Annotated in this window: 124 protein-coding genes and 1 riboswitch (1 of these 125 only partly in view); of the genes, 55 read left to right on the forward strand and 69 right to left on the reverse strand. The window is 52.4% G+C overall.

What is annotated here, in order from left to right:
* Window positions 1–123 precede the first annotated feature (123 nt).
* Window positions 124–543, forward strand: a complete 420-nt coding sequence (locus B3007_RS06510) for a type IV pilin protein (RefSeq protein ID WP_297530490.1) — start codon at window positions 124–126, stop codon at window positions 541–543.
* Window positions 544–611: 68 nt separating this feature from the next.
* Here the strand turns inward: B3007_RS06510 and ispH are convergent, their stop codons facing one another.
* The 12 genes from ispH to rplU form a co-directional block, all read right to left on the reverse strand.
* Window positions 612–1,556 carry a 4-hydroxy-3-methylbut-2-enyl diphosphate reductase gene (gene ispH / locus B3007_RS06515; RefSeq protein ID WP_301378229.1) on the reverse strand — a complete coding sequence of 315 codons (945 nt, stop codon included), beginning with the start codon at window positions 1,554–1,556 and terminating at the stop codon, window positions 612–614.
* Window positions 1,546–1,989 carry an FKBP-type peptidyl-prolyl cis-trans isomerase gene (gene fkpB / locus B3007_RS06520; protein ID WP_273088183.1) on the reverse strand — a complete coding sequence of 148 codons (444 nt, stop codon included), beginning with the start codon at window positions 1,987–1,989 and terminating at the stop codon, window positions 1,546–1,548. The genes ispH and fkpB overlap by 11 nt, the downstream gene beginning before the upstream one ends.
* Window positions 1,990–2,045: 56 nt before the next feature.
* Window positions 2,046–2,561: a signal peptidase II gene (gene lspA / locus B3007_RS06525; RefSeq protein ID WP_068444473.1), complete on the reverse strand. Its 516-nt coding sequence runs from the start codon at window positions 2,559–2,561 to the stop codon at window positions 2,046–2,048.
* Complete coding sequence (gene ileS / locus B3007_RS06530) at window positions 2,561–5,458, reverse strand: isoleucine--tRNA ligase (protein ID WP_301378228.1); 2,898 nt, start codon at window positions 5,456–5,458, stop codon at window positions 2,561–2,563. Before ileS ends, lspA begins: the two co-directional genes overlap by 1 nt.
* A 47-nt stretch (window positions 5,459–5,505) precedes the next feature.
* Entirely contained in the window at window positions 5,506–6,477 is a 972-nt protein-coding gene (gene ribF, locus B3007_RS06535; RefSeq protein ID WP_068444468.1) for a bifunctional riboflavin kinase/FAD synthetase, read from the reverse strand.
* Window positions 6,478–6,529: 52 nt separating this feature from the next.
* Complete coding sequence (gene murJ / locus B3007_RS06540; protein WP_297533116.1) at window positions 6,530–8,098, reverse strand: murein biosynthesis integral membrane protein MurJ; 1,569 nt, start codon at window positions 8,096–8,098, stop codon at window positions 6,530–6,532.
* 81 nt (window positions 8,099–8,179) lie between these two features.
* Window positions 8,180–8,446, reverse strand: a complete 267-nt coding sequence (gene rpsT, locus B3007_RS06545) for a 30S ribosomal protein S20 (RefSeq protein ID WP_068442674.1) — start codon at window positions 8,444–8,446, stop codon at window positions 8,180–8,182.
* Window positions 8,447–8,601: 155 nt separating this feature from the next.
* Window positions 8,602–9,441 (reverse strand): 3-deoxy-8-phosphooctulonate synthase, encoded by an 840-nt coding sequence (kdsA, locus tag B3007_RS06550; protein WP_068444465.1) that lies wholly within the window; start codon window positions 9,439–9,441, stop codon window positions 8,602–8,604.
* 50 nt (window positions 9,442–9,491) lie between these two features.
* The gene (proB, locus tag B3007_RS06555) at window positions 9,492–10,631 is read right to left on the reverse strand and encodes a glutamate 5-kinase (RefSeq protein WP_068444462.1); all 1,140 of its coding nucleotides are present in this window, start codon (window positions 10,629–10,631) and stop codon (window positions 9,492–9,494) included.
* Window positions 10,632–10,683: 52 nt separating this feature from the next.
* The gene (gene cgtA, locus B3007_RS06560) at window positions 10,684–11,883 is read right to left on the reverse strand and encodes an Obg family GTPase CgtA (protein WP_301378227.1); all 1,200 of its coding nucleotides are present in this window, start codon (window positions 11,881–11,883) and stop codon (window positions 10,684–10,686) included.
* A gap of 85 nt (window positions 11,884–11,968) precedes the next feature.
* Window positions 11,969–12,229, reverse strand: coding sequence for a 50S ribosomal protein L27 (rpmA, locus tag B3007_RS06565; RefSeq protein ID WP_068444456.1), 261 nt, complete (start codon window positions 12,227–12,229; stop codon window positions 11,969–11,971).
* A 79-nt stretch (window positions 12,230–12,308) separates the two neighbouring features.
* Window positions 12,309–12,620, reverse strand: coding sequence for a 50S ribosomal protein L21 (rplU, locus tag B3007_RS06570; RefSeq protein WP_301378226.1), 312 nt, complete (start codon window positions 12,618–12,620; stop codon window positions 12,309–12,311).
* 288 nt (window positions 12,621–12,908) lie between these two features.
* On the opposite strand from rplU, the gene B3007_RS06575 reads away from it, so the two are divergent.
* From B3007_RS06575 to trxC, 3 genes are read left to right on the forward strand one after another with little or no spacing between them, the layout of a single operon-like run.
* Window positions 12,909–13,877: a polyprenyl synthetase family protein gene (locus B3007_RS06575; protein WP_301378225.1), complete on the forward strand. Its 969-nt coding sequence runs from the start codon at window positions 12,909–12,911 to the stop codon at window positions 13,875–13,877.
* A gap of 16 nt (window positions 13,878–13,893) precedes the next feature.
* A complete protein-coding gene (dsbD, locus tag B3007_RS06580) occupies window positions 13,894–15,651 on the forward strand; it encodes a protein-disulfide reductase DsbD (protein WP_301378224.1) in 1,758 nt (585 codons plus the stop codon).
* 46 nt (window positions 15,652–15,697) lie between these two features.
* Complete coding sequence (gene trxC, locus B3007_RS06585) at window positions 15,698–16,132, forward strand: thioredoxin TrxC (RefSeq protein WP_297533120.1); 435 nt, start codon at window positions 15,698–15,700, stop codon at window positions 16,130–16,132.
* Window positions 16,133–16,155: 23 nt separating this feature from the next.
* On the opposite strand, the gene B3007_RS06590 is transcribed toward trxC, so the two are convergent.
* Window positions 16,156–16,869: a hypothetical protein gene (locus B3007_RS06590; protein ID WP_301378223.1), complete on the reverse strand. Its 714-nt coding sequence runs from the start codon at window positions 16,867–16,869 to the stop codon at window positions 16,156–16,158.
* A 211-nt stretch (window positions 16,870–17,080) separates the two neighbouring features.
* Here B3007_RS06590 and B3007_RS06595 point away from each other — a divergent pair, with 211 nt between their 5' ends.
* Window positions 17,081–17,320: a YdcH family protein gene (locus B3007_RS06595; RefSeq protein WP_297533122.1), complete on the forward strand. Its 240-nt coding sequence runs from the start codon at window positions 17,081–17,083 to the stop codon at window positions 17,318–17,320.
* A gap of 49 nt (window positions 17,321–17,369) precedes the next feature.
* Here B3007_RS06595 and lipA read toward each other — a convergent pair whose 3' ends face one another.
* From lipA to B3007_RS06620, 5 genes are all read right to left on the reverse strand, one after another.
* Complete coding sequence (lipA, locus tag B3007_RS06600) at window positions 17,370–18,341, reverse strand: lipoyl synthase (RefSeq protein ID WP_068444438.1); 972 nt, start codon at window positions 18,339–18,341, stop codon at window positions 17,370–17,372.
* 3 nt (window positions 18,342–18,344) lie between these two features.
* A complete protein-coding gene (gene lipB, locus B3007_RS06605) occupies window positions 18,345–18,983 on the reverse strand; it encodes a lipoyl(octanoyl) transferase LipB (RefSeq protein WP_068436311.1) in 639 nt (212 codons plus the stop codon).
* On the reverse strand, window positions 18,983–19,255 hold the full coding sequence (locus B3007_RS06610) for an HP0495 family protein (RefSeq protein WP_068444435.1): 273 nt from the start codon (window positions 19,253–19,255) through the stop codon (window positions 18,983–18,985). Before B3007_RS06610 ends, lipB begins: the two co-directional genes overlap by 1 nt.
* Before the next feature lie 125 nt (window positions 19,256–19,380).
* A complete protein-coding gene (locus B3007_RS06615) occupies window positions 19,381–20,535 on the reverse strand; it encodes a D-alanyl-D-alanine carboxypeptidase family protein (protein WP_068444432.1) in 1,155 nt (384 codons plus the stop codon).
* Between the two features lie 147 nt (window positions 20,536–20,682).
* Window positions 20,683–21,798, reverse strand: coding sequence for a hypothetical protein (locus B3007_RS06620; protein WP_301378222.1), 1,116 nt, complete (start codon window positions 21,796–21,798; stop codon window positions 20,683–20,685).
* 103 nt (window positions 21,799–21,901) lie between these two features.
* Between B3007_RS06620 and B3007_RS06625 the strand changes: the two genes are divergently transcribed.
* Window positions 21,902–22,177, forward strand: coding sequence for a hypothetical protein (locus B3007_RS06625; RefSeq protein ID WP_068444427.1), 276 nt, complete (start codon window positions 21,902–21,904; stop codon window positions 22,175–22,177).
* Between the two features lie 49 nt (window positions 22,178–22,226).
* Here the strand turns inward: B3007_RS06625 and B3007_RS06630 are convergent, their stop codons facing one another.
* On the reverse strand, window positions 22,227–22,691 hold the full coding sequence (locus B3007_RS06630; RefSeq protein ID WP_076513178.1) for a YchJ family protein: 465 nt from the start codon (window positions 22,689–22,691) through the stop codon (window positions 22,227–22,229).
* Window positions 22,688–23,710, reverse strand: a complete 1,023-nt coding sequence (locus B3007_RS06635; protein ID WP_084188445.1) for a DUF3549 family protein — start codon at window positions 23,708–23,710, stop codon at window positions 22,688–22,690. The genes B3007_RS06630 and B3007_RS06635 overlap by 4 nt, the downstream gene beginning before the upstream one ends.
* Window positions 23,711–23,797: 87 nt before the next feature.
* Here B3007_RS06635 and B3007_RS06640 point away from each other — a divergent pair, with 87 nt between their 5' ends.
* A complete protein-coding gene (locus B3007_RS06640; protein WP_068443880.1) occupies window positions 23,798–24,058 on the forward strand; it encodes a DUF1761 domain-containing protein in 261 nt (86 codons plus the stop codon).
* Here B3007_RS06640 and B3007_RS06645 read toward each other — a convergent pair whose 3' ends face one another.
* Window positions 24,059–24,649, reverse strand: a complete 591-nt coding sequence (locus B3007_RS06645; RefSeq protein ID WP_301378221.1) for a DedA family protein — start codon at window positions 24,647–24,649, stop codon at window positions 24,059–24,061. It abuts the gene before it with no gap.
* 190 nt (window positions 24,650–24,839) lie between these two features.
* Between B3007_RS06645 and B3007_RS06650 the strand changes: the two genes are divergently transcribed.
* Window positions 24,840–25,697, forward strand: a complete 858-nt coding sequence (locus B3007_RS06650) for a class I SAM-dependent methyltransferase (RefSeq protein WP_301378220.1) — start codon at window positions 24,840–24,842, stop codon at window positions 25,695–25,697.
* Here the strand turns inward: B3007_RS06650 and B3007_RS06655 are convergent.
* Together B3007_RS06655 and B3007_RS06660 are read right to left on the reverse strand one after the other, a co-directional pair.
* The gene (locus B3007_RS06655) at window positions 25,687–26,679 is read right to left on the reverse strand and encodes a diguanylate cyclase domain-containing protein (RefSeq protein ID WP_068439149.1); all 993 of its coding nucleotides are present in this window, start codon (window positions 26,677–26,679) and stop codon (window positions 25,687–25,689) included. The two genes, B3007_RS06650 and B3007_RS06655, sit on opposite strands and share 11 nt — an antisense overlap.
* On the reverse strand, window positions 26,666–27,604 hold the full coding sequence (locus tag B3007_RS06660; protein WP_068444416.1) for a GGDEF domain-containing protein: 939 nt from the start codon (window positions 27,602–27,604) through the stop codon (window positions 26,666–26,668). Before B3007_RS06660 ends, B3007_RS06655 begins: the two co-directional genes overlap by 14 nt.
* Window positions 27,605–27,718: 114 nt before the next feature.
* Between B3007_RS06660 and B3007_RS06665 the strand changes: the two genes are divergently transcribed.
* From B3007_RS06665 to B3007_RS06700, 8 genes are read left to right on the forward strand one after another with little or no spacing between them, the layout of a single operon-like run.
* Complete coding sequence (locus tag B3007_RS06665) at window positions 27,719–28,975, forward strand: glutamate-5-semialdehyde dehydrogenase (RefSeq protein WP_076513169.1); 1,257 nt, start codon at window positions 27,719–27,721, stop codon at window positions 28,973–28,975.
* Window positions 28,959–29,603: a nicotinate (nicotinamide) nucleotide adenylyltransferase gene (gene nadD / locus B3007_RS06670; protein ID WP_297533126.1), complete on the forward strand. Its 645-nt coding sequence runs from the start codon at window positions 28,959–28,961 to the stop codon at window positions 29,601–29,603. Before B3007_RS06665 ends, nadD begins: the two co-directional genes overlap by 17 nt.
* An 18-nt stretch (window positions 29,604–29,621) precedes the next feature.
* Complete coding sequence (gene rsfS / locus B3007_RS06675) at window positions 29,622–29,978, forward strand: ribosome silencing factor (protein WP_068444159.1); 357 nt, start codon at window positions 29,622–29,624, stop codon at window positions 29,976–29,978.
* Window positions 29,975–30,442, forward strand: a complete 468-nt coding sequence (rlmH, locus tag B3007_RS06680) for a 23S rRNA (pseudouridine(1915)-N(3))-methyltransferase RlmH (RefSeq protein WP_301378219.1) — start codon at window positions 29,975–29,977, stop codon at window positions 30,440–30,442. The genes rsfS and rlmH overlap by 4 nt, the downstream gene beginning before the upstream one ends.
* Before the next feature lie 9 nt (window positions 30,443–30,451).
* Complete coding sequence (gene mrdA / locus B3007_RS06685; RefSeq protein ID WP_301378218.1) at window positions 30,452–32,305, forward strand: penicillin-binding protein 2; 1,854 nt, start codon at window positions 30,452–30,454, stop codon at window positions 32,303–32,305.
* Window positions 32,305–33,456: a rod shape-determining protein RodA gene (gene rodA / locus B3007_RS06690; RefSeq protein ID WP_068444406.1), complete on the forward strand. Its 1,152-nt coding sequence runs from the start codon at window positions 32,305–32,307 to the stop codon at window positions 33,454–33,456. The genes mrdA and rodA overlap by 1 nt, the downstream gene beginning before the upstream one ends.
* 13 nt (window positions 33,457–33,469) lie before the next feature.
* Entirely contained in the window at window positions 33,470–34,441 is a 972-nt protein-coding gene (gene mltB / locus B3007_RS06695) for a lytic murein transglycosylase B (protein WP_297533129.1), read from the forward strand.
* Complete coding sequence (locus B3007_RS06700) at window positions 34,438–35,223, forward strand: septal ring lytic transglycosylase RlpA family protein (protein ID WP_301378217.1); 786 nt, start codon at window positions 34,438–34,440, stop codon at window positions 35,221–35,223. Before mltB ends, B3007_RS06700 begins: the two co-directional genes overlap by 4 nt.
* An 11-nt stretch (window positions 35,224–35,234) precedes the next feature.
* On the opposite strand, the gene ccoM is transcribed toward B3007_RS06700, so the two are convergent.
* The 8 genes from ccoM to B3007_RS06740 form a co-directional block, all read right to left on the reverse strand.
* Window positions 35,235–35,354: a cytochrome c oxidase subunit CcoM gene (gene ccoM / locus B3007_RS06705; protein WP_281251162.1), complete on the reverse strand. Its 120-nt coding sequence runs from the start codon at window positions 35,352–35,354 to the stop codon at window positions 35,235–35,237.
* Window positions 35,355–35,603: 249 nt separating this feature from the next.
* Window positions 35,604–35,918 carry a hypothetical protein gene (locus B3007_RS06710; protein ID WP_301378216.1) on the reverse strand — a complete coding sequence of 105 codons (315 nt, stop codon included), beginning with the start codon at window positions 35,916–35,918 and terminating at the stop codon, window positions 35,604–35,606.
* A 29-nt stretch (window positions 35,919–35,947) separates the two neighbouring features.
* On the reverse strand, window positions 35,948–37,114 hold the full coding sequence (locus B3007_RS06715) for a glycosyltransferase family 4 protein (RefSeq protein WP_301378215.1): 1,167 nt from the start codon (window positions 37,112–37,114) through the stop codon (window positions 35,948–35,950).
* A 61-nt stretch (window positions 37,115–37,175) separates the two neighbouring features.
* Entirely contained in the window at window positions 37,176–37,880 is a 705-nt protein-coding gene (locus B3007_RS06720; protein WP_068436726.1) for a helix-turn-helix domain-containing protein, read from the reverse strand.
* 317 nt (window positions 37,881–38,197) lie between these two features.
* Entirely contained in the window at window positions 38,198–38,632 is a 435-nt protein-coding gene (locus B3007_RS06725; protein WP_068439412.1) for a CBS domain-containing protein, read from the reverse strand.
* A gap of 12 nt (window positions 38,633–38,644) precedes the next feature.
* On the reverse strand, window positions 38,645–38,902 hold the full coding sequence (locus tag B3007_RS06730) for a DUF4404 family protein (RefSeq protein ID WP_297533132.1): 258 nt from the start codon (window positions 38,900–38,902) through the stop codon (window positions 38,645–38,647).
* 130 nt (window positions 38,903–39,032) lie between these two features.
* The gene (locus B3007_RS06735) at window positions 39,033–39,533 is read right to left on the reverse strand and encodes a hypothetical protein (RefSeq protein WP_301378214.1); all 501 of its coding nucleotides are present in this window, start codon (window positions 39,531–39,533) and stop codon (window positions 39,033–39,035) included.
* 124 nt (window positions 39,534–39,657) lie between these two features.
* The gene (locus B3007_RS06740) at window positions 39,658–39,858 is read right to left on the reverse strand and encodes a DUF2788 domain-containing protein (protein WP_068436625.1); all 201 of its coding nucleotides are present in this window, start codon (window positions 39,856–39,858) and stop codon (window positions 39,658–39,660) included.
* A 214-nt stretch (window positions 39,859–40,072) separates the two neighbouring features.
* Here B3007_RS06740 and B3007_RS06745 point away from each other — a divergent pair, with 214 nt between their 5' ends.
* From B3007_RS06745 to B3007_RS06755, 3 genes are all read left to right on the forward strand, one after another.
* Window positions 40,073–41,074 (forward strand): putative solute-binding protein, encoded by a 1,002-nt coding sequence (locus B3007_RS06745; protein ID WP_301378213.1) that lies wholly within the window; start codon window positions 40,073–40,075, stop codon window positions 41,072–41,074.
* Between the two features lie 3 nt (window positions 41,075–41,077).
* A complete protein-coding gene (locus B3007_RS06750) occupies window positions 41,078–42,193 on the forward strand; it encodes an NAD(P)/FAD-dependent oxidoreductase (RefSeq protein ID WP_301378212.1) in 1,116 nt (371 codons plus the stop codon).
* A gap of 88 nt (window positions 42,194–42,281) precedes the next feature.
* The gene (locus B3007_RS06755) at window positions 42,282–42,620 is read left to right on the forward strand and encodes a hypothetical protein (RefSeq protein WP_139325699.1); all 339 of its coding nucleotides are present in this window, start codon (window positions 42,282–42,284) and stop codon (window positions 42,618–42,620) included.
* A gap of 20 nt (window positions 42,621–42,640) precedes the next feature.
* Here the strand turns inward: B3007_RS06755 and B3007_RS06760 are convergent, their stop codons facing one another.
* The gene (locus tag B3007_RS06760; protein ID WP_301378211.1) at window positions 42,641–43,351 is read right to left on the reverse strand and encodes a TetR/AcrR family transcriptional regulator; all 711 of its coding nucleotides are present in this window, start codon (window positions 43,349–43,351) and stop codon (window positions 42,641–42,643) included.
* Between the two features lie 214 nt (window positions 43,352–43,565).
* On the opposite strand from B3007_RS06760, the gene B3007_RS06765 reads away from it, so the two are divergent.
* Complete coding sequence (locus B3007_RS06765; protein WP_301378210.1) at window positions 43,566–44,033, forward strand: hypothetical protein; 468 nt, start codon at window positions 43,566–43,568, stop codon at window positions 44,031–44,033.
* Between the two features lie 53 nt (window positions 44,034–44,086).
* On the forward strand, window positions 44,087–44,830 hold the full coding sequence (locus B3007_RS06770; RefSeq protein ID WP_301378209.1) for a DUF481 domain-containing protein: 744 nt from the start codon (window positions 44,087–44,089) through the stop codon (window positions 44,828–44,830).
* A gap of 48 nt (window positions 44,831–44,878) precedes the next feature.
* Here the strand turns inward: B3007_RS06770 and B3007_RS06775 are convergent, their stop codons facing one another.
* Window positions 44,879–45,331 carry a flavodoxin domain-containing protein gene (locus B3007_RS06775; RefSeq protein WP_301378208.1) on the reverse strand — a complete coding sequence of 151 codons (453 nt, stop codon included), beginning with the start codon at window positions 45,329–45,331 and terminating at the stop codon, window positions 44,879–44,881.
* A gap of 94 nt (window positions 45,332–45,425) precedes the next feature.
* On the opposite strand from B3007_RS06775, the gene B3007_RS06780 reads away from it, so the two are divergent.
* From B3007_RS06780 to B3007_RS06795, 4 genes are all read left to right on the forward strand, one after another.
* Window positions 45,426–46,283, forward strand: a complete 858-nt coding sequence (locus B3007_RS06780; protein ID WP_068439401.1) for a hypothetical protein — start codon at window positions 45,426–45,428, stop codon at window positions 46,281–46,283.
* 155 nt (window positions 46,284–46,438) lie between these two features.
* The gene (locus B3007_RS06785) at window positions 46,439–47,467 is read left to right on the forward strand and encodes an AraC family transcriptional regulator (protein ID WP_301378207.1); all 1,029 of its coding nucleotides are present in this window, start codon (window positions 46,439–46,441) and stop codon (window positions 47,465–47,467) included.
* Between the two features lie 127 nt (window positions 47,468–47,594).
* Window positions 47,595–48,824, forward strand: coding sequence for a glycosyltransferase family 4 protein (locus tag B3007_RS06790; RefSeq protein WP_301378206.1), 1,230 nt, complete (start codon window positions 47,595–47,597; stop codon window positions 48,822–48,824).
* On the forward strand, window positions 48,760–49,344 hold the full coding sequence (locus B3007_RS06795; RefSeq protein ID WP_301378205.1) for a phosphatase PAP2 family protein: 585 nt from the start codon (window positions 48,760–48,762) through the stop codon (window positions 49,342–49,344). The genes B3007_RS06790 and B3007_RS06795 overlap by 65 nt, the downstream gene beginning before the upstream one ends.
* Before the next feature lie 20 nt (window positions 49,345–49,364).
* On the opposite strand, the gene B3007_RS06800 is transcribed toward B3007_RS06795, so the two are convergent.
* The 4 genes from B3007_RS06800 to dinB all read right to left on the reverse strand — a co-directional run bounded on the left by B3007_RS06800 (window position 49,365) and on the right by dinB (window position 54,062).
* On the reverse strand, window positions 49,365–50,630 hold the full coding sequence (locus B3007_RS06800; RefSeq protein WP_301378204.1) for a hypothetical protein: 1,266 nt from the start codon (window positions 50,628–50,630) through the stop codon (window positions 49,365–49,367).
* A 39-nt stretch (window positions 50,631–50,669) separates the two neighbouring features.
* On the reverse strand, window positions 50,670–51,824 hold the full coding sequence (locus tag B3007_RS06805; RefSeq protein ID WP_297533141.1) for a methanobactin export MATE transporter MbnM: 1,155 nt from the start codon (window positions 51,822–51,824) through the stop codon (window positions 50,670–50,672).
* Between the two features lie 32 nt (window positions 51,825–51,856).
* The gene (locus tag B3007_RS06810) at window positions 51,857–52,900 is read right to left on the reverse strand and encodes an MbnP family copper-binding protein (RefSeq protein WP_297533142.1); all 1,044 of its coding nucleotides are present in this window, start codon (window positions 52,898–52,900) and stop codon (window positions 51,857–51,859) included.
* Between the two features lie 118 nt (window positions 52,901–53,018).
* Entirely contained in the window at window positions 53,019–54,062 is a 1,044-nt protein-coding gene (gene dinB / locus B3007_RS06815; protein WP_297533143.1) for a DNA polymerase IV, read from the reverse strand.
* Window positions 54,063–54,482: 420 nt separating this feature from the next.
* On the opposite strand from dinB, the gene B3007_RS06820 reads away from it, so the two are divergent.
* From B3007_RS06820 to B3007_RS06875, 12 genes are all read left to right on the forward strand, one after another.
* The gene (locus B3007_RS06820; RefSeq protein ID WP_301378203.1) at window positions 54,483–55,514 is read left to right on the forward strand and encodes an IS110 family transposase; all 1,032 of its coding nucleotides are present in this window, start codon (window positions 54,483–54,485) and stop codon (window positions 55,512–55,514) included.
* A 245-nt stretch (window positions 55,515–55,759) separates the two neighbouring features.
* On the forward strand, window positions 55,760–56,038 hold the full coding sequence (locus B3007_RS06825; RefSeq protein WP_297533790.1) for a type II toxin-antitoxin system RelE/ParE family toxin: 279 nt from the start codon (window positions 55,760–55,762) through the stop codon (window positions 56,036–56,038).
* Window positions 56,038–56,331 carry a HigA family addiction module antitoxin gene (locus tag B3007_RS06830; RefSeq protein ID WP_068436756.1) on the forward strand — a complete coding sequence of 98 codons (294 nt, stop codon included), beginning with the start codon at window positions 56,038–56,040 and terminating at the stop codon, window positions 56,329–56,331. Before B3007_RS06825 ends, B3007_RS06830 begins: the two co-directional genes overlap by 1 nt.
* Before the next feature lie 80 nt (window positions 56,332–56,411).
* The gene (locus B3007_RS06835; protein ID WP_297533791.1) at window positions 56,412–56,993 is read left to right on the forward strand and encodes a hypothetical protein; all 582 of its coding nucleotides are present in this window, start codon (window positions 56,412–56,414) and stop codon (window positions 56,991–56,993) included.
* 274 nt (window positions 56,994–57,267) lie between these two features.
* Complete coding sequence (locus tag B3007_RS06840; protein WP_297533792.1) at window positions 57,268–57,423, forward strand: hypothetical protein; 156 nt, start codon at window positions 57,268–57,270, stop codon at window positions 57,421–57,423.
* A 93-nt stretch (window positions 57,424–57,516) separates the two neighbouring features.
* Window positions 57,517–58,131 carry a MarC family protein gene (locus B3007_RS06845; protein WP_297533794.1) on the forward strand — a complete coding sequence of 205 codons (615 nt, stop codon included), beginning with the start codon at window positions 57,517–57,519 and terminating at the stop codon, window positions 58,129–58,131.
* A 144-nt stretch (window positions 58,132–58,275) separates the two neighbouring features.
* Complete coding sequence (locus B3007_RS06850) at window positions 58,276–59,634, forward strand: esterase (RefSeq protein ID WP_301378202.1); 1,359 nt, start codon at window positions 58,276–58,278, stop codon at window positions 59,632–59,634.
* Between the two features lie 43 nt (window positions 59,635–59,677).
* On the forward strand, window positions 59,678–60,232 hold the full coding sequence (locus B3007_RS06855) for a YbhB/YbcL family Raf kinase inhibitor-like protein (RefSeq protein WP_301378201.1): 555 nt from the start codon (window positions 59,678–59,680) through the stop codon (window positions 60,230–60,232).
* Window positions 60,233–60,265: 33 nt separating this feature from the next.
* Complete coding sequence (locus B3007_RS06860) at window positions 60,266–60,739, forward strand: NlpC/P60 family protein (protein ID WP_068439385.1); 474 nt, start codon at window positions 60,266–60,268, stop codon at window positions 60,737–60,739.
* A gap of 102 nt (window positions 60,740–60,841) precedes the next feature.
* A complete protein-coding gene (locus B3007_RS06865; RefSeq protein WP_068439383.1) occupies window positions 60,842–61,195 on the forward strand; it encodes a HopJ type III effector protein in 354 nt (117 codons plus the stop codon).
* Entirely contained in the window at window positions 61,192–61,704 is a 513-nt protein-coding gene (locus tag B3007_RS06870; RefSeq protein ID WP_068439380.1) for a paraquat-inducible protein A, read from the forward strand. The genes B3007_RS06865 and B3007_RS06870 overlap by 4 nt, the downstream gene beginning before the upstream one ends.
* Window positions 61,705–61,807: 103 nt before the next feature.
* Window positions 61,808–62,209 carry a peptidylprolyl isomerase gene (locus B3007_RS06875; RefSeq protein WP_068439379.1) on the forward strand — a complete coding sequence of 134 codons (402 nt, stop codon included), beginning with the start codon at window positions 61,808–61,810 and terminating at the stop codon, window positions 62,207–62,209.
* On the opposite strand, the gene B3007_RS06880 is transcribed toward B3007_RS06875, so the two are convergent.
* The gene (locus B3007_RS06880; protein WP_068439377.1) at window positions 62,206–62,553 is read right to left on the reverse strand and encodes a hypothetical protein; all 348 of its coding nucleotides are present in this window, start codon (window positions 62,551–62,553) and stop codon (window positions 62,206–62,208) included. The genes B3007_RS06875 and B3007_RS06880 overlap by 4 nt on opposite strands.
* Window positions 62,554–62,585: 32 nt before the next feature.
* Complete coding sequence (locus tag B3007_RS06885) at window positions 62,586–63,647, reverse strand: peptidase M42 (protein ID WP_301378200.1); 1,062 nt, start codon at window positions 63,645–63,647, stop codon at window positions 62,586–62,588.
* 117 nt (window positions 63,648–63,764) lie between these two features.
* A riboswitch (yybP-ykoY riboswitch) is annotated at window positions 63,765–63,880 on the forward strand.
* A gap of 81 nt (window positions 63,881–63,961) precedes the next feature.
* On the opposite strand from B3007_RS06885, the gene B3007_RS06890 reads away from it, so the two are divergent.
* The 3 genes from B3007_RS06890 to B3007_RS06900 all read left to right on the forward strand — a co-directional run bounded on the left by B3007_RS06890 (window position 63,962) and on the right by B3007_RS06900 (window position 67,030).
* Window positions 63,962–64,555, forward strand: a complete 594-nt coding sequence (locus B3007_RS06890) for a TMEM165/GDT1 family protein (RefSeq protein ID WP_301378199.1) — start codon at window positions 63,962–63,964, stop codon at window positions 64,553–64,555.
* A gap of 88 nt (window positions 64,556–64,643) precedes the next feature.
* A complete protein-coding gene (locus B3007_RS06895; RefSeq protein ID WP_301378198.1) occupies window positions 64,644–65,303 on the forward strand; it encodes a 2OG-Fe(II) oxygenase in 660 nt (219 codons plus the stop codon).
* Window positions 65,304–65,401: 98 nt separating this feature from the next.
* Window positions 65,402–67,030, forward strand: coding sequence for a methyl-accepting chemotaxis protein (locus B3007_RS06900; RefSeq protein ID WP_301378197.1), 1,629 nt, complete (start codon window positions 65,402–65,404; stop codon window positions 67,028–67,030).
* Window positions 67,031–67,094: 64 nt separating this feature from the next.
* On the opposite strand, the gene B3007_RS06905 is transcribed toward B3007_RS06900, so the two are convergent.
* Entirely contained in the window at window positions 67,095–67,466 is a 372-nt protein-coding gene (locus B3007_RS06905) for a SirB2 family protein (RefSeq protein WP_301390910.1), read from the reverse strand.
* Between the two features lie 139 nt (window positions 67,467–67,605).
* On the reverse strand, window positions 67,606–68,040 hold the full coding sequence (dtd, locus tag B3007_RS06910) for a D-aminoacyl-tRNA deacylase (RefSeq protein ID WP_068439365.1): 435 nt from the start codon (window positions 68,038–68,040) through the stop codon (window positions 67,606–67,608).
* Window positions 68,041–68,140: 100 nt separating this feature from the next.
* Between dtd and B3007_RS06915 the strand changes: the two genes are divergently transcribed.
* The 3 genes from B3007_RS06915 (at window position 68,141) to glnG (ending at window position 71,464) form a co-directional block, all read left to right on the forward strand.
* On the forward strand, window positions 68,141–68,692 hold the full coding sequence (locus B3007_RS06915) for a DUF4124 domain-containing protein (protein WP_301378195.1): 552 nt from the start codon (window positions 68,141–68,143) through the stop codon (window positions 68,690–68,692).
* Window positions 68,693–68,954: 262 nt separating this feature from the next.
* The gene (gene glnL / locus B3007_RS06920) at window positions 68,955–70,037 is read left to right on the forward strand and encodes a nitrogen regulation protein NR(II) (RefSeq protein ID WP_301378194.1); all 1,083 of its coding nucleotides are present in this window, start codon (window positions 68,955–68,957) and stop codon (window positions 70,035–70,037) included.
* Entirely contained in the window at window positions 70,034–71,464 is a 1,431-nt protein-coding gene (gene glnG / locus B3007_RS06925; protein WP_068439358.1) for a nitrogen regulation protein NR(I), read from the forward strand. Before glnL ends, glnG begins: the two co-directional genes overlap by 4 nt.
* A 38-nt stretch (window positions 71,465–71,502) precedes the next feature.
* On the opposite strand, the gene B3007_RS06930 is transcribed toward glnG, so the two are convergent.
* The 17 genes from B3007_RS06930 to B3007_RS07010 all read right to left on the reverse strand — a co-directional run bounded on the left by B3007_RS06930 (window position 71,503) and on the right by B3007_RS07010 (window position 89,857).
* Window positions 71,503–74,121, reverse strand: a complete 2,619-nt coding sequence (locus B3007_RS06930) for a DUF6701 domain-containing protein (RefSeq protein ID WP_301378193.1) — start codon at window positions 74,119–74,121, stop codon at window positions 71,503–71,505.
* Window positions 74,122–77,280: a DUF6701 domain-containing protein gene (locus tag B3007_RS06935; protein WP_301378192.1), complete on the reverse strand. Its 3,159-nt coding sequence runs from the start codon at window positions 77,278–77,280 to the stop codon at window positions 74,122–74,124. It lies immediately after the preceding gene.
* Window positions 77,281–77,465: 185 nt separating this feature from the next.
* Window positions 77,466–77,891, reverse strand: a complete 426-nt coding sequence (locus B3007_RS06940) for a hypothetical protein (RefSeq protein WP_297533810.1) — start codon at window positions 77,889–77,891, stop codon at window positions 77,466–77,468.
* The gene (locus tag B3007_RS06945; RefSeq protein WP_297533811.1) at window positions 77,881–78,708 is read right to left on the reverse strand and encodes a type II secretion system protein; all 828 of its coding nucleotides are present in this window, start codon (window positions 78,706–78,708) and stop codon (window positions 77,881–77,883) included. The genes B3007_RS06940 and B3007_RS06945 overlap by 11 nt, the downstream gene beginning before the upstream one ends.
* Window positions 78,708–79,193 (reverse strand): type IV pilus modification PilV family protein, encoded by a 486-nt coding sequence (locus B3007_RS06950; protein WP_301181834.1) that lies wholly within the window; start codon window positions 79,191–79,193, stop codon window positions 78,708–78,710. The genes B3007_RS06945 and B3007_RS06950 overlap by 1 nt, the downstream gene beginning before the upstream one ends.
* 15 nt (window positions 79,194–79,208) lie before the next feature.
* Window positions 79,209–79,673 (reverse strand): pilus assembly FimT family protein, encoded by a 465-nt coding sequence (locus tag B3007_RS06955; protein ID WP_301181833.1) that lies wholly within the window; start codon window positions 79,671–79,673, stop codon window positions 79,209–79,211.
* A gap of 7 nt (window positions 79,674–79,680) precedes the next feature.
* The gene (locus B3007_RS06960) at window positions 79,681–80,148 is read right to left on the reverse strand and encodes a prepilin-type N-terminal cleavage/methylation domain-containing protein (RefSeq protein ID WP_301181832.1); all 468 of its coding nucleotides are present in this window, start codon (window positions 80,146–80,148) and stop codon (window positions 79,681–79,683) included.
* Window positions 80,149–80,165: 17 nt separating this feature from the next.
* Window positions 80,166–80,669 carry a type II secretion system protein gene (locus B3007_RS06965; protein WP_068439345.1) on the reverse strand — a complete coding sequence of 168 codons (504 nt, stop codon included), beginning with the start codon at window positions 80,667–80,669 and terminating at the stop codon, window positions 80,166–80,168.
* 101 nt (window positions 80,670–80,770) lie between these two features.
* Window positions 80,771–81,988, reverse strand: coding sequence for a type II secretion system F family protein (locus B3007_RS06970; RefSeq protein WP_297533816.1), 1,218 nt, complete (start codon window positions 81,986–81,988; stop codon window positions 80,771–80,773).
* Complete coding sequence (locus tag B3007_RS06975; RefSeq protein WP_301378191.1) at window positions 81,988–83,703, reverse strand: GspE/PulE family protein; 1,716 nt, start codon at window positions 83,701–83,703, stop codon at window positions 81,988–81,990. The genes B3007_RS06970 and B3007_RS06975 overlap by 1 nt, the downstream gene beginning before the upstream one ends.
* Before the next feature lie 3 nt (window positions 83,704–83,706).
* A complete protein-coding gene (locus B3007_RS06980; RefSeq protein WP_301378190.1) occupies window positions 83,707–84,756 on the reverse strand; it encodes a tetratricopeptide repeat protein in 1,050 nt (349 codons plus the stop codon).
* Window positions 84,757–84,766: 10 nt separating this feature from the next.
* Entirely contained in the window at window positions 84,767–85,648 is an 882-nt protein-coding gene (locus B3007_RS06985) for an ExeA family protein (RefSeq protein WP_297533819.1), read from the reverse strand.
* 1 nt (window position 85,649) lies between these two features.
* Window positions 85,650–87,254, reverse strand: coding sequence for a pilus (MSHA type) biogenesis protein MshL (mshL, locus tag B3007_RS06990; RefSeq protein WP_297533820.1), 1,605 nt, complete (start codon window positions 87,252–87,254; stop codon window positions 85,650–85,652).
* A gap of 10 nt (window positions 87,255–87,264) precedes the next feature.
* Window positions 87,265–87,588, reverse strand: a complete 324-nt coding sequence (locus B3007_RS06995) for a hypothetical protein (protein WP_301181829.1) — start codon at window positions 87,586–87,588, stop codon at window positions 87,265–87,267.
* The gene (gene gspM / locus B3007_RS07000) at window positions 87,581–88,246 is read right to left on the reverse strand and encodes a type II secretion system protein GspM (RefSeq protein ID WP_301378189.1); all 666 of its coding nucleotides are present in this window, start codon (window positions 88,244–88,246) and stop codon (window positions 87,581–87,583) included. The genes B3007_RS06995 and gspM overlap by 8 nt, the downstream gene beginning before the upstream one ends.
* Window positions 88,243–88,929, reverse strand: a complete 687-nt coding sequence (locus B3007_RS07005; protein ID WP_301378188.1) for a hypothetical protein — start codon at window positions 88,927–88,929, stop codon at window positions 88,243–88,245. Before B3007_RS07005 ends, gspM begins: the two co-directional genes overlap by 4 nt.
* A complete protein-coding gene (locus B3007_RS07010; RefSeq protein ID WP_068439329.1) occupies window positions 88,913–89,857 on the reverse strand; it encodes a hypothetical protein in 945 nt (314 codons plus the stop codon). Before B3007_RS07010 ends, B3007_RS07005 begins: the two co-directional genes overlap by 17 nt.
* 180 nt (window positions 89,858–90,037) lie before the next feature.
* Between B3007_RS07010 and trmL the strand changes: the two genes are divergently transcribed.
* Window positions 90,038–90,502 carry a tRNA (uridine(34)/cytosine(34)/5-carboxymethylaminomethyluridine(34)-2'-O)-methyltransferase TrmL gene (gene trmL, locus B3007_RS07015; protein ID WP_301378187.1) on the forward strand — a complete coding sequence of 155 codons (465 nt, stop codon included), beginning with the start codon at window positions 90,038–90,040 and terminating at the stop codon, window positions 90,500–90,502.
* 70 nt (window positions 90,503–90,572) lie between these two features.
* Here trmL and secB read toward each other — a convergent pair whose 3' ends face one another.
* The gene (secB, locus tag B3007_RS07020) at window positions 90,573–91,037 is read right to left on the reverse strand and encodes a protein-export chaperone SecB (protein ID WP_068439325.1); all 465 of its coding nucleotides are present in this window, start codon (window positions 91,035–91,037) and stop codon (window positions 90,573–90,575) included.
* Between the two features lie 20 nt (window positions 91,038–91,057).
* Entirely contained in the window at window positions 91,058–91,471 is a 414-nt protein-coding gene (locus tag B3007_RS07025) for a rhodanese-like domain-containing protein (protein WP_068439323.1), read from the reverse strand.
* Between the two features lie 174 nt (window positions 91,472–91,645).
* Between B3007_RS07025 and gpmI the strand changes: the two genes are divergently transcribed.
* The 4 genes from gpmI to B3007_RS07045 all read left to right on the forward strand — a co-directional run bounded on the left by gpmI (window position 91,646) and on the right by B3007_RS07045 (window position 96,660).
* Window positions 91,646–93,181, forward strand: a complete 1,536-nt coding sequence (gpmI, locus tag B3007_RS07030) for a 2,3-bisphosphoglycerate-independent phosphoglycerate mutase (protein ID WP_301378186.1) — start codon at window positions 91,646–91,648, stop codon at window positions 93,179–93,181.
* Window positions 93,182–93,198: 17 nt separating this feature from the next.
* The gene (locus B3007_RS07035) at window positions 93,199–94,320 is read left to right on the forward strand and encodes a murein hydrolase activator EnvC family protein (protein WP_068439318.1); all 1,122 of its coding nucleotides are present in this window, start codon (window positions 93,199–93,201) and stop codon (window positions 94,318–94,320) included.
* 100 nt (window positions 94,321–94,420) lie between these two features.
* Entirely contained in the window at window positions 94,421–95,779 is a 1,359-nt protein-coding gene (locus tag B3007_RS07040) for a S41 family peptidase (RefSeq protein WP_301378185.1), read from the forward strand.
* Between the two features lie 14 nt (window positions 95,780–95,793).
* Window positions 95,794–96,660, forward strand: coding sequence for a divergent polysaccharide deacetylase family protein (locus B3007_RS07045; RefSeq protein ID WP_301378184.1), 867 nt, complete (start codon window positions 95,794–95,796; stop codon window positions 96,658–96,660).
* Here the strand turns inward: B3007_RS07045 and B3007_RS07050 are convergent.
* The 5 genes from B3007_RS07050 to B3007_RS07070 are packed head-to-tail and all read right to left on the reverse strand — an operon-like array spanning window position 96,651 to window position 103,277.
* Window positions 96,651–97,880 (reverse strand): hypothetical protein, encoded by a 1,230-nt coding sequence (locus tag B3007_RS07050; protein WP_301378183.1) that lies wholly within the window; start codon window positions 97,878–97,880, stop codon window positions 96,651–96,653. The two genes, B3007_RS07045 and B3007_RS07050, sit on opposite strands and share 10 nt — an antisense overlap.
* A 41-nt stretch (window positions 97,881–97,921) precedes the next feature.
* Window positions 97,922–99,049, reverse strand: a complete 1,128-nt coding sequence (locus B3007_RS07055) for an imelysin family protein (protein WP_301378182.1) — start codon at window positions 99,047–99,049, stop codon at window positions 97,922–97,924.
* Window positions 99,050–99,055: 6 nt separating this feature from the next.
* Window positions 99,056–100,225: a DUF1513 domain-containing protein gene (locus B3007_RS07060; RefSeq protein ID WP_068439312.1), complete on the reverse strand. Its 1,170-nt coding sequence runs from the start codon at window positions 100,223–100,225 to the stop codon at window positions 99,056–99,058.
* A complete protein-coding gene (locus tag B3007_RS07065; protein ID WP_297533835.1) occupies window positions 100,226–101,698 on the reverse strand; it encodes a di-heme oxidoredictase family protein in 1,473 nt (490 codons plus the stop codon).
* Window positions 101,688–103,277 carry an imelysin family protein gene (locus tag B3007_RS07070; RefSeq protein WP_068439310.1) on the reverse strand — a complete coding sequence of 530 codons (1,590 nt, stop codon included), beginning with the start codon at window positions 103,275–103,277 and terminating at the stop codon, window positions 101,688–101,690. The genes B3007_RS07065 and B3007_RS07070 overlap by 11 nt, the downstream gene beginning before the upstream one ends.
* 193 nt (window positions 103,278–103,470) lie before the next feature.
* Here B3007_RS07070 and B3007_RS07075 point away from each other — a divergent pair, with 193 nt between their 5' ends.
* Entirely contained in the window at window positions 103,471–104,715 is a 1,245-nt protein-coding gene (locus B3007_RS07075; protein WP_068439414.1) for a cytochrome-c peroxidase, read from the forward strand.
* A gap of 26 nt (window positions 104,716–104,741) precedes the next feature.
* Here B3007_RS07075 and B3007_RS07080 read toward each other — a convergent pair whose 3' ends face one another.
* Both B3007_RS07080 and B3007_RS07085 read right to left on the reverse strand, forming a co-directional pair.
* Window positions 104,742–105,710: a magnesium transporter CorA family protein gene (locus B3007_RS07080; protein ID WP_301378181.1), complete on the reverse strand. Its 969-nt coding sequence runs from the start codon at window positions 105,708–105,710 to the stop codon at window positions 104,742–104,744.
* A gap of 26 nt (window positions 105,711–105,736) precedes the next feature.
* Complete coding sequence (locus B3007_RS07085; protein ID WP_301378180.1) at window positions 105,737–108,109, reverse strand: DNA polymerase II; 2,373 nt, start codon at window positions 108,107–108,109, stop codon at window positions 105,737–105,739.
* Between the two features lie 55 nt (window positions 108,110–108,164).
* Between B3007_RS07085 and B3007_RS07090 the strand changes: the two genes are divergently transcribed.
* From B3007_RS07090 to B3007_RS07100, 3 genes are all read left to right on the forward strand, one after another.
* Entirely contained in the window at window positions 108,165–108,512 is a 348-nt protein-coding gene (locus B3007_RS07090; RefSeq protein WP_068439304.1) for a pentapeptide repeat-containing protein, read from the forward strand.
* A 97-nt stretch (window positions 108,513–108,609) separates the two neighbouring features.
* Complete coding sequence (locus B3007_RS07095; RefSeq protein ID WP_301378179.1) at window positions 108,610–109,395, forward strand: Crp/Fnr family transcriptional regulator; 786 nt, start codon at window positions 108,610–108,612, stop codon at window positions 109,393–109,395.
* A gap of 318 nt (window positions 109,396–109,713) precedes the next feature.
* A complete protein-coding gene (locus tag B3007_RS07100) occupies window positions 109,714–110,031 on the forward strand; it encodes a Rieske (2Fe-2S) protein (protein WP_068439300.1) in 318 nt (105 codons plus the stop codon).
* 51 nt (window positions 110,032–110,082) lie between these two features.
* Here B3007_RS07100 and sfsA read toward each other — a convergent pair whose 3' ends face one another.
* Entirely contained in the window at window positions 110,083–110,793 is a 711-nt protein-coding gene (sfsA, locus tag B3007_RS07105) for a DNA/RNA nuclease SfsA (protein ID WP_301378178.1), read from the reverse strand.
* Window positions 110,793–111,989 (reverse strand): pyridoxal phosphate-dependent aminotransferase, encoded by a 1,197-nt coding sequence (locus B3007_RS07110; RefSeq protein ID WP_301378177.1) that lies wholly within the window; start codon window positions 111,987–111,989, stop codon window positions 110,793–110,795. Before B3007_RS07110 ends, sfsA begins: the two co-directional genes overlap by 1 nt.
* Window positions 111,990–112,199: 210 nt before the next feature.
* Here B3007_RS07110 and dksA point away from each other — a divergent pair, with 210 nt between their 5' ends.
* The 3 genes from dksA to B3007_RS07125 form a co-directional block, all read left to right on the forward strand.
* Entirely contained in the window at window positions 112,200–112,634 is a 435-nt protein-coding gene (gene dksA / locus B3007_RS07115) for an RNA polymerase-binding protein DksA (protein WP_068439292.1), read from the forward strand.
* Window positions 112,635–112,697: 63 nt separating this feature from the next.
* The gene (gene gluQRS / locus B3007_RS07120) at window positions 112,698–113,576 is read left to right on the forward strand and encodes a tRNA glutamyl-Q(34) synthetase GluQRS (RefSeq protein WP_301378176.1); all 879 of its coding nucleotides are present in this window, start codon (window positions 112,698–112,700) and stop codon (window positions 113,574–113,576) included.
* Between the two features lie 50 nt (window positions 113,577–113,626).
* Window positions 113,627–113,784, forward strand: partial view of a hypothetical protein gene (locus tag B3007_RS07125; RefSeq protein ID WP_068439288.1) — the 5' portion only. Its footprint extends 22 nt past the window's final position; only the first 158 of its 180 coding nucleotides appear in the window; the start codon lies at window positions 113,627–113,629; the stop codon falls past the right edge of the window.

The following is a 113,784-nucleotide window of genomic DNA, read 5'->3' on the forward strand; positions in this document are numbered from 1 at the left end:
CGGCGGCGGCGGCGGCGGCGGCCCATGTGGCCCTCCACTATCGTTACTTTTTGGCGTAACTACTGAGAGCGACGTCCTTGAACGATGTAAACTCTTTAATACCAACTATTGGGAGGAACAACAATGACATACCACCGTGGTTTCACGTTGCTTGAGCTTCTTGTTGTACTAGCAATTGTTGGTATTCTCGCGGCTGTCGCATACCCCTCCTACCAAGATAGCGTAAGGCAAGCGAACCGCTCCGATGCTATTGCGGAGCTGCAAGGCATACTTGCAGCCCAGGAGCGATATTTCCTCGCAAACCGCGAATACGCAACAGCATTGTCCAGCCTTGGCTTTGCGACAGATACTCATGCTATTGATGTCTACAACATCACAGCAGGGGATTGTGATGCGCCCAATAATGACGCAACTCTATGCGTTGAAATAACTGCTGCTGCATCAACAGACAGTCAAAAGAAGGATGGCGATATTGTGATGAACAGTATTGGCCGTTCTGAACTCGTTGAAGCAGGAACGGACACCGTTAAAAAGCAGCTGTGACCTTTCAGCTGAACAAATAAAAAACCCCAGCATTAGCCGGGGTTTTTTATTACCAGAGAAATATCGACTTACACTTCGGTCATCCGTAACTCTTTTGGTAACGAGAAAACCACGTTTTCTTCTCTGCCCTGCAATTCCTCAGGCTCCTCACCACCGAGTGATACCAGTTTAGCAACGACTTCTTTAACCAGAACATCCGGAGCAGAAGCACCTGCAGTAATACCAACGGCTTTAACGCCCTGGAGCCATTCAGCCTGAATTTCGGAAGCATCGTCGATCAGAAAAGCTTTTGCCCCCATACGCTCACCAAGCTCACGGAGACGGTTAGAGTTACTGCTGTTTGGCGAACCAACTACCAGCATCAGGTCACAATCAGACGCGAGGATTTTAACGGCGTCCTGGCGGTTCTGTGTGGCGTAACAAATGTCGTCTTTTCGAGGCCCGGTAATCTCAGGAAACTTCGCACGCAGTGCATCAATAACCCGGGCAGTATCATCCATCGATAATGTTGTCTGAGTTACGTATGACAGAGCAGAAGGATCTTTGACCTCAAGAGCATCAACGTCCTCTTCATCTTCAACAAGATAGATATTTCCGCCCTTGCTGAAGTCGTACTGACCCATGGTACCTTCGACTTCAGGGTGCCCTTTATGGCCGATAAGGATGCACTCTCGGCCGAGAGCGCTGTAGCGGGTCACCTCAAGGTGAACCTTAGTCACCAACGGGCAGGTCGCATCAAATACTTTAAGACCGCGGTCGGCTGCATTTTTACGCACAGCCTGAGAGACGCCATGAGCTGAAAAAATAACGATATTATCGTCTGGCACTTCATCTAGCTCGTCGACGAAGATAGCACCTCGATCACGCAGGTCATTCACTACAAACTTATTGTGGACGACTTCGTGACGAACATAGATAGGCGGTTCAAACAGTTCCAGTGCGCGATTAACGATATCGATCGCCCGATCAACACCAGCGCAGAAACCGCGTGGATTAGCGAGCTTAATCTGCATCCTTCACCTCGAGAATCTGAACTTCAAAATGGAGCTCTTTTCCTGCCAGCGGATGATTGAAATCAACGGCAACGTAGTCACCTTCAATAGAGCTGATTACGCCAGGAAGCTCAGCCCCCTGAGCATCTGCGAATGACACCATCAAACCTGGCGCCACCGGCATATCCACCGGAAAATCGGAGCGTTTCATATCCTGAAGATTCTGCGGGTTTGGTTGCCCGAATGCTTTTTCGGGCGGCACGGTAAAAGTCTTGTGATCACCCGTGGTTAAACCGATCAGACATTCTTCAAAGCCTTCGGGTAAGTTTCCATCGCCGACCGAGAATTCAGCCGCGTCATTTTCGAAGGTGGAGTCCACTTCCTGCCCATCTGCCAGACGCAAGGCAAAATGCAGTTTTACCCGACTTCCGTCAGCAATAATTCCGAGAGACATATTCACACCTTTTAATGGGCCACACACTATGAAGGTGCAGCGTTAGTACGCAGATGTCAGGCTTTCGCCCGCTCTTCTTTAATTTCCCGAACCACATCAAGCGCCATCATAATCGCGCCTAATGTAATCGCGGAGTCAGCAATATTGAACGCTGGGAAATAACTGTTGTTCCAGTGCACCGAAATGAAATCGACGACGTGCCCATACAATACCCGGTCAATCAGATTGCCCACGGCACCGCCGAGTATCAGCGTCAGCGCAATAGGCAACCAGATACTTCCTCGCGGAAGTCTGGCCAGCCACACGAGCAACATAACTGAGACGCCCGCAGAGATAATCGTAAAGAACCAGCGCTGCCACCCCGCCTGATCCGCCAGGAAGCTAAAAGCCGCACCAGGGTTGTAGAGCAAGGTAAAGTCCAGAACAGGCAGGATGTACACCGGCTGGGCGTAGGTCAGCATGTTCTCCGCAGCCACTTTGGTCACCTGATCCAGCACCACGGCCAGCACGGCTAACCACAACCAGATCAGCGGCGAGCGTCCGCTGTCCGCTACAGCACTTGAATCATTCATCAGGCGTAATGACGGACTTCACCGTCACCCTCAACGTTCTCGACACAACGGCCGCACAAGGTTGGGTGACGCTCGTCGCTACCCACCGTCTCACTGTGATGCCAGCAACGTTCACACTTCTCGGCATCGGATGCCATAACAGCAACGCGAAGACCATCAAGGTCAGTCGCTTCACCACCCTCTTCGCTCAGAGGTTTTACAACGGCACCCGAGGTAATCAGTACAAAGCGTAATTCATCACCTAAGCGATCCAGTTTGGCTTTCAACTCGTCAGCAGCGAACAATACGACTTCAGCACTCAAAGAAGCACCAATGCGTTTTTCACCCCGTGCTTTTTCCAGCGCGCCATTGACCGCTTCTTTGGCTTCCATGACGGAGCGCCAGTAAGCATCATTAAACTCGGACGCGGCAATCTGCGGAAAGTCTGTATACCACTCTGAAAGCTGAGCAGACTCTTCGCGCTCACCGCTCACTGGCGCAGGTAATGCGCTCCAGATTTCTTCAGCGGTGAAAGACAGCACAGGCGCGATCCAGCGAGCCATCGCCTCAGCGACATGATAAAGCGCAGTCTGCGCGCTACGACGTGGCAGGCTATCGGCTTTACAGGTGTATTGGCGGTCTTTAATCACATCAAGATAGAAAGCACCCAGCTCAGATACACAGAAATTCATCAGTGTCTTCGTCAGCGCCTTCAGGTCATAGTTGTGGTACAGCGCGATGACTTTTTCCTGCAGGCGCTCTGTGTAGCTGACCATCCAGGCATCGAGTGGCAGCAGTTGCTCCGCTGGCACCATATCGGTCGCTGGCATAAAGCCATTGATGTTCGCCAACAGGAAGCGGCAGGTATTACGTACGCGGCGGTATGAGTCAGCGTTACGTTTCAGAATTTCATCAGAAACCGTCATCTCACCTGAATAGTCAGTATCGGCTACCCACCAGCGAAGGATGTCGCCGCCCAGTTGATTAATAACCTTCTGAGGTTCTACCGTGTTGCCGATCGACTTGGACATCTTGCGGCCCTGACCATCAACGGTGAAGCCGTGAGTCAGTGCTGTTTTGTAGGGTGCTTTGCCATAGGCTGCGACGCTGGTCAGCAGTGATGACTGGAACCAACCACGGTGCTGGTCAGAACCTTCCAGATACAGGTCGGCGGGCATTTCCAGCTCGTCACGCGCCATGCAGACGGCCGTGTGAGTCACCCCAGAATCGAACCAGACATCCAGTGTATCGACGACTTTATCGTACTGAGTCGCTTCATCACCCAGTAACTCTGCCGGATCAAGATCAAACCAGGCATCAATGCCTGCACCTTCAACGCGCTCTGCAACCTGAGCAATTAATTCAGACGTACGCGGATGCAGTTCGGCGGTTTCTTTGTGAACGAAAAGTGCGATCGGCACCCCCCAGGTGCGCTGACGAGAAATACACCAGTCAGGGCGATCGTTCATCATGCCTTCGATGCGCGCCTTACCCCAGGACGGACGCCACTCGACGGTGTTCTCAACTTCATTCATCGCCTGATCCAGCAGGCCTGCCTGATTCATGCTGATAAACCACTGCGGCGTCGCACGGAAAATAATCGGCGTTTTATGGCGCCAGCAATGCGGATAGCTGTGCGTGATGTTGGCTTTTTTCACCAGAGCACCGCGCTCATTCAGAATGCCCAGTACACGGAAGTTACCTTTATCCGCTGTACTTAATCCCGTCAGCTCAAGCGCTTCCAGGGCAGGGTTGGCAATAAAGTTACCCTGAGAATCAACCAGCATTTCGTCGGATTTAACGCCGTAAACGTTCGAGACAACGTAGTCATCCACACCGTGCATGGGCGCGGTATGAACAGCCCCGGTACCCGAATCGGCCGTGACGTGTTCGCCGGTGATCACAGGCACGAATTTATCGCCGCCTTCTTTACCCGGCATAAACGGATGCTTGACCTTAAACGGCGCTTCATTCTGGTCTGGCGTCTGACCAAAAGCTTTACCTTTTGCAGTGCCCAGAACTTCATAACCATCTGCATCCAGCCCATAACGCTGAGCCGCGTCATCTACGAGGTCTGTAGCCAGCAGAAGAACTTCGTCCGCTTCTTTCAGCAGTACCAGTGAGTATTCCAGTTCAGGGTGAACAGATACCGCTTCGTTAGCAGGCAACGTCCATGGCGTCGTGGTCCAGATCACGATACTGACTGGCTTATCGACGTCGACGTTAAATACACCAGCAATTGCCTGGGTATCCGGGAAGGTGAACTTCACGTCAATCGCGACGGATTTCTTGTCCTGATATTCAACCTCTGCTTCCGCAAGCGCAGAGCCACAGTCAGAACACCAGTTAACCGGCTTGAAGCCTTTGTGCAGGTGTCCGGCATCAATGATCTTGCCAAGGGTGCGGATGATGTCGGCTTCAAATTTGAAGTCCATGGTCAGGTACGGGTTTTCCCAGTCACCCAGAACCATCAGGCGTTTGAAATCGTTGCGCTGACCATCCACCTGCTCAGCCGCGTATTCACGACAATGCTGGCGGAACTCGCTGGCGCTGACCTTCTCACCGACTTTGCCAACCTTAGCTTCAACCTTCAGTTCGATCGGCAGACCATGGCAGTCCCAGCCCGGAATATACGGCGCATCTTTACCGCTCAGCGTCTGGGACTTGATGATGACGTCTTTCAGAATCTTGTTAACTGCGTGACCGATGTGAATATTGCCGTTCGCGTACGGAGGGCCATCATGCAGAATAAATTTATCCCGTCCTGCGCGTGCTTCACGGATTTTGCGGTACAGACCAATTTCTTCCCAGCGCGCCAGCATTTCAGGCTCACGCTTTGCCAGATTTCCACGCATTGGAAATTCTGTATCCGGCAGGTTCAATGTCGGTTTGTATTGGCTTTCCACTTTATCGTTCATAAATTCACTGATTGCGTCAGGGGCCTGCTGCGTTAATGCGCGGCCTGTTATCGGTCAAATCGGAAAGAATCCGGTCGCGAAGCAAAATATGCCCGCGCCGCTTTCTTATCAGAGTCTATTGCAGACTTGAGCGCATCAAGTCCGTCGAATTTCATTTCATCACGAATCTTTTGCATAAAAGAGACGGTCAGGTGTTTACCGTACAGGTTTCCACTGAAACCAAACACGTGGACTTCCAATGATGGCTCAGGTTCACCACTGATCGTCGGCTTAACACCCAGATTAGCCACGCCGATGTATTCCTCGCGGCTTTCCTGCTCAATCAGGTGCACTGCGTACACACCGGTCATCGGCAGTCGGCTACGTTTAATCAGCACATTAGCTGTCGGTGTATCCAGCGTCCGCCCCAGTTGGCGACCATAGGCTACACGGCCTGACATCTGATATGGACGCCCCAACAGCTCCGCAGCCATCGGTAAATTGTCACGGGCCAACTCTTTGCGAACGCGGGTGCTGCTTACCCGATCACCCGCAATTTCATGCGTTGGGGTATCGTCAACACTGAACCCTGACACCTTACCAGCGGTCTCCAGTGCGGCATAATCACCACTGCGATCGCAACCGAACCGGAAGTCATCGCCGACAATCAGGTGCTTCACCTGAATGCCGTCGATCAGAATACTCTGGATAAACTGAGCAGCAGACATACTTCGCAGTGATTCGTTGAATGGCAGGCACAGAAGATAGTCAATGCCAGCGTCGCGTAGATCCTGAAACTTATCGCGAAACCCTGCCAGACGCGGTGGCGCCAGATCAGGCGCAAAGAACTCTTTAGGCTGAGGCTCAAACATCATCACCAGAGTAGGCTTACCGTCCTCTGCTGATACCTTTTGCAGTGATTCCAGGATGCGGCGATGGCCAAGATGAAGGCCATCAAAATTCCCGATGGTCGCGACGCAACCATCGAAATCGACGGGCAAACTGGCATTCAGATTGTGCAGGCCACGAATCAGGCGCATCACAGGTACCGCTGCAAAATTAAAAGCACGGATTATAGCGGTTTAACACTGATCAGAACAGCTCGCCGCGGAGATGACGCAGACGCAACCCTGCCGCTGTCATTACGGCGAAATACACCACCACACCGGCCCCAACCAGCACAGACAGCCAACTTATTCGTTGCATCGTTTCCCAGGTTAACCAGTCTCCCGGAGCCCCCATCAACCATACAGACACGGCGGCCAGAGCCGAGTTAGCCAGCAAAAGGATCAGCATGAACTTCAACCAACCAGACTGAGGCTGATATACCCCACTTTTACGCAGTCCGCGGTAAAGCATGAAGACGTTGTAATAAGCTGCCAGAGAGGTCGCTAAAGCGAGACCGGCGTGCTGCAGTGGGTACACAAGTGCCAGATTCAACACCATATTCACGACCATAGCCTGAATACCAATTTTCACTGGTGTTTTCGTATCCTGACGGGCGTAATAGCCCGGCGCCAGAACCTTAATCATCATAAAGGCGAGCAGCCCAACGGCGTAGGCCTGCAAACTCAGAGTCATCTTACCGACGTCGTAAGCCGTGACTTCACCGTAGTAGAAGATCGTCGCCATCAGAGGCGTTGCGAGAAGCACCAGAGCCAGAGCAGCAGGCGTCGCTATCATAAACACCATACGAACTGCCCAGTCGATGGTGCGAGAGAACGCCTCTTTGTCTGCAGCCGCGTGCTTACCCGACAGCGCAGGTAAAATCACCACACCAATAGCAATCGCGAATACCCCCAAGGGCAGGTTATTCAAGCGATCTGAGTAGTACAGCCAACTGACGCTGCCGTCCTCAAGAAACGAGGCCAGCAGAGTATCCAACAGGAGATTGATCTGACTGACGGACACACCAAACAGCGCCGGTACCATCAGCTTACCAATGCGCCGCACACCTTCATCTTTCGGCTTTACGGAAGGTAAAACCAACAGGCGCATACGCGCAATAAAAGGCAGCTGGAACATAAACTGGAACAAGCCAGCAAAGAATACCCCCCATGCCAGTGCGTACTGAGGCTCTTCAAAGTAATCCGTAAAGCCTAATGTCGCGGCAATCAGCGTGATATTAAGAATAACCGGTGTAATCGCAGGCACGGCGAAGCGGCCATACGTATTCAGCACACTGCTGGCAAACGCCGTCAGTGAAATAAACAGCAAGTACGGAAAGGTAATGCGCAACAAGTCACCCGTCAGCGCAAACTTCTCTGGGTCACTGCGAAAACCCGGCGAAAATACCCAGGGCAGGTAATCAGCACCCAGCATCGCCAGACAAGTCACGGCCAACAGGGCCAGCCCCAACATCCCGGATACACGGGCCACCAACAGGCGGACTTCGTCAAATGCCCTCTGAGTACGATACTCGCTAAGCACAGGCACAAACGCCACGGAAAACGCGCCTTCGGCAAATAATCTTCGGAAGAAATTGGGAATCTTAAATGCCACAAAAAACGCATCGACCCGCGCACCAAAATAATTCGCCACAATAATATCGCGCGCCAGCCCCAGAACCCGACTCAGCAGGGTCATAACACTGACAATGGATGATGAGCGGAGCAGACTGCTGCTTTTAGCCTCGGGGCCGGATTCAGGCGTAGCGGACATAAGCGTTTCCGTGCGGATATGCGGTATTTATACACAAAAAAACCCGCCGTTGGCGGGTTTTTCTTCGATCTGAAAAAGCGATTAGCCTTTCAGAGCGACAACCTTAGAGTTCAGACGGCTCTTGATGCGGGCAGCAGCGTTCTTGTGCATGATGCCTTTAGTCACAGACTTGTCGATGTAAGGTTTGCTTTGAGTAAACGCAGCCTGAGCCTGCTCGTAGTCAGCAGTTTCGATGGCGGCATTAACTTTCTTAACATAAGTGCGCACCATAGAACGCAGTGCCATAGTACGGGCACGACGTTTGATAGCCTGACGGGCGCGTTTACGAGAACCAGCGGAATTTGCCACAGTCGGCTCCTCAAATTCGGTTATTAACTTTAGTCGGGAATCTACGCGCTTGTGTGTAGGTACCCAGAGAGGGCCGGAATTATCCGGATATAAGCGGGGGCTGTCAACAGCTACAGCCCCTTTACCTTAAGCTCAATGCGAGCCAGAGATCAGAATCAGTCGATAACCACAGGTTCGAAAGATTTCACCAGATCATCAACCGCCTTCATCTGTGCCAGATACGGCTCCAGCTTATCCAGCGGCAGCGCGCACGGGCCGTCACACTTGGCTTCTGCAGGATTCGGGTGCGCTTCGATAAAGAGACCAGCAATGCCCAGCGCCATACCAGAACGCGCCAGCTCAAACGCCTGCTGGCGACGGCCATCGGCGGAATCAGCACGACCACCCGGGCGCTGCAGTGCATGTGTCGCATCAAAGATCACTGGCGCCTGCTTTTTCATTTCGTCCATGCCCAGCATATCAACCACCAGGTTGTTGTAACCAAAGCTTGAACCCCGTTCACACAGCATGACCTTGTCGTTACCGGCTTCGGCAAACTTCTTGATGATGTGACGCATCTCGTGTGGTGCCAGGAACTGAGGTTTCTTCACATTGATCGCCGCACCGGTTTCAGCCATCGCAACCACCAGATCGGTCTGACGTGCCAGAAACGCTGGCAATTGGATAACATCAACCACTTCAGCAACAGGCGCCGCCTGATACGGTTCGTGAACGTCAGTAATCACAGGAACATTGAAGGTCTTTTTGATTTCTTCAAAAATCTTCAGGCCTTCTTCCATGCCCGGACCACGGTAAGAATTGATCGAAGAACGGTTCGCTTTATCGAACGATGCCTTGAATACGTACGGGATGCCCAGCTTTCCGGTCACCTCGACGTAGGTTTCACAGATTTTCATCGCCAGATCGCGACTTTCCAGCACGTTCATACCACCGAAAAGCGTAAACGGCTTGTCGTTGTTCACGTCCAGACCGGCTACGTTAACCGTCTCAATCATGTCTTTTATCTCCTGAAGTAAAATCCTGTTGAGTGCTCACACATTCTGGTTCAGAGAATAACCAGATTATCCCGGTGAATCATCTCGGGCTCTGTTACCGTTCCCAGCGCTTGTTCAAGTCCGGACGTCGGTGTTTTTAAAATCTTCTGCGCTTCGCTGATGCTGTAATTCACCAGCCCCTTGGCGACCAACTGCCCACGCTCATCACGGCATTCAACCACCTCACCGCGCTCAAAGCGACCTGTGGCTTTGCTGACACCAATTGGCAACAGACTGCGCCCGCCAGTGCGGAGCGCCTTCACTGCACCATCATCCAGCGTGAGTATACCGTGGGTCTTAAGATGGCCTGCGATCCATTGCTTTCGCGCAGCCACTGGCGCCTGCCCGGCTTTCAGCAGAGTGCCCACCAGTTCGCCCTGATGCAGGCGGGAAATAACATTATCTATGCGACCACCAACGATCAGGGTATCCGCTCCAGAGCGCGAAGCCAGCGTTGCTGCACGCACTTTGGTGACCATACCGCCACGCCCAAGCGCACCGCCGCCACCGGCCATCGCGGCGTATTGTGGATCAGAAGCCATGCCTTCGAAGATCAGCGTTGCGTCGGGGTTTGAGCGCGGGTCCGCCGTGTACAGACCATCCTGATCCGTGAGAATAACCAGCAGGTCTGCTTCCACCAGATTGGCCGCTAACGCACCCAACGTGTCGTTATCACCAAAGCAGATTTCATCAGTTACCACAGTGTCATTTTCATTGATGATGGGAACAACCCCCATATCAAGGAGAGTACGCAGCGTGGTGCGAGCATTGAGGTAGCGCTTACGGTCGCTCAGATCATCATGCGTCAGTAACACCTGCGCAGTATGCCGACCGTGTTTTGAGAAAGAGGTTTCGTAGGCCTGTACCAGACCCATCTGACCGACGGCGGCCGCTGCCTGCAGTTTATGCACTTCATCCGGGCGGGTCTTCCAGCCAAGGCGGGTCATACCTTCAGCAACTGAGCCTGAAGAGACCAGCACCACTTCATGACCGGCATTGAGCAGACCAGCAATCTGATCTACCCAGCTTTGCATACCCTCACGATTCAGGCCTTTGCCGTCATTCGTCAACAACGCACTGCCGATTTTAATCACCCAGCGTTTTGCGTCTTTCAGATTGTTACGCGAAGCCTGCCACTGCTCTGTTGTCATGCGTTACTGTCCGGCACGGATTAGTCTTTTTTCGGGTTATTCGTTTGTCGAATTATTCGTTCGTGTAGACGACTTCCACATCGTAGTCGTCATCATCATCGTCCTGCTTAGCAGCTTTACGCTCTGCCCGCTCCTGACGACGACGCTCATGCAGCGCTTCGAGATGCTCGCGCGCCTCTTCTTCGACCTGCTCGCGCTCGGCCAGAATAGCCTCAGCAAACTCTTCGTCTTCGGCTGCTCGTTCGCGACGCTCTTCCATATACTCCATGATGTCGCACACCAGCTTATGAGTACCGTCACGGTTGATCGCAGAAATACGATACACCGGACCATCCCATTCAAGCTTCTCAATAATTTCCTGGCAACGAGCCTCGCGCTCTTCTTCAGGCAGCAGATCAAGTTTGTTCAGCACCAGCCAGCGATCACGCAGCGCCAGTCCGGGCGAGAAGTTCTCAAGCTCACGACTGATGGCCTCTACGCGCTCTGCAGGGTCTGAATCATCAAATGGCGCCATATCAACAATATGCAGCAGCAGCTGAGTACGCACCAGATGCTTGAGAAAGCGTGTGCCAAGGCCAGCACCGTCCGCCGCACCTTCTATCAACCCTGGAATATCGGCAATCACAAAACTGCGGTATTCTTCGATGGAAACAACACCGAGATTCGGAACCAGAGTCGTGAACGGATAATCCGCCACTTTCGGCGTCGCTGCAGATACCGAGCGGATAAAGGTCGATTTACCCGCATTCGGCAAGCCCAACAGACCGACATCTGCCAGCACCTTCAGCTCAAGCTTGAGGTTACGTGATTCGCCCGGCTGCCCCGGTTTTGACTGGCGCGGCGCCTGATTCGTCGATGACTTGTAGCGCGTGTTACCCAATCCGTGGAAACCACCCTGAGCCACCAGCAGCTGGTCACCATGCGCGGTAAGATCACCCAGTACTTCGTTGGTGTCATCATCAATCGCTGTCGTACCTACGGGTACTTTCAAGACGATGTGATCACCCTTGGCACCAGTACAGTTACGACCCGCACCCGGACGACCATTTTCGGCCTTAAAGCGACGGGTGTAGCGATAATCCACCAGAGTATTGGTGTTCTCGTCGGCTTCAAGGTATACAGAACCGCCATCACCGCCGTCGCCGCCGTCCGGGCCGCCCTTAGGGATGAATTTCTCACGACGGAAACTGACGCAGCCATTGCCGCCTTTGCCAGCTTCTACAGCGATACGGACTTCATCAACGAACTTCATGGTAATAACGCTCTGGTTTGGGATGTACAAATAAAAACGCCCCAACTGCTATGCAGTCAGGGCGCATCAGCATATTCCGGTGCAATTAAGCCGCTGGAACGATGCTTACGGTCTTACGGTTGTTCTTACCTTTGACCTCAAACTTCACTGCGCCTTCAGCGGTAGCGAAGAGAGTGTGGTCACGACCGATCTTAACGTTTTCACCAGCGTGGAAACGGGTGCCTCGCTGACGAACGATGATCGCGCCAGCTTTAGCAGTCTGACCGCCAAACAGTTTTACGCCAAGGCGTTTACTTTCGGAATCGCGACCGTTCTTGGTAGAACCACCAGCTTTTTTGTGAGCCATTGCTTTACTCCTAGCTGCGAGGTCACTGCAACACTGCGGATGCGGCGGTGTTAACCGCGCGGACCTCTGAAATTAGTGTTTAGCCAGCGATGCTGGTGATTTTCAGTTCAGTGAACCACTGACGGTGGCCCATCTGCTTCATGTGGTGCTTACGACGCTTGAACTTCATGATCTTCACTTTCTTGTGACGACCGTGATTAACAATTTCAGCTGTTACTTTAGCGCCTTCAACCACTGGAGCACCGATTTTAACATCGTCGCCGTTACCAATCAGCAGAACTTTTTCCAGTTCAACGTTTTCGCCAGTTGCAACTTCCAGTTTCTCAACTTTCAGAGTCTGACCTTCTTCAACACGGTATTGCTTACCGCCAGTGACTACTACAGCGTACATAACTGTAATTCTCCGCTAGCACTTAGTGTGCATGACTTTTCAGTGCGTGGCCTTTGTCGCCGTTACTGACGCCATAGCGCCAGCCTTTCGCACTGCCTTTCCCTCTCGCTACTTAAGCCTGCTTCTATTGGCAGCACTCTGGCGTCCATATGGCAGGGAGCGTAATTTCGGGGCGCGAGACTATACCGCACTCCCGTTTTGGCCGCAAGTATGGAACAGGCCTTTTTCTTGACAGGGCGGGTCGGCCTCCCTAGCATTCGTTGCATTATAAAGCAGGCACCCGAATCCATGCATATCAAAGACGTACTTGCCACGGTTAACGACGAGTTTCAGGCCGTCGACAAGCTGATCCACGAGCAGCTCGAGAGCCGAGTTCCTCTGGTTGAAAAAATCGCCGAATACATCGTCAGCAGTGGCGGTAAACGTATCCGCCCTCTTCTTGTCCTACTGACAGCGAAAGCATTCGATCGTGCCGATGCTGACGCAGTGAAACTCGCCACTGTGATTGAGTTCCTGCATACCGCGACATTGCTTCATGATGACGTCGTTGACACGTCTGATATGCGCCGTGGAAACCCAACTGCCAATGCCCGCTGGGGCAACGCTCCCAGCGTTCTGGTCGGTGACTTTCTATACAGCCGCGCTTTCGAAATGATGGTCGAGCTACGCTCTATGCCCGTCATGGAGATACTTTCTAACGCCACCTGCGTCATTGCAGAAGGCGAAGTTATGCAGCTCACCAACGTCAAAAACCCCGACACTACCGAAGCTCAGTACATGGAAGTCATCCACGGCAAAACCGCCATGTTGTTCGAAGCTTCTACCCATTCAGCGGCGGCACTGCTCGAATTAAGTGACGCGGATCGCACTGCCCTTAAAGAGTACGGTAAAGAACTAGGTATGGCTTTTCAGCTGGTTGATGATGTGCTCGACTACGAAGGTGATGCTGAAGAGATGGGTAAGAACGTCGGTGACGATCTCGCCGAGGGGAAAGCCACTCTGCCTCTGATTCATGCCATGGCACATGCGAATGAAGACGACCGACAGCTTATCCGCAACGCTATCCGTAAGGGCGGACTGGATGACATGAACGAAGTCCTGCGTGTTGTGAAAAGCTGTGGATCTCTCGACTATACGCGCCAGCAGGCTAATGCATGTCGCGACCGTGCTCAGAAGCACCTGGAAAACTTACCAGCATCAGTCGCACGCGATGCTCTCGCAGCACTGGCAGCCATCGCAGTAGAACGAACCACCTGACGGAGTAACAGATCACATGATGCGCGCAGGACTTTGGCTCTTGTTGTTTATTACCAGCATCCCGGCGCATTCCGGTCTGCTGGACGGCCTTGGCGGTTCGGATGATTTCCTGCCTGTCGAACAGGCTTTTCCGCTAGAAACATATACAGAGCCCGGCCAGATTACTGCACACTGGCAGAATGCCGACGGCTACTACCTTTATGAACACCGTATTTATCTGACTCAGGGGGCTGTCAGACTTGATCCTGCCACCTGGTCTAAAGACGGCAAAGAAAAATACGATGAAGCCTTTGGTGACATCGTCGCCTATTACGGTCAACTGGAAGTCTCTTTTGACACCGCCAGCCTGACACCCGGAACCGCGACTCTCCATTATCAGGGCTGCGCCGATGCGGGCTTGTGTTACCCACCTCAGACCAGTGAAGTCGTCATTACTGAACCCGTCGCCAACCCAATCACTGATGCAGCCAGCACCGGCGATAGTGCGATTTCCAGCAGCCAGTCATCCGCCAGCAGCGACGACTCTTTCTTTTCTGGCCGCTCGCTACCCACGGTCATTGGTATCTTCTTTCTGCTCGGTCTGGGCCTGACATTCACCCCCTGTGTATTGCCTATGGTTCCCATCCTTACCAGTGTTGTACTGGGTGGAGCCAAGACCAGCGCAGGCCGGGGCTTCTGGCTTTCATTTCTGTACGTCACCGGCATGGCCATTACGTACGCAGCAGCGGGCCTGACCGTTGGTCTGCTGGGTGCCGGAGCCAACGTACAGGCCATGATGCAGAGCCCTCCCGTGTTAATCGGTTTCGCGATTTTCTTTATCGTGCTCTCGCTTTCTATGTTTGGCGTATATGAGCTGCAACTACCCTCGGGCATACGTAATCGCCTGAATGCTGCCAGCCAGAAACAGAGCGGTGGTCAGGCTGGCAGCGTCTTTGTTATTGGCGTTCTGTCGGCGCTGGTAGTCTCGCCCTGCGTGTCTGCGCCATTAGCCGGTGCACTCGCCTATCTGAGTACCACAGGTGACGCCACAAGCGGAGCGCTTGCCCTGTTGGCGCTCGGCTTCGGCATGGGAACGCCATTGATTGTCCTGGGCACTACCGGAGCCAGCGTTTTACCAAAAGCCGGAATGTGGATGGAGCGTATTAAGTATCTGTTCGGCATCATGCTGATTGGTGTGGCGATCTGGTTGGTCAGCCGATTATTACCCGGATATATCGTACTGGGCTTATGGGGTGCGCTCGCCGTCGGCGCAGGTGTTTCCGCTGGCGCACTGAATACTGCCAATGAAGGACCACAGCGCCTGATAAAGCCGGTGGCAGTGGGTGTTTTTGCTTACGGCATCATCGCGCTTGCAGGGGCTGTCAGCGGCCGTTCAGATCCTCTGAATCCACTCGGTCACGCTGAAGACGTTCATGTCAGCCCGTTTTACCAGACAGAGTCAGTTGCAGAAGTAAAAGGTCTGATCGCCGGTGCAAATACACCCGTCATGGTCGAACTGTACGCAGACTGGTGCATTTCATGCAAAATTATGGACAAAGAAATCTTCGCGACTGACGAAGCGCAACAACGTCTGAGCCATGTACAGTGGATACAGCTGGATGTCACCGACAACACTGACGAGCATCAGAGCTTTATGAAAGCTCAGGCAGTCTTTGGCCCGCCTACTGTGCTGTTTTTCGAGCCCGGTGCTGACAACGCCAGCGGACGTATTATCGGTGAACGCGAGAAAGATGACTTCCTGCAGGAAGCACTCAATATTTCACCGGCCCCTTGAAATACATAACTGTCGCCTCATATAGAAAAAACAACAGGAGACAGTTATGCATATTACTTGCCCGGACTGCGGAGCCATCAACCGCATCCCAGACGAAAAACAGAATCAGCCCGGACAGTGCGGCAAATGTAAAAGTCCGCTATTCACGGGCTCAGTCACAGACCTGAGTGACGCGAACTTCCAACGCTTTATTACAAAGAATGATTTGCCCGTTGTCGTCGACTTCTGGGCAAGTTGGTGCGGCCCTTGCCAGATGATGGCACCGATATTCAAAGATGTTGCCGCGGCTATGCCTTATCAGGCCCGCTTCGCCAAGGTGAATACGGAACACGCCCAACAGACCGCTGGCCAGTTTTCGATACGCAGCATTCCCACACTGATGGTGTTCAAAAACGGTAAGGTGATCGACCAGATGGCAGGCGCCCTACCTGCTCAGCAGTTGAAGCAATGGATACATCAGGCTCTGGTTAAAGCCAGCTGATTCTGTGGCTGACGCGGTGAGTATCAGGCTGATTGCTCACCGCCACTGACAACAAACTCAATCGCCTGCATGACCGGCTCGAGATCTTCCTGCCAATCCATAGCCTCGTTGTACAGACCCTCGAGGCTCTTCAGAAAATCCATCACCAGACTCAACATGCGCTCTTCCTGCTCTTCATGCAGACCGAGAGTCAGGAGCTCCTCGCGCAGCTCAAGCTTAACGTCGTCCCGCTCATTCGCTGCACGAATCTTCATTTCATCCTGACGCTTCTGAACATCCAGCAGCGTGTGTTTAACATCAGACACAACATCAAGAAGACGATCTTTCTGACGCAGACGCTCTTCCATATTCAGGCTGCTCACGCGAGCGTCGGTAGCGCTAAGCACCACGGCCAGATGGTCTTTAATGCGCCCAAACCGCGCTTCGTCTTCATAGGGTACGTTTTTTATAAGAAGTGCCGTGCGCGGATAATTCACCAACATCCGGCGGCCGAACTCCATGATACGACCACCACCGTGACCGGACTGCATCAGATCTTGTTCAAGTGGAGAAGCCGCTCCAGAATGCGAGTAATAATGAGGCCACTCATCGCCTTCGAGCCAGCACGAAAAAACGGCATTCAGACCAAAACGCGAGAGAAGATTCAGCAGTGCCTGTGCCAATTCATCCAGCTTCTGACACATCGAGATCTGCTCCATGTAGCGCACAATTTCGCCCTGTTCCGCAGCGTGCGTCATGGCTTCAAAAGCGGCCTGCTTGGCATTTTCTTCCTCGTGGCTGAATAAACTACTTACTAATTGAGTTACCTATAAATAATGACCACAACCTGAAATTAGTCCAGACACAATGTATGGAATAGTACATCTGAGGAACTCATCTACCTGACACAGGTCAATGCCGTTACGTGCAACAGGGGTAATCTGAGATTATCCCAACAGGAGGAAACTTATGAACGTCGAACATCATGATTTACACCACGACTTCCCAGACATGGCTGACCAGATCCACGAGCTGAAAATGAAGGACCGGCATTTCGCCCGCCTCTTCGATGAGTACCACGAGCTGGACAAAGAAGTACGTAAGATTGAAGAAGACACCACACCCGCTTCGGATGACACCCTCGACGCTTTACGACTGAAGCGTGTACACCTGAAAGATGACTTGTACTCGATGCTGAAACAGGCCTGAATATAAGCGGAGCCTGTCGTGCCCCGCTTATAACGTGCCGGTCAGTTATTCAGCTGACGGGCACGCCGCTGACATCGATGCCTTCGGCCTGCTGATCAGCGTGATAGGAAGAGCGCACAAGCGGCCCGCTGGTCACACGAATAAAGCCCATCTCTTTTGCGATATCACCTAATTCTTTGAACTCTTCCGGTGTAACGAAGCGCTTCACTGGTGAGTGATCGCGACTTGGCTGAAGGTATTGGCCAAGGGTGATGTGATCGATGTTGTGCGCGCGCATGTCACGCATCACATCAACCACTTCTTCATTCGTCTCACCCAATCCAAGCATCAGACCTGACTTGGTGATGATCTCAGGATTACGGGCTTTGTATTCCTTCAGCAACGTCAGAGACCACTCATAGTTGGAACCCGGACGACACTCCTTGTACAAACGCGGTACCGTCTCAAGATTGTGGTTAAACACGTCAGGTTGAGTTTCCGTCAGGATATCGAGTGCGACCTCCATGCGACCACGGAAATCAGGCACCAGAACCTCCAACTGAATACCCGGACTATGCTCACGGGTCAGGCGAATGCAGTCGGCAAAATGCTGGGCGCCACCATCACGCAGATCATCACGGTCGACCGAGGTGATCACCACATACTTCAGGCCCATATCAGCAATCGCGGTCGCCAGGTTGACTGGCTCTTCGGTATCCAGAGGATTAGGACGGCCGTGGCCAACGTCACAGAACGGGCAGCGACGTGTACAGATGTCGCCCATGATCATAAAGGTTGCGGTACCGCCGCCGAAACACTCTCCCAGATTAGGACAACTGGCTTCCTCGCAAACGGTATGCAGCTTATGCTTACGCAGTTTCTGCTTAATCTCATTGATCTTCGGAGTCGCTGGAATGCGCACGCGGATCCAGTCTGGTTTACGCGGTATTTCTTCGGTCGGAATGACTTTAATCGGGATGCGGGCGACTTTATCTGCACCTCGCAGTTTTTCGCCCTGCACTACTTTGCGTCGTTCTGACATCAATTACTCCGGAGTCGTTTCATCAGTACCTGAACCGTCATTGGCTAGCAGGCGCTGTAAATGATAGTCGAGACGGTCGGTCACTGCGTCGAAACTCACCGCGCTGTCAGTTTCGGCAGTCATCTGCGTCATCTCCATCCCCGCATACCCACAGGGGTTAATCCGGCGGAAGGGTTCAAGATCCATGTCTATATTCAACGCCAGCCCATGAAATGAGCGCCCATGGCGTATTCTTAAGCCCAGCGAGGCAATTTTCCGTTCGCCCGTGTAAACACCTGGCGCGTCGCTGCGCGGCGAGGCTTCGATATTCCACTCGGCCAGAGTATCAACGATGGCCTGTTCAATAGCACTGACTAACTGTCGAGGCCCCCAACCGCGGCGGGCGATGTCGATCATCAGATACACCACCAGCTGACCAGGACCATGGTAAGTTACCTGACCACCACGATCGGTCTGCACGACCGGGATATCACCGGGAAACAGAACGTGCTCAGCTTTACCGGCCTGCCCCTGAGTAAACACAGGAGGATGCTGAAGGTACCAGAGCTCATCTGGAGTTTCGTCATTGCGTCCTTCGGTGAAGGCCGTCATGTCATCATAGACCGTCTGATAATCTGCCAACCCCAGCATGCGGGTCTGCATCAGATCACCATGCGTACGTTAGCGTGGGCCATCAGGTCTTTGTGGATATTAACCAACTGATCTTTACCCGTCGCGGTGATATAGAGGGTCACGGAACGGAAACGTCCATTCGAACTCTCCTGAATGCGGATTCGCTCCATGTCACAGTCTTCCGCATGAACACGGACAATTTCGACGATCACCTCTTCGTAGTTTTCCATCGCCTCGCCGACCACTTTGATCGGATAGTTCTCACAGGGAAACTCAATTTTAGGGGCTTCAGGTTGGCTCACGGCGGTATCTCAGAAGATAAACAGAACAATGGTTACATTTATGGATGCTGCCGCCTGAATTTTCAAGCGGCAGACATGAAAAGTGTGCTGCCAGTACGGTCAGCGGCAGCTTAGTGGCACCAGCTTCAGGCGAAGAGGCGCACGAAGAAAAGTTTGATGGATCCGATCAGACGTCCAAAGAAGCCCGACTCTTCAATATCCGTCGCTGCAACAAGATCATGCTTGCCCAGTTCTTCCTCACCCATCTTCAGCGTCAGCGTGCCAACACCCTGCCCGGCCGACAGCGGAGCTTCTGGATAATCAGGGCTAACGACTTCTGCGACTAACTCATCCCGCGAGCCACGCGGCAGGGTCATGTAAATGTCTTCAGCAACCACCAGGTCGATGGTGTCCTGCTTCGCCAGCCAGACTTTCTCAGTCGCCAGCACATCGCCCTTGCTATAGAGCTTGTGCGTTTCAAAATAGCGGAAACCGTAGCCCAGAAGTTTCTGAGTCTCACGTGCACGCGCTTCTTCGCTGCGTGTCCCCATCACAACGGCAATAAGGCGAGTGTCATCACGCTTAGCTGATGCCGCGAGACAGTATCCAGCTTCTTCCGTATGGCCGGTTTTCAGGCCATCCACGCTCGGATCACGCCACAGCAGTTTATTGCGGTTTGGCTGGCGGATGTCGTTGTATTCGAAATACTTTTCAGCGTAAAGACTGTAATAAGTCGGGTGGTCTTTAATAATGTGCTTCGCCAACAAAGCAAGATCACGTGCCGTTGTCAGGTGGCCTTCAGCGGGCCAGCCTGTCGCATTCTCGAAGTTGGTGTCGAACATACCAAACTCCTGCGCGTACTGGTTCATCCACCCTGCAAACGCACTCTCAGACCCGGCGAAATACTCAGCGACTGCGATGGACGCGTCGTTACCTGACTGCACAATAATACCGCGCAGCAAGTCGATCATTTTCACTTCAGTGCCTTCACGGACCCACATCTTAGAGCCGCCTTTTTTCCAGGCGGTCACACTGATCGGCACCATGGTGTCTTCGGTCACATTGCCTTCAACAATTTCGTGAACAGCAATGTAGCTGGTCATCATCTTGGTCATACTCGCAGGCGGCAAACGCTCACCCGAGTTGTGCTCAACCAGAACTTCGCCGCTATCTGCATCCATCAGGATATAGGCTGTAGCGTCCAGGACAGGAGGTTTAGGGATAATGACAGCAGCAAGAGTCAGAGAAGAAAAGGAAAAGGAAAAGAGTAACGCAGAAATAAACAGACGGAATAAGTACATGGTTCGCTATCAGTATTGGCTGAATTAAAACAATAATGGCCCGGATTGTATCACGGCTGACGCGCTTGTCAGCGCTATCCGCTCATACGACCCGAGCCACAGGTATTGGTTCCACCCGAGGGAACCACGACCGGCATTTCCGACGGCTTACTGACCGACCTGCTTAAGCAGAGAAGAATCGCGCGGTGGGTGCAGCGCCACGATCGCAGACTCTCCAACGGCAACTGGCTGATAGCTGTGGCGCAGGCGGTATCCACGGTCAATGCGACGTGCGCAGAGAGTCAGGCGTACAGCCAACCAACGATAATCCGACTTACTGGCCGAATGAACAACCACCGAAGCGTCTTCGTCCACCATCTTCTGGCAGATATCGCCCATTTTTTCGGCAATAGCACGGTCTTTAGACTGGAGTGCCTGAGGTGGCACCGTATATTCAGCAATAGCGTCGCTCTCTTCTTTCGCCTGGGCCCAGAGTCGCGTGGACTGAGCCGTCGGTGTCTTCGCAGCGGCCTTCGGCGCCGCCAGACGTGGCTTAGGCGCAGGTGCCGGAGCAACAGGGTCCAAAGCAATATCATCGAGATCGATCGGTGAATTCAATACTGGCGACGAACTTGAGGCCTTCTGCTTGGCCGCGGCTACAGCGGCAATCTGGCGCTGACGCTCCTGTTCTGCGCGACGCTGACGTTCCTGCTCTGCTCTACGCGCCTTTTCGGCGGCTTCGCGACGTCGTTTTTCTGCGGCTTCGGCAGCGGCTATCTTGCGTTGCTTCTCAGCTTCAATACGTAAACGTTCTTTTTCTTTCTCAGCTGCCGCAGCCAGCTCACGCTGACGGGCCTGTTCTTCGGCGTCGGCTTTTTCTTTCGCGGCGACGGCGCGGGTATCGACGCCAGAGCTTGCCTTAGCCTGATCCAGAGCACGCTGCTCATCTTCAAGGCCCGGCGTCAAAGCGGCTACTTTCCAGACGTTATCCAGATACCCCTGAGCTTTGCTCAACTGGCCCTTCTCACGCGCCTGCGCAGACAAGGCCACGTACGCCTCACCCCAGTCATAAGCGAGCGGCACCACGCGATAATCGAAAGGCGCTTCACTGCGGAACTGAGTTATTTTTTCCAGCGCATTGTTGCCTTCCGGTGACGAAAGACGTTTCGCTGATATGTCGTTTTTGATCTGCTGCAGCAGCTGATCCAATTGCTCAGGCGTTGCAGACCAGGCATTCGACACCGCGAGAAATGCGGACAAAACAAGCAAAGAAATCTTTTTCATGAAACACTTATTATCGTTGTGGTGAACCAGCAGTGAGGGGTAAGATGCAGACTTCTTATAACTTCTGTCAAGTTTCCTTTCTGCGTTTAGAGAGATTGCGCACATGCTGACGCGTTACGGCTCCCTGTTATTCGCCCTTCCTGCGATTACCCTGATTGTTGCCTTCGGCTTTGAATTAATGTCAGCCGGTCAATGTACCGATGCCGGGCTGCACTATGACTATACCAGTGGTGCCTGTTCAGAAGAAGCAGTTCCCCAGCTAAGCTACTACCAGCGCAACACCGTCTTTATTAACGTGATGTTATTGCTTTCTATGGCCGGTGCATTAGCCATGACCTGGGGCATGCTACTCAAAGGCATGCAGCCCTCAGATAAATAAGCAGCCCTCAAATCTTCAGAAAAGGCTGCTGTCAAAAATCAGAAGCGACTCAGCCGCAGCACTTTTTCCACTTTTTCCCCGAGCCGCACAGGCAGGGGTCATTCCGGCCGACATCGGGCGAGCGAAAATCGGTTTCTCCGGCAAGGTAATACCATCGCCCACCCAGCCGTTCAAAACGCGACTTTTCTTCAAGCAGAAGCCACTCACCATCTTCGTTAAAGGTGGCAATAAAATGAACCGTGCCTGTGTCTCCGTCGCTGCCTTCCTCCAGAATATCGAGCCCTGTCCACCGGGTATCGGCGGCGAACTCCAGGGTTTGCGGGCGATAGTCCTTATGCCAGGTAGCTAACAGATAATCGGCATTTTCCAGAGCGAAGGCCGAGTAGCGAGAGCGCATCAGTGCCGTAGGCGTCGGTGCGACTTCACCCTCATGGTACAAACCACAACAAACTCTGTAGTCTTTACCACTGTTGCAGGGGCACAAGGTTCCCGGTTGGGCCTCATTCAGACTCATTGCACACCACTGCGGGCTGCGCTCATCAGCACACCAATAGCAGCTCCCAGCTCATCGCTGCGCTGCGGATTACGGAAGGCTTCTAAAATCTGTTTACGCTTGCCCGGTAAAGTCATCAGATCGGCCACCAGAGCAAGGAATACATCCTGTCCTGCCTGAGCAAGTTTCTCGAGATACAGGCTAAGCGTGTCTCCTTCGAGGTCATTCCAGCAGCGACTTCCGACAGCACTGAGAATCTCGACTTCACTCGCCAATGGATGCTGCAACACCAGCTGCAAAACCTCCCGACGGTGGTTAACGCTGACACTCTGCGACATCGCGCGGCAATAGAGCGCGAGTGCGGTGGCGTCGGGCTGGCCTTTCATAGCCTCAGCCAGCGAGTCTGTCAGGGCAATGGTCAGATTCACATCAGGTTCGGCATTCTCAAGAAAGCCCAACAGAACATTGCGCGGAACACTCGCACCAGCGTTATCCATTTCGGGCAACGCCTTCTGCAACAGCTCGCTGTTATTACTTTCATCCAGCCTGGCGACAACTTCAGCAATCCCTTGCAGCCCCAACTGCTGCCAGTTCTGCCAGCCAGTATCGCCGCTGAAATAAGCGCGTGCCGTCGCGTAGTACTGCGTCTCTGGCTGCTTCAGGGTTTTCAGAGCAATAGAGTGGAAGTACGACATACGGTTGCCATCGGGCTTAAACGCACAAGGCGCCTCACCGTGATCTTTATCCGGATGCTGTACGACACGGAGCCAGTGCTGCAGAAACTGATCACGCGGTCCCGGCTGCAGGATATTCTGCTCATCCAACGGCAATTTCAGAAACCAGATATTGTGTTGCCCCGGTTCATCCGGATTCCAGCTGAGAATACCGACCCAGGCATGACGTAGATAAGGTGTTGGATAAGGTCGCGCCAGATCCTCAATCGCTTCAAATTCGCTCAGACCGATTTTTGCTATTCGACGCCCAAGATCAAACACTCGCATACGAGCGCCTGTGCTGGCAACAAACTGAGTGATAGACACAACCTTCTCCTACTGTAATTCAGGTGCGCATGGTATCAGGTTTTCGTTATCATTGAGTCTCAATCAAGACCCCCTGAGGACCATAAGATGATGTTAATTGCAGCCATTATTGCCAGCTTCGTATTAGGGGCCGCGCTGACTGCATCCGTTCTGGGTAAGCGCTGGAAAAGCGCCGTCAATGAAGCAAAACAGGAACTGGAAGGTATGGCTGAGCGTTACAAAGCCCATGAGCAGGAGAACCGCGAACTACGCCAGAAGAACGCCGACCTCGAATACCAGATGGGTTCCCTTAAGAAAGACCTCGCGTATGAGCGCAGCCGCCATTCCGACGACTCTGCCAGTCATTGATCAGCGATGACGTTGATTAACCAGCACACTGACCACCAGTGCAATCAGGGTGGCCAAAGCGAGCAATGCCGCAATAACGGGTAGGTCAAACGTATCGCGGAATGCCTCACCCAGCCAGTACATGGTTGCCAGATACGCCATGCCCCAGGCGGGTGACGAGACAGCATTGGCAAACCAGAACTGACGCGATGACATACGCATCGCACCCGCCACCAGCGGTACCACTGGACGAATGGGCCCGATAAAGCGGCCTGTCATAATACTCCAGATTCCCCAGCGCTGAAAGAAAGCTTCACCGCGTGTCAGCCAGTGCGGGTGACGCTGAAAGAACCGCCAGCGGTGAACTGCAGGACCGGCGCGCTGACCCAGAAGAAAGCTAATGCCATCGCCAAGAAAAGCCCCAACAGTGCCACAGGCGACCCACAACCAGAGCGGAATATCACCCGCAGCCGCCGCCAGAGTAAGTGCCAGCAGAAGACCGACTCCTGGCACCAGCAGTCCTATCACGGCCAGTGATTCCGCAAGAGAAATACTGAAGACGGCGAACAGCAGCAGGCCAGTACCCCAGTCAGAAAAATTTATTTCGTCCAAAGGCCCTCCAGCCCGTAGTTTCCGGCCTGCGTACGGCTATAGCGCAGGCATTCGTCGATTTTGCAGGATTATTGACTGGTAAATCCATTGCGCCCCACGTAGGTATGCAGTTAACCTTCGTTTCACCAATACAAACAATAAGGAATGGCGTGCGATGGGCTCCGGCTCACGACACTCCCCGGATATTACAATGAAGTCAGCGTCTACAGACACCTCGCGAATCAGCGTAAGTGCCCATTACACCGGTTACATCTGGTACAAACATGGCCTCTCGGCAAAAGGGTTTGTCACCCGCGCCGGACAGTTTGCTAACGCGACCCTGGCTCCCGTCAACGCTTTGCTACGAACACTCGCCGGCGCCGACATTGATATCTTCCTGCTACAGCGCCATTCAGTTATTGACCATCAGGTTAAAGAACTGATTGAAAATGAGGGTGTGACTCAGGTGGTCGAACTGGCCTGTGGCCTTTCTCCCCGTGGCTATCGCCTGAAACAAGCCTACCCGCAATTGCGCTACATTGAGGGCGACCTTCCCGGTATGGCAGCTCGTAAAAAAGCGCTTCTCGAAGAAGTAGGACTGGTCGAAGGGCATGAAGTTCGCGAGTGCAACATACTCAACGCAGACGGCCCGGCGTCGATTGGTGCGCTCTTGAGTGAGCTCGACCCCACCCAGCCAACGCTGATCATCACCGAAGGACTGGTGAACTACTTTGAACTGGACAAAATTCGTGAGGTCTGGTCGCGCATGGCGAGCGGATTAAAAGCTTTCCCTAAGGGGTGGTACGTAACAGATTTGTACCCTGACTTTGCAGAGCATCCGTCATACCGCTACGTAAAATTTGCGCAGAAGCTCGTCGGTCTTTTTACTCGTGGGCAATGGCCGTTGCACTACCCTTCCGATACCGCCATTAAAGAAGGCTTTCAGGAAGACGGCTTTGATCAGGTAGAGGTTCATGACCCGGCAAGCTTTTACGGCAAGCTGAGTCACTTGCCGGAAGTAAAAATTCAGACGCTGGTGCGCATCATTAAAGCGGGAATCAGTCGCTGAAAGCCGCCAACTGAAGACTGGTTTTCTGCTGTTTATTGAGCCGCTTAAGTAAGCGTTTTTCAATGGATTCGCTGTCTTCATCAGCATTGCGCGTTACCGCGGCGATGCTGATGGATACCTCAGCAAACGGCTTCCACGATTGCTCCTGCACCTTCCTCTTAATCCGCTCCATCAGAACAATCGCGCCCTCTTCACCGCAATTCGGCAGTACCAACATAATCAGATCATCTTCGAGCCTGAATATATCGTCTTCGCCACGAATCAACTGACGGATTTTTTTGACGAACTGCGGCATAAACTGAACCACAGAACGATTACCGTGCAAGTCTATTAACTGGCGATAATCATCAAGCACAATGCCGATCATGCTGACGCTCTGCCGCGTCGCTTCGCCCCGCGCCAACTCCCGCTCAAGAAGATGATAAAAGTGCTCCCGGTTATAGGCGCCTGACACCTGATCGGTCAGCGCCAGCCGCTGCAGAGACGCACCCTTCAACAGCGTCAGATAGGAAAAACACCAGGTCGAGAGCACCAGCAGAGAAAAATTAGTGGTGTAACGCACGGCGGTCTGGACATCCACCTTACCCCAGAGAATCACCCCCATCGCGCTGGCAACGAGAACATTCACCACAGTGGCATGCTGCATGGGTAAGCAGAAGTACGTAAACATCGGCATCGCGAACAGGTAGTGGATCATAAGATCGGGATACCTTGGTAATTGCAGCAGAGCTAACCCAGCAAGCGCCGCCACTAAGGGATAGTTCACCCACAGAAAAGAATCGCGATCACGATTGATATAGATGTACGCCGCACTGAATAAAAACGCCGGAATCGAAATCGCATTCGCCAGTACCAATGAATACAACCCTTGGCGGTACTGATCGTAGATCAGCAACAGCAATGCAAAAGCCACCAGCGAATAAACGATAACCTGCAATCGGGGCAGCAGTTGTTCCTGCGGCGGCGTATTAAAGCTGATCATTGAGCTTTCTCTCTATCCGTTCTATCAGTACATCAACATCATCTTCCGGGCTGTACACATCGCGGTGCAGCCGGATATCGGCGAGCCCTTCGAAACGACCACTGCCTTCAAGATCATCCATCAGGTTCTCACACAACGCGTCTACAACGTTTTCGGTACTGTGTGGCAGCAACACAACAAAGACATCAGAATCCAGGCGGTAACAGGTATCAAAACGACGCAGGCAGCGCTTGAGGCGTTTGCTCAGATAGCCCAAGCGGCTTTCGTACTCCTCGGTTTTCAATACCTGCCAGCTGGCCGGTACCGCAATGCCAACCAGACTGAGCAGGTCAATCTGGCGGTCAGCACGGGTCATTTCCTTGGAAAGGTCGAGCCCCAATTGGTACTGGTTGTACACCTGCGTCACCGGATCGGTATTCACAATGGCGCTCAGACCATGATTGTGGCGATCATTGATCAGCGCATACATAACTGCGAAGGCGTAGCAGGCGCCGTAGGTGAACAGAATCTGCAGACGCAGATAACTGTCGAACTCGCTGATTACCATAAGCACCATGGCGGTGCTGTAAATCAGGGCAAAGTAGCTGGCAACATGAAAGGGAAATAAGAAGTAAATATAGCCGGGGACGAAGTAGACCCAGTGCACCACATCTTCGCTGCGCTGCATGCCGAACAAAGTAAACAGACACAACCCAAAAATCATCAACCATTCGGTCACGGGCGATGATCGCTGCTGACCTCGCAACAGAAGAATCAGTGCATACAACAACAGAGCAAGAGCAAATCCAGCAGCAACCGCCGCGAAGACAGTACGTGCTTCGACCAGATCCAGCACAGCGATGATGCTCAACGCCAGTGCTGCAAACAGACAATAAATAACCTTAACCTGCAGCACTACCAGACTGTGAAAGCGTGCTTTTTCCATGAATAACGGGTTCCTGACAAACTCTGACCTCTCGGCCTCCGCTAAACAGTGTAGTAGTTCGTGTATACTATCGCACACTCTGACTTACAGACTTTCCGTTTTAAGGTATTCCAGATGAACGTTGCTGACTATATGCAGACCCTTGGCCAGCAGGCCCGGACTGCATCCCGCGCTATGGCCCGGGCGTCCACCAATGACAAAAACCGCGCATTGCTCGCCATTGCTGACGAAATCAGCAATAGCCGCGACGCTCTGCGTGCCGCAAATGCAGAAGACATGGCACGCGGCGCAGAAAACGGCCTGGATGCAGCCTTGCTGGACCGCCTTGAGCTGACTGACGCGCGCATCGACACCATGATCGAAGGCCTGCATCAAGTCGCTGCTCTGCCTGATCCCGTGGGTGAAATCACCGACATGAAGTACCGTCCGAGCGGTATTCAGATTGGTAAAATGCGCGTTCCACTGGGCGTTATCGGTATCATTTACGAAAGCCGTCCGAACGTGACTATTGAAGCAGCCAGCCTGTGCCTGAAGTCGGGTAACGCCGCTATTCTGCGTGGCGGCTCTGAGGCCATTGCCTCTAACAAGGCGCTGGCTGAATGTATTACTTCTGCACTGAACGCTGTCGGTCTGCCAGAAGCCTGCGTTCAGGTCGTTGAAACCACCGACCGAGAAGCCGTCGGTCAACTGATCACTATGCCGGAATACGTGGATGTCATTGTACCGCGCGGTGGTAAAGGCCTGATCGAACGCATCAGCCGTGACGCACGCGTTGCTGTGATTAAGCACCTTGATGGTATCTGCCACGTTTATATCGATCGCGAAGCGGATCGCAGTAAAGCAATCAACATCGCGATCAATGCCAAAACGCACCGTTACGGCACCTGCAACACCATGGAAACCCTGCTGGTTCACGCAGACATTGCCGGGACCATTCTGCCTGAGCTGGCCGAAGCCTATGAGCAACTGGGTGTAGAACTGCGAGGCTGTGAACAGGCGCGTGCAATTGTCTCCGATATGGTTCCTGCGACAGAAGACGACTGGCACGAAGAATACCTGGCCCCCATCCTGGCTGTGAAAATTGTCAAAGATATGGACGAAGCCATCGACCATATCAACACCTATGGCTCTCACCATACCGACAGCATCATCAGCGAGAACTACACACTGGCTCGTCAGTTCCTGACTGAAGTAGATAGCTCATCTGTGATGGTGAATGCATCTACGCGCTTTGCCGACGGTTTCGAGTATGGCCTGGGTGCAGAAATTGGTATCTCCACCGATAAAATCCACGCTCGTGGTCCTGTCGGCCTCGATGGTCTTACCTCTCAGAAATACATAGTGCTGGGCAACGGTGAAGTCCGTAAGTAACAACGCCTCTATTGCCATACTGGGCGGGACCTTTGATCCCGTCCATATTGGTCACCTGCGGATCGCAATACGTCTGCGTGATGCAGGTTTCGATCAGGTGTTACTGATTCCTAATTGTGTCCCCCCTCATCGTGATCAGCCTCTGGCAACAGGAGAACAACGCCTGCGTATGCTGGAGCTCGCGGTCGCAGAACTGAACGGTATTGCACCCAGTGATATCGAGTTGAGTCAGGGTGACACCAGCTATTCAGCTCGCACGGTCGCCCTGCTCAAGGAACAATACCCTCAAGCCAACCTCACCTGGGTTATGGGCACCGATGCCTGGAATGGCTTTGATCGCTGGAAAACACCCGAAGACATTCTGGCCCGGGCCAATGTACTGGTGATTTCGCGCCCCGGAGACCAGGCTCGCACTGATGGCTGGCTTGGGCAGATTCTCGACAAAAACCGCTGCCAGCTCAGTGAGTTACACGAGACTCAGCACGGAGGCGTCTGCCATCAGGCCTGGCCAGAGCTGGATATATCTGCATCCGACTTGCGTCAGGCACTCAAGCAAGGCGACAATATCGCCTTTCTGACACCCCAGCCGGTGTTGGACTACATAAAAGAACACCAACTGTACCGATAACTTTACCGACAGGTCTGCATGCAAACTGAGCAAATCAAAGAGCTCGTCATCGACGCTCTGGAAGACATGAAAGCACATAACATCACTGTGCTGGACGTACGTGGGCGCACGTCCGTCACCGATTGGATGATCATCGCCAACGGTACCTCTAACCGCCACGTCACTGCCGTTGCAGGCAATGTCGAAGAAAAAGCAAAACACGCAGGCCTGAAACCGAACGGCACAGAAGGCCGTGCTGCTGCTGACTGGGTACTCATCGACCTGATCGATGTGGTTGTGCATGTTATGACTGAACAAGCCCGCCACTTCTATGATCTCGAACGTCTCTGGGGAGAAACACCCGACGCTGGGCAGGCAGGACAGAAGGACGCATGAAGATACGGCTGCTGGCCGTTGGCAATAAAATGCCTGCGTGGGTAGAACAGGGTTATCAGGAATACGCGAAGCGCCTGCCACGTGATTGCAGCCTTGAGCTGGTCGAAATTTCTCCCGGCCACCGCGGAAAAAACGCCAGCTCCGACAAAGCCATGCAACAGGAAGCTGATGCACTCAAAAAAGCGATCCGACCGGGCGAGCATGTCGTCGCATTAGCTGTCGAAGGCAAACCCTGGTCGACCGAGCGTTTAGCAAAAGAGCTGGAAGGCTGGCGCAACCAGGGTGGCGATGTTGCCCTGTTAGTCGGCGGTCCTGACGGTATGACGGACGACGTACTGAGGCTGGCCAAGCAACGCTGGTCTTTATCCCCCCTGACACTGCCCCACCCGCTGGTCAGGGTGTTATTGTCAGAACAGATTTATCGCGCCTGGACGATTCTCCAGGGTCACCCGTACCACAAGTAAGGCTGGAGTATGTGGGAACAGTCGATCAGGGATAAGGCCTACGAGCGCAGACTCTTCCGCGCACGAGCCATCGTCGCTGCTGTTCTTGTCGTATCGGCGCTACTGACCCTCGCCTGGCGCATGACCTACCTGCAGGTCACACTGCACGAAAAATATCAGGACCTCTCTGAAAACAACCGGGTAAAAATACGCCCTATCGCACCTAATCGCGGACTGATCTACGACCGCAACGGTGTACTTCTGGCTGAAAACATTCCTGCCTACAGCCTAACTCTGGTGCCCGAGAAAGTAGATAACCTCCAGGAGACTCTCGCCTTTCTTGATGAGCTGGTTGGCGTGTCTGAGCGGGATCTCGAGCAGTTTGAGAAACGCTCGAGTTACCGGCGCCGTCCATACGAACCTGTGGTACTGCGTCAGCGGCTGAGCGAAGAAGAAATTGCCGCCATCATGGTTAACCGTTTCTATCTGCCCGGCGTTGATGTTGAGGCGCAGCTTATTCGACACTATCCGCACGGCGATGCCTTTGCACACGTGCTGGGTTACGTCGGCCGGATTAACCAGCGGGATCAGGAACGCATTGAGGACGATGAAGAAAGCCAGCGCCGCTACAGCGCGACCTCCCATATAGGTAAAACCGGTATCGAAAGACGCTACGAAGATATTCTCCATGGTGACGTAGGTTATGAGCGTATTGAGACTAACGCCCGCGGACGCCTGCTCAGAACCATGCAGCGGGAAAACCCGAAACCGGGCACCGATCTGACGTTGCATCTCGACAGCCGGCTCCAGTTGCTTGCCGCAGAATTACTTGAAGGGCGCCGCGGTGCCGTTGTTGCTATCGAAGTGGAAACCGGCGGCATTCTCACGCTATACAGTAACCCCGGTTACGACCCGAACGCCTTTGTTACAGGGATTTCCTTCGATGATTACGAAGCGCTGACCAGCAGTCTCGACAAGCCACTCTTCGATCGGGCGACGCGTGGTACTTACCCACCCGCCTCGACCCTGAAACCTTTTGTCGGTCTTGCCGCTCTGGAAGCTGGCAGTACCACCTGGAACTATAAAGTGCGCGATCCGGGCTGGTTCCAGCTTGAAAATGATGACCGCTTTTATCGGGACTGGAAGCGCGAAGGACACGGCGTCGTCGATCTTGAAATGGCCGTGGTGGAATCCTGCGATACCTACTTCTACGACGTTGCCGTCAAAACAGGCATCGATGATCTCACGCCATTCCTCGGCCAGTTTGGCTTCGGCCGGGATATGTCGATTGATGTCATCTCGGCAGTATCCGGGATTCTGCCAGACCGTGAATGGAAGCGAGCCACCGGTCGTGGCCCATGGTATCCGGGGGATACAGTCAATCTCGGCATTGGTCAGGGCTTTATGGCCGTGACGCCATTACAGCTCGCAACAGCGACCGCTGTTCTGGCCAATAAAGGCAAATGGGAAGTCCCAAGACTGCTCGCGGCAGAAGACAACGTCCCGACGGAGTTTCCACACGGCGATATCCCCGACATTACACTCAATGATCCTTCCGACTGGGATCGCATGTTCACGGCAATGGATCATGTGATTACCGGTCGTCATGGTACTGCCCGCGCCTTGCGCGCCAACCTCGACTTCCCGATTGCTGGCAAAACCGGAACCGCACAGGTCGTGGGTATTGAACAGGATGCCGAATACGATTCGGAAGCCCTTCAGGAGCGTCTACGCGACCATGCCTGGTTTATGGCGTTCTCTCCGATAGAGAAACCACAGATCGCCATTGCCGTCATCGTTGAAAATGGCGAATCATCCGGGCGCACCGCCGCACCGATCGCACAGTCCATCATCAATGAATACCTGGGAGGCGCAGAGGGCTGATGGCCAGTACAGATTTCAGTCGCACGGTCTCCACGCCGTCACAGCATCATACCTTCGACCGCAGCGGTGCCTTTTTCGCGCGATTGCACATCGACCTGATACTTCTACTGCTACTTATTGCACTCGCCACCACCGGGCTGGCTATCCTTTACAGTGGCAGCGGTCAGGAAATCGGCATGGTGAAACGTCAGGCTGTGCACTTTGGTATCGGCACCTTACTGCTATTCATTACTGCCCAGATTCCACCGCGCCTCTACCAACTTATCGCGCCCTGGGCGTTAGCCGTAGGTACTTTACTATTGGTCGGCGTATTGGTTGCGGGGGTCGGCGCAAAAGGCGCTCAGCGCTGGCTGGACTTACCCGGGCCATTACCCCGCTTTCAGCCGTCTGAGCTGGTGAAGCTGGCGCTACCATTAGCGGTCGCCTGGTTTATGGCCAAACGGCCCGTACCGCCGCGCTTTCGTGACCTTCTTCAGGCACTGGTCATTATTTTCATTCCCACGATCCTGATCCTGAAACAGCCTGATTTAGGCACGTCGATACTGATCAGCACCTCGGGGTTGTTAGTACTGTTTTTTGCCGGGATGTCCTGGCTCCTGATTTTTTCCATGATCGGCATAGTCGCGGCGATGGCGCCGGTTATGTGGTTCTTCGTAATGCACGCTTATCAGAAGCAACGTGTTCTTACGTTCCTGAACCCCGAGTCCGATCCGCTCGGCTCAGGCTGGAATATAATTCAATCGAAAACGGCGATCGGCTCGGGCGGTATTCATGGCAAGGGTTACCTTCAGGGGACTCAATCCCAGCTCGAATTTCTACCAGAGAGCCATACCGACTTCATCATTGCCGTCCTGGCAGAGGAGCATGGATTAATTGGGGTCTGCCTGCTACTGGCGCTCTATGCCTTAATTATTCTGCGCTGCCTTTACATTTCCAGCCGGTGCGAAACTCTTTTCGGTCGACTGCTGTCTGGTAGCATGTCAGTCACGTTTTTTATCTATGTCTTCGTGAATATAGGCATGGTCAGCGGCATTCTTCCGGTCGTAGGCGTACCCCTACCACTGGTGAGTTACGGCGGAACGTCTGTCGTCAGTCTGCTTCTGGGCTTTGGCCTGATTATGTCGATGTACACTCATCGGCAAAGGAAATAACAGGGTTATTACTATGTTGAAACATGTGTTAGCTGCAATCACCTTGGCAGCTTCTGCGCCCTTCGCAGGCGCAGCCTACGACCAGCACGAACGTACCGACGAGTTCGTCGCCGAAGTGGAAAAGGAATACGGCATTCCGGCAGAAGAAGTACGCAACTGGCTGAAACAGGCTGAAAAGATGGATTCAGTGCTCGAAGCCATTCAGCGTCCTGCCGAACGCACCATGAACTGGGCGCGGTATCAGGATATTTTTCTGACAGAAAAACGGATCAGTGCAGGTAAGAACTTTCTCGAAAGCCAGGCTGATATTCTCGCCGAAGCTGAAAAGAAATACGGCGTACCGCCGGAAATTATTGCAGCCATCATTGGCGTAGAAACCTTTTACGGCACCCGCCAGGGTGGATACAGAGTGTTGGACTCGCTCTCAACACTCGCTTTCGATTACCCGAAGCGTCCACTGTTCTGGCGCGAGCTGAAAGCCATGTTCGCCCTCGCCCGTGAAGAAGGCGTCGACCCGGGTACCATCAAAGGGTCTTATGCTGGTGCAATGGGCTACGGCCAATTTATCCCTACCAGCTACCTGCACTACGCTGTCGACGGTGATGGTGATGGCAAACGTGATCTATGGGGCAACCCAGTGGATGCTATCCACAGCGTGGCTAACTATTTCTCAGAACACGGCTGGAGAACTGACGAGCCTGTCACACACAGAGTCACCGTCAGTGGCGACAAACACGAACCGCTGGTGAATGTCAGCCGCAAACCGCAGCACACGGTTGCAGACCTGACGGCCGCAGGTGTTGAGTTGCCAGTAGATATCAAGGGGGATAAGCCAGCCAACCTGATGCGCCTTGAAGGTAAAGAGGGCGACGAATACTGGCTCGGTGAATACAACTTCTACGTTATAACTCAATACAACCACAGTAAGCTGTACGCCATGGCGGTGTATCAGCTCAGCCAGGCTCTGAGTGAGGACAAGCAATGATGCGTGGGCTGGCCGTTCTGGTCAGTCTTGTTCTGCTTCATGGCTGCGCAACGTCCCGTTATCAGCACGCGAACGATTTTACGCCGGCGCCAATCGCTGACATCAAGGCAATTGCTGATCCCGTACCGGTATCCGAACCGCGCAGCAGTCTGGGCAATCCGTCGCGCTATCGCGTGCTGGGTAAGGACTATAACGTTATGAAGGATGCGGAGGGCTTCACGCAGGAAGGCATCGCTTCATGGTACGGAATGAAATTTCACGGTCACGACACCTCAAACGGCGAAACCTTCGATGTCTACAAAATGACCGCAGCACACAAAACGCTCCCACTGCCGTCGTATGTAAAAGTTACCCGCAAAGATACCGGCCAGTCGGTCATCGTCCGGGTGAACGACCGAGGGCCATTTCACGAAGGCAGGATTATTGATCTGTCGTACGCAGCGGCCGTAAAACTGAATATTCATAACGACGGCACGGCACCAGTAAAGATCGAAGTATTAAAAGCACCATTATCTGAAGCCGTGCTATGGATTCAGGCGGGTGCGCTAAGTAACCCGAACTCAGCAGAGCGTCTGCGTAAGAAATTATCCGGGATTACTGCCAACGTAGGAGCAGGCGACTGGACAGTCGGTATCTACCCGAAAGAAAAAGACGACATCACCCTTCACAGGGTGCGCATAGGGCCTGTTCCTGAATCGGAAGTCCCCGCGTTAATCGAAGCCCTCAACGATGAAGGCATCACTCAGCCGGTTCTGCTCTCTCAGCATCAACTGGAACGCTGAGAGACCAGACCTCACTCGCCAGTGCCGTGCTTTTTAATGTCTTTCTTCACCGCAATATATACGCCGACAAAGAAAGCACAGGTAAGGCCGACAATCGCAAGACCAGAGAATACAACTTCGTCCATAAACATAATAAGCACCTCGCATTGAGAAGAGACATAAGTCGTTGTTTCAATCTCAATATAGCGAGGCTGTCAGCTCCATCGTTGACCTGTGTCAAATATGCTTATAAAGGAATGGAGGACTCGCAGACAGCTTGACCCAAGTCAGTATTCTTATCAGAACACCCGACTTAGCCCGGTACTTAATTGACGGAAATGCGGCAACCTTTGCACCGTTTTATGACACAAAAGCTGCCTTCGCACTATTACGGAACAGATTTAGGCTTCAACGAGTTGCCCACGATACATTTTCTGTTTCGCCTGTCGCACCCGTGACGAGTCGTCCATAAGAATTTCACTGCCACGATACACCTTCCGGCTTTCCTGCATCTGTGGCTCAACCGGTGGTGCCTGACTGGGCAAAAAGTCTTCGACCAACGCGAGAAGCTCAGCACTGACGCCGCTTCGCACCAGTACCCGCAAATCATTTTCGAGAGTATTTGAATCAAAGTGAATTTCGCAACCCACTTCGTCTTTAGCGATTTTTTTTATTTTTCGGAGTAACGCAATACTACGGCGGTTGAATTCCACCATAACTTCTTCCCCCCCTACAGATATACTTATCAAGAAGTAGTCTGCAAGGGGTGTACCACTCCGCTGGATTCACAGTGACTTGCCAATAAAGCTTCAACGCGGCGCTCAAACTGCCGCGCAACCATATCCCAGGAAAGCTGTTCGGCCTGACTCCGGGCATCCAGCCCCATCAGAGTAGAGTCAAAGCGTAAGGCAACACGAAGCGCATCAGTAAATGCCTCATCCGTTTCATCAGACGCAAGAGAGCCATCGACACCTGTCCGAACAAATTCTCTGGCTGCGGCCATGTCATACGCGACCACAGGTAACCCACTGGCCATCGCCTCGAGAGTCACCAGACCAAAGGTCTCCGTCTGACTGGGCATTAAAAAGAGATCAGCAGACGCGAAGCACTCAGACAACGCCTGACCGGTTTTCACGCCAGTGAACACCGCTTCAGAAAACTCCTCGGACAGAGTTTCACGTAGTGGGCCATCACCGACAATCACAGGTCGTATCTGGCGTCCTTCCCGACGCATTTGTCTCACGGCTTTAAGGGCCACGATCAGATTTTTTTCCGCTGCGACGCGCCCGACACAAAGCGCCACCTGCTCACCAGATTCAACGCCCCATTCCTCTCTCAAGGTCGCAGATCGATGTGCAGGATTAAAACGACGACAGTCTACGCCGTGAGGCAACCACTCAACGCGTTGCATACCTTCACTGGTCAACTCATTCACCATAGAACGTGATGGCACCAGGGTAACGTGCGTCCGGTTATGGAAGCGGCGCATCCAGGCCATAATCATACGACGCATAACACCGAGGCCATAATAGCCGCTGTAACGATGAAAATTCGTATGAAACGCGCTGATGACAGGCAAGTTATGTTCGCGGGCCATCGCGACGGCAGAGGCACCGAGCAAGCCTTCCGTTGCAACATAAACCAGATCAGGCGGGTTGGCTTTCCAGTGAGACCTGAGAGCCGTCTTTGAAGGCAGGCCTAACTGAAGGTCTGGATACTGCGGAATGCTGATACCTTTTACCCAGACTTCATTATCCGGTGCCTCCATGTCGACCCTCGGAGCTGGTCGCACAATGGTGACCTGATAAAGATCAGGATTGAGGTGAGTGAACAGGTGCTGCAGAGAATTAGCAACACCATTCACTTCAGGAAGATACGTTTCTGTAACGACACATATGTGACGAATGCTCATGTCATACCCGGCAATAACTACTCATAAGAGCTAGTTTGCCGGGCAATCAATGACAGTTTAATTACGCCTCAGCAGCTTCTTCGCTGAGTTTTGAAAGGCGGTAACGCAGCTGGCGTGGCGTCAGTCCAAGTACTTTGGCCGCCATCGTCTTGTTGCCGTTGCACTTATCAATAGCCGCGTGAATATCATCCAGTTCGTTTTCCTGAACCCGCTGATAAGGACGCGCATAAAGTGTTTTGAAATTCGGCACAACCTGAGTCGCAAGAATGGTCGCAATCTGAGCACCAATAAAGCGGATCTCCGCAAGGTCCAGGGTGCCCGCATCATGACCGCGCAGATCAACCACCATAACTGCCATGACAGACTGACGAATAGTCAGCGGGACCAGCAGACAACGCATAGAGCCAGAAAGAGATTCAAGCTGTGGATCAAAGTGCTCTGGGCGCTCACTGTTATCACCAATCGTCAACCACTCACGGCTTTCAAACTGACGGCACAGAGCATGTTGAACTGCAAAGCTGTAAACGCCGTTGCTGATGCCTGTCGAACAATACTGAGCTTTAAAACGGCTCGGAGAATCCGGTACTGCGATTGAGATATTGCTGAGACCTGTCACCTGAGTCGCTAACATCAGCAACTGCTGAATAGCTTCATCATCGTGGTAGCGACTTTCCAATACATTGGCTACTTCATTCACCCATGCTGATGGGGATGATTTGATGCCGCTGTCTTTACGGTATTCCTGGATATCTGCGATTTTGTACATAGGCTGCTCCTCCTGAATGCTTATGCTGTCGCAAAACCCGTACCAGCTTAATCGGGTCGAATTAAATTCGGTAAAAGACGCATAAATACGCCGTTTTAACCACGCACTGCAGCATTGCGATAGCCGACGCTGCAGCCTAACCTGTTGATGATGAAAGAATTTTTTCAGTGATGTGACAATCAGAAAAAAAACGCGACAACCACCTATTCCGTCAAGCGTTTGTGGCACCCGGATAATTACTGCTTCATCCAGATGCAAAAAAAGAGCTTAACGCCCTTTTTTAATGCAGAAAATGATTTTATTCAGCCGGACACCTGTCAGGCGCACCCCGGATCATCGGTAGGTAAATAGGTTTTCTTTAACCAGGCCGAAAAACCTTTCGCAGCATCTTCCAGAGTGAATATTCCTGCAAGACGGTCACCTTTCATAATCAACACCGCATCAAAGTCATCCTGAACCATCCGATCAAGAACAACATCGAGGCGGGTATGAAGGTCTATGGCGGGAATCTCCCGGCGGCACATATCTAAGGCCGTCAGTTCGCTGATATCACTGGCTGGGTGCCCAGGGCTTCGTGCGAGTTCGATATCAGCCCACGTAAGAAGTCCCGTGACTTCATGGTGATTCATGACAGGGACGTGATGACAATGATGGACCTCCATCACGCGGGCGGCTTCTGCCAGGCTCGTGCTCTCTTCGACATGAGCCGGAAACGCCGTCATGAGTTCGGTAATGGTCGGCATATGACGCATTTGGGATGCTCCTTAGACGCCAATGCGCCCCAGAGTGTCGGTCAGTTGGCGAAGTATAGCCGAGATCGCCGGATGTTCATGTTCAAAGCGGATGACCTGTTCCTGCACCGCATCGCTCAACTCAGGTGAACCTACTTCATTGGCCTCAAGCTTCGCGATGTCATCAGCGATTTTAAGTAGCAGCGCGTGGGTTTCAGAGTCGAGTTCGGGGCTTTCCTTGAGGGTACGATGGAGGGATTCGAGTTGCTCGTTGAGAACCTGTTTGACCATAACCTTCTCCTTTAACTGGAAGTGATCATGCTTTGATAATGTAAGCATGTCTCAGTTCCAGTCTACTCCGTGAAAATAGTTTTCACACTATATAAGAAGTAAGGTAATGGCGCTGGTGGACGGACTCAGATCAATAAAACGCCTGAAAGCAGAACTTCATTCCGCATTTCTCGGCGAGCTGCTGCAGCACTTCCCTCAGTCCTGCATCGCCCACATAAAGAAGCGTCATATCCCTGAGGCGACTGTCAGACTTAGACGGTAACACCTGTTTCAAGGCACTGATCAAAAGACTGGCGTTCGCGGCAACAGGCATCCATACCAGGCTTTCGCCTTCATGCTGCTGCAAAAAACCGGTCAATCGGGCATCGTCGTTGGCTTTTTTGTCTGCGAAATCACAATGCAGCATAAAGAGAGGGCTGGATTCGTATTCCGGATAGCGACTCAGAGCGTGCAATGCCAGAGGAAGTAAATCTGACACCTGTTCTTCTACACATTGCACTGTTTTGGAGCCTGGGTACTGCAACACAGAGACTGGCCGACCTTTTAGAGTGCGTTCAGAAATCGCTCCGTGCGTCGCTGTTTCAGTAATTCCGTTTTCTGCGCCCGGCAGAGTCGCGCTGTATGCGGTCATTCTCGTGGCTCCTGCGGGGAAACTGTGTCCCTTGCAAATGTAGTGATACATAAGCGTTACAAGGACTGTGCCACTTCAGACCAGGCTGGATAATTCCAGCCAGAATACAGAAAAAGGCGCTAAATCAGTTCTCCAGCACGTATTGCAGAATCACCTTAATCAGATATCCCGCCATGCCTACACCCAGACCCAGAAGGAGAATCATGGTGCCAAATTTACCTGCACCCGAACGCCGACCAAGATCAAAAATGATAAAGAACATAAACGCAATCAGTCCCCCCACCCCCAGGGTCATACCAATCTGCTCAAGTAACGCTGTGTCCATCCGGCAATCCCGACAAAAATAAAATTGGGCCCAATGGTACTCAAACTACGCCAGTAATGCAGCTCAGGCGTGCATGCTTTGCGGCATCAGGCCTTTTTTTTGCCCCGCAGATATGCGTATCATTGGCCGAAACAATCACACAGCTCTGATTACTTCGGTGAATATCCTGAAACTAAGCAGAGCGAATAACAATAAAATCATTGGGGATACTAAGATGCGCTTGATCGCAGTCGCACTGACGCTGTTCAGTTTTGCCTTCGCTGCGGAGGGAAAGGAGCTTCCACAAAAAACGTTTTGTATTTTTGATCCGGTGGGAGCGAATGGCCCTATTTTTACCCGGATGCAGGACTTCCGCACAGCAGCTCTTGAATGGGGCGTAGAAGCCGAACTCAAAGCGTACACCAACGAAGCCGTTGCTCTGGCGGACTTCCAGTCTGGTGTTTGCGACGGCTCACTGATCACCGGCACACGTATTCGCCCGTTCAACGTTTTCACTGGTAGCCTGGAGGCCGTCGGCGGTCTGACCAGTTATCAGCAGCTGCGCGAACTGATCAATATGCTGGCCCGCCCTCAGGCAGCCAAATATATGGTGGATGGCCGTTACGAAGTGTCTGGAATTATTCCGGGTGGTTCGGTTTATGTCTTCGTTCGCGACCGCGCCATCGATTCTGTTGAAGCAGCGGCTGGCCGCAAAGTAGCAACACTGGATTACGACCTCGCGTCTAAAAAGGTCGTCGAACACATCGGCGCTACCATGGTCCCGGCTACGGTCGCCACCTTCGCTCCGCGCTTTAACAATGGCGACGTAGACATCGCCTATGCGCCAGCTGTCGCCTATGAGCCGTTCGAAATGTACAAAGGTCTGGGACAGGCGGGCGGTATCTACCGCTTCTCTTTCGCACAGATGAATTTCCAGTTAATTACCTACAAAGACCGTCTGCCTGACGGCTTTGGCCAGGCTTCGCGGGAGTTTTTCGCCGAGCACTTTGACCAGGGGATGGAACACATCCTCACGGCGGAGCGCGGCATTCAGGAGAATTACTGGATCGACCTTCCTGACGAACAGGAGCTCGAATACCTCGATATGCTGGCCGGTATCCGTGACGAGCTGGCCGCTCAGGGCGTGTACGACACACAAATGATGAAGCTGATGAAGAAGCTTCGTTGCCGTGCAAACCCAATGCACCACGAGTGCGCTACCGACCTGCTCTTCTGAGCTATGCCCGCCGACTTTGACGTAACTATCATTGGCGGCGGGGTTATCGGGCTGGCGTGCGCACGCACGCTGTCTGCCGACCGTTCAGTACTCTTAGTCGAACAACACGGCCTGTTTGGCAGCGAAACCAGTAGTCGTAATAGCGAAGTCATACACGCAGGGCTCTACTACCCTCCCGGTTCGCTCAAAGAATCACTATGCATTGCCGGTCGAAAGCAACTCTATGCATTCTGCGAGCAACACGACGTGCCTTATCGTAGAACCGGTAAGCTTATTGTCGCTCCTTCCCCTGATCACCCTGAACTGAATCGGCTGGAACAGAAAGCTCAATCGCTCAATATTCCGACAGAACGCCTGACACGGCAGGAAATTAACGAGCGTGAACCCCATGTCCGTGCCGAAGCGGCTCTGTTCTCACCGGAGACCGGCATCCTCGATAGCCACACCTACATGCTGCGTCTCCAACAGGAAGCAGAACGTCAGGGTGCGTTGTTAATGAAGCGCACCCGCTATCTTTCGGGTAAAGCAGAAAACGGCCTGTGGAATATCAGTTTACAGACCAGCGACGGTGAATTCAGAGTCACGTCAGAGCGAATGATAAATGCGGCCGGACTTCACTCCCACGATGTCGCCGCCCGCTCAGGCACAGATACATCACTGTTACCGCCACTGCATTATTGTCGCGGCCACTACTTTTCGTATCAGGGGTCAGCACCCTTCCGTCACCTTATATACCCGTTACCAGAGAAAGACCTGGCTGGGCTTGGTATTCACGCGACTCTGGACCTCGGAGGGCAAGTGCGATTTGGTCCGGACACCCAGTTCATTAATGGCCACAGCAGGGTTTATGAGGTCTCCCCAACCCTTAAAACAAAGTTCTGCCGCGCTATTTCATCGTATTTTCCAAATGTTGACGTTTCTCAGTTACATCCCGATTACGCGGGTATTCGCCCAAAACTCAGCGGCCCGGGCGAACCAGCCCAGGATTTTGTCATATTTGGTGACAATCGACCGGAAGCCGCGCCATTACTGCATTTGCTTGGGATAGAGAGTCCAGGTTTAACCAGTTCTCTGGCGCTGGCCGATAAAATCACCGCCAGACTTTCAACGGAAACATGACTTTTGTGTAACATTGTGTGGCGAGTTCTTACATTGCGACTACACTCTTATTAATCGCAGCGAAATGCCGACGGTATGGGGTTTACATTTGTTCACCATAAATGACATGGCGGACACCGGAAGCCAGGGAGTAGCTGCTAATCTGAAAGTACGTTCAGAAAACGAAACCAATAAAGGGCGAACCATGACTCAAGCGATGCGAGTGACTGCAGACAACAATAACGATATCAGCACTATCCTATCGGAACGTGTACTGATTCCTGTTGGTTGTGATCACTGCGACAAGGAAACGGAAGTCAGTCTGGAGACTCTCAAGAGCACCAGCACTGTGATGTGTGAACACTGCTGCCATGTACGGCCATTCAGCAACGCTGAAATGAACATGCTCCTGGCGGTACTCGGTCGTGCGGGATACCGGGTACCCTAACGAATCTGAGCTCTGAGAGATCAGAGCTCTGGCTGCACCAGCATAGGAAGCAGCATACTCAGATAGCGCCGGAGAATTCTCTCTGGTGCATCACTGTCCCCTTCATCAAGCAACAACTGGTACTCAACAGAATGCAGGATGGCCATCACGATGGCGGTATCTTCCTCAACCATCTGAGATCCCATCAGCATAGTGATTTCCCGAACGGCCTCTGTCAGAGCCTTGCGATGCATCAGAGCAAGACGCCGCACCCTGTCCTCGACAAATACCTCATAACGGAACGCCTGCTCGCTAATCAACATTCGCGTGTCCTCGGCAAGCTTGCCTCTCGAGAAACCGCTGAGACTGGTCACTAAGCGCTCAATGGCCTCAAGCTGCTGTCGCGGGTCCGTCATGTCGTATCCGCGGATATCTCTCGCGGTGTCACGGAATTCCGAAGCAAACTTCTGCACGTACGCAAGCGCCCACTCGGTATACAGAGTAAAGGCATCCGCAATCAGCTCATGAATGTCTTTGAAGTAGTAGGTCGTCGCAGCCAGTGGAACTTCCGCTTCAGCGGCTACTGCTCTGTGCCGGACCCCCCTGACGCCATCACGAACAATGATGCGCATGGTTGCTTCAAGAATCTGCCGACGCCGCTGTTCGCTTTTCTCGCGACTGGTTCGTCGCCCCCGATATTTAAGCTCGGCCTTCCCGTCTTGGGCAGGACGGCTGTCATTATTATTATTCATTATTGTCCCTCGCTGAGGGCTATTATGGGGAAATACCAAAGGCGAATGAAGCACCGAAGCGGCAAGACATGCGCTAAATTTCCGTCAATAGCGGCAAGGTTCGACAAAAACTAATCATAGACTCATCCACAATATCGGTAAAAGCCTATATTTATCAGATAGTTATATTCTTGGCACAGCCCATGCAATCCCCTATCAGAACAGGAGAATTGTCATGTTACTTAATGCGCTCACTAACTATCTGCAGAACCAGCCCACCAGCTCCGATCTGCAAAGTCAGCAGGCCCAGGCGCCTTCCGGTGTATCCGAACGCGCAGAAACTGGCTCTGACGACACCTCTCCTGCGTTATACACCGTCTCTGACCGCGCCGTGATGATGAGCGCTGTCGCCATGGAGTTTGATATCCATGCTCTGGCACCTGAGCAACTCGGGCAGTTTCAGAACCGCCTGCAGGAATACGGTCTGATTGACAATCAGGGGATTCAGGCACTGAGTATCGTGCACACTGCCCGGCTCAACAGTGAAGACAACGGGGCGGTTGATGCAAAAGCCATCATAGATAAGGCATACCAACAGACCCAGGAGCCCGGAGCAACCTACAGCCAGCGCAAGCAGATTCACCAATTGCACACCCTTTTCAGCAACCTCGATTCGGCCACTCCGCAGCAAAAAGCTTCATAATCCATTAAGAATGGTACACTGGATCTCCCATTTTTACCGGAGACCCGCAACGTATGTTTCGTCCGCTTCTCGTGCTGACCCTGATTCCCCTCCAGACTTTTGCCATCACCAATATTGAAGAAAAACGCCGCGCCGCGGATGCCGATGGCTGGCAAAGCAGTGCCACTGTGGGGCTGGATGCACAATCAGGAAACACCAAAGAACGGGAATGGAATCTCGGACTGAACACCAGTTGGCAAAATGCAGAACACCGCGCCTTCGGCTGGTACACCAGAACCTATGAGTCTGTTAATGACGAACGTACCAGCGACAATACCTTCGCCCACTTACGGTACGTGCATAACTTTCGTGCGACAGTAGGCCAGGAAACTTTTCTTCAATACGAGCGTGATCCGTTCGCTGAACTGCAATATCGTTTTCTCGCCGGTGCCGGCGTACGCTTTCAGAAAACCTGGAAAGAAGACCAGCTGATTCGCCAGGGCGTCGGTGCTTTCCATGAGTCGATTAAAGAAGATAACGGCGCAGGCGATGAAGAAGCTCAGCTTACGCGTCTGAACCTATACACCCATGGTGAAACACCGCTGGGCTATAGCCACATTCTCGGCACCGTATATCTGCAGCCATCCGTGGACGATACCGATGATGTTCGGGCTTTGGCTCGCTTTAAAATGCGTTTGCCGTTAGCCAGCAACACCGATCTCAGCTGGCAGTGGCAGACCCGCTGGGACAGCCGCCCACCAGAAGGCGCTGAAGAACTGAATCATCAGACTCAACTGTCGGTCGCTATACGCTTCTGATAGCACGCATGGAGTGAGTGACGCATCGCGCGTTGCGCCACTCCATGATCAAAGTGCTTCTTCCATCCACTCTTTCAGCCAGAACAGTGCATCGTCGTCTGGCGTCTGAGTTTCAGTGGCATCGATGGTTACACGCGGAACTGGCGCCTTGCCCTGCAACTCAATGAAACGTGCTTCCATCAAAGCGCCCGCCTGACAGAACGTCATATCATAAGAGCTGTCCCCCAGACAGATCACACCAAACGGACGACCATTCTGACCTGGAGCCTGTTCTTCCAGAGCAACATAAAATGGCGACAGATTGCTTGGAATATCTCCCCGCCCCGTTGTTGCCGTCACCACCAGAACGGCATCCCAATCGCCACTATTTAATGCATCAATACTCGCTTCAGTATCGACCTGGGCCTGATGCCCTTCTGCCTGCAAGGCGGCAGCGCATGCCTCGGCCACCACTTTTGCTGTACCGCTCACCGTACCCACAGGAATATAAACTCTGGCCATAACGCCTCCCGAAAAGCGCGGAGTATACCAGCTCCTGCAGATCTCTCAGTCGTCTGCTTTACTTATATAAGTGGCATGTCTTGAGTGAGGCACTATGCAGGATACATTGATCAACCGCATCGAATCGGCAGTCAACTCACTGCTGATACGTTTCGCGCCCGTCTGGTACGCAACCCAGTCGGTCCAGAACATGCCCCTGCCCGACTATGTGCCGCTCAATCCACTCAGCACGGACGCAAAGACCTGGTTTGACCTGCCTGCGGCACTGACGCAAACGAGTATCCTTCTGGTTGATGAAGCTCATGGCTGGCAGGGTCTTGGGAAAGAACTGGAGCATCTGGCCGTCCAGAAGCAGGTGCACCGGCCACTCTCAATTACCCGTCTGACCGGCGCCAGTGAGCTGCCCTCCAGCGACGCTATCTCTCAGGCACAGACGCTACGCGACGCCGCATTGAACGATCAGGAGCTTGAAGAACCGGAAAGCGAAGAAGCCTTTGAGCAACAAATGCGTGAATTGCCACGCACACTGACCGCCACCCACCGCGAATGGGACGGACGTCTGCTGCTGACTTCGCACGAGCTTTTACCTCAATTAATGCCACTTATCCGCTATGCCGGCGCACGACAGCGGGATGCCATGGTGCCAGCGACGGTCACCATCGAAGGCATACGCCAGGAAGCCCTCGAACGCATAAGAAACAAGTATTGGTGGTTTCTGATGCACCCGCAGAGCGCCGAGGCACTGGTTGTACTGTTGAGGCAATGTGGCTTCTCTGCAATCTCATCCGGGCCATTGGGTAAAGACGGAAAACACGCCTTCTTTTTCTGCAACAAGTCCTCACAAGGCCTGAATAAGGTCATCCTGCACCTGATGTCGTCCAAGCGCAGCGCCCAGCTGTCAGAGTTTGGGCGATTTCTGAGCAAGCACCGCCACCGCTTCCGCACGCCGTGATAAATTTGGTTACATTGCCGTATGGCGTTAAATGCCCTCTTTATAGTAAGGTATGGCGTCATCGAACACGTTAAAATTCGGCCAGTGATTAAAAACCACCGAATCGAACAACGTAACGCCCTGTGCGACAGGCATAACAATAAGACGGATATCCCATGATCAGAGGCACCTGGAGTCTGACGGACCCACTGGTACCGGTGAACATTCCGGCCACCATGCTGAAAGTCGGCGAAGATAAAGGCGTCAGCCGTGACGACCTTCTTAAAAATACAGGCATCAGCGCTGAAGTGCTGGATGACCCATCTGCACGCCTGACCTATCAGCAGCTGTTATTTCTGGCCGAGAACCTGATCCGTAACTATCCGGACGACAGTGTCGGCCTTGATCTCGGTGCAGCCATTAACATCAACCAGTTCGGTATGCTGGGATACGCCATTCTCAGCTGTGCTGATCTGCGCAGTGCACTGCAACTGGGTATTAAGTACCACACTCTGGTCGACCCGGCGTTCACGTTTGAAGTAATGAACCTCGGCGATACCTCGGCTGTGCGTCTGACCAGTCACATTCCGTTCGATCATATCTACCGCATGATCTGTGATGTGTTTGTCGCGTCTTTCTCAACGCTGGCCCGCTTCCTCACCGGACGCTACGACGCTCAGCCGATTGAGGTACACCTCAACCACCCAGAGCCTGAGTACGCCGCACGTTACAGAGAATTCTTCGACTGCACGGTAAAGTTTGATCAACCTCGTACTGAGTTCATCATTGATAACACGGTGCTGGACTTCAAACTGGTGATGGCCGACAAGGCAACAGCCGCCATGGCTGAAAGCCAGTGCGAAGAGATCCTTGCGCGTGTGGGTCCGAAAGAAGGCATCATTGCCAAGGTACGCCGCATACTGCTGAGCAACCCCGGGCACTTCCCACCGGTCGACGACGTCGCCAGCCAGCTGGCCACTTCAACCCGGACTCTCAGCCGCAGCCTGCAGGATGTAGGTACGTCGTATCAGCGTATTCTTGATGAAGTGCGTAAAGAGATGGCGATTGAATACCTGCGCAGCTCTAACCTGCCGATTGAAGAGATCGCAGCCTTGGTAGGTTACAGTGATCCATCCAACTTCCGTAAAGCGTTCCGCCGTTGGACACAGAACGCACCTTCGTATTATCGCGAAGGTAAATCCTGATATTTCAGTGCCCCTTCACCGGGGCACAAAACCTTATTAACCCCCGATAAAACAACCTTCCCTTTCGTCATCATAGCTTCACCGAGCTGAAACCTTTCTGTCATATCGCAATTGCAAAGTAGTGTATATGCACGAAGAACAGGCAAATGCGATGACACCAGAGCTCTCAAGAATCACCATTGTGACCGAAACTTACGCCCCTGAAGTCAACGGCGTAGCGCACACACTGGCGACTCTGGTAACCGGCATGCGAGCGCGCGGGATTGAAGTTCAGATTATTCGTCCGCGCCAGAATAAACACGACAAGGGTGACGAGTATTCACTCACATTACCTGGCCTACCGATTCCGGGTTACCCGGAACTGAAGTTCGGCCTGCCTTACTATCGTCGTGTTCTTTCAGCGCTGAAAGACTTCAACCCTCAAGCCATTTACGTGGCGACCGAAGGGCCTCTCGGCTGGGCCGCCTGTAAGGCAGCAGAAAAGCTAGGCACAGGCGTTGTCAGCGGCTTCCATACGAACTTCCACCAGTATGGCAAACACTACCGCCTGGGCCTGATAGAAAACCTTGGCTACCGCTACATGCGCTGGTTTCACAACAATACAGCCGCCACTCTGGTACCCACACAGGCACAGGCCGATGAATTAAACAGCCACGGCTTCGAGCGCGTCAGTGTGATGGCACGCGGAGTAAACAGCGAACAATTCTCGCCTGAACATCGCAGCCAGGAATTGCGGGCCAGCTGGGGCGTTAACGATGACACGCCGGTACTTTTATACGTAGGTCGTATCGCTGCCGAGAAAAATCTTCAGCTTGTTGTGCGCACCTACGAAGAACTGAAAAATCAGGACAACAGCATTCGTCTGGTACTGGTCGGCGATGGCCCAGAGTTAGAGAGCATTCGTCAGCGCCACCCAGAAATTATCTGTGCAGGCATCCGCCGCGGAGAAGAACTCTCCCGCTATTACGCCAGTGGCGATATTTTCCTGTTTCCTAGCCTGACCGACACCTTTGGCAACGTCGTCACCGAAGCACTCGCCAGCCAGCTTGGCGTCGTGAGCTTCGATTACGCCGCCGCCCACGAGCATACAAAGGACGAAGACAGCGCAATGCTGGCTCCGTTTGGCGATGAACAGGCATTTATCCGCGCCGCCTTATCGCTCAGTGAGCGTCCGAACCTGCTCAAACATATTCGTAAAAACGCCCGTGATATTGCTCAAGGCATTTCATGGGACAGCATTATCAATGAGTTTCTGCAGCAACTGGCTGCAGCTCAGACAGAGGTAACATCGAATGGACATTCTCAAGCAACGCGAAGCAAGAGCCGAGTTTCTGTTCCGCAGAGCGGATCACTTTGAACTGAGTCTCTGCCAGCGCCTCAATCGAATGGGGCACATGCGCGCAATCCGCCTGTTTTTTAAAGGCGTCAGCCGCCTTGGCGATGGTGTGTTCTGGTATTCACTGGCGTTAGCGCTGCCACTACTTGCGGGCATGGAAGGTCTGGCGAAACTAGGCCATATCACAGTCGCTGGGCTGGTGTGCATTCTGGTCTACAGTCAGCTCAAAAATCGCCTGGTTCGTAAGCGCCCGTTTATTTCATTTCCGGACATTCACGCACACACAGCGCCGCTGGATAAATACAGCTTTCCATCTGGCCATACCATGAATGCTGTGAATTTTGCGGTACTGTTTACCTGGGCGTATCCGCCGCTGGCTTATATCGTTGTGCCTTTCGCGTTTCTAGTGGCTCTGTCACGCGTCATCCTTGGCATGCACTACCCAACCGACGTTGCCGTCGGAGCTGCGTTAGGGATTATCCTCAGCTGGACATCACTGCTGCTGTTTCCGCTGGGAATGTTTGCAGACCTGATGGGTTAAGCTGCTTTAAGGCATGCCGCTTAATGACCGGCATGCCCTGACAATAAACTCCCCTGCCACACCACCCCCACCGCAAAGCGGTCCTGCTCTTCAGGCAACGTCTGATCTGAAGTGTATTCAGCCCTGAACTCGATCTGAGGGCGCCACTGATACAGCCACGACAGTGAAAAACGTTCAGGGGTGTGGCCATCTTCACTGAGCAGGCCAGCGCCTTCGCCTAAGGTGGCAGCGGCGGCACCCGTCAGGGTGTTATCCGCGACCAGTCGCTCCGCACGCAACGACACCGTATGGTTGTGCAAAGTAAGATAGGGCTGCAACCAAACCGCATACTGGTCTGCGACAATATCGGCTTCGCGACTTCCTGAATCGTGCAGCATACCCTCCATGTTCAACTGCGCCCAGGCGCCTTTTATGCCAACACGAGCAGATTCTCCAACGCCGACACTGGCCCCTGCATGAACGCCCGTCAGATCGAGATCACCGGTATAACGAACATCCGGAAATTGCACCGCCTGCTCACCCGGCGCCGCCACCGGTGTATGTTGATGCCCACCACCGTAACGGTGGTCTGCCCGCGAATTGGCCTGCGCCCGGTAATGCCAGGCGCCGATATTGGCATAGACAGAACCAACAGAAAACGAGTAGCGCGCAAAGGCATCCCACGCGCCGCCATCAGTACCATCAGTTGCAGGGAAGGCTTTTCCCTGCCAGATCTCTGCTCCAGCAGACCAGCCAGCCGTTTCGTGCAGCCAGATACGTATTCCCTGATCGTGAAAATGACGGCCAAAAAATACATCGGCAATTAACGAAGGTTCAGTAAATTTCGACGTCGACCTGTGCGCCAGCAGTTCTGGCGAAAATGCTGCCGACATCCGCCCAACTTCAACAACCCAGGGCCCTTTCACATCGCAGCAGACGAATCCAATACTTGCGTGTTCGATACCCACACTCTGATGGCCATCGCTGCCGTCGTGTGTACTGACACCCAGCTTAACGAAGGTATTCTCGTCGAGGCGTTTCGCTGTCATCACAGATACTTCATCCAGACTGACACCCTGTGATACTGGCCATGCATCGCCGCCCATAAAGGCGCCCGGAATTTGCCAGAACTCATACTGATCGACCGGTGACGCAGAACGCCATGTCGTCATCACCGTGCCATGCACCTGCGTGGGCTCGCCCTCCGCTGGAATGTAATGGGCATATACCTGAGACGGTAAAGCCAACACGAGAGACATCCCCGCCGCACTGGCCAGACGCTTAGCAGGAGTCTTGGTTATTTTCATACAATAAATTTCCAGCGAATCATTAAAATTATCTGGCGCTTAATCAGCACGCCACGGATTGGAAAATCGAGGATCTGTGAGAAAGGCGTCGTCGGTCAGAGATTCAAGAAATGCCACCAGATCGCTGACCTCTGCATCAGTAATCTGGAACGATACCAACACACCATCTTTGTACGGGCTGATACGTCCATCACCCGCATTCTCACCTGAGGCAATCACCCGGCCGCCTGCGGCATAATTGCGGATAACGTCTTCCAGCGTCGCCACTGACCCATCGTGATTATAAGGTGCAGTGACGGCGACATTTCGCAAGGATGGCGTACGGAACTGCCCCATATGATCCGGATTACCTGTGACTTCGTGGCGCCCGGTATTCGGGTCTGGGTAAGCGCCCATACCATCAATGTTATAGAGGCCGGTGTTATGAAAAAGCGGTTCGAGGAAAGTGACACCACGGTCTATGGTGGCATCACTGAAGTTATAGCCATCGTGGCAATGAAAACACTCAAGACGCTCGCTATTAAACAGGGCTTCGCCGCGCTTCGCAGATTCGCTCATTTCGCCGCGATCAAATGCGCTGTCGAACGACGTCATCCCGCGTACAAATGACGCAATGGCTTTGACAGAATTATCCCAGGCCAGCTCACCCAGTAACGGCTCCTCCTGCTCAGGAAAGGCTGCGGCATACAAACGCAGGTAGGTTTCGTCTGCCTGAATCGACATCAGAATCTGTTCGAAATTACTCTCGTTAATGCCATGCTCAATGGGCGATTCGCCAAACAACGGCAGCATGACCTGCTGCTCGATTGTGGCCAGAGCTGGGTTGCCCCACGTCAGATTATTAAAGTACGCCGCGTTGGTCAGCGACTGGCTGTTGCGCGGATGCACCTCGCCAGTCGCACCCAGCGGGTGCTGTACACCATCGCTGAACGCACGCGCTTGCTCGTGACAACTGGAGCAACTGATTTCACCATTAACCGATAAACGCGCATCGTAAAAAAGATGACGCCCGAGCTGGAATTTTTCTTCCGTCATCGGGTTATCGTCGGGCTCGTAAGGGAGCGGAACAGACGCTGGTACGCGCCAGTCAAACGCCGATTCACGCGCACCGGCATCATCGACGAATGTCTGGCTCTCTGTCTGGCAACCACTCAGAAACAGAGCGGCTGAAACAAGAGCGAATAACCTGGTCACGTTAATTCTGAACACAGCAAACACAGATCTGATCACTCAGCGGATTCTTTCTCACGTACGGAAAATACCGATTGTTCAGACTCTGCATTTTCACCCGTTCCCAAATCCAGGCCCAAGCCCAGATTAGCGAATACAGCCTCACACTCAGGGTCGGTCGTGCCCGACATACACCCCGGTGCACCACCCTCGTCCTGTGCCACACTGACGCCACTCACCAGCGCCGCGTAATCGATCACGATCTCAGCCTGCTCGACATCAATAGCACCAAGCTCAATCGTGATTTCAGGGCGGTTAGGATTTTCACAGGTTTCTGGCTCGGTGCCCGACTCCAGATCGGATACCGACACTGGGCAACCCGTGCTACCCAGGTGCATATTCCAACGATTGCCTGTGCGTTCGCCGTCTTGCGGGTCAGTCCAACCACCGACTGGAGCCACATCAATGCCCGTGAACTTATATCCGCCCTGCCAGTTCCAGCCCGCGCCAGATGCCCGCCCAGGATTACGCAAAGGCTCATCGGCCGCTGCCTGATCCTTGTGGTTCAGATCAAAGGGTACCCCCAAGGTGAAACGAATGGCCGCGACCGTTACGCCCTCTTCGACTGTTGCGGTGACTTGCACACCATCATTAAAGTTCGGGTTAACATCGGCCTCTGCTTCGCACCCGAGAGTGTCACGAAAATCGAGTTGAGCTACCCGGCTGTTCTGTGACGGACTGGTTTCAGAAGCATCACTCTCACCTGAAGCGGTTGTCGATACATCATCAAGGCTCAGTTCAATCTCAGCGCCTGTGTCTGTCACCAACTTAAAATCGTGAACATAAAAACGGAAATCAACAAAACTGACGGTCGACGCATCGCTACCCACATTCAGATAATCTTCACCGCAAACAACATCAGCATCGCCCACCACGGCCGCAAACGGGATAGTCGCGGCAATCTCACGAGGGCCTACAATTTCAGTCGACGAGCTGCTGTCACCACCACATGCGGTCAAAAGCGCGGAAGAAGAGAGCACGGCTGAAGCAATCAGCGCAGTCGAAAAAAAAGACGTCGGAGCAGTAAATAAGGGGCGCACAGTGTCATCCTGTCGGTAGGTTGCAAGTGCGACGAATTATAGAGATGGTGCCGGGATTGAGAATGCGACAGGTTGTCGCAGTTGGGCAGAGCCAGCTCTCAGGGGGGGTTATAAGAGCTCAGAACAGATTCAGCTGCTTTTCACTGATCTGAGGAAAGCGCCCACCAATACCTAACAGGCGTACAGGCTTGTCTTCCCGTTTCAGAGCCTGAAGCAATAACCGCTGAAAACCCTCGGGCGTCGCCGATTCCTGAATATCGGCCATGGTGGTCTGAGTGAAATCAGCGAACTTCACTTTTACGAAAGGCGCCAGCGCTTCTGGCTTCCAGGGGGTTCGGCTTACCCTCTCCTGCCACTTCTCGTATAGAGCCGAGACCTCAGCCACGCACTCTTCATGGCGGGTCTTATCCTGAGCATAGGTACGCTCGACACTGACGGACTTGCGCTCACGATCCATACTCAACGGTCGGTTATCCTGTCCCCGACAACGCTGATATAAATGGACACCTGAGCGGCCAAAACGACGTACCAGTTCATTGAGATCCCAGCTTCGGGCGTCGTCGCAGGTTTCGATACCCAATACCTTTAAGCGCGCCTGAAACGCCGGGCCAATACCGGGAATACGGCCAACAGGTAACGCCTTCACGAATTCATCCACTTCTTGAGGCGGAATCATCTTCTGGCCATCGGGCTTATTCCAGTCACTCGCGACCTTCGCCAGAAACTTATTCGGTGCACCGCCCACCGACACACTGATACCTAACTCGTGCCTGACGCGCTCACGAATCTCAGCCGCTACCTGACTCGCCTGCTGATCCGGGTCTAACTCAAGATACGCCTCATCAACCGATACCTGCTCAAGCAAGGGTGAATAATCACGCAGGATATTCATCACCTGAGCAGAGACCTCACGGTACAGCTCCATACGACCACGCAACAACACCAGATCAGGGCAAAGACGACGCGCCGTCGCCGTCGCCATCGCCGAGCGAACCCCAAATACCCGAGCCGGATAATTACAGGTCGCGATAACACCGCGCCGGTCAGATTCACCACCAATCGCAATCGGCACATCACGCAGATGCGGCTGCTCACGCATCTCAACCGCCGCGAAAAAGCAGTCACAGTCGATATGCAATACCTTACGGCCAGGCTCACTCATGGGTACGTCACTCCTGCCCCAAACGACGGGCAAATGCTCATGACGAAATACTGTATACATAAACAGTATTCTTGGCAACACCGGTAAATTCAGTGCTCATTTGCAAGATCAGAACAAAACGAGCATACACACTATGAAACCTATCAATAAGAAACACCCCATTGAAATCAGTTAGTTGCAAATTCTGTAGGGGTGATAGTGTGCGGAATGTAAAGCCTATGAAGGCGTGTAAACGCGCATGCTCACTTTCACACTGGCAAAAGGCGTCGCCTCAGGCACTTTTCATAGTGGTGACAGGGGGTTATGCTCGAAACATCGAAAGGAAGCGGAGCGTCAAAACGCGCACGCTCACAAATAAACTAATGAAATGGACACCCCTCCCTTACACTGAAACTTCAGTTTCTTCGCGGGAGATGGTTTATGGAACGGCTAACAGTGATAGGAATCGACCTGGCAAAATCGGTGATTCAGATCCATGGCAGTGATAGCAGAGGAAAATGCTTAATTCGTAAAAAGCTTCGACGTAATCAGTTGTTACCATTTCTGGGTAAGTTACCTCGTTGCTTAATCGGGATGGAAGCTTGTGGCGGTTCTCATTACTGGGCTAGAGAAATAAAGCAGCTTGGCCATGATGTGAAATTAATACCGCCGCAATTTGTGAAGCCTTACGTAAAAACGAATAAAACTGACGTTGCGGATGCAGAAGCAATCTGTGAGGCGGTTGATCGGCCAACAATGAGGTTTGTGCCAATAAAAGGTCCAGAGCAACAAGCAGTACTGCTTTTGCATCGAGAGCGGGAAGGGTTGATAAAGGAGCGGACGGCAGTAATTAATCGCATACGCTCATCCTTTTCCGAATTTGGAGTGGCGATTCCTGCAGGACCGAAGCGGTTGAGGCAATGGTTGTCAGATTCATATGGAGATGTTGAAAATGACTTGCCATCAACACTTAATCGCCTGATGCTTCGGATGATCGATCGGTTAAATTATATTGAATCGGAGATCGGTGATCTTGATAAGGAAATCAATGATCAAAATAAGTCTGATGAACGCTGTAAACGATTAATTGAAGTTCCTGGTGTTGGTCGGTTGGCAGCTTCGGCGATAGTAGCAAGCGTCGGTGATGCGAAAGAATTTCGATCAGGGCGAGAATTCGCAGCTTGGTTGGGGCTGGTCCCCAGACAATATTCAAGTGGCGGGAAGCAAAATTTACAAGGCATCAGCAAGAGAGGTGATGCTTATATTCGTAAGATGCTGATCCATGGTGCCAGAGCCGTAATTCGTCATATGAACAGGAATAATGCTCCGGTAGATTGGCTTGAAGATCTTATGAGGCGTCGTCACCACAATGTAGTCATCGTGGCGTTGGCGAACAAACTAGCAAGAACGATCTGGGCTTTGCTGAGCAAGGAACAGAGTTACAAAAGATATGAAGACACCGTAGTTGCGTAAGTGAAATCAGATGTCTAACAGGTAGGACCGCAATCCGGAAACTCTGTTCCTAACTACGTTCTTCGGGAACGATAAACTGATAAGAACCGGGTTGGCGAAGTTCATCAAGGATCTGGCCCTAGGCCAATTGGAATCCGAATAGATGGCTGCACTACACCAAAGGCAGATTTCGCTTGCACAATGAGGGGTGTCCATAGATGTTAAGCTTGGTTGTTGCGTGATGCGCAACATGCTATTATTCCCTCATGATTAAATCATTCCGTCACAAAGGACTGAAACGGTTCTACTCGACTGGCAACATATCTGGCATCCAGCCGGATCACGCCAAGAAACTGCGTATGCAGTTGACTGCTTTGGATACTGCTACGTCGGTGGACGACATGGACATCCCAGGCTTTCGGCTTCACCCATTGAAGGGGAAAGACAAGGGTCGGTGGTCGATTCGGGTTAACGGAAATTGGCGCATGACGTTCGAATTTCAGGACGGCAACGCCTACATTCTTGATTATGAGGACTATCACTGATGACTATGCATAATCCGCCGCATCCAGGTGAGTTCATTCGGGAGGTGTACCTGGAGCCTTTCGGTATCAGTTCCCGTCAGCTGGCTTCCAGTCTGGGCGTATCACCTTCTACTTTGTCTCGGCTGCTCAAAGGGGATAGTGGTATTAGCCCGGAAATGTCGCTTCGGCTATCCAAGGTTCTCGGGCGTACACCTGAAAGCTGGTTGGCGATGCAGGATATGTACGATCTGTGGGTGGCCCGAAACACGGTCAACCTAGATGGAATCCATCCTTTGGACTTCGAAGCAGCTTAACCAGTGGCTGTTGTCGGACGCGCCTGCGCTGGCGCTCCGACACGCCGCAAAGCTTAGGCGTTAGATAGATGAGAGTATTCATGTCGAAGATGATTTTACAGTTGATGGCTCTTCTTGGGTTGTCTGAAATGGTGTTTTCGGAAGAGTCTGATCAGTTTCCACCGGTACCTAGTTGGCAACCAGCTTTTTCAGCTCCGGTTGAGTTACAACTCGAGCGGATGGTTTTCTATACGGATGATACTAGAGACCTAGTTCAGTATAAGAACGGTACCGTTGTTGTGATCAACAAGGGACTTGATGACAATGAGGCGAAGCTATTTGCGAATGAGGTCCTGTCCAAAATTTACAACTACCATCCTGATATGAATCCATTAAACATGAAGGACGGAAATATTCTAGTTAGATATAATCATCCGGCTTTTAATGTGGTATTAACAGAGTTTACATCAAAATACATTGATACAATCAGAAATAAATACAGAGATGCATTGGCTACTCATGAGGTAATAATTACAGGGTTAGGAACCAATGTATTTGATGACTTCGGTAAACAGGCATTAGATGGCAGAACTTTTATGTTCATGGATGCTCAGAATCCTGAGGTTGTAGCGATATATAGAAGCGGAAAATCTAACAATTTAAAGCAGAACGGGACGCGCTAAAGCGCGCCCCTGTTTGAGGCGTGATCTTCCCCCGATTTAACGGACACCAAAGTCAAACTGACGAGGTATCTAATGCCAAAAAAAATACACTAAGCCAAGAAAGACCTAGCAGTATTCGAACGAGTCCAAAGTTAGAGCGGTTTTGCTAAAAAACTGAGTCCCCTTTCCCACCACTGCAACACTGAGTGCCATCTTAAGCCAGTGTTTGACCTGTGGTGTGATTCAGGCATTCTTTAGGCTGAGTTTTACAGCAACGTTTTTATGCGAGGCCATCATGAGCGAACCCGTAGCAGAGCCAAAGAAAGCCGAAGAATCCACCGACTGGGATGAGCTGTCATTCCTGGATGATATGGAGTTAGGTGAGATCGATCCTGAGTCCTACCAGGAGCAGGAAGACGATGGCTGCGAAGGCGGTGCCTGTAAGATCTGACGTAGCTTTGCACTTCTCCGTCTGCCCTGCGGTACAGGCGGTCTGCTATAGTCGGCGTTCTGTTCCGGGACGCCACTATGCTTGATACCACCCATGTTTGATAAAGCCATACAGGATGCCCTGATTCTTTGGGCAACCATTGATCCTATTGGCACGCTTGCCATATTTTCCGCCTTAACTGCGGGCATGTCTGTTACCCAGCGTCGCAAAACCGCGACCCGCGCTGTGCTTTATGCCGGCGGCGTTCTGATTGGTTCGTTGGTGATTGGTCAGGTACTGCTGACAGCCATGGGCATCAGTTTGCTGTCGTTCCAGTTGGGGGGTGGCATTATCCTCTTCCTGTTCGGTTTGCAGATGATCTTTACTGAAAACGACCAGAGCTCGGGCAAAGAGCCTGACCACAATGTGGCCATTTTCCCGATTGCGATCCCAGCCACGGCAACCCCCGGCGCTATTCTTGCGGTGATTCTGCTAACCGATAACCAGATCTACCCGATTGCTCAGCAATTGATGACGGGGCTTATTGTCGTAGCAACGCTGGCCATTACCTGGGTGATGATGTTTTTCTCAGACCGTATTCTTGCGGTGATTGGCAGTGGTGGTGCATCTCTGCTGACGAAGATCATGGGGATGATTCTGGCGGCCTTATCCGTTCAGCTAGTGATGAACGCCATAGGTGTCGAGCAATGGGCAAATATCGGCCCCTGATACGAGCCGCTGCGTCTGAACGAATAGACTCATAGCGCCATTCGTTGGCATTGTTAACCAGTAACAGGCCAGCATGCGTTTGCTGCGATTCAGAATATTGTAAGCTGTTTTTCAGTTTATTTTCTGATCAGCAGGGACGCCGCTATGACATCAAGAACGATCCATAAGATGCGCACCTTTATAGGTGTGCTGACTACTACCCTACTCCTTTCTGCCTGCAGCCATAACGGAATCTACCGTGGCAATTATTCGGACGAGTGTACCTTCAAGAAGGAAGGCGACTGTGCCGGGAACGCGCTTCAGATTGGCGAAACCGGCACAGACTCTGAATATCGCCTTGGCTTTATTGAATACGATGATCAGGGCCAGTTGTGGGCCCGCGAACAACAGGATTCTGTACTCGACCGCTATCTGAGGCTAGCTGGGATGCAGGATATCATCGTGCTGACCTTTATTCATGGCTGGCATCATAGTGCCGAACCCGGCGATACCAATGTGGCTGAGTTCCGCGACATGCTGGCCTCGGTATCGGCACAGGAGGCCGCTTCCAGCGCTCAGCATAATCGCGACCGCAGACCCGTGTTGGGCGTTTATATTGGTTGGCGTGGCGATTCTCTGGCGATCCCTTTTGTGAATCACACTACCTTCTGGGACCGGAAAGCCACCGCCCACGAGGTCGGCCGTAAAGGCGTGACCGAAGCCTTGCTCCGCTTAGAAGAGCTGGTAAACGTAAGAAACACGTTTAAAGATGGCGAGCCACCGTCCACCAGCCGACTTGTCGTCATAGGACACAGCTTCGGCGGTGCCGTGGTCTACAGCTCTTTGCAGAAAATCCTCAACGACCGCTTTATTAATTCGCGCAAGGGGAAAAACTTTGGAGGCAACGCAGAGGGCTTTGGTGACATGGTGATTCTGATGAACCCAGCATTTGAAGCATTGCGGTTTTCGTCGTTGCTGGAATTATCACAAGAACGATGCCGGGGTTATTTCCCCGGTCAGCTGCCTAAGCTCGCCGTGTTGACGTCTGAGACAGACCTGGCAACAAAATGGGCGTTTCCGGCGGGTCGGTTTTTCTCAACCCTGACCGAGCGGCACCGTGATATGGAGCGCTACGAGTGCCCGAAACCCGGCATGGTGAATCATAAGCCGGTAACCATTCCACAATGGAGCGCCGATAAAAATACCATCGGCCACTTCGAGCCTTACCACACGCATTATTTAAAGCCGCCGAAAGAGAACGCACCCACGACCTTTGATCTGGAGCGTGCGTATTTCGAGTGGTCAGCGCATGATCCGAAGCAGCCGGATATCTACACCACGGTGGATCTGTTCAGTAAGCAGCGCACCACAGCCCGGAACCCTTATATGAATATCATTGTCGATGAAGCGCTGATGGACGGGCACAACGATATCTGGGGTGATCAGATCATTGGTTTTATCAGTGAGCTGATTACCGTCTCGACCACTCCGCAAGAAGTTTATGAAAAATTATTAAAAGACTGATAGGTTAGAAACCGGCTTATCTGTAACTCAACAGGAGACTTTTATGCGTCGCACCGCAACCCTTCTGGGCACCACTCTGGCACTGATGTCAGGTACTGCTCTGGCTGACGATTTTGCTGTTTCAAGTGACACCTTTGCCGACGGCAGCACCCTGGCGAATACTCAGGTGTTTAAAGGCTTTGGCTGTGAAGGGGAAAATATCTCTCCCGACCTGAGCTGGACCGCAGGCCCTGAGGGCACCAAAAGTTATGTTGTGAATGTGTATGACCCGGATGCACCGACGGGCTCGGGTTGGTGGCACTGGATTGTTTATAACATCCCGGCGGATGTTACGACTCTGCCAACCAATGCGGGCGTGACCGGTGGTGAAAACCTGCCTGATGGCGCCGTGCATGGTCGCTCAGATTTTGGCACTTACGGTTTCGGTGGCGCATGTCCGCCCGTGGGTGATGACCCTCATCGCTACATCTTCACCGTTCACGCCCTGTCTGTTGAGAAGCTGGACCTGCCCAAAGACGCCAGCGCCGCTCTGATCGGCTACATGGTGAACGCCAACACCATCGAGAAAACCTCGATCACGGGTATGTACGGCCGTTAATCCGTGAGTGCCAGACTCTATAGAAGCCTGCTAATGGCCTCTGCGCTGTTGGCCTCGACAATACTGGCAGGCTGCTCGGGTTTTCAGGCACTCCCTGGCCCGGGCAATCAAAGCAGCGCACAGTTCAATAATCCGGATGTGCGCTCTCGTCTCTACGATGAATACCAGCAATGGCAGGGTACGCCCCATCGCCTTGGTGGTTTATCAGAGCGTGGGATTGATTGCTCAGGGCTGGTGTACGTGACGTTTCGTGATGAATTTAATATCCAACTGCCGCGCAGCACACGCCAACAATCCAACCAGGGTGTTCCGGTCTCGCGACACTCGTTGCGCTCCGGGGATCTGGTATTTTTTGATACGGGCGTGAACTCCCGACATGTCGGCATCTACATTGAGCAGGATAAGTTTCTGCATGTGTCGAGCAGTCGCGGGGTTATGGTCTCGTATCTGACCTCCGATTACTGGAAGAAGCGCTTTACTCACGCCCGACGAGTGCCCATACACTAGCCTGTTCAGACATAGCAGCCCTGCGGCATTTCTGATAATTTGTCGCCTCTCGTAAATTCGTATTTATTCTTACTTTTATAAGCCTATATTTTGAGGACGCTCATGACCGATTTCGCCAAAGCCAAGTCTGAATTTCTTGATTCTCTGACCACCGATGAGCATATGTTTGCGTCGACACTGGCGTTTATCGAAGGCTGGTACGATTTCACGCCGACGGCGTTTAATAACGGTGGCGTAATCAACAGCGCAGACCAGAATCAGGGCAGCGCTAAGGTTTTTGCTCTGAGCCAGTTGCTGGAACTCGATAAAGAAACCACTCTGCGCCTGTTCGGCGAACACTACCGTGATGTGCTGGCCACGCCTGACGTGGATAACCACCACAACCTGCGTCGCGTTCTGCGCGAAGGCACCGATAACATCACCTTCGATCAGTTTCCGCTGAAGGCGAAGGCATGAACCGTCTGGTCAATAGCCTGCAACAAGCGACCTGGGCACAGCGCTTGGGCCTGCTGCTTGCCATTGCCAGCTATGTGGTGCTCTGGCCTGGGGTTACCGAGCCCATCATGACGATTAAGGCCAGCGTGAATATGTTTGGCCTCAAGGCAGAACTGTTCAACGAAACCCGTTCCATCTGGGAGACAGTGACGTCTCTGAATGAACAGGGTTATGCTCTGGTGGCGTTTCTGATTGTGACTTTCAGTGTGGTTATCCCGGTACTGAAAGGCCTGACTATTCTGTTCACCTGGCTGTGGCCCAGCGATCTGCGCTGGCGCATTGTCGCCGCGATCAGCAAGTGGTCGATGGTCGATGTGTTTGTGGTCGGTATTCTGGTGGCATTTTTAACCGCTAAAGCGACCGCTGAAATGCAGGCGACGCTGCTCGATGGTTTCTGGTGGTTTCTGAGCTTCTGTATTCTGTCGATTATTTCTGGGCAACTACTGGCTCTGCATCGGCTACCGAAATAAAACGACTGAAATAGCCGGGCTTATACAAAGCAGCCTGCCTCGCTAACGTTATTCAGATAACGTCTATACTGGAAGCCAACGATTTAAATTCCGGAGGCTTCCAGTGACCATCATTCCGCTGAACCATATTCTTCTTAAAAGCCCGTTGCTGGCCGACGACATTCTGAAAGAGCTGACACTGGGCGCTCGCTTTGAAGATCTGGCCGCTGAGCATTCGGCGTGCCCATCGGGTTCAAACAAGGGGTTTGCCGGAAATCACGATGTGGATGATCTCCCGGAAGAAATGATTCAGGCCATGCAGGAATACGATGGCAGCAGCCCATGGATTGGCCCGGTGAAGACGCATTACGGATTTCATATCATCCGCCCTGCCGGCCAGATTGAGGAACTGCGCGAGCGCATCGATGACCTTCAGGCCACCGATGCTGCCTACGAAGAAAACAAAACCGAAGAAAATAAAGTCGAAGAAGACAAGCCGGAAAACGACCCGCAGGAAGAAGATTAATCCGGAGTCAACGCCCGTACTAACGCTTCCGACGCAGAGGCCGCGCCATAACAGGTCTGCACAAACTCCAGCTCCCCCCAGCATTCGAAACGCAGTCGCGGAAGGCTGATACGCCAATGCTGATCTGAGCTGCTCAGGCAGGTCAGACCTTCGGTAAACTCATCGCCCAGCCAGTCAAAGTCGTACTCCGACCATAACCGGAACACCGCAAAGGTGCGCGGCGCCGACAGAAAATCCCGATGCACTTCGTACACCAGCCAGTGCGGCGATACTTCATCACCCCGGGCAATCAGCAGGCAATTATCTGCCTGATCGTTAAGATCAGGCGTTGGTAATTTACTCATAGTCTCTCACAGGTACCTACTGTCATTCGGTATCACTCGTCAGGCTGGATGCCAGCCAGATCACACAGCACATCAATAAAGGCCTCACAGGCTACCACAGACGCGCTCTCATCCATGGTGTGATACCCGGTTGTTGGTATCTGCAGAGTCGTACCGTCTACCAGGCCGCCAGATGCCGAAATAATGCGGCCCATTTCTGTCGAACCCAGAGACTTCGGCGATTCGCCCTGCGCTTCCAGTGCTGCGTTCTGCGCCTGAATGTAGCTGTCTTTAAACTGGTAGCTGATACCCATGCGCTCACAGGTGTCGGCAAGTTGCTGAGTCAGCTCTTCATTGAAGGGCGCGTTAGCATCCCGGTGACGCAGCGTCAGTGTGTGCTCACGCGCAGTGGGCACATCCGGAAACGGGCTGGTGTCGACCACCACCAGCTGGTTGGTTGAACCACCAAAGCGACGGAACCATTCCAACAGATATCGCCAGCTACGACCGGCCTCTTCCTGCGCGGTAAAGAAGGCGGTGCCTTCAAATCCCAGTTCAAACAGGTACACCAGAATGGCCGCCGTAAGGACGTTATCCATCTGCCCAGTCACACTGTCATCGGTAATGCGCAGGTCATCCTGGAACGCGACCGGCGTACCAGCAACCACATGCTCCAGACCTTCAAGTTCGAAGATCAGGTTATTGCGGTGCGGACACACGTACGTCTGGCGAATGCTGCCCCGGCCGCGGTACATGCCCGACCAGGGCTCGTAGGCATAGACCTTCTCGTCACCCATGCGATCAACAATCAGCTGCATCAGTTCTTCAGAAACAGAATTACCCAGCAGGTCAGAGCGACCGCCTGACACAAAGGCCGCGTACTGAAACTCGTTCGGGCCGGTACAGATCAGGCCATGACGGTCGATGTGGGCCGACAGCATCAGTGAATGCGGGCGCTTACCCTGCGCCACCAATACGCCTTCGTACCATTTAACGTCTGCTCCGCGTTCTTCCAGCGCTCGCTGCAATACCCGGAAAAACGAATGCTCTGCCCCTACCACAGACGGCGCACGCGCAAGGATGGTCAGAAGATCACGAAATGATTGAGATAACACGGCAGTCCGCCTCTGTAGGTACTGGTTGGTATGGTTAAGGTGCGCAGATAGTTGCACCTGTGCCGTTCGAGGTAAAACGAGATTTATTTATCGTGCAGATAAGAAAATGTTACTATGAGCGCTCTCTTAGGGGAGTAATCTGCCGTCACGGCCATTCTGGCTGCTGATTCTGGTGTCTGTATCAACATAATTGAGCCTCAAGCTCATGGTGCAGACGTCCCGTCATCGGGATTGATGAGACCTGAGATAACGACACAGTCGCTGGGCGATGCTGTGGCGTTATCTTGTGCTCATCATCGCCCGGAAAATTTTTTATGTTTGATATTACAACCTTTAGCGCCTCGCCATTTCTTGCCTCTACCGTCGCTGTTGCCATCGCTGAAGTCGGCGATAAGACCCAGCTATTGTCCCTGCTACTCGTAGCCCGTTTTCGCAACAAGTGGGCGATCATTGGCGGCATTCTCCTTGCCACACTGCTGAATCATGGGCTCTCTAGTTGGGGAGGTATCTGGCTTGGCGAAAATATGGACAGCTGGCTGTCAGGTAGAGTCGCCAACTATGTTCTGGCCGGATCCTTTGCTTTGATGGCACTGTGGGTGCTGATTCCGGATAAAGAAGATGACGACGACGATAACTTCGCTAAATACGGTGCCTTTATCGCCACCACGCTGCTGTTCTTTATTGCCGAAGTCGGGGATAAAACTCAGATAGCTACGGTGATTCTCGCCGCTGAATTTCAAAGTTTTTTCTGGGTTACCGCGGGCACCACGCTGGGCATGTTAATCGCGAATGCACCAGTAGTAATCTGGGGGCAGTGGTTAATGGACCGATTACCGTTAGACCTGGCGCGTCGCCTCACTGCTGTCGTATTCCTCAGTCTGGCGGCCTATACGCTTTTCAGTAGCTGACTCACTGATCGTTACGACAAAGTTTTCTCGTTGTACGCCGTGATTTCCGGCGGGTATAAACGCGCCTCGCTTATTTGGATACCCGCCCGTGAACGCCGTTATTAACAGTGCTGTGCCTGCTCGTTGCCTTCCTCTGCTGAACACCATCATGGATGCACTTCGCAGCGATGGTTATGTTGTCATCGACGACGCCCTCCCCGCTGCACTTGCAAACGCATTGCAGCAACGGGTTGCTGAGATAAAGAGAATCGGGGACCTCAAGCAGGCAGGCATCGGACGGCGTGACGATCACACAATTGCGCGCAGCATCCGTCAGGATTCGATTCACTGGCTGGACAGATCCGAAGCGTCAGAAACAGCTTGGCTCACGGCTATGGAGCATCTGCGTGGCTACGCTAATCGAGAGCTGCTGCTCGGGCTGTTTGAGTACGAGAGTCACTTTGCTCACTATCCACCAGGCGCGGGTTATAGAAAGCATTACGACGCGTTCAAAGGGCAGTCAAACCGTGTACTGAGTACTGTGTTTTATCTCAACGAGAACTGGCAACCCGGGGACGGCGGTGAACTCGCTATTTATGATGCTGAGGATCAGCTAATAACCAGGGTTCAGCCCGTGTTAAATCGTCTGGTGATTTTTCTGTCTGAAGAATTTCCACATGAAGTGCTGCCCGCAAAGAATCATCGTTACAGCATTGCCGGTTGGTTCCGCGTCAATAATAGCCGGGACATTCTCAGCCTACCCGCATGAACACGGCACTCAGCGGGTAAGCCGGTTACATAATTCTCTGGCGGCTGGCCCGACTTGAACTATCCTCAATGGATAGTCCCTGTTTCGTGGAGAAACGTATGAATTGGCGCGATCTGAGCCTCACACTGAAGTTACGTATACCTCTGGCCGTCATTGGGGTTCTTCTGGTCATCCTCAGTGTGCTGCAACTAAATACTCTGAGCGGAGTAACCACCACATCTGAGCTGATTAACGGTACCTATACCCCAGCTCTGGATAAGGTACTTAACGCTGACCGCGACCTGTATCAGGCTCAGATCGCCGAGCGCACTCTGGCATTAGGCGGAAACTACGAAGGCCTCAAGGCGTCTCATAAAGAGAACCTGGACCAGGTCTATGATCGCCTCAATGCTGTCATCGACATGCAAGTGAATGACAAAACGCGGGTTCAGGCCGAAGCGTTTCTTGCCGCCTTCGCGAAGTGGCGTCCTAAATCAGAAAAAATGGTAGAGGACGTTACCTCGGGGCGAATTTCGTATGAACAGGCAGAGGCACTCAGTACAGGCGCGCTGGAAAAAGAATTTGAGGCCACCCGTGATATTCTGGATACCGTTGGTGAAAACCTGGCTGAATCTGCGGCGTCACTGCATGCTGAAGGCGTATCCTTGAATGAGGCCGCTCGCCGGAACCTACTGATTCTCACGCTTCTCTCGGTCGCGATTATCGTTGCTGTTATCGTATTCCTGCCGCCACTACTCACTCGTCCAATAAAACGAACCACCTCAGCGCTGGATAAGCTTGCCCGAGGCGAAGGCGATCTGACCCGTCGGCTCACGGTTGAAAGTAACGACGAAATTGGTGAAATGGCGAAGACCTTCAATAAATTCCTTGAGGGAATGCAAAGCCTGGTCACCAACGTGCAGACAGTATCGACCCAGGTACGCGGAACCACAGAGCAGCTCGAACAAGGTGCTCAGAAAAGTCAGGAAACCACGGCTCAGTTTGTTGCTGAGCTTGAACATGTGACTCACGCTAACCGTGAAATGGAACAAGCCATTGGCGAGGTCAGCCAGTCATCGACCCGTGTCGCCGAAGAAGCGACCAACGCTGAGAAACACGTCCGTGAAATCGCCGAACAATTCCGCAGTGCGGTTACTGATATTGCCGCCCTCGCCAGCAGCGTCAGTGAATCCGCCGGCGTTATCCGCGAACTGGAACAGGAAACCACAGGGATCGCCTCACTGCTTGATGTCATTAAAGGCATTGCTGAACAAACGAACTTGCTGGCTCTCAACGCTGCTATTGAGGCAGCCCGCGCGGGTGAGCAAGGTCGTGGTTTTGCGGTGGTTGCTGATGAAGTCCGGAGTCTGGCCAGCAAGACCCAGCAGGCGACTGAAGACATCAACAGCATGATCGATAAACTTCAGAGCGGTGTGAACCGCGCAGTCAACAGTATGCAGGGCGGCGAAGAGACCGCTGAGCGCTCTGTTGAAACTGCGAGAGCTTCAGAATCGAACATTGGTGAAGTATCGGGCGCACTGGTGCGTATTAAAGATCAGGTACTGCAGGTAGCCTCGGCCATTGAGGAGCAGACGTCTGTGATCAATAACATCAACCAGAACCTGACTGAAGCCAGACACATGAGCCAGGAAAACCAGGCAAGCACGCGCCAGCTGGTCGACTCGGTGAATACGCTGGAACAGAACACATCGGATATGCGTAAGAGCGTATCGAACTTCACTGTCTGATATCTGGAACAGTGACAAAAAAGGCAGCCACGGCTGCCTTTTTTATTGCGAGGATAATCGCAGATCAGGCGATAAGAATACCCACCCACGAAAGCGCACTGTGTGCTTTTGCCACGCCAAAAATATAAACAAATACCACCAGCGCCAGAACAAACGCTTTCACATTTACTTTCTTAATTGCGATCACACCCAGCACAACGTAAGCGATCAGACCAAGTAATTTGGCGGTTACCCATGCTGCTTCGAACGGATATTGGCTGAGGGTTACGCAAAGCGCACCGGCGGTAATCAGGAGCAGAGCATTGATGCCATGCGTAGCAATGTTCAAGGCTTTATTGCTGTTCAGCAGTGGCTTGTAATTAGCCAGCACAAAGCGGACGACGAAGAGAATAAATGATAAGTAGACAAATCCAATATGAGAGTGCTTCAGAGCCATGTACATGACGGATTTCCTTCAGTATTTGGTTATTTTAAATGGGGCCAGTCTGCATACGTGGCGGCAGAATAGCCGCGAAGCATAGCAGATGACCGGTGTAATGATACTTGATCAATATCAATAAGCGTGAGGCCGGACCTCAGACTTCCAACCAGAAGGTGACAGGGCCATCATTTACCAGAGAGACCTTCATATCGGCGCCAAACCGTCCGGTCCCCGTAGTTACCTTCTCACTGGCACGGCTGCAGAAGTACTCATACAAGGCGCTGGCGTCGTCCGGTGCCGCCGCCCCCGAAAATCCGGGGCGTGTGCCCTTTCGGGTATCTGCCGCCAGAGTAAACTGAGAAACAACCAGAAGATCACCATCAATATCGCTGATGCTACGGTTCATGCGCCCCTCATCATCCGGGAAGACCCGGTAGCGCAGGATTTTATCTAACAGGCGGTCAGCCTTCTCTTTGTCGTCTTCCTTCTGAACCCCAAGCAATACCAGTAAACCGCGCCCGGCACTGCCAATCACCTCGCCGTCGACACGAACACTCGCCTCAGACACCCTTTGTATCAAGCCAATCATTGAAAACTCCCACTGAAATACCGCTGCAGTTTGCCGGCGCAGGATAGCGCGTTCTATACTCAGTTCAAATACGTGCCCAAAGCACTCCGGAGATATGGATATGCGACACTCAATGACCACCTTCATCACGCTTCTGGCTACTGCGGCTGTTACGGTCACCTGTGCGCTGCCCGCAGTTGCTCAGACAAAGGTGTACATCACAAGGGATGCTGACGGCAACCCGGTATTCAGCGATCGCAAGAGTGCAGGTTCAGAGACCCATGTGGTTCAGGAACTTCCATCCATGCCGGCGTTTAATGTTCCTAAGCCCGAGCGCCCTTCTGAAGAATCAAGCGATGAGCCCGTCACGCCGGTGTACACCAGCCTGAGTATTATCTCTCCGGCTGACGGCACTACCCTGCCCATTGGAGTGAATGGCGATGTCCGCATTTCGGGCGTTCTGACACCAGCGCTGCAAAAGAAAGATACGATCGTACTGATGGACGGCGGCATTGAGATTGCCCGCGGTAGCCAGACAAGCTTCCAGCTCGATAATCTGGACCGCGGCGAACATCGACTGCATATGGAAGTCAGAGGTCCTGACGGCGACGTGCGCATCAGCAGCCAGTCGATTACTCTTCATGTGAAACGGGCGTCTTCCCTGGCTCGTTAAACCTCACCCATCAAGGGCTACTTTCAGAGCCAGGCCAAAATCAGATGAAGGCTAAAAAGCCTTCTATACGGTCCAGAGCACTGAAACAGGGCACCAAAACAACTCACACAAACCATTGCGCGCCCACATTTGGTGCAATCAAGGGGCTGTTTTTCTTCATTTGAACACTCACGCAGCACATCAGAAGCGACTCCGCGCCATTTATGTGCAAAACTCACTTCTGGCTCAATTATTGCTGAACTGAGTGCAAACGGAGATAGCTATGCTCGCCAGCCCACACCTCAATCAACGCCTGATGGAACACCTGAATACCGGGGTTGTTCTGCTGGACGCTGATCTGAGTATTATTTTCATGAACCCCGCTGCCGAAGCCCTGCTTGAAGTCAGTGGCCAGCGTGGAAGAGGCGTTGAATTCACCATGCTCGCCAGAGAGTCTGATGAAGCGACACAGGCCTTTCGTGATGCTCTGATCAATGGGCACTCTTACACCAAACGTGAAGCGACGATTGAGCTTCATAACCAACAGCAGGCGACTCTGGACTATAGCGTAAGTCCGTTATCACACCCTGAAACGCGACTGCCCTGCCTGCTGGTTGAACTGCAAGGGCGTGACCGCCTGATGCGCATCAGCCGCGAAGAGCAACTGATCGCCAAGCAGGAAACAACACGTAACCTGGTGCGCGGCCTGGCCCACGAGATTAAGAACCCACTCGGTGGGATTCGCGGCGCAGCCCAGCTACTTGAGCGTGAATTACCAACGGCCGATCTGGCCGAGTACACCAATATTATTATCGAAGAGGCAGACCGTCTTCGTGACCTCGTGGACCGGATGCTCGGCCCCCGTACTCTGCCTCAGACCGAACAAATTAATATTCACGAAGTTCTTGAGAGGGTATGCCAGCTCGTCGACGTTGAATCTGAACATCAGATTGAAGTCGTCCGTGATTACGACCCGTCTATTCCTGAAATGGAAGCGGATCGCGGTCAGATGGTTCAGGCCCTGCTGAATATCTGCCGCAACGCGATGCAGGCGATGATGGAAAATCCAAACCCGGAGCGACCACCATCACTAACAATGAAAACCCGATCGATGCGCCAGTTTACGATTGGCCATCATCGTCACCGACTGGTTGTACGTGTCGATATAACCGATAACGGCCCGGGCATCCCCGAAGAGATTCAGGAAAGCCTCTTCTACCCTATGGTCACGGGTCGCCCGGAAGGAACAGGTCTTGGCCTTTCAATCTCACAATCAATTATTAATCAGTGCGACGGCATCATTGAATTTGAATCCGAGCCCGGACGCACCACATTCTCAATTTATCTGCCTTTGGAACCACTATGAGCACTGTCTGGATCATTGATGACGATAAATCCATCCGCTGGGTTTTAGAAAAAGCACTGCAACAGGCGGGGATTGATACCAAAGTATTTGAGCAGGCTGAACCTGCACTCAATCAACTGAAAAAAGAGCATCCCAGCGCCATTATTACGGATATCCGCATGCCGGGTATGGATGGTCTCACGCTGTTGAAGCACGCAAACGAGGCACATCCTGATTTACCAGTCATCATTATGACAGCGCACTCTGACCTTGAGAGCGCGGTCAGCTCGTACCAGAGTGGTGCCTTCGAATATCTGCCAAAGCCTTTCGATGTCGACGAAGCGGTCAGCCTGATTCAACGTGCCATAGATCACTTCTCTGAAATTTCAGCACAGGCACCATCGGTTGAACCTGAGATGCCAACGCAGGAGATCATCGGTGAAGCGCCCGCAATGCAGGAAGTTTTCCGCGCCATTGGTCGTCTCTCGCAATCGAATATTACTGTTTTAATTAACGGTGAATCAGGCACGGGTAAAGAACTCGTCGCTCATGCACTTCATAAGCATAGCCCTCGTGCTCCTGAGCCTTTCATTGCTCTGAACATGGCTGCAATTCCCAAAGATCTGATTGAATCAGAGCTTTTTGGCCATGAAAAAGGCTCTTTCACCGGCGCTGGCGGCCAACGTCGTGGACGTTTTGAACAAGCTAACGGTGGCACCTTATTCCTCGACGAAATCGGTGATATGCCGGCTGACACCCAGACACGACTGCTTCGTGTACTGGCTGATGGTGAGTTTTACCGCGTAGGTGGTACGACACCGGTCAAGGTGAATGTGCGCATTATTGCTGCAACGCACCAGGACCTTGAAGGTTTGGTAAAAGACGGGAAATTCCGCGAAGATTTATTCCATCGTCTTAACGTTATCCGTATCCACCTGCCTCGTCTCGCCGATCGTCGTGAAGATATTCCGAAACTTCTGACGCACTTCCTGCAACGCGCAGCCGAAGAGCTTGAAGTAGAGACTAAGTCGCTGCGACCAGAAACCGAAGAGTTTTTGTCTACCCTGGACTGGCCGGGTAACGTCCGCCAACTCGAGAATACCTGTCGCTGGATCACTGTGATGGCATCTGGTCGCGAAGTGCTGGTAAAAGATCTGCCACCTGAGCTTCTGGAACAGAAAAGTGATATTCAGACCTCAGGTAACTGGGAACAGAATCTGCGTTTCTGGGCTGATCAACAGCTGGCCTCGGGCATGACGGATCTGCTTGATACCGCAGTTCCTATCTTTGAACGTATTATGATTGAGACCGCACTTAAGCATACCGCGGGTCGTCGTCGCGATGCCGCAAACCTGCTGGGATGGGGCCGGAACACCCTGACAAGAAAGATCAAAGAGCTGCAGATGGACACCGAAGATCATCATGACGATGATCATGGCGATGACTGACTATTTCAGCTGACCGCGACAAAACAACCGGGAGCCTATTACTCCCGGACTTCCCTGCGATATAAAATGCGTTCATGCCCACGGAAGACACCGAAGCTGACGGTTGATGAGGGCGATTCAAAACTACCATCTCCATCGTAATCGCCTCGTAACCACTGCGGGGCAGTGTAGCTCAGAGACGCATCACCTGTATCCGGTGTGCCGGGTACCAGTGTTGGGGCGAGCAAGGTAATTCCCGCATTACCACTGCTCCCCCCGGTTAACTGACCTGAGGTGGCCGTAATCTGACTGATACCATCGACAGAAGCATTGGCACTGTCCCAGACGGTACAGTCATCGTCAGTATTCTGTACATACCTGCCGCCCTGGAAATATTCTGTGATCAGCCTTGCGGTCAGATCGTGGGTTTCGGCACCAAAGGTATCCTGTAAACGCATACGGCCAAAGCGCACACTCACCCCACTACCATCAGGTGTAAAGTCGACACTGGCAGACTGGGTTACCTCGCCGTCGGTAACACCGGTAAGCGTAAATTGCAGCTCCGGAGAAAAAGGATTTATTTCAGCATTTAAATCACGCACATAGGCGATGTTATCTAGTGGTGAAAAGACATACTCCATCACCCCAGGGCTACTTACCGTTAATGAGCCAGCCTGATAATCAGTAGTAGGAGAACCAGCCAAAGAGAGCGCCAGGCCATCGTTGCCCACAACACTCTGGTCGACTAACGGGAATGAAACTCCGTTAAATACGTCACCGGCCGATAAACGCATAAAAGCAGTGTCAGTATAATTCTGAGTAATCTCAGCATCGGCTGATGCGTTGTAGGCAGAAACAATGATTGCCGGTGCCACCAGCCATGAGAAAGATTGCCCGGTGTAGCTATTTCCAGTACTACAAGCGCCAGAAAATACGCCAGAGTCTGCCACACTCACCTCAAAATACGCGGGAACAAACCGCCCCAGCGGCGCACTTGAGAAGGTGGCTAAATTGGTATCAGACAAGGTGCCGAGCGCTGCGCCAAAATACAAAGGCGGCGTTGCATTTAGAGTAAATACACCGCTTTCTCCTTGCGTAAGATTAATACTAGAAACGCCGCTGACGCTCGCTGGGTGAATATATTCAGCGGGTTCCAGTGTGCCATTTTGTCCGGCGGCTGGTGCGACAACGGTTGAAGACAAAGTAATCGGCGATCCTGAGCTGTAATTTGGTGTCGTGATGTTATCCAAACAGAAATCACTGTCGCTATCTGCTTCCCAGGCGACCGCACGAATATTAACCGGGAATGCCGCACCTGCGAGCGCAAACACTGGGCAGTCTTCATAAGGCTCGTTACAGACATTAGCTGGATCAATACACAGCCCCGCTGGGCGCGCTACAAAGCTGGTTTGTCCATTCAGGATCAGTCCAGCATCAGCACCACTTCCGGTATAACTGGCAAACAGTGTTTTCTGCCCGGCGTCGTCGTAGTTAAAGGACGTCAGCGAGGCGGTGCCGGAAGCATCAAAGGCAAGAGAGAGGCTTGTTGGGCTTACAGGTGAAGTGGACACATCAACGCCTGCGACTTGCACAGCTTTACTGCCAGAAGCAGGCGCGTCGTAACGGGAATATAAATCCACATCCTTCGATACGTTTGCGAAAGCCGGCACACACTCAGGTGAGTTATCACTCTTTCTGACTGCCTGTATAGTCGCCGAAGCGGGTCCTTTCGCGGATATAAAATCAGGAACACTGACTACAAAACCCGCATCGGCAAACGCCAGGTTACACGTCACAGATACGCTGCCGCCGTCCACCGAGCAGAGATTACTGCCCCCGACTTTTGCGGGCGAAGATGATGACACTCCAACAATCGCTGTACCAGGGACAGTCTGGCTAAGCTCAAAGCTACCGCTACCGCCCGACAGAGTTCGCGTATTGCCGCCGACCCACCCCGCTGGCAACAAGGTTATATTCACATCGTCGGTGTACAGACTGGAGCAAGTGCTGTCTGCGCATGCCAGAATATCAACCGTCTGGGGCTTGCAGGTTAAAGCGTCAGACTCATAGGATAACCGGAAATGATCCGGGCCAGCCGGTGGCAGATCCGCAGTGATCTCAATATCACTGACATACCAGTTATCACCGAGAAGATCGAAGAAACTGATCCCTCCGCCGGTCATGACATAACGTAACTGAAAATTATCGTGGTAAGCATCTGCAGGCAACGAGGCGGAATAGGAATAGCTATCTCCTATCGAGAGCAACCCAAGAAAGCCATAGTCTGCAACAAAGGTCGTCAGAGTCTGCCAGCCGCCGTTACTGCGCCGGTACTGAACAACTAAGTCTTCTCCCGGGTTAGGTGCCCTACCGATAAGTCCAAATCCGAGGCTGAATGGCACGTAGACATCGAAACTTATATCAACAGAGTCTGCTTCAGAGAAATCAAATGCCCGTGACTCGACTTCGACATAACCGTTACGAAGATTGAGTTCGCCCAGTGAATTAATCACCACCCGGGAAGTATTACTGGCAATCCAGTCTACACCGACAACGGCACTGTTGAGCAAATTAAACAGCACCGGAAGGGCAGCCACAGTTGAAGCGCACAGATAAAACAGTGCTGAAATGGCCCAGACTCTGGGCCGCACGCGAACCTGTTTTTTACGTAGGCGCATTTATCTCAACTCTTTTTTGTAGATAACCCGCTCGTGACCACGATAAACGCTGAAAGTCGACGTTGCGGATGGATCGTTGTTGAAGTTGCCATCACCATTAAAATCACCCTCCAGCCAGAAGGGTGCATCGTAGGTCACGGTGGCATCACCTGTGTCAGGAGTCCCTGCTACCGTGGTGGGCGCTGCTAATTCCAGACCATTGCTACCCGTCGTGCCCGAAGACACTGCCCCTGACCCCGGCAGGATCGAGCTTAAGCTATCCACACTGGCGTTAGCGCTGTTCCAGGTCGAACATGAATCAAAGGTATTAAGGACGTATTCACCATCAGCGAAATATTCCATAGACATGGGCAACGTCAGATTACTGTTTTCAGGGCCGTAACTGTCTTCAACTATCATCCTGCCGAAGCGGACATCAACAGAGCTTCCATCGGGTGTGAAGTTGACCGTGTTGTTTACATTCGCCTCACCATCAGAGATAGCCGAGCCAATTTCAAAGACCAGGTCAGGACTGAATGTATTTATTTCAGCAGCGCTGTTGCGCAAATAGGCGAGGCTATCCGCTGCCGAGAATACATATTCCATTTGCCCTGCTCCCGAGACACTTATTGATCCGTCATTAAACTGTGTGTCAGGCACTCCAGAGAGCTGCATCCGGCTGCCATCGTTACCATCCGTCGCGTTGTCCTCTGTGGGATAGGTAATATTATCTGCGACGTTTGCCGCTGCCAGGCGACGGAAATCGTCGTGAGTATAATTCTCAGTCACTGCCTTAGGGCTCGCCCCATTAAACGCAGTAATAGCGATTGTAGGAGCAATTAACCAGTCGAATAACTGACCGGTATAGGTATTTCCCGTCGGACAGGCAGGAGAAAACTCACCGACATCACTGGCCGAGACTTCGAAGTGATCGGGTATGAAGCGGCCGGTTGGCTGACTGGTATAAGTCACTGGTGTTGTGCTTGATGTCGACCCTAAGGCCGCGCCCAGGTAAAGAGGTGGAGTCGCACTGAAGGTGAAAACGCCCACCTCACTTTGCGTCATCGAAACGACATTCTCGCCGCCAGTTCCATTAGACGATAAATGATTATACTCCGTCGGTTCTGTAACACCGGGGTTACCTGGAATAGGCGCCAAGAGGTTGGAACTCAGCGTAATATTGCCACCGGAGTTGTAATTTGGCGTCCCGCTGTTGTCGCTACAGAAATCACTATCTGAATCTGACTCCCATGCAACCGCAGTGATACTAACGGGGAAAGGAGCTCCCGCGGTGCCAAAGACTCCACACGTTGCTGCCCCTGATGTGCAACTACTGCCCGTATCCACGCACAACCCGGCTGGGCGTGCAATATAAGGGTCGCTTCCTTCCATAATCAGACCGAGATCAGCACCCGTGCCTACGTAGCGGGCGTAGAGTGACTTCTGGCCGGCATCGTAATAATTCAATGAAGGCAATACCGCCTCACCATTACTATCGAAATTCAGCGACAGCGTTGTCGGCAATAGATTATTTCCTGATATCGCTACGCCGCCCATACTTGTCACCATCGAGCCCGAGGCCGGAATATCGTAGCTGGTCCAGAAGTCCACATTTTTAGTGACGTTGGCAAAGGCAGGTACGCATTGTGGTGCGTTATCACTTTTACGTACTGCCTGTATCGTCGCTGCAGCCGTGCCCTTACCCGCAATAATATCCGGTACGTCGACCAGAAAACCCGAGTCAGCAAAGGTCAGAGAACAAGACGGCGTATAGGGGCCGCCATCAATAGAGCAACGATTATTGGAGCCTGTCATCAACGGGATTGAAGAAACGACATCCAGATCAACGGTTCCAGCTGTGGTACGGGCCAGTGAAGCAACGCCACTCCCCCCCGTTATCGTGACGGCATTTCCACCAACCCACCCTGTCGGGGATAAGACGATATCGACGGGGTCTGTATAAAGACCCGAACAGGAGGCGTCCTCACATACCTGAATTGTTACGTCCTGCGGATTACAGGTCAGGGCGGCCGAATTGTAAGATAAGCGGAAGTGATGAACCGCCGATGAGGTATCGTCGCGTGTACCTACGTAGACATTATCAATATGATAAAAATCATAGCGTCGAAACAAAGAGGTCGTGCCGTCTGCCTGATAAAATCTGAGCCTGAAATTACTGTGTAAAGCATCATCAGGAACCCGCGCCTCATACCGATAAATTTCCCCAGAATTGGATGCCGACGGATCATGGAAATCGATCGTACGCCACGTGCCATCAGGTAAATAAATCTGCACATACAATTCAGCCGCTGACGGGTCTTCACTGTCGTAATTCCCTGGCGTGATTGCATCCGTACCACTGAAGTTATCATCGCCGTAGCGAATCCAATACTCCATTTCGACAAAGGTTTCGCCCGACAGGTCGATACTTCGGGTCGTCGTTGTCCGCTCACCGCAACAGGTGTACATACTACGAGTGCCCGTTTCTGCCGTGTGATTACTGATTTGAGATGTGAAATTTCCATCGAAAATAGTGACGTACCAATCGGGCAGAGTCTCCCCCGGAGGTGGTGTCATTAAGAGATTACGCTCAAAATCATCGGAGAAAAGAGGGTAACGAGTCGTACCGACTTCAAAGTCGGTTACTTTCAGATCATCAATATGCCAGAAGTCCCGACGGGTAAAAGAGCTTCCTGAGCCGTCAGCCTGGTAAAAACGAAAACGGAAATTACTGTGTAAGCCTGCAACAGGAATTCTGGCATAAACGTTGTAGGTATCCCCTCCTGACGAGCCGCCACCTTCCCATAACTGCAAAGCCTGCCAGCTGCCATTATCCAGCAAAACATCCAGGCGGAGATCATCACTGCTTGAAGGCCATTCACTGTAGTTATCAGAACCGCTTCTTAACCAGAAATTAACTTCTGCGTAATTCGAAGCACTCAGGTCCATTGGATCTGAAGTAACGTAAACCTCATCGCAACAAATAAACATGCTGCGGGAACCGGAGTTTGCGATGTAAGTTCCAATGCCCGCCTCACCACGAGAACCAATAGGCGTTACTGTGTACTTCTGAGGACCGCCGTTCAGATTGCTCCGCTCGAAGTCGTCCGACCATAAATCGATGCGAGCCATGGCACTCATGGAGGTAAACAATAAAGACAGCAGCGCATATTTCAGCATAATATTCTTCCAGCTAACCTTTGGTTACGGCAAAACCTGCAGCACCTTGCTAAACCTTCCCGATATAACTAAATGATATTCTTCAGTTTGGCTTTTTCTATTCTTTCACAAAACGTCACGATGGACTGTATTAACCTCGTAATCACAGCGCTATGTAACGGCAATCTAGCTATAGGCGGGAAACACTACCGAGCCCGAACTTCTAGCGTTCGTGACGCCTGATCAAGTCCGGTGCCACAAGAACCCTGCGATGTCAGTGTAAAAAGGTTTTCGCTACCGATGGTCATCTGAACACAACTGACGGAAACACTGCATCCGCGCAGACCAGGAGCAGTAAAAGTCGCAGTAAAAAATGGGGAAGTTGCACAGGCTCGCCCGGGAGAACCATCCGGAGGCAGCAGTACATTAAGAGCCGCTTCGGTACCTGATTCAGCAGCGTAAAAAGCGCGCTCCCCCTGAATATGAAGCACACTCGACTGACCACTGGTCGTCTGCATAGACCCCATTACCGTGACGATCACAGCAAGCACAGTAATAACAAACAGCGCCATTGGCAGACCAAAGCCGCGCTGCGGGGATAGAGCTATCCGTTTCACATCATCAGGGAACATTAACAACCCTCACCTGCTGCCCCATGGAAAGCGTCTCGCCTGTTGTCGGGTGTTGCAGCACGTACTCAAATGCCACCAGGCCACTTCGCGCCAGCGTTGGATTCTGAAAGCGAAATGTCATGGATCCTGCCTGAAGTGGAAATGCCAGAACGGTGCGACCGCCAGCCCGATTGGTAGGTAAGGCTGCCTTTAGGTTAGCGACGTCACTGATAAAGCCGTAGTTGCGGTAACGATAGAGATAGGCTCCATCCTGACAGACGGCTTCAGGCGCAGACGATAAATAGTAGCGACGCTCCGGCGAATCTGATGGGAAGGTATGAGAGCTCGCAAGCGTGACATCAACCTCGGTTGTCCCCGCGGGCACTGAGCCGATATCCGGCGTCAGAGGTCCCGGATCATTCTGGGCGTACAGGTTAGCCGACCCGATAGGATAAACAGATACGTAACCACTCGCACCGTCGGATACAGAATATGGTGCGGCACGGAATGAGGTAACTGCCGAATTAACCGATAAATCGGTGTACATCGAAGCGGCGACTACAGGCATATATTCAACGCACAGTCCGTCAGCGGTGGTACGGATACTGCCCGGTAGAGCGTCGCGCAATCCGCGGCTGATCTGTTCGTTAACGACATAGCCAGCCGCCGCTAATTGTTCACGACCGTTGCTTGAGATAAAACCTTCACTGGTAGAGCGGATAAACTGAACCGACATGATGCCCAACACCGCAGCCACCACCAATGTCATCACCAGCTCAACCAGGGTAAATCCAGACTGACGCCGCAGATAAGTTAACGTCATCACTTTTGTTACCATCAGTAATTCCCCTTATACATAGAGAATACCGAGGTATCGCCGATCGGGTCGTCAATCGTGATTTCTATACGCTTAGCGCCACCGGTGTTCACACCAATAGAGTCATCACAGACTACGTTGATAGACACCGTGTAGCCGCTGTAATCCGTTGCAAGAGAGGCGTCCATCGTATCCGGGGATTCGTTGGTGACGGCATCGTAATCATCGACGTCATCGTAATTGTCACGGCTTTCGCCGTCATTAGTAATCCGACACGCCCCAGTGTAGGCAGGAACACCATTCGTCCCCGTGGCCTCGTCATAGCGACGCGACAGTATTTCATCAAAATAAAGCTGAGCCAGATCGACGGAGCGGGTCTGAATAAGAACGTCAGCAGATCGCCCGGTAAGAACACTGAACGCCCGCAGAGAACCAACTAAGGCGACAGAAATAATGACGATAGTAATGACCATTTCGACCAGAGACATGCCGCGCATTCTTAGCATAAGTGCGTGCCTCCTTCAGGGCTGGCAGTTGCCGATATAGGCGAAACCACTGGCAGAAATACAGAGTGAGTGAGAATTACCAGCGGAAAAAACAAACTGATTCGCAGCGCCGGTTTCTGCATTGATATCAAAATTAATCGTTGTGCTGCCACCGTTAGCCAGAGTAGCACCGTTAATGGCCAGCGCTGCCCCTGCGCGCGGAGCTTCCCGCGTGCCAAAGGTGGTTGTCCCCTGCGAAACAGTGAAAAGCCAATCAGAGCTGGTCTGAGAAACCGTGAGATTGACCGGAGTTGCCGCCACTGCATTTGCCAGTGCTCTTCTCTGAGCAAGGATTGCTACCGACACCAGTTGCTCACGAGCAGCAAGCGTAGTGTAGCGATCGGTATTCAGGAAAAGGCTGCTTGCGCCGATTGAGATAATGGCGATCAATGTGATCACCATTATCATCTCAACCAGAGTAAAGCCTCGTTGGCGGATCAAATCAGCCTCAGCAACCGTTTGGATCAACAACAACCTTTGGCGCGGCGGTGATTGGATTCACGTTTTCCACTGCGGCGGTTGCAGCGGTGTAAGTCACAGTACAGCCAGCGCCAGTTGTCAGGGTGTAAACTGCCTCTTCACCACCTGCGGCGGTTCCATGAGTAATCTGGTAGTCACCCGCCACCTGAGCAGCGTCAGTGATACCAGCCTGTACGGCCTGAGGGTAACCATTCACCATAGCGATAGAGGCACCTTCAAGAACCACTGCCTGACCGGGTGTCGAGCCATCTGCCAGCTGCTGCGCGTGAGCAATATTGGCGGCTGCACGGAGTGCACCGGCCAGCGCATTCAGACTGGCAACCCGCGCGTCCTGACCAAAATCTGCGAAACGCGGCAGCGCAAAGGCAGAGAGCACACCGAGAATAACAATTACCATGACCAGTTCGATCAGTGTAAAACCTCTTTGTTTTTTCATGTCCCGACTCCTGTGTGTTATCGGATATTCCAGCTTACGCGGCCATCGGCCGAGCTATAGTCAATGTAAAATCTGTCGCCACTTGCTCTGTGGTAGTACCGACAATGTCCCTCTACGACTTCGACCCGGAAATCGGCGCTGGCATTATCACCAGCGGTCAGTGTCGGAACTTCTATATCCAGAAGACTATTCCACAGCGCTTCACAACTCAGTGTCGTTGTTACTCCTGATCCGGACATCCCGTCCGGTTCCTGCGGTACCGGCCAGCCATATTGATTCATAGCAAAGCCTTCAAGCAGGGTGCTGTTTTTATCGGTCATCCAGGCTTTCCGGAAAATCATCACTCCGGTCTGCAGGGAGCTACCCACCGACTTAACATGTGCACGCCAGGCATCCTCGATAATGTTGTCCATCCGGGGCACCAGAATCAGTATCCCGACCATCATTACCGCCAATGCGATCGCCGACTGGAGTAGAGAGAAGCCTCGTTTCCGGCCGACGTTCAGTAACGTCGTTGGCATACTTAAACCTTAGTCAACAATTGAATTTTTGAAGCTGGTATTAACGAAAATAAACAAATATTGAATTACAAAAACTTCTGTTACATATGTGGCGTCAGTGTCTAACCTGACACTGCACCACTGAGCTCCCACACGGGTAAGAAAACACCCAGAGCGAGCAGAAGTACCAGCGCCCCCAGAAACACGAGCAGGATGGGTTCTATCGCGTCTGACAGTTGGTTGAGCTCGTAGTCGACCTCTTCTTCATAAAAGTCAGCGACCTCATCAAGTAGCCGATCAACAGCCCCTGTTTCTTCACCAACCGACATCATTTGAAGTACTAGTGGTGTGAACAGGCCAGTTCTCTGCGCCGTATTGGTCAGCCCTTCGCCACGCTGGACCCCATCGCCCATATCGCTGACGGCATTACCGATATATTTATTACCAACACTCGCCGCCACAATAGACAGGCTATTCAGGATTGGCACACCAGCAGTCAGCATCATGGAAAAAGAACGGGAAAAACGCGCCAGTGCGATGCGCTCGAAAATAGTACCGATAAGAGGAATATTCAGTTTGGTTCTGTCCCACCAGACAGCCCCTTCATCGGTGGCGATAAACTGTCTAAAAGCAAGACCGCCAACAATCAGACCGGCCAACAAGGCATGCCACCAGTTCTGCATGAAATCGGAAACAGCAATCAGGATTAACGTGGCAAATGGCAGGTCAGCGCCTAGCTTATTAAATACCGACGAGAAGCTTGGAATCACAAACATAGTGACAACCACCATCGCGATTGCAATGGCACCGATAACCATAATGGGATAGCGCAACGCGGACTTGATACGCTTTCTGGTTTCCCGTTCCATTTCCAGGTGGCCCACCAGGCGGATCAGTGCATCATCAAGATTCCCTGTGCTCTCACCTATATGGATCATGCTGACGTAAATAGGAGAAAAGAGTTTAGGGTGCCTTCTAAATGCCGAAGCCAGATCAGAACCACCGACCAGCTGGTCGCTGATATCCTGAAGAACCGTGCGTAACTGATCGTTGTTCGCACTTTCGGCCAGCCCGGTCAGCGCCCGGATGATAGGAACACCCGCCTTAGTCAGTGCATACAACTGACGAGTAAACAGGACGAGCTCTTCAGATTTAATTTTTTGAGAACGCTGGACCGTTTTACCGTCCTTCGAGGGTAATACTTTCTGTTGCTGAATTTTAAGCGGGGTAATGCCGCGTTGCATCAGCTGCGATACTGCGACTTCCCGGCTACCCGCCTGTAGGGAGCCCTCTACCGCCGCCCCCGAATTATCGCGACCGCGATAGAGATAAATGGCCATCAGATCTCCTCGCCATCCAGGGTTGCTGATACACGGAAGACTTCATCAAGGGAGGTCACACCCTCTGTCGCAAAGTCCAGTGCAGACATTGCTAACGGGCGGAAATACGGAGATTTCAACGCTGCCTCAGAGAACCCTTGAGAATCCCCCTTACGCAATGCACCTATCATGTTGGCATCGAGTTCCAGTAACTCGTAAATACCGACACGCCCCTGATAGCCGGTATTGTTGCAGTGATGGCAACCTCTTCCGTTCAGGAACTGACGTGTTGAGCTGCCAGGTTCCATAGTTTCTAACCAGGCTTTTTCCTGATCATCGGGCTCGTAATTCTGAGTGCAATGAGGGCACAGCTTTTTAATAAGACGCTGTGCCAGAACAGCTCTCAGTGACGAAGCAACCAGATAGCTATCAACGCCCATATCCATCAGGCGTGCCGCTGCTGACTGGGCATCGTTGGTGTGCAACGTCGACAGCACCATGTGACCTGTCATTGCAGCTCGTAAGCCGATCTCTGCCGTCTCGTGGTCACGCATCTCACCAATCAGAACGATATCCGGGTCCTGACGCAGAGCCGCACGAAGAACAGTCGAAAATTCGAGACCCACTTTGGTATTTACCTGGACCTGGTTAATTCGCGGAAGCCTGTACTCGATAGGATCTTCGGCGGTGATAATTTTCTTTTCGGCCTGATTCAGCTGAGTCAGTGCCGCGTACAGCGTTGTTGTTTTACCTGAACCCGTCGGGCCGGTGACAAGGATCAATCCATGAGGACGTGTGATCAGATACTCAAAACGATTCCTGATCTGATCTCTCATACCGAGGGATGCCATGCTCAGAATGCCGCCACTCTGATCCAGCAGACGCATAACCACCGACTCACCAAACTGCACCGGCATAGTCGACAGACGCACATCGATATTCTTATTACGGACACGGATATTGAAGCGGCCATCCTGTGGTAGACGCTTCTCCGAAATATCCAGACCCGACATGATTTTTAAACGCGATACCAATGCCGAGGCAACGCGTTTCTCTTTCATAATCTGTTCTTGTAATTCGCCATCAACACGCAAGCGAATACGCAACTGGCTCTCTTCGGGCTCGATATGAACGTCCGACGCCTTTACCTGAACGGCATCTTCAAACAGGCTCTGCAACAAGCGAACAACCGGAGCCTCTGACGTATCAGAGCTTGAAACAATGGCATTGATATCGAAGTCGCTGCTCTGTAATTCACCCGCCAGTTCACCCGCAATGGAAGCCATCTGCTCCTGACGACGATAGACATTATCGAGAATAGAGAGCAGCTCATCTTCCTGAACAAACGCTGGCAGAACGGGCTTTTTAAGAATTTTCTGGAGATCATCAATAACCATCAGATCAGTCGGATCGGCCATACCGACCATCATTCCGCCCGGCTCTTCTGACAATAGCAGGCAGCGATATCGACGGGCCTGAGTTTCAGGCAACTGCTGTATCAGCGCATTATCGAGACGAAAACGCGACAGATCGATAAATGGATAACCAAAGTAATCAGAAAGAATAGAAAGCAATTTAACCTCTGAGACAAAACCGAGATCCGTAATCGCTTTACCCAATTTTTTTCCGGTGCGCTTCTGCTCTACCAGCGCCATCTGCAACTGTTTCTGATCGATTAACTGCTTCTCAAGTAGCAGATCGCCGACACGAACTTTACGACGTAATCTTGCTTCCATGTTTTACTCCAGCAGCCCTTGCTGATATTTCACCCAGTCTTGCTGTGGTTTACTCAGAGGGTAATTTTCGGTGAGGAACTCAAGGCTTTGTTGTGCTGCGGCGGTTGCGCCAGCGTCTATTTGTGCCTGAGTGCGGGCAATAGCCCACTGTGTATTACGCGGCTCCTGTTGTATCAGGCGCGAGTAGTATTCTGCGGCCGCCTGATACTGCCCAAACATATGCAGGCCCGGTGCAATCGTACTGAGCCAGGTGCGACTCTGATTCGTGGCGTATTTTTCGGACGCAGCAATAAACTCATCACGCATCCCCTGCTCCAGATAAATACGGGCCTGCAGTGCGGGATACTCAATCGCGGTTCCCAGCTTGATCGCCTCTTCTAACTGAGACAACGCGCGTTGCCAGTCGCCATTGCGATAGTAAGTTACCGCACGGATATAGAAATTCTCAGGGTCCAGACGTCGTGTCACACTCGCACTTGCTGCGTTAGCGTCTTTTGCAATGGAGGCTTCTGTGGAGTGGGCTTCTATGACGGAGACTTGCACGGATGCTGCTTCAGGCTCGTCGACCACCAGGGCTTCGGGAATTGAAGCTGGAGCCTCTGATCTGGCTTCAGCAGGTTGGACGACCGCGGCAGGTGGCGACTGTTCCTGAGCGGCTACCTCTTCAAGAAATACTGAATTACCTGCCACTTCAGGTTCTGGTGCAATGGCCAACGTAATTGTTTCGGGTTGCTGCATTTGCTGCGTCTCTCTGCCTGTGTCGCTTAAAGGCATCTCTGCTGGGCCAGACACTTCAGCAATGACGGGAACAACGGCTGGATTCGTTCCCGTTACAGGAATAACAGGTATAGAACTGCGATTAATTACAGACGGATCAGACTCAAAATACTGACTGAAATACAATACAAACACAGCAGCAAGAATAGAGATCACAAGTGCAGGCCATATCATCACACGATGGTTGTTCTCGTGATCGGCATAGCCAATAATTTCTCCGGGTGTGACTTCTCGCTGACCATCGAGATCTTTCAGAACCTGATGTATAAGACTCATAGTTCGCTCCTTATAGCCCGATAACGAGTTTCAGACGTTCATGCCATGCGATCGGTTGTTGAATACTTTCAGTGTCTGCTGCCGCCTTTTCTACATGCTGAGCATGGATGGCCTTACTGCCCTGACCGAAGGCCACCAGCAAGCATTTGGCGGCCAGAACATTGACCAGCCTCGGTGTACCACCGCTGCTGATCCATAAAAATCGAACGGCCCCCCGTGTAAACAGCGGCTCACCACGGTAGCCTGCGCAGACCAGTCGGTGATTCAGGTAATGACTGACACTCTCAGGCGTACGTAACGCTTCAATATGAGCGGACGTGGTGATGCGCTGGCGCAGTTGCCGGAAGCGTTGTTCACTCAGGATGTCGTCTAATTCAGGCTGACCGAAGAGAACGATCTGGACCAGTTTCTGACGTTCTGTTTCGAGGTTGGAAATGAGTCTTAATGCCTCCAGCGTTTCTGCTGGCAAACACTGGGCTTCGTCAATGACCAGGACCAGGCGCCGTCCTTCCTGAGCGATATTAAGAAGATAACGCTGAATATCCGCCCTCAGCTGGCTCAGTCTAGAGTGGCCAGATAATCCGAGTTCATCTCCGATTGCCAGCCAAAGTGCTGTGGGAGATAGCGTCGGATTAGGAATATAAGCAGTATCACTGTTAACTGATTCAAGGTGATTCAGAAGACGTCGACACAACAATGTTTTTCCAGTGCCGACTTCTCCAGTGACTTTGATAAAACCTTCACCGCCAGCCAGTGCATACTGAACGGCTTCAAATGCTTCGTCATGAGACTCAAGGCCGACGTAAAATCCGGTATCCGGCGTCAAAGAGAAAGGGGTGTCACTCAGTCCATAATGTGACTCGCAAGCTTGCTTGATCTCAGTAACATCCATCTCACCACTCCGGCAATAACACGCGAGAGTAACGGCTGTTGAGCTGCTCTATACGCTCCGCAGGTAACTGTGTACCGATAATTCGGGGCTGAATAAGAATGACCAGTTCACTCTGGACTGTCTCGCGGCGCGTCTGACGGAACAATGCACCCAGCACAGGAATATCTCCCAGTACCGGTACCTTGTGCACAACATCGTTTGACTTGTTCTGCATCAGTCCGCCAATAACAACGATCTGGCCTGAGCGGGCACGAACAATAGAATCTGTCTCGCGAACGGTACTGGCTGCGACCGGCAACGAATATTCATCATCGTTCAGCTGGATACGTTTCTGTTTTTCCTCGACTTCTGTCACGCTCGGATGAACGTGCAGGGTAATGTCTTCGTCATCACCAATCTGTGGGGTCACATCGAGAGCAATACCCGAGAAAAATGGCGTCAGCTCAATTTCAGGAGTATCCGAGGTGCCTGTTACCGTTGCCGTCGTTGTGCGGGTCACGTCGGTAACAAAATATTCGTCGTTACCGACTTTGATCACTGCTTTCTGATTATTGACGGTGGCGATACGTGGACTAGAAAGTACCTCGACATCACCTTGTGTTTCCAGAAGGCTCAGGGCACCGGCAAAGTTACCTGCATCGATATTGAGACTGAAAATACCAGCCAATTCATTCGGGTCATTTAAAGCAGTTGAGGTTTGTGTTGCCCAGACGTCATTCTTTCCCGTCTGTGCCGCAATCGTATTCCAGTTAATACCACTCTGGTAACCGTCACTGAGTGTGACTTCTACTATTTTTGCTTCGATCAGAACTTGCTTCTGTACAGTCAGCTCAGCCTGCTCCAGGTATTTCTGAACCTGAGTCAGTGTTCCAGGCATTGCACGAGCAATGACAAGGCCAGCATGCGCATCAACGACGACGGAGGCACCTTCCTCTGAAGCCATCATAAGAGACAGTGTCGAACGCAGGTCTTTCCAGAATTCAGAGCCGGTCAGTGTCTCTACTTCTGAGGAATTAGTCTGATTACCGTCGTACTCGCCGAACACAGAGGTCGCTGCTCCGCTGTTCTCTGCGTCAGAACTGGTCATACCACTACTGACCTTCATACCTGAACGGCCTGAACGCATGACATTTAGGTAGTTAATCGGAAATATGCGGGTTTGCGCAGCCTTAGGAAGAATCTGCACGCCATATCCAGATTCATTAAAGTCGTACCCGTAAATATCACGAACAGCCATCAGGGCTTCACGGACAGTTACGTCTTTAAGGTTTAAAGAGATTTTGCCGCTGACATCCGGATGAACAATCATATTCATCCCAGTACCTTCGACCAGGCTGTTGAAGAATGCCGGCGCAGGCACCTGATTGGCAGTGACATCAAAACGCTCTTCAGCTTTTTCTGGCAAGGCGATTTCTGGCATCAGGCTTTTCGGGTCCAGGCCAGCCAGCATAGGAGCATCTGCTTCGAGCAATTTCTTTGGTGCAGCTGGTCGCTCTGCTTTCTGATCTGTCTGCTTCTGCGTATAGGTCGTCGCGCATGACGCCATAAGCAGGCTGGCAACAATCACAGCAGCTCGGTCGAACCTTGTATTTCTAAATATTTTCACAGTCTGCATCCTACTTACCAGAATGTTTCGTATTACTAAGTAAAGACAGTGTTTTAAGTTTCTGCCTGTATTTCAGAACAACTTTGCCTGATGTAATTTTCACAACCCGGGCACCGGAAACGATATCGCCCTCTTTCACTAAGTTGCCGTTAATTACCGCAGACGCTCCGTTCTGACTCATTTTTATCTGTTGTAGCGTAAAGCTTGTTCTCTTTACTGCTGATTGCTCAACCGCTGCAGGAGCGAACTGTGGCGGCTTCATCGGATCACTGGCCGCCATCGCATTCAGGAAAAGTCCGCTCAGGCAAAGCGCCATAACGACTGATCTAATCACTGAGAATCTCCTCACGGGTACTGAGGGTAAAGACTTCAAGATAAAGCTCACCGCTGGGGTAGTTTTCAACCGTGTAGTCAAGCGACTGCCAGTAGAGTTTCCATGGCATCGAATCCAGACGTTGCAGATAACTCATCAGCGACGGGTAGTCAGCGGACATGCGAATTTTCATGCCATGGCGGTAAAGGTCGACGTCACTGTATTCAGAGCCGAGCGCGATGCTCTCGCCCTCACTATTCTCGAGACTGATCAGCTTGAGTCGGGTGTCCTGAGTCATCATCGATTCCAGTACCGATGGCATATTTTCAGGGGCGACCAGGGTATCGGTAAGACTCTGAATCCGCTCATCTACGACGTCTTTCTGACCCAGAACTTTTTCTATGTCATCGCGCACGGCGTCATTCGGGTCAAGCACAGGGGTACTGCGTAAACGCTGCAAATGAGCCTCCAGGCGCAAAGCGTTAGACTCAAGTTCGTTCGCTTGCTGGCGCTCATTCAGCGCCGTCGTCCAGATGGGAGCTGCGATAAAAAACAGAACGACAGCCGCAATGACGACATGCGCTGTGATCAGTACGAGCTTTCTCTCTCGGGCACTCAAGTCACGATACTTTTCCAGCCCTGAGACAATACGAGGGTCTTTCCACCAGATTATCTTCACAGGACATCCTCCCGTGCACGACGCATCAACTCGGCAGACGTCAGCGCCGCATTACGAGGCTCCGCCGGCTTTTCTTTTTCACGTGGACGGGTATCCAGCTTGAACGTCAACCAACGGCTATCTTCCTGTTTACGGACGTCAACGAAACGGAATGCCTGCTCAGAAAAACCGCTGCGTTTGAGAAGGTCAGAAACGTAACGAGAGATTTTCGCCGGATCATCGGTAAAGCCTGAGATATTGATGTGACGCCCCTCGTCGTAGAAGGCGAAACTCTTGAGCCAGACTCCTCGGACATCCTGATCCCCTAACTCTTTCACCATGGTGGTGAATGACGTGCTGCTGTCGAGTTCCTGTTGAGTCAGATAGCGCAGAATTCGCTGACTGCTTTCAAGATCTTCGCGGAGTTTGGCACGCTGGGCGACGAGAGCATCATCCAATTTGAGCGGCGGACGCTCACTTTCAATATTGGCAACCTGCTGCTCAACAATGGCCTGACGCTCCTGCATGCCTTCCAGACGGTGCCCCTGCCAGTACCAGTTGATCACCAGACCGAGAAGAACAACGACCGCAATGCCAACATGCAAGCCAGCACCAATCAGAATCATCTTCAGATCACCAGGGATCTTAGGAGGCTGGAACTCGTCCAGATAGAAATTGACCCGTTGTTTAATTTCCCAGCTCATAGCTAAGCGCCCCTCCGAGTGCAACGGCCAGAGACGCCGTGAGTGGGCGGTCATCTTCCTGACGGTTAAAGGAGCTTTCCAGCGACATCAGGCGGACGGGCGTATTCACACGCTCCTCAAGTTCACCCAAGGCATCGGTCACATCGACAAGATCAGACTTCAGCATCCACAACTGAGAAACTGCACCCAGCCCCAGCTGACTTTCGAAATAGTCCATCGAGCGTTGCAGCTCAAGGGCAAGCACATCAATGCGGCTGTTTGGCTGCATACTCAACCCACCCTCTTCGACATTAAGCGAACTGAGGCCCAGATCGTCGGTTCCCAGAGAAATCTGACGAGTGAAGTAGAGTGCTCCGTCACGGTAGAGATAAATGACACCGCTATTACCTTCGAGGCGCACGACAGCGACGCTGTCCTCGGGCTCAATACTTGCCAGAAGATTCAGAACCGCCAACTCGTTGATAATGATCTGCTCTAACTGCAGATTGCTGTCACGGCAGAATTCAACGATCTCCTGCAGATATGCCCTGTCGGTAATCGCGGCAAACGCCATGCTCATTCGCCCACGATACGCATCGCCGGGAAGAGGAAATGCCTGCAACACCTTATCGGCGGCAGGCGCTCCGACCAGCTCGTCGATACGAAAGCTCAGCGCATCTGTCAGCTCTTCCGGTGCAACTGGGGGTGCATCCACTAGCTGCAAGTCATAGCGTTCGCTATCCATGCAGACCACGGTCGGCGAACCTGCTAACCCCTGAGCTTCGATCCATTCGGACAATTCAGCAAAGCCTGACTCATCAGCCTCTGCGATATAGCTGGAGACGACCCCACGCTGAGTGCGGTGTACTGCCCAGGCACGACCATGATTGATCTCTATTCCCAGACATCCCTGCGCGGTTCGACGTTGTTTCAGCCACGGCAGCTGCATGGCAACCCTCACACAAATTCAACTTACTGAATCTGAGTGTAGACCATGGTGGGAAAAGCGATGGTCTGAGACGACACGCCTGACTATAATGACCCCGAGCCGACCCAGAAAGTGGCCCAAAGCAATAAGATTTCTATTTTAGTGCGTCGAGTGCACCACCCCTACTTCCGGATATCCAGCGTGTTTCATATCGTTCTTTTCGAGCCAGAGATTCCACCCAACACGGGCAATATCATTCGTCTGTGCGCTAACACAGGCTGTCATCTGCACCTTATTGAGCCCCTGGGCTTTGACATGGAAGAGAAAGCATTGCGCCGGGCGGGTCTGGATTACAGCGAGTGGGCGAGCGTGGAGATACACAAAGACTACGAAGCGTTTGTTGATTGCGAACATCCACAACGCCTCTTCGCTCTGACTACAAAAGGTAAGACCCGTCATTCTGATGTTGCTTTCACCAAGGGGGATTATCTGATGTTCGGGCCAGAAACCCGAGGCCTGCCCGAGGATGTAAGGCTGACGATTCCAGAAAAAGACTGGCTGCGTCTGCCCATGCTGTCACACAGCCGCAGTATGAACCTGTCGAATGCCGTTGCAGTCATGGTCTATGAGGCCTGGCGCCAGCTTGGCTATGAGGGTGGACAATAAGCCAGAAGTGAGAGTCTTACAGATACAAAAACGCCCCGATCTTCGGGGCGTTTTTGTTGAAGCAGCATTATTAATGCGTTGGCTGTTCGCCAGCCTGCTGGGCCTGTGCTTCTTTAACACGCTGCTGATACAGGGCGTCAAAGTTGATCGGCGCCAGCATCAGCGCAGGGAAACCGCCTTTGACAACCAGGTTATCGACGTTTTCGCGCAGATACGGGAACAGAATATTAGGGCACATAGCACCCAGCATCGGGCCCATCTGCTGTTCTGGAATATTCGCCACAACGAAGAGGCCACACTGTACCAGTTCAACCAGAAACGCGGTGTCGCCGTCGTTCTTTGCAGTCACAGTCACTTTTACAGTAACTTCGTAGTGCTGTTCATCGACTTTGCGACCATTGGTATTCAGGTCGAGCTTTACTTCAGGCTTCCACGGCTTGGTAAATGCCACTGGAGAGTTAGGTGCTTCGAATGACACGTCTTTGGTGTAGATACGCTGAAGAGCGAACTGCGCCTGTTCTTTATTTTCGGCCATTGGTTGGTTCCTTATCAGATTTAATTCTTAACGACTGGCAGATTCTGGCTGTTCCATTCCATCATGCCGCCTTTCATACGTACAGCGTTGAAGCCTTTTTCACGCAGCATTTTACCCGCCATGCTGACGGTCTGGCCTGTTTTGCACACCAGTACAATCGGACGCTCGCGTTCTTTATCCAACTCATTCATGCGCTGAGCAAGGCTTGCATACGGAATGTTGACCGCGTTCACAAGGTGACCTGCTTTGAAGTCAGCCTTGTCGCGGATGTCCAGAACCAATGCGTTCTGGCGGTTGATCATAGTCGTCGCTTCAGCGGTGGACACAGTCTGCCCGTTGCGGCGGTTGTTATCCCAGAGCAAAGCGATCAGAAACGCTGCCCAGATACCTACCAGCCACCAGTGATTTACGACAAATTCAATGTACTGATCCATTAGCCTGTCTACTGTCTTTCAATATGGAGGCCGGAGTATACCGTCACTGGCGCTGTGCCTCCACCGCCGACGCATTGTCATTCCTGTATATGACAATTATTCGCGGGCGCTTTGTTCAGTGTCGCACGGGGGTAAGGTATACTGCCGTTTTGCTGTAATTCTGAGTGTACGGACATGACCACGCGACCAAAACCGACCGCCCTGATTATTCTTGATGGCTGGGGCTACCGCGAAGAAACCGCGAACAACGCCATTGCCAATGCGAATACCCCAACCTGGGATCGCCTTCTGAATGAATACCCGAATGCTCTGATTCAGACCTCAGGCGAGGCCGTTGGCCTGCCGGATGGCCAGATGGGTAACTCTGAGGTTGGCCACATGAACCTCGGTGCTGGTCGCATCGTGTATCAGAACTACACTCGCATCAACAAAACTATCCGCGATGGCGAGCTGACCAGTAACGCAGCTCTCGCAGCGGCGATGGACAAAGCGGCAGAGACAGGCAAGGCCGTGCATCTGCTTGGTCTGCTATCGCCGGGCGGTGTTCACAGTCACGAAGATCACCTGATTGCCCTGCTTGATATGGCCAAAGAGAAAGGTGTCAGCAAGGTCTGCATCCACGCGATTCTCGACGGCCGCGATATGCCACCACGCTCAGCCGAACCGTCGCTCAGCAAAATTGAAGCGCATTGCGCGACACTCGGTAACGCCGCCATTGCGACTGTGATTGGTCGCTTCTACTCGATGGACCGTGATAACCGCTGGGACCGTGTCGAGCAAGGCTATAACGCCATGACACTAGGTCAGGCCGAATTCTCAGCACCAACAGGTGTTGATGCGTTGAAAGCCGCTTACGAGCGTGACGAAAACGACGAGTTTGTTAAAGCCACTGTGATTGGCGACCAGCCGGGCAAAGTGGAAGACGGCGATGCCATCATCTGCTTTAACTTCCGCCCAGACCGCGCCCGTGAAATCACCCGCGCGTTTGTCGAAGGTGATGAATTCAAAGGCTTTGAGCGCCAGGCTCACCCGGCCCTGTGCGACTACGTCATGATGACGGAGTACGCCGCTGACATTCCAGCCAGCTGTGCTTTTCCGCCGGAAAAGCTGGTCAATGGCATTGGCGAATACATTTCTGACAAAGGCATGAAGCAACTGCGTATTGCTGAAACAGAAAAATACGCCCACGTGACCTTCTTCTTCTCAGGCGGTCGCGAGCAGGAGTACGACGGCGAAACCCGCATTCTGGTGAAGTCACCAGATGTTGCCACTTACGACCTGCAACCTGAAATGAGCGCACCGGAAGTCACCGAAAAACTGGTAGACGCCATTAAAAATGGGGGTTACGACCTGATCGTCTGTAACTATGCAAACGGCGACATGGTCGGTCACACCGGTGTCTACGACGCTGCTGTTAAAGCCGCGGAATGCATTGATGACTGCCTGCAGAAAGTAACTGACGCGATTCTGGAAGTGGGTGGCGAGTGCCTGATTACTGCCGACCACGGCAATGCCGAGCAGATGTTGGATGAAAATGGCCAGGCGATGACTCAGCACACCACCGGCCCAGTGAATCTGATTCACGTCCACAACCGTGCCGAAGGTGGCCTGAACACCGGACGCCTGTGTGACGTATCACCTACCCTTCTTGATATTATGGGCGTCGAACAACCGGCTGAAATGACCGGTGTTTCGCTACTGACCAGGTAATCCAGACTTACGACCTCATGCTACGTTCTGTTGTTGTCATCCTGACTATGATCATCAGCCTGACCGTTCAGGCTGATGACCAGGCGCGTCTGGATCAGATCAAAGCCGAAATCAAAAAGCTGCAAAGTTGGCTCACTGAAGCCCGTGAAGAGCATGATGAGCTGCAACAACGCCTGCGCAAATCCGATCAGGAAATTGCCGCGCAGATCAAAGAGATAGAAGCTACCCGCGCTCGTTTGCGTGAGGAGCAGATTCGCCTAAAAAAGCTTCAGGCGGAGCAGGCCCAGGTTCGTCAGCTCCGTAACCGCCATCAGAAACTATTAAGTGAACAGATACGCCTTGCCCGACAGATGGGTGATGAGGCAGCCATACGCTTCTGGCTCGCTCAGGACGATCCAGCCCAGAACCAACGAATGACCCGCTATTTCGGTTATTTCAACCGTGCCCGCCTTGAAAACCTCAGTAACACCATCGCCGAACTGAACCGGTTGGATAACCTCGAAGTCCTGATCGCAGAGCAGGAAGCTCAGTTACGCGAGAGTGATGCGCGCCTGACGCGGGAAAACAAACAACTCGAGACGCGCCGCGCAGAGCAACAGACTCTGCTCGCTAAGCTTGATCGCCAGATGAGCAGCGAAAGTGAACGTCTGAAACAGCGAGAAGCTGACCGAAAACGCCTCGAATCCCTGCTGGCCGAAGTTGAAACACTGGTCAGTAACAGCCCGCGACATAACGATGAAGTGCCGTTCCGTAAGATGCGCGGCAAGCTCCCCCGACCACTTGCCGGCCCTGTGCTCGCTGCATTTGGCAACCGCAATGGCCCCAATGCACGTTGGGAAGGCTGGAAGATAGGCACACGGGAAGGCGCAGACATCCGCGCGATACATCATGGCCGGGTTGTATTTTCTGAATGGCTCCGGGGCTTTGGTCTGCTGTTAATTCTTGACCACGGCGATGGCTACCTCAGCCTTTATGCTCACAATCAGACTCTGCTCAGGGACGTTGGCAGCTGGGTAAATGGTGGTGAAATTATTGCGACCGCCGGGAAAAGCGGCGGACAACAGAGCGCCGCCCTCTACTTTGAGATTCGTCATAAAGGTCAACCGCAAGACCCGGCGGCCTGGCTGAAGCGCGGATAAAACGACCAGATTAAGAAGAAAAACGCCTCTGAACAGGCCATTCTTAACAGCCAGACAGTTTTGTGCCATGCTTGCGGCACGTTATACAGAGCGAGTGAACATGCTAAGGAAACATCTGCTCCGCCCCTTGATTGCCAGTGCAGTCATCGTTATGCCGTTATCAGGTATCGCTGAAGAGACCGCAGTAGATATCACAGAGGATCAGTCGGCGATTGAAAGCAGCCCGCAAATCCAGCAGGAACTGCCCCTTCAGGATCTTCGCACGTTCACCGAAATATTCGAACGCATCCGCAGCTCGTACGTTGAAGAGATCGATGACAAGACGCTTTTCAACAATGCCATTAAAGGCATGCTCAATTCTCTCGATCCGCACTCCGCCTACCTTCAGGAGGAAGACTTCTCCGACCTCCAGGAAAATACCTCAGGCAAGTTCGGCGGCCTTGGTATTGAAGTCGGCATGGAGAACGGCCTGGTTCGTGTCATTACACCGATCGACGATACCCCGGCACAACGTGCAGGCATACGCGCTGGCGACCTGATCGTCAGCCTCGATGGCGAGCCCGTGATGGGCTTATCACTGAGCGATGCCGTTGAACTCATGCGCGGCGAACCCGGTACGCCGATTACGTTAGAAGTACGCCGCAAAGGTGAAGCCGAACTTCTCAGTTTCACGATTGAACGCGCAGAAATCAAAGTGGCCAGCGTCCGTACCGAAATGCTCGACGGCGAAATAGGCTATGTCCGCCTGACGCAATTTCAGGAAAACACCGGCATTGAACTTCAGGAAGCGCTGCGCGCCTGGCAAAACGATTCTGACCTCAATGGCCTGATTCTGGATATGCGTAACAATCCGGGCGGAGTACTCCAGGCCGCAGTTGTTGTCGTCGATACCTTTATTTCAGAAGGCCTGATCGTCTACACCGAAGGGCGCTCGCCTATGTCAGATGTCCGCTACGAAGCGCGCAAAGACACTCTAGTGCCAGACATCCCTATTGTTGTGCTAATTAACGGTGGTTCTGCCTCAGCGTCAGAAATTGTCGCTGGTGCTTTACAGGATCACAGCCGTGCCGTCATCGTGGGAACTCAATCGTTCGGCAAAGGCTCCGTTCAGACGGTTCTGCCAGTCTCAGAGACCGCTGCGGTCAAACTGACCACAGCCCGCTACTTTACACCGGACGGCCGCTCTATTCAGGCGCAGGGTATCGTGCCGGATATCGTCGTCGAACAAAGCGAAGTGACGCCAAGTGAACAACAGTACTACAAAGAGTCTGATTTACCCGGGCACCTTGAAAACCCTGACGGCGAAGTCACTTCAAAGAACAGCAAAGAGAGCCAGAAAGAAAATAAAAGCGATGACCTGATTCGTCGTGATTTTCAGCTCTATGAAGCACACACATTGCTCCGTGGTGTCACCATCCTTAGCCCAAAAAAAACCAAAAGCAGTACGACTGCTGAATAAGGATGGTCCGCGCGGTGAGAAACATCATTAAAAAGCCACTAGCTGCGCTTTTACTGACTCTCACCGCGTTTATTGCCTCACCGGCACTCGCCACTCCTACACTGATTATTATCATTGATGACGTTGGTAATAACGGTCCGTTAGGCGACCGTGCCGTCGCACTTCCTGGCCCGGTGACACTGGCGTTTCTCCCTCACACGCCACATGCAGCGCGTCTTGCTCGCATAGCCGCAGAAAATAATAAAGGGATCATGCTTCATGCCCCTATGGCTAACGCCACAGGAGCAGCTTTAGGGCCGGGCGCCCTGACACAAGAGATGACACCTGAAGAACTGCAGCAAACACTGGCGGAAAGTCTGGACTCAATTCCCCATGTGCAAGGCGTGAATAACCACATGGGCAGTGTTCTTACCGCCGACCAGACTGCTATGAACAGTATTATGAAGGTGGTACGGCAGCGTGGACTCTATTTTATCGACAGCCTCACTAATCCCTTGAGCGTGGCTGAGAGTGAAGCTCTGCAAGCGGGAATACCAACAGACCGACGCGATGTTTTTCTCGATAATGACCGCAGTCTTGACGGCCTTTTTGCTCAGTTTCAGCGCGCTATGAAAGTCGCTGAACGCAAAGGCAGCGCTATTTTAATTGGCCACCCCTACCCGGAAACGCTCGATTTTCTCGAAGTTGTCCTGCCCGAACTGATCGCCTCCGACGAAGTCATTATTACCCGCGCAGATCAACATCTTCAGGAAGAAGCGTGGTTGAACTCTGTTCACACAGCCGATAAAGCTGAGCTGAAATCCAGACTCGAGCTGCGGTTGCCTCTGCCAGTAAAGAACAAGGCAGAGGCTCAACTTAGCAACCTTAGTTATCAGAACTGATAACCCATCCCAAGGTTGAAACCGCTGCCTGAATTAATATCACCACGGCTTTCAGCGTCGTCATTCTGCATCTGAACATCCGCCTTAAATACAACGTCAGGATGCGGATAATAATTCACCCCAAAATCAGTCTGAGCGGCGTTATCGTCTTCTTCCTGAGACCAGTTACTCTGACGAGCAAAAACGCCCCACTTTTCGCCTAAGCGCTGCGAGACCTCAACATAGCCGCCATACTGTTCGGACTTGCCTGCTGCTTCGGCGGCATCGCCTGCAAGGTCCCAACGGGCATACAGCGCCGTAAAGGTTGTGTCTTTAAGGGTGTAAATCACGTGACCGCCCAACAGTAATGCAGAATCGGCATAGGACTCCTCGGCACTCTGATCAAGGTCTGGCTGGTACTGGGTATAACCCGCAACTTCGAGGCCCGTAATACCACGGTAACGTAAGCGAGCCGTGATAGCAGGATCAAATACCGACGCATACGACGACTTCTGTTTGCCCGCTTTCAGATCAAAGGGATCTGCGGCGTCGTTGGTGGTCGGATCTTCGGTTTTAAATCCTTCAGTAATCAGGACATCGTAGCTCAGGCCGTTATCGAGCGTATCTGACAGTGAGATACCCGCACTGTACCAGGTGGATGGAATAACCGTGGTCTCGATAATCGGACGCTCTGTTCCGTAAAACGTCGGTGGCTCATGTGTTTCATTGACAATACCGAGCGGCATCAACATAACACCGGTACGGAACTGGGCGCCATTGAGAACATCCATTTCGATATAGGCCTGCTCAATTTCTACCGCACCATACTGACTGCCACCACTGACCAGAGTGTGCTCAACTTCAAACTCAGAAACAAAGCGGATCGAGTCTGAATAATCGTAACCTACGAACAGCACCAGTCGATGCAGATCAATCTGACGCTTATCTTCGTCGTCGGTACTCAGATTGTTGTAGTGCAGCTCGCCATAACCGCCAAGGTGAACCTGCTTCGTCGACTCCTGAGCCAGGCTTTCATCCATAGTATCCGCGAGCGCACCCAGCCTCTCATTTAACATAGACTCAAGCTCAGAGATACGCTGTTCAAGCTCTGCGCGCGAGACCGGCTCATCTGCTGCTTCCTGCGCCGATACGTTCCCAACCGCGAGTGAACAAATAGCGAGCGACAGCGTTGCCAGCATCGGATTACAAAAATGCCCGTGTTTTTTCGTGTTCGTTTTCATTGTGTATGTCCTGTATCTGATCCTGTTGAGGGCACTATTTATTAATCGCCATCACTGAAATTAATACCCAGTTCTACGGCCAGGGCATCGGGAATTTCTCGTTTAAAGTTGCCATCCAATAGTCCGGCTGCGGTATAAAAATCGAGATTGCTCTGATCAATAACCGCTTCGTAGACTCGTTCAAAATTATCCCGCACGCTCAGTAACGCGGACTCTTCCTGGGCCGCCAGCATAAGAGAGGCAAGCGTGACAACTGAATCACCACCACCTTCAATAATGACCTCAGTCGCTTCCATTGTTGCCTGCATCAGTGCCCAACTGGTGCCGGATATCTGGCCAGCCTGATCAGCCACTGTTCTCTGCTTCAGATAGTTGAGATGTTCTTGTGCACTGGTCAGAAGCAGAGTCAGTGGCGCCGAGCCATCATCCGTCGCGCCACGAAGAAAGCGCTCGCGGTAAGCTTCACCCGAGCTCTGATAGTCACTGATCCAGCCTTGGAAAAAGTCATTGGCATAGTTCGCCTGCAAACGGGCCAGCCCCTCCAGAACGTCACAACGTCGGGGCTCTGTAATAAAACCGGCAACGATGTCTGAATCAGTTGTGCTTTCAGAGGCGTCTTCAAACAGAGCGACTTCTAAGGCCAGCAGGCCTACTTTAGTAAAACTCAGCCCCTCAAAGTACGCGTCGTTTAATGTTTCACTGCCAGAGGCTGACTCATTGATTTCTGTACGCACGGTTGAGATGTAGTCATTACCGCGCTGACGCAACGAATCAATATACAGATACCCTGGCGTCAGCAGGTTATCGTCCGGCGGTCCAAACAGAAACGGGAGTACGCGATACCAGCTGACACTGCTTTGTTGCCAGGCCGTCTGAGCCTGTTCGAGCCTTTCTATATCGGGGTCTTCGCAAAAACTAACGGTGGCAGACACCAGCGCATCAGCGTCAACAGCGAAAGCTTCTGTATTAGGAATCACTGTCTCATCGACAATGCGTGTCAGTGCGGTATTTAGCGTGTCATCAGTCAGAATGAGCGGATCATTTTTACGCTCACCACCACAGGCTGTGAGCGCTCCAGCCAGTAATATCGCGACTGCAATTCTGACATTATTTTTACGGTATCCGTCATCATTAGGGACGCAGCTGGGTAATGCTTCTGGCTTATTCAAAGTTGGTCAGCCTTTTCGGATTATCACAGGTTGAGATAAATGGTTATCGAAACGCAGATCTGAATAACTCTGACGCAACGATGTATTTTCTTGTTGGGATACGGGATCAATAAATCGCAATTCGCCCGCTGAATTACTCAGCACAAAACAATCATTTAATTCGCTGACGGACACACCGCACACATCGTGCATCTGAAAGTACCCCAGTAAAGTCTGCGAACTCACATGCCAGAAAACAGCGAAATTCCCTTTCGGAGTCGTCATACAGGCAACATCCGTCGAAGCATGTACCGCAACGCTGCCCATATAGTCATGGGCTCCCAACCACAGATTGTCCGGGGCAGGTAAGTAACTGAAATCTCCCTCGGGAGTCAGCACCGCGGCTAATGGCCGCGGATCGCTATCGGTCAACGCCTGACGCTGCACCTGCAAAGCGGCAACCACACTGCCCTCCTTGTTGATGGCAAGATGACGGATGCTTGCTTTCAGCTCCGTCAGGGTGTGGCGCTGACTGATTTCTCCAGTAGTTCTGTCGATGATCACCAGTGACGAACTCATCTCTGTGGCGTCGTTACTTCGCCCATCCTGTCCCGGAAAACGACCACCGTTAGCAACGACAAGGTGTATTCCGTCAGGCATCAGCAGCACTTCATGGGGCTCGGGGTCGCCCGTTTCAAACTCACGTAATTGAACGAAGCTTCTGGCATCACGAACACTGATCATGCCTTTGCCGTGATCAGGGTGGCCGGGAGAAAATATCGTTTGTGTCACGTATATTTCTGAGCCATCTTCACTGTAACAGGCGTGGCCCTGAAACTGACGTTCAGGGAGCGCGTAAAAGCGCGATAATTCTTCGCCAGTCGCTAGGTCAAAAATAATTCCCTCACTGCCCGGGCGGCGAGCCATCATCAGTATCGAATGGCTATTTTTATCTGTAGGATTCAGGCACACCCCGTGACCGCGAAATGCCGTTTGCTCAAGGGCGGACGTTTGATTGCGGGATACAGAAGCAAATCCGGTCTGATCCTCAGATAGAACTGCTGAGCCCCAATATTCACTCTCCATCACCGAAGAGGAATAACCCAAAGCAAGGCCATGCAAAGGTAAAAGAACCGTACTGCCGAACACGCCTGATTTCAGGATCTGCCTTCTCGTCATCATGTCAGACGTCGCCATTCAGAGCGCCTCCACAAAGGCGATCAGTTGTCGCCGGGTATCTGCAGACATAGCCTCAAAAAGAGCCCGCGCTTTAGCTGCTTCTCCACCGTGCCAAAGAATCGCTTCTTCAACGCTACGGGCTCGCCCGTCGTGCAGTAGTGAAAGGTCTGCCCCCACGGTTTTCTGAAGCCCAATCCCCCACAAAGGCGCCGTTCGCCACTCAGAGCCCGTCGCCTGGAAGTCTGGTCGCTCATCAGCGAGCAAAGGCCCCATATCGTGCAAAAGAAAATCGCTGTATGGCCAGATGCGTTGATTTGCCAGATGCGCGGCCGGTGCGTTCTCTGCAGTAATAAAAGAGGGTTGATGACATTGCTGACAGCCAGCGATATTAAAAGCTTCCTGACCTGCATTAAGGTCTTCTGTCAGCCGAGCCGCCGGTGTCCCCGTATGGCGGAGAAATTCGACAACCAGATGTAACAGGTCTTCAGGAATTTCAAAGCCATCAGCGTTATTTCCATTGGGCTGCTGTTGGCATAACGACTGAACAGATGTGCAAGGTTGCACAGGAAATAAAGGATTCGAAATACCGATATCATCAGCGAATGCTGCCGCAACCGTCACTTCCAGGTCCGGGCGGTTCGCTTTCCAGCCGAAACGACCAGGAACCGTCGCCTGCTCAGAAACACTCCAGACCTGATTCACCCGGCCGGAAATACCGTCTCGATTCTCATCAGCGGGGTCTGCAAGAGCATCAATATCGGCTTGCTTAATAGCCGCGATCAGTCCGGTACCAAACATCCCTGGTGCCTGGCGCAGGCTGAACAGAGTATCAGGATGCAGTTCCCCATAGCTCAGCTGGCGTAAATCCAGTTCGGGTTCACGTAATTCTACGACACGACCATCTGGATACGTATGCGAGTGGTACTGCCAGTTAATTCTCAGATCAGCTTCAGGCTTAAGATCGTCCGGACCGGGGGGCAAGCCCAGCTGCGACATCAATCCCGTCGCCTGTGTCTGAATCTGCTGACCATAACCAGGCTCGGGCACAGAACCGAGTTTCTGTTCCTCACCGGGAATACTCAAACGAACAAAGGCGGTAAAAACAGCTTCGCTATTGTCGTCAGGTAATGTCCCCCGACCACCCTCAATATGGCAACCCAGACAACTGCGGGCATTAAACAATGGCCCAAGGCCATCACGGGCCGTCGTACTCGTCGGTGCTTTTACCCATGGCTGGTGCGCTAATGCACGCCCCGCATAAAAGTCCGCTTTCTGCGCGTCATTGAGGGCCGGTGCAGGTAAGTCAAAACGTGTCAGGTGACTCGTCACATAAGTTGATTCGCCACCCGTTGCAATCTGTTGATGCAATGTTTTGCTGTTGTCACAACCACCGCAGAGGCCCAAAGAAACGAGCCCTGAGACACCGGCTGCTAACGCAAAAAGCCGGCGAAACGCCGGCTTTTTATCAACCACGGCAGACTTACTCGTCACAGCTCGCAGTTGGGTCTTCGGTATCACAGGCCGACGCTTCAGGGTCGACAATAACAGCTCCGTCGATGCCAGCTTTTTCAGCAATGTCTGCGATCAGTGCAGACTGAGCGTTCAGGGCGATAATGGCCTGAGCCACAGCGCTACTGACTTCAGCATTCTCTTCCATGATCTGAACATCGAATGGAGAGCCCGCACGTGCCTGGGTATCAATGGCAACGTATTGAGTTTCAGTCGCCGACAGAGCAACGGCAATGTCCGCCGCCAGTTCAGCTTCGCCAGAATCTTTCAGCCAGTCATCAATGCCATAACCATTCACTGCGTTAGTGGTCACGTCATCAACGCCGTTCAGTGTGCTGTCATAACCGGCGTATTTCCCGTAGTAGCTGTTTGAAACGCCTTCAGCGTTCAGCCAGATATCACGGTGCGTGTTGTCAGAAAAGCACGAGTGTTCGTCTTCCTGAGAGTTCGCAGAGAAAGCGATCTGCATACGCTCACCCGCCAGTTCACCTTCAGACAGGGTACCCATACCCGTCAGAATTTCAGTCAGCTTCTGCTTCGCCTGAGCTTCGTTAGTGACTGTGGTAAATGCAGTACGATAAGTGGCACCCGGTGCCCAACCATCACGTACAGATTCGAGATCCGCGATCAGCTTATCAACAGCAACCTCGAGGAATTTGTGGCGACGGTGAGATTCGACAGTAAAGTCGTAAGCTGCATCGACATTTTCGTTCCCAGATGCTGCTTCTGCATCGTAGCTCGGCTGGAATTCTTCAATCGGGCGATCACCGCCGGCCGCGTAGAAAGAGTTATCTTCATCGGCATCTTCCTCATCGAGTACTTTCACTGCATCACCACGATCAGTACCGTCAGTAGTCTCTCCGTTATCGTTGAGATCCTGGCCCCAGAGCAGGAACTCAATCGCATGGTAGCCGGAAATCACATCATGCTCATCTTCAGCCGTCGCGCTTAACTCAAGAAGTGCTGTGTTAATCTCAATATCCGTGCGCGAAATAATATTGTCAGAATCATCATAATCTTCGGCCGTGATCTCGTAGAGTGTTCCATCGTCAGTAACGTTTTCGTCACCAACGCGGCCATTGGTGCCTGACACTTCGTTATCGGTTACGCCAATCTCGCTTGTGCCAAAATCCGCGCTGATGTTCATTTCTGAATCAAGAACTATTACATCATCAATCAGCGCTTCACCCAGAGGCCAGGCATTAATCGCTCCTTCTGGGCCATCTTCACTGCTGTAATCGGTAGAATCAATCGGGCTGTTACGGAAACGGTAAACCTCAGTCTGACCATATGGCTCACGCGCCACCAGCCAGGCGCGCTTCGCTGCCTGCAGGTTCGCTTCGCTTGGATTAGCACGGAAATCAGCCAACGCAGCTTTCAGCGCCTGAGCAGTCGTGACAGAGTCAGAATACGCGGCGTATGCGATATCGGCATTGGTCTCAAGCACCTTACCTACGTTCTCGAGGTTCAGGATATCTTCCGTGCTGCTGCTATTACTGCCACCGCAGGCGGCCAGTGTGAATCCGGCTGCGACAACGATCGCCAGTCGAGAAAGCTTCATATATTACTCCATCATCAGAGAGCCACTGAGGGCTTAAAAAGTGAGGTCACATTAAACTCAATGCGAATTACTTTCAATACCAAATGTAAGCTAATGTCATGATTTAAATCACGATCATCTGCTACTATCGCGTTATGCTCAACAACTGACCCGAATAGTCGTATTTTTTTATGGTGTGTACATGGTGTGGAATATGAAGCTCAGCCTGCTCGCTGTGACGGTTTTCTTATCGGCAGGCCTGACGGCCTGTGGCGGCGGCAGTGGTGGTTCAGACTCCGCTTCAGCCAGTGACCTTGAGAGCAAGACGATAGACCTGGGTGAATCCCTGTTTCACGATACCAACCTATCTCTGGACCGCACACAGTCCTGCGCGACCTGCCATGATCCTGACCATGCGTTTACAGAACCTTCGACCAACGACGGCGGCAACGTTCGCGCTGCCTCATTAGGTGATGATGGCGTTTCTCTCGGTGACAGAAATACCCCAACGGCACTTTACTCTGCCAGTATCCCTGAGTTCAGCTTCGGCACGCACCGTCGTTTTAACAGCCCGCAGGCAGACTATGTGGGCTACATAGGTGGCCAGTTCTGGGATGGTCGTGCAACGACACTGGAAGATCAGGCCGGCGGCCCGCCTCTGAATCCTGTCGAGATGAACATGCCAGACAAGGCGACCGTCGTCGCGCGTCTGCGTGAAAACACCGGCTACGAAGAAGCCTTTACCGAACTGTACGGCACCAATATTTTTGATGATGTGGACGCAGCCTACAGCGCGATGACGCAGGCGATTGCTGCCTTTGAGCGCAGCCCCGTGATGTCGCCCTTCAATTCAAAATACGACAAATTCATCCGCGGCGAATACCAATACAGCCCAGTGTCCAAAGCAGCGCTGGGCAAAGCTCGCTTTTTCTCGCAGCAATTTACCAACTGCGCAACCTGCCATCAGCTTCGCCCCAATGGCAATAGTGGCGAGACATTCAGCAATTACGAATTTCACAATATTGGCGTCCCGGTGAATACCGAACTCCGCACAGCGAACGGCAGCGAAGATGGCTTTACCGATACAGGCCTCGCTGCCATTGACGCTGTTTCAGACGAGACTGATACAAGTGGGCTTGAAGGGAAGTTCCGGGTACCAACGTTACGCAACGTCGGCGTCACGGCGCCCTACATGCACAATGGGGTGTTTCAGTCGCTGGATACCGTCATCCGCTTTTACGACCGCCACCTGACAAACTCAACTAACGGCATAAACCCGGAAACCGGGATTGCCTGGGCGGCACCAGAAGTCGGCGAGAACATCAGTTTTACAGAACTGCGTCAGGGTACGGCACTGAGTGAAAACGATATCGAAGGACTGGTCTGCTTCCTTTATAGCCTGACCGATGAGCAGTACGAACACCTGCTTCCCGAAGATGCCGCTGAATGTGGACTCTGATTACCAGAGCCCACATTCAGCAACTATTATAGCCAGCGTATTTTACGGAACAGCGCCAGCAGCCCCACAGCAATTGAGCCCATGGCCGCTAATAAAATAAAGTAGCCATTTTCTATTTTAAGCTCGGGAATGTATTCAAAGTTCATCCCGTAGAGGCCCGCCAGAAAGCCGAGAGGCACAAATATCGCAGTAATGACTGTGAGCACCTGCATCGTACGGTTCAGCTGATGTGAAGCAATAGAAATATAACCATCAATTAAATCACCGCTGATGCTGTAGAAAATTTCCGCAAGCGTATAGAGACGGTCAAAACGATCGTGAAGGTCTGTGATCGCGTGCCCCATCGGGTCGTCTTTATAATTCAGGGCCAGATACTCATCACTGCGCAATTCATCGGTAATATTGCGGTGATAATTAAACAAGCGCCGCAGTTTTACCAGGCGAGTACGGTAGGTCACCAGCTCACGCATCAGGTCGTCATTACCGTCGTCTAGCAGAGCATCTTCGATATCGCTCAGGCGCTCTTCGAACTCAAGCAACGCATCAAGATACAGCCCCGCCGACGTATGCATAATTCGCAGAGCAAGAAACCCCGGGCCTTGCTTAAGTAACTTTGAGCCCTGTTCAGAAAACAATTTTTCAATACTGACCGCAGGTTTTGGGTGACGGGTAACAAGGAAATTCTCACCGACAAAAAATGCGATGTTCTGCGAGTCATGCACCAACTCCGAGTTAAAGCTGGCAATGCCCCGATACAGTACAAAAGTGAAATCATCGAACTCTTCGAGTTTAGGCGGGTGACGATCACGCTGAGCATCCTGTACTGCCAGAGTATGCAGACCCAGGTTCTCTAGTAATTTGCGCTCACCGGACGTATCTTCTTCCTGGATATCAAGCCAGAACTTACCCTCACGGTTACGCTGCCACTCAATCAGCAATTCAGAACCACCAGTACGGATAGAACCGTCGCTACTTTCGAGCATACATCTGATCATAGTATTTCCTGTCGTTATTCTGCCGGTCAGAACAGTCGGTGTTGCTGGCCGGCTTCCTGATCAAAATTATGGCCAGTAAACTGAAAGATAGAGTCAGCTACTGGTTTAAGTTGTTTTTCCAGATAGTGGTCATAGTCGATGGCCGACTGTTGCACCTCTACTGGCTCTGGCCCGTTCACTGTCATGACGTAACTGATCCACCCTCCCCTGTCCTGATATCTGGGGGGACGTTTCTGGGTCTCCAGCCAACGATCCATCACCGCCGCGGCTTTCGCATGGGGCGGCCTGCTTTTCTGGTAGTGAGGTAATGGTCGTCGCAAGCGCTTACGATATATCAGCATGTCATCTGCGTTGCCATCAAAAAGTTCACCGACCTGATCTTTTAGCCACTGCCCCCATGGCTCGCCACAGAACACCCGACGGTATAACTCTTTCTGGAACTCACGAGCCAACGGTGTCCAGTCGCTCCGCACCGCTTCTAAGCCTTTAAATACTAATCGTTCATCACTCGCATTGATGCCAGCATAGCGCTTCTTACTTCCAGTTTCGGCACCGCGGATGGACGGCATAAAGAACTGTCGGTAATGCGTTTCGTATTCGAGTTCCAGATAGCTTTGGAGCCTGAATTCGTTTTTCAGTTCAATGGAAAGCCACTGGTTAATATCTTCAGCCAGTTGATGCCCTAGCTTATCGGCCTCGTGATCATCGAGGTCCTGACGCAGCCAAACGAAAACCGAGTCAGTATCGCCGTAAATAACCTGATAGCCTTTCTCAGCAATATAAGCCGTTGTTCGCTGAATAATGTCATGACCACGTTTGGTGATTGAGGCCGCTAATCTCGTGTCGTAAAAGCGGCATCCGTCAGACCCCAGCACGCCATAACACGAAGCCATGATGATTTTGATCGCCTGAGAAAGCGGCTGGTTATTGTGCTTTTTTGCCTCCTCCCTGAGCTCACCAAGATGTCGGATTAAATCAGGAAGAATGTGCTGATCCCGATGAAATACGCCACCAAAGTATCCGGGAATAACCTCTTCAGCCGGCGCATGTTCCCCTGTAATCAAACCAACCGGATCTATGCAGAATGTCCGGATAATAGAGGGGTAGAGACTTTTAAAATCCAGCACAAGTACATGCCTGAACAAGCCCGGCTGTGAGTCCATAACATAGCCGCCTGGGCTTTTTTCTGCGCTGTAACCGTCCCCCATATTCGGCGCAACCCAGCCAGCCCGGTGCATGCGAGGCAGATACATGTATTCAAAAGCGGCAACAGAGCCGCCCATGCGATCCATCAGCAGACCCGTCATACGCGAGCGCTCAACCAGAAAACTGAACAGATCCGTGTGCTCAAAAATACGCCAGACAAGTTCACAGTCTTTCAGGTTATAAGCCGCAAGCGCCTGCTTATTTTCAACAAACAGCCGCTCAATATCACCACCGCGCTCTTCGCCATGAAGTAACTTACCTTCGCCCAGAAGCTGATCAGCAACGTCATCAAGCGCGAAGCTATCAAACTGCCAGGTTGCCGTACGCAGACATTCTATTCCATCGAGGATCACCCGCCCTGGCGTATGCAGGAAAGTACGATCCGGGTTCTGTGCAGACTGGCGCCAGTCCAGCAGACTGCCGTCGCGACCAAGGGCGAACGGGATATCGTGCTCGGCATACTTACGCTTAAGAAACGCCATATCAAACTGAATAAAATTCCAGCCGATCAGTACATCTGGATCATACTCTGCGATGACATCCAGAAAACGTGTCAGTAAAGCAGGCTCATCGGCAACCGCTTCATAATTATCGCCTTTCTGGTCACTGATCATCAGAACGTGAGAGAAATCGGGTGCATAAAAAGCAATAGAAAACAGCCGGTCAGGCTCATCCGTGCGCGGGAACGAAGTTTCGATATCCACCGACAGGTAACGCAGTTCCGGACGATAATCACCAGGAGTAAGCTGCACACCGGTCGCAGAGTGCCAGGTGGCAGATTGCGAGAAAGACGTCCACTCCCCACCATGTATCTGAGCCGACCCGGCAATAAAACGCTCCATCAAATACCGATCGGTGGGGCGGATATCCAACTCATAAACCTGAATTTTCTGGTCGCTCAGGACATCGCGCCAGCGGTAAAGGAAAGCAGAAGGAAGATAACAGGCGACGGCCGGTTCCTGACTGAACAGCTTTAAGCTAACTTCCCGCAAGGTAATGGGCCAGCCAAGGGCCGATATGACCTCTTGAGCACGCCCCTTGTGTTTCGCCGGAATAAAGCAAACGCAGGGCTGTTCGATACAGGTACGGACGGCACCTTGGGGAGTCGCCCACCAGAAAATCAGTTGTGTTGTATCGCCCTCATCCTGCCAGCGACTGCTGAGAAGAAATGCGGGAAGCGGTGTGGAGAGCAATGTCAGAACCAGTGCCTATACTGAGAGCATCAAAGTGTATTTCAGGAGTCACTGCATGACCACACCTCAAATCAGTCAGGACCCGATGTATTTGATGCTGCGCGACGATAACGTCGAGGGCTTTAATCAGGCGCGCGAGTCCGGGCAGTCCTGTGATCTTACCGGGTGTGATCTTCGAGGTCTGGATCTTCGTAAGCTCAACGTATCCGGTATGGACCTCACAGATACGTATTTCCGCGGTTCGGATCTGCGTGGTATAGACTTCCGGGGCTGCCAACTCGGAGGCGCGAGTCTGGCGGATGCAAAAATCAGCGGTTGCTATTTCCCGCCCGAACTGAGCGCCGAAGAGATCCGCTTATCAGTGACAATGGGGACACGTTTGCGCCACACGAGCAATATGTGACTCAGTTATCACTGAGCGACTGAGGCTGCTTACATCTCAGCCGAATCGGGTAAAGTAGTGTCATCAACGAATTGCTCACAGAAGCAAGAGAGGCACCATGTATCAGAATGGAACTGAACCCGCGACAGGATTTGAAGCGAACTCCCCCCGGCTGCAGCAACTCGCAAGAGAGATGCTACAAGGTTTCGCTCACACTCAGAATACTGTCACTTTTGAATCAGTGGATGACCTCTACGAGCACTTTGACGAAGACACCCTGTTCCTTGTCAAAGATGGCATCATCAATATCTGCAGCAACGAAAATACCCTGTTCTCCTGTGAAGAAGGCGACCTGATCGGAATCAGTCAGTCGTTCCACCTGCCATCACCAACACTCATGACCGATGGCTATGTCGAACTACAACCCGTCAATCGCGATGATTTTCTGCTTCATATCTACAACGATAAGCGCCGCCAGCACTGCTGGAGCCATTACCTGGTCACCCTCAATTCGCTACTGACAGAACGCCTCGGCGCTCTGTCGAAAGAGCAGCTCAAACCTGCGGCCGGATTCCTGAATTTTTCAGCGGGCGACATCATTATTCAACAAGGCGACGACGCCGACATGGTGTATACCATCATCAGTGGCAATGCTGATGTGATCGTGGACGGAGTCTCTGTCGGCGAACTGGGTGAAGATGAAGTCTTTGGTGCAATGGCAGTGTTTACTGGCGAAAAGCGTTCGGCGTCCATCATCGCCTCAACGGCATGTACTGTGATGGCAGTGCCGCAGCAGGACTTTACCGTATTGATCGAAGCACAACCTCAGGCTGCGGTTAACCTGATTGAAAACCTGGCACGACGCATCAATATGATGAACCAGCAGGTACTTGAGCAGCACTGAAATGCGCTCTCTGGTCAGAGAGAACGCCTTTGACACACTCTTTACAAAACTAAATGATAATTATTATTGACTGCATTTAGAGCCTGCCCTAGTATGAATCCTGTCGCTGGCTCATCACCAGCGATGTTCAGCATTCTGACATGGTCTGAATGATGATCTCTCTCATCACTGGCCGAGAGGCCAGGCTAATCACGGTTGCTTTGCCCCTCTATCTTTTCACGAAGAGTCGAGGGGCGTTTTTTTGCCCGCTTGTCAGATCGCCTTGCTAGAATAGCCCTCCGGCTTTTCTTACGATCAAACGAAGTAACAGGACGCACTGTGCCAGCCATCTGCAAAGATTCCGACCTGCAAGAAGGTCAGTCCCGTGGATTCGAACTCGACGAACATTCCTTTTTTATTGTCCGCCAACAAGGCACTCTTTACGCCTACCGTAATCATTGCCCGCATCTGGGCGTAAACCTTGAATGGATGCCAGATCAGTTTCTGGATTCGGATGGCAGGCTGATTCAGTGCGCCATGCACGGCGCACTGTTTCTGATCGAAAGCGGTTACTGTGTATCCGGCCCCTGCACCGGCCAGTCGCTCACGCCACTCCCTTGCGAAGTACGCGATGACGATATCTGGGTAGAACTCTGACCAGTAACCTGAAATACATCAGAGTGCTCTCAAATTGCTCTCAAAGTACTGTCAGAGCACTACCGGCAATACGCCACTGACCTCAAGTCCTGAATCATCGTCGGCGAAGCTGACCTTCGCCGCCATCACTTCAACCCCCGAAGCCACCACCGCACGTAACGCCTCAGCGTACCTGGGGTCGATATGCTCTGCCACGGTCACTTCATGAATACCTTCGTGAGGCACACAAAACAGAAGTACCGCCCGGTCCCCCTCTTCTTTCAGGGCCTGTAGACGAAGCAAGTGCTTACGTCCGCGGTCGGTTACTGCGTCCGGAAAGCAACCAAGGCCATTGTCTTCTTCGAGCAGAGTGACACTTTTTACTTCAATCCAGCACCGGCGACCGTCTTCAAACACCTGGCAGAAGTCGAGGCGGCCATCCTCGACTTTGGGCTCCCGCTGCAGTGATTCATAATCAGTAAGGCTTTCTATCGCTCTGGCCTCGAGTGCCTCACCAATGATCTGATTAGGACGGGAGGTGTTCACGCAAACACGGTACTTTCCATCCACTTCGACCCATTCCCAGGTATAGCGGTATTTGCGCTTCGGGTTCGCACTGTCCGAAATCCAGACTTTACTCCCCGGCTCAGCGCAGCGTTTCATCGAACCTGTGTTCGGGCAATGCACTGTAATCTCGGAGCCGTCCTGCAAACGGATATCGGCAAGAAAGCGCTTATAACGCTTAATCAGAGTGCCTTCGATCAGAGGTAATTCGTACTGCATTATCGACCACCCTGTTCAGCAACGTATTCTGGCAACCAATCAGCAAGGCGCCCTATCGCTTCCTGTAAGCGCTCAATACGGGTCGTGAAAGCGAAGCGCACATGCTCGCCAGCACGATGCTCGCCAAAGTCCACGCCCGGCGTGATGGCAACCCCCGTTTCACGCAGAAGCCGCGCACAGAAGGCCAGACTGTCATCGGTAAAACGACTGGCATCCGCATAGACGTAGAATGCTCCTTCCGGGACCACTGGCACCTTGAAACCAAGCTCAGGCAATACACTCAGCAGATAATCGCGGCGCTCGTGCAGTATCTGACGGCGCTCTTCTAATGTCGCCATGACCTCGGGAGAAAAAGCGGCTAACGCAGCGTATTGCGCCGGTGTAGGTGGCGCCAGAAACAGATTCTGTGCGAGAGTATCCAGCACAGGAACCAGTGATTCAGGTACGACAGCCCAGCCGAGGCGCCAGCCCGTCATGCCGAAAAATTTGGAAAAGCTGTTCAGCACGACAGCGTCGTCGGCGACAGATAATACGGTTTCGGCTCCGCCGCCTTCACCGGCTCCGAAATTCAGCCCCTGATAAATCTCATCAACCCAAAGCTCACCGCCCTGCTTAGCGACGGCCTGTGATAACTGTGACAATTCATCCAGAGACAGAACGGTGCCCGTCGGATTTGCCGGGCTGGCCACCAGCGCGGCGCGAGTCGATGGCTGCCAATGCCGTTCAACATCGTCGGACGTCAGTTGATACTTCTGCTCGGGACCAGCCGGAATCAGTTGCCCATGGGCCTCAAACACGCGCGCGAAATGTCGGTTACACGGGTATCCCGGATCAGCCAGCATCAGTTGATCACCCGGGTTCAACCGCGCAGCCGTCAGTAGCAGCAACGCCCCCGACGCACCGGGCGTCAGTACCACACGGGATGCTGGCACGGTAACGCCAAACCGCGATTGGTAATAGTGCGCGATTTTTTCGCGTAGCTCAGGCAGGCCAAGTGCCGGTGTATATCCCGTTTTTCCTGCTCTTAAGGCAGCAATACCTGCTTCGGTTACAGGCTCCGGCGTCGTGAAATCTGGTTCACCGACCTCAAGGTGGATAATGTCATGTCCTGCGGCCTGCAGAGCCTGCGCTTCTGCCAGAATAGCCATGACCTGAAACGGCTTAATTTCGCCACTTCTTTTCGAAGTTGATGACATAGTTCTCAAATTTTTGAAGATTTATGGGCTATTGTGCCAGATTAGGTGTTAGCACAGCAGGATATGAACTCACAAATGAACACATAAAAGTATTGGCGCTGGCGATGTTATCTGATAGTTTCCCGGCCTTGTATTTTTTGCGCATCTGATGCATTGCTCAGAAAAGCGCTGATGCGTGACTATTATTTGAACAGGTGAGGCACAAGAGAAATGCCGCAAGAGAAAAAAGAATTTGCCCTGTCTGACTTTACTCCATACGACCTGAAAGAAGGCGAGGAGTATATGAATGAAGCGCAACAGGATCACTTCCGCAAAATCCTCGGCAACTGGCGCCAGGAGCTGATGGAAGAAGTTGACCGCACAAAAGAGCACATGCAGACCGAACTCAACAACTACGCTGATCCGAATGATCGTGCCAGCCAGGAAGAAGAGTTCAACCTTGAACTGCGTACCCGTGATCGCGAGCGGAAACTACTTAAGAAAATCGAGAAAACCATCGATCTGATAGATAAGGACGACTACGGCTACTGCGAAGCCTGTGGCGTTGAGATCGGTATCCGTCGTCTTGAAGCCCGCCCAACTGCTGACCTGTGCATCGACTGCAAGACCCTTGCAGAGATCAAGGAAAAGCAACTCGGCGTATAAGCTCCGACGCTTTAGTTCAGTGACCGGTGGGCAGCGCAATAAACTGCCTGCCGGAACACATCTATGACTGATTACATCGGGCGTTTTGCTCCCTCCCCGACCGGGCCTCTTCATTTTGGCTCTCTGCTGGCCGCACTCGCCAGCTATCTGGATGCACGACACTGTCATGGACAGTGGTTGGTCCGCATCGAAGATCTCGACCCTCCCCGCGAAGACCCGACAGCAGCCTCTGAGATTCTACGGATTCTTGATGCTTATGGTCTTCACTGGGATGGTGACATTGTTTATCAGAGCCAGCGTGGTGAACTCTATCAGGCGGCACTGGATAAACTACGTGATCAGGGCGATGCCTTTCCCTGTGCCTGTTCCCGTAAGCAGCTTGGTGGAGAACTTCATCTGGGCGTCTGTCCAGCACCCGCCGATCATGATTTCGCCTGGCGTTTCCTCTGCCCCGGCGGAGTTACTACTCTGCACGATGGCCTGCAGCCTGATCACCGCTATGACCTCGCTGATGAAATCGGTGATTTTGTTATTCGTCGCCGCGACGGCTTCTGGTCTTATCAGCTTGCCGTCGTCGTCGATGACGCCGCACAGGAAATCACTCATGTCGTTCGCGGTATCGACCTGATCGACTCCACCGTTCGTCAATATCTGCTGCAACAGGCATTGTCTCTCAGTGTCCCGCAGTACAGTCATATTCCAGTGGCGGTCGAACAGAATGGCCAGAAGTTGAGTAAACAGAACCTGGCTCTGCCGCTCTCGGATCAACGCATCAATGAAACTCTCTGGCAGGCCCTGAACTGGTTGCGCCAGTCACCACCACAAACCCTGCTTGGCGCGCCAGCGGACGAGCTCTTAAACTGGGCTGTCAGTCACTGGAACCCCGCGCCCTTGAAAGGCGAGCAATCTATGCCTGCGCCCGGGCCATTTCAACGCACATAATCAGCGTCTGGTGTGATAACCTCTGGGCAACCAAACACCCAGAGCGCTAAATGTACGATTATCGCCTCAGTCTGCTGATGCTGGTTGGCATCTATCTTATTTCTCCAGTCATGATGGACTGGTGGCTCGACGACCGTGCCGCCTGGTATCGTCCATTCGGTATCTGGGCGCTTCTGATTGCTCTCTACATCTGGTTTAACAGCAAGCA

Source organism: Thalassolituus sp. UBA675, assembly GCF_002297765.1.
In the GTDB taxonomy this organism is placed as follows: Bacteria; Pseudomonadota; Gammaproteobacteria; order Pseudomonadales; family Oceanobacteraceae; genus Thalassolituus.

Excerpts from the sequence above, each read along its gene's own strand:
- B3007_RS06510 (WP_297530490.1), top strand. The coding sequence starts at position 124 with ATGACATACCACCGTGGTTTCACGTTGCTTGAGCTTCTTGTTGTACTA.
- ispH (WP_301378229.1), bottom strand. The coding sequence starts at position 1,556 with ATGCAGATTAAGCTCGCTAATCCACGCGGTTTCTGCGCTGGTGTTGAT.
- fkpB (WP_273088183.1), bottom strand. The coding sequence starts at position 1,989 with ATGTCTCTCGGAATTATTGCTGACGGAAGTCGGGTAAAACTGCATTTT.
- lspA (WP_068444473.1), bottom strand. The coding sequence starts at position 2,561 with ATGAATGATTCAAGTGCTGTAGCGGACAGCGGACGCTCGCCGCTGATC.
- ileS (WP_301378228.1), bottom strand. The coding sequence starts at position 5,458 with ATGAACGATAAAGTGGAAAGCCAATACAAACCGACATTGAACCTGCCG.
- ribF (WP_068444468.1), bottom strand. The coding sequence starts at position 6,477 with ATGCGCCTGATTCGTGGCCTGCACAATCTGAATGCCAGTTTGCCCGTC.
- murJ (WP_297533116.1), bottom strand. The coding sequence starts at position 8,098 with ATGTCCGCTACGCCTGAATCCGGCCCCGAGGCTAAAAGCAGCAGTCTG.
- kdsA (WP_068444465.1), bottom strand. The coding sequence starts at position 9,441 with ATGATTGAGACGGTTAACGTAGCCGGTCTGGACGTGAACAACGACAAG.
- proB (WP_068444462.1), bottom strand. The coding sequence starts at position 10,631 with ATGACAACAGAGCAGTGGCAGGCTTCGCGTAACAATCTGAAAGACGCA.
- cgtA (WP_301378227.1), bottom strand. The coding sequence starts at position 11,883 with ATGAAGTTCGTTGATGAAGTCCGTATCGCTGTAGAAGCTGGCAAAGGC.
- rpmA (WP_068444456.1), bottom strand. The coding sequence starts at position 12,229 with ATGGCTCACAAAAAAGCTGGTGGTTCTACCAAGAACGGTCGCGATTCC.
- rplU (WP_301378226.1), bottom strand. The coding sequence starts at position 12,620 with ATGTACGCTGTAGTAGTCACTGGCGGTAAGCAATACCGTGTTGAAGAA.
- B3007_RS06575 (WP_301378225.1), top strand. The coding sequence starts at position 12,909 with ATGCATATCAAAGACGTACTTGCCACGGTTAACGACGAGTTTCAGGCC.
- dsbD (WP_301378224.1), top strand. The coding sequence starts at position 13,894 with ATGATGCGCGCAGGACTTTGGCTCTTGTTGTTTATTACCAGCATCCCG.
- trxC (WP_297533120.1), top strand. The coding sequence starts at position 15,698 with ATGCATATTACTTGCCCGGACTGCGGAGCCATCAACCGCATCCCAGAC.
- B3007_RS06590 (WP_301378223.1), bottom strand. The coding sequence starts at position 16,869 with ATGACGCACGCTGCGGAACAGGGCGAAATTGTGCGCTACATGGAGCAG.
- B3007_RS06595 (WP_297533122.1), top strand. The coding sequence starts at position 17,081 with ATGAACGTCGAACATCATGATTTACACCACGACTTCCCAGACATGGCT.
- lipA (WP_068444438.1), bottom strand. The coding sequence starts at position 18,341 with ATGTCAGAACGACGCAAAGTAGTGCAGGGCGAAAAACTGCGAGGTGCA.
- lipB (WP_068436311.1), bottom strand. The coding sequence starts at position 18,983 with ATGCAGACCCGCATGCTGGGGTTGGCAGATTATCAGACGGTCTATGAT.
- B3007_RS06615 (WP_068444432.1), bottom strand. The coding sequence starts at position 20,535 with ATGTACTTATTCCGTCTGTTTATTTCTGCGTTACTCTTTTCCTTTTCC.
- B3007_RS06620 (WP_301378222.1), bottom strand. The coding sequence starts at position 21,798 with ATGAAAAAGATTTCTTTGCTTGTTTTGTCCGCATTTCTCGCGGTGTCG.
- B3007_RS06625 (WP_068444427.1), top strand. The coding sequence starts at position 21,902 with ATGCTGACGCGTTACGGCTCCCTGTTATTCGCCCTTCCTGCGATTACC.
- B3007_RS06630 (WP_076513178.1), bottom strand. The coding sequence starts at position 22,691 with ATGAGTCTGAATGAGGCCCAACCGGGAACCTTGTGCCCCTGCAACAGT.
- B3007_RS06640 (WP_068443880.1), top strand. The coding sequence starts at position 23,798 with ATGATGTTAATTGCAGCCATTATTGCCAGCTTCGTATTAGGGGCCGCG.
- B3007_RS06650 (WP_301378220.1), top strand. The coding sequence starts at position 24,840 with ATGAAGTCAGCGTCTACAGACACCTCGCGAATCAGCGTAAGTGCCCAT.
- B3007_RS06655 (WP_068439149.1), bottom strand. The coding sequence starts at position 26,679 with ATGATCAGCTTTAATACGCCGCCGCAGGAACAACTGCTGCCCCGATTG.
- B3007_RS06660 (WP_068444416.1), bottom strand. The coding sequence starts at position 27,604 with ATGGAAAAAGCACGCTTTCACAGTCTGGTAGTGCTGCAGGTTAAGGTT.
- B3007_RS06665 (WP_076513169.1), top strand. The coding sequence starts at position 27,719 with ATGAACGTTGCTGACTATATGCAGACCCTTGGCCAGCAGGCCCGGACT.
- rsfS (WP_068444159.1), top strand. The coding sequence starts at position 29,622 with ATGCAAACTGAGCAAATCAAAGAGCTCGTCATCGACGCTCTGGAAGAC.
- rlmH (WP_301378219.1), top strand. The coding sequence starts at position 29,975 with ATGAAGATACGGCTGCTGGCCGTTGGCAATAAAATGCCTGCGTGGGTA.
- mrdA (WP_301378218.1), top strand. The coding sequence starts at position 30,452 with ATGTGGGAACAGTCGATCAGGGATAAGGCCTACGAGCGCAGACTCTTC.
- rodA (WP_068444406.1), top strand. The coding sequence starts at position 32,305 with ATGGCCAGTACAGATTTCAGTCGCACGGTCTCCACGCCGTCACAGCAT.
- mltB (WP_297533129.1), top strand. The coding sequence starts at position 33,470 with ATGTTGAAACATGTGTTAGCTGCAATCACCTTGGCAGCTTCTGCGCCC.
- B3007_RS06700 (WP_301378217.1), top strand. The coding sequence starts at position 34,438 with ATGATGCGTGGGCTGGCCGTTCTGGTCAGTCTTGTTCTGCTTCATGGC.
- ccoM (WP_281251162.1), bottom strand. The coding sequence starts at position 35,354 with ATGTTTATGGACGAAGTTGTATTCTCTGGTCTTGCGATTGTCGGCCTT.
- B3007_RS06710 (WP_301378216.1), bottom strand. The coding sequence starts at position 35,918 with ATGGTGGAATTCAACCGCCGTAGTATTGCGTTACTCCGAAAAATAAAA.
- B3007_RS06715 (WP_301378215.1), bottom strand. The coding sequence starts at position 37,114 with ATGAGCATTCGTCACATATGTGTCGTTACAGAAACGTATCTTCCTGAA.
- B3007_RS06720 (WP_068436726.1), bottom strand. The coding sequence starts at position 37,880 with ATGTACAAAATCGCAGATATCCAGGAATACCGTAAAGACAGCGGCATC.
- B3007_RS06725 (WP_068439412.1), bottom strand. The coding sequence starts at position 38,632 with ATGCGTCATATGCCGACCATTACCGAACTCATGACGGCGTTTCCGGCT.
- B3007_RS06730 (WP_297533132.1), bottom strand. The coding sequence starts at position 38,902 with ATGGTCAAACAGGTTCTCAACGAGCAACTCGAATCCCTCCATCGTACC.
- B3007_RS06735 (WP_301378214.1), bottom strand. The coding sequence starts at position 39,533 with ATGACCGCATACAGCGCGACTCTGCCGGGCGCAGAAAACGGAATTACT.
- B3007_RS06740 (WP_068436625.1), bottom strand. The coding sequence starts at position 39,858 with ATGGACACAGCGTTACTTGAGCAGATTGGTATGACCCTGGGGGTGGGG.
- B3007_RS06745 (WP_301378213.1), top strand. The coding sequence starts at position 40,073 with ATGCGCTTGATCGCAGTCGCACTGACGCTGTTCAGTTTTGCCTTCGCT.
- B3007_RS06750 (WP_301378212.1), top strand. The coding sequence starts at position 41,078 with ATGCCCGCCGACTTTGACGTAACTATCATTGGCGGCGGGGTTATCGGG.
- B3007_RS06760 (WP_301378211.1), bottom strand. The coding sequence starts at position 43,351 with ATGAATAATAATAATGACAGCCGTCCTGCCCAAGACGGGAAGGCCGAG.
- B3007_RS06765 (WP_301378210.1), top strand. The coding sequence starts at position 43,566 with ATGTTACTTAATGCGCTCACTAACTATCTGCAGAACCAGCCCACCAGC.
- B3007_RS06770 (WP_301378209.1), top strand. The coding sequence starts at position 44,087 with ATGTTTCGTCCGCTTCTCGTGCTGACCCTGATTCCCCTCCAGACTTTT.
- B3007_RS06775 (WP_301378208.1), bottom strand. The coding sequence starts at position 45,331 with ATGGCCAGAGTTTATATTCCTGTGGGTACGGTGAGCGGTACAGCAAAA.
- B3007_RS06780 (WP_068439401.1), top strand. The coding sequence starts at position 45,426 with ATGCAGGATACATTGATCAACCGCATCGAATCGGCAGTCAACTCACTG.
- B3007_RS06785 (WP_301378207.1), top strand. The coding sequence starts at position 46,439 with ATGATCAGAGGCACCTGGAGTCTGACGGACCCACTGGTACCGGTGAAC.
- B3007_RS06790 (WP_301378206.1), top strand. The coding sequence starts at position 47,595 with ATGCACGAAGAACAGGCAAATGCGATGACACCAGAGCTCTCAAGAATC.
- B3007_RS06795 (WP_301378205.1), top strand. The coding sequence starts at position 48,760 with ATGGACATTCTCAAGCAACGCGAAGCAAGAGCCGAGTTTCTGTTCCGC.
- B3007_RS06800 (WP_301378204.1), bottom strand. The coding sequence starts at position 50,630 with ATGAAAATAACCAAGACTCCTGCTAAGCGTCTGGCCAGTGCGGCGGGG.
- dinB (WP_297533143.1), bottom strand. The coding sequence starts at position 54,062 with ATGAGTGAGCCTGGCCGTAAGGTATTGCATATCGACTGTGACTGCTTT.
- B3007_RS06820 (WP_301378203.1), top strand. The coding sequence starts at position 54,483 with ATGGAACGGCTAACAGTGATAGGAATCGACCTGGCAAAATCGGTGATT.
- B3007_RS06825 (WP_297533790.1), top strand. The coding sequence starts at position 55,760 with ATGATTAAATCATTCCGTCACAAAGGACTGAAACGGTTCTACTCGACT.
- B3007_RS06830 (WP_068436756.1), top strand. The coding sequence starts at position 56,038 with ATGACTATGCATAATCCGCCGCATCCAGGTGAGTTCATTCGGGAGGTG.
- B3007_RS06835 (WP_297533791.1), top strand. The coding sequence starts at position 56,412 with ATGTCGAAGATGATTTTACAGTTGATGGCTCTTCTTGGGTTGTCTGAA.
- B3007_RS06840 (WP_297533792.1), top strand. The coding sequence starts at position 57,268 with ATGAGCGAACCCGTAGCAGAGCCAAAGAAAGCCGAAGAATCCACCGAC.
- B3007_RS06845 (WP_297533794.1), top strand. The coding sequence starts at position 57,517 with ATGTTTGATAAAGCCATACAGGATGCCCTGATTCTTTGGGCAACCATT.
- B3007_RS06850 (WP_301378202.1), top strand. The coding sequence starts at position 58,276 with ATGACATCAAGAACGATCCATAAGATGCGCACCTTTATAGGTGTGCTG.
- B3007_RS06855 (WP_301378201.1), top strand. The coding sequence starts at position 59,678 with ATGCGTCGCACCGCAACCCTTCTGGGCACCACTCTGGCACTGATGTCA.
- B3007_RS06860 (WP_068439385.1), top strand. The coding sequence starts at position 60,266 with ATGGCCTCTGCGCTGTTGGCCTCGACAATACTGGCAGGCTGCTCGGGT.
- B3007_RS06865 (WP_068439383.1), top strand. The coding sequence starts at position 60,842 with ATGACCGATTTCGCCAAAGCCAAGTCTGAATTTCTTGATTCTCTGACC.
- B3007_RS06870 (WP_068439380.1), top strand. The coding sequence starts at position 61,192 with ATGAACCGTCTGGTCAATAGCCTGCAACAAGCGACCTGGGCACAGCGC.
- B3007_RS06880 (WP_068439377.1), bottom strand. The coding sequence starts at position 62,553 with ATGAGTAAATTACCAACGCCTGATCTTAACGATCAGGCAGATAATTGC.
- B3007_RS06890 (WP_301378199.1), top strand. The coding sequence starts at position 63,962 with ATGTTTGATATTACAACCTTTAGCGCCTCGCCATTTCTTGCCTCTACC.
- B3007_RS06900 (WP_301378197.1), top strand. The coding sequence starts at position 65,402 with ATGAATTGGCGCGATCTGAGCCTCACACTGAAGTTACGTATACCTCTG.
- B3007_RS06905 (WP_301390910.1), bottom strand. The coding sequence starts at position 67,466 with ATGGCTCTGAAGCACTCTCATATTGGATTTGTCTACTTATCATTTATT.
- dtd (WP_068439365.1), bottom strand. The coding sequence starts at position 68,040 with ATGATTGGCTTGATACAAAGGGTGTCTGAGGCGAGTGTTCGTGTCGAC.
- B3007_RS06915 (WP_301378195.1), top strand. The coding sequence starts at position 68,141 with ATGCGACACTCAATGACCACCTTCATCACGCTTCTGGCTACTGCGGCT.
- glnL (WP_301378194.1), top strand. The coding sequence starts at position 68,955 with ATGCTCGCCAGCCCACACCTCAATCAACGCCTGATGGAACACCTGAAT.
- glnG (WP_068439358.1), top strand. The coding sequence starts at position 70,034 with ATGAGCACTGTCTGGATCATTGATGACGATAAATCCATCCGCTGGGTT.
- B3007_RS06930 (WP_301378193.1), bottom strand. The coding sequence starts at position 74,121 with ATGCGCCTACGTAAAAAACAGGTTCGCGTGCGGCCCAGAGTCTGGGCC.
- B3007_RS06935 (WP_301378192.1), bottom strand. The coding sequence starts at position 77,280 with ATGCTGAAATATGCGCTGCTGTCTTTATTGTTTACCTCCATGAGTGCC.
- B3007_RS06940 (WP_297533810.1), bottom strand. The coding sequence starts at position 77,891 with ATGTTCCCTGATGATGTGAAACGGATAGCTCTATCCCCGCAGCGCGGC.
- B3007_RS06945 (WP_297533811.1), bottom strand. The coding sequence starts at position 78,708 with ATGGTAACAAAAGTGATGACGTTAACTTATCTGCGGCGTCAGTCTGGA.
- B3007_RS06950 (WP_301181834.1), bottom strand. The coding sequence starts at position 79,193 with ATGCTAAGAATGCGCGGCATGTCTCTGGTCGAAATGGTCATTACTATC.
- B3007_RS06960 (WP_301181832.1), bottom strand. The coding sequence starts at position 80,148 with ATGAAAAAACAAAGAGGTTTTACACTGATCGAACTGGTCATGGTAATT.
- B3007_RS06965 (WP_068439345.1), bottom strand. The coding sequence starts at position 80,669 with ATGCCAACGACGTTACTGAACGTCGGCCGGAAACGAGGCTTCTCTCTA.
- B3007_RS06970 (WP_297533816.1), bottom strand. The coding sequence starts at position 81,988 with ATGGCCATTTATCTCTATCGCGGTCGCGATAATTCGGGGGCGGCGGTA.
- B3007_RS06975 (WP_301378191.1), bottom strand. The coding sequence starts at position 83,703 with ATGGAAGCAAGATTACGTCGTAAAGTTCGTGTCGGCGATCTGCTACTT.
- B3007_RS06980 (WP_301378190.1), bottom strand. The coding sequence starts at position 84,756 with ATGAGTCTTATACATCAGGTTCTGAAAGATCTCGATGGTCAGCGAGAA.
- B3007_RS06985 (WP_297533819.1), bottom strand. The coding sequence starts at position 85,648 with ATGGATGTTACTGAGATCAAGCAAGCTTGCGAGTCACATTATGGACTG.
- B3007_RS07005 (WP_301378188.1), bottom strand. The coding sequence starts at position 88,929 with ATGAGCTGGGAAATTAAACAACGGGTCAATTTCTATCTGGACGAGTTC.
- B3007_RS07010 (WP_068439329.1), bottom strand. The coding sequence starts at position 89,857 with ATGCAGCTGCCGTGGCTGAAACAACGTCGAACCGCGCAGGGATGTCTG.
- secB (WP_068439325.1), bottom strand. The coding sequence starts at position 91,037 with ATGGCCGAAAATAAAGAACAGGCGCAGTTCGCTCTTCAGCGTATCTAC.
- B3007_RS07025 (WP_068439323.1), bottom strand. The coding sequence starts at position 91,471 with ATGGATCAGTACATTGAATTTGTCGTAAATCACTGGTGGCTGGTAGGT.
- gpmI (WP_301378186.1), top strand. The coding sequence starts at position 91,646 with ATGACCACGCGACCAAAACCGACCGCCCTGATTATTCTTGATGGCTGG.
- B3007_RS07035 (WP_068439318.1), top strand. The coding sequence starts at position 93,199 with ATGCTACGTTCTGTTGTTGTCATCCTGACTATGATCATCAGCCTGACC.
- B3007_RS07040 (WP_301378185.1), top strand. The coding sequence starts at position 94,421 with ATGCTAAGGAAACATCTGCTCCGCCCCTTGATTGCCAGTGCAGTCATC.
- B3007_RS07050 (WP_301378183.1), bottom strand. The coding sequence starts at position 97,880 with ATGAAAACGAACACGAAAAAACACGGGCATTTTTGTAATCCGATGCTG.
- B3007_RS07060 (WP_068439312.1), bottom strand. The coding sequence starts at position 100,225 with ATGGCGACGTCTGACATGATGACGAGAAGGCAGATCCTGAAATCAGGC.
- B3007_RS07070 (WP_068439310.1), bottom strand. The coding sequence starts at position 103,277 with ATGAAGCTTTCTCGACTGGCGATCGTTGTCGCAGCCGGATTCACACTG.
- B3007_RS07075 (WP_068439414.1), top strand. The coding sequence starts at position 103,471 with ATGAAGCTCAGCCTGCTCGCTGTGACGGTTTTCTTATCGGCAGGCCTG.
- B3007_RS07080 (WP_301378181.1), bottom strand. The coding sequence starts at position 105,710 with ATGATCAGATGTATGCTCGAAAGTAGCGACGGTTCTATCCGTACTGGT.
- B3007_RS07090 (WP_068439304.1), top strand. The coding sequence starts at position 108,165 with ATGACCACACCTCAAATCAGTCAGGACCCGATGTATTTGATGCTGCGC.
- B3007_RS07095 (WP_301378179.1), top strand. The coding sequence starts at position 108,610 with ATGTATCAGAATGGAACTGAACCCGCGACAGGATTTGAAGCGAACTCC.
- sfsA (WP_301378178.1), bottom strand. The coding sequence starts at position 110,793 with ATGCAGTACGAATTACCTCTGATCGAAGGCACTCTGATTAAGCGTTAT.
- B3007_RS07110 (WP_301378177.1), bottom strand. The coding sequence starts at position 111,989 with ATGTCATCAACTTCGAAAAGAAGTGGCGAAATTAAGCCGTTTCAGGTC.
- dksA (WP_068439292.1), top strand. The coding sequence starts at position 112,200 with ATGCCGCAAGAGAAAAAAGAATTTGCCCTGTCTGACTTTACTCCATAC.
- gluQRS (WP_301378176.1), top strand. The coding sequence starts at position 112,698 with ATGACTGATTACATCGGGCGTTTTGCTCCCTCCCCGACCGGGCCTCTT.